This window comes from Massilia sp. 01N410, assembly GCF_056399665.1.
Genome location: NZ_JBFTRV010000016.1, coordinates 1 through 113,587, shown reverse-complemented (window position 1 = coordinate 113,587; position 113,587 = coordinate 1). Strand labels below are relative to the sequence as shown.

The 113,587-nt window shown below is 61.9% G+C and carries 102 protein-coding genes, 1 tRNA gene and 1 pseudogene (1 of these 104 cut by a window edge); 57 read left to right on the top strand and 47 right to left on the bottom strand.

What is annotated here, in order from left to right:
* The 4 genes from AC1DOP_RS20105 to AC1DOP_RS20090 all read left to right on the top strand — a co-directional run.
* On the top strand, nt 1-1,117 hold the 3' portion of the coding sequence (locus tag AC1DOP_RS20105) for a mechanosensitive ion channel family protein (protein ID WP_477252973.1). 212 nt of this gene lie to the left of the window's left edge; the window shows 1,117 of its 1,329 coding nt (coding positions 213-1,329); its start codon lies beyond the left edge, outside the window; it ends in the stop codon at nt 1,115-1,117.
* A gap of 118 nt (nt 1,118-1,235) precedes the next feature.
* Nucleotides 1,236-2,447 (top strand): DesA family fatty acid desaturase, encoded by a 1,212-nt coding sequence (locus tag AC1DOP_RS20100; protein ID WP_477252971.1) that lies wholly within the window; start codon nt 1,236-1,238, stop codon nt 2,445-2,447.
* Nucleotides 2,448-2,646: 199 nt separating this feature from the next.
* On the top strand, nt 2,647-2,877 hold the full coding sequence (locus AC1DOP_RS20095; RefSeq protein WP_442124648.1) for a hypothetical protein: 231 nt from the start codon (nt 2,647-2,649) through the stop codon (nt 2,875-2,877).
* A 49-nt stretch (nt 2,878-2,926) separates the two neighbouring features.
* The gene (locus AC1DOP_RS20090; protein WP_477252969.1) at nt 2,927-3,997 is read left to right on the top strand and encodes a GGDEF domain-containing protein; all 1,071 of its coding nucleotides are present in this window, start codon (nt 2,927-2,929) and stop codon (nt 3,995-3,997) included.
* 5 nt (nt 3,998-4,002) lie between these two features.
* Here AC1DOP_RS20090 and AC1DOP_RS20085 read toward each other — a convergent pair whose 3' ends face one another.
* The 6 genes from AC1DOP_RS20085 to AC1DOP_RS20060 form a co-directional block, all read right to left on the bottom strand.
* On the bottom strand, nt 4,003-4,284 hold the full coding sequence (locus tag AC1DOP_RS20085; protein WP_442123346.1) for a hypothetical protein: 282 nt from the start codon (nt 4,282-4,284) through the stop codon (nt 4,003-4,005).
* An 86-nt stretch (nt 4,285-4,370) separates the two neighbouring features.
* Nucleotides 4,371-5,489 (bottom strand): hypothetical protein, encoded by a 1,119-nt coding sequence (locus tag AC1DOP_RS20080; protein WP_477252967.1) that lies wholly within the window; start codon nt 5,487-5,489, stop codon nt 4,371-4,373.
* A gap of 167 nt (nt 5,490-5,656) precedes the next feature.
* Complete coding sequence (gene rpmG / locus AC1DOP_RS20075; protein ID WP_005665735.1) at nt 5,657-5,824, bottom strand: 50S ribosomal protein L33; 168 nt, start codon at nt 5,822-5,824, stop codon at nt 5,657-5,659.
* Nucleotides 5,825-5,837: 13 nt separating this feature from the next.
* The gene (gene rpmB / locus AC1DOP_RS20070) at nt 5,838-6,074 is read right to left on the bottom strand and encodes a 50S ribosomal protein L28 (RefSeq protein WP_025511730.1); all 237 of its coding nucleotides are present in this window, start codon (nt 6,072-6,074) and stop codon (nt 5,838-5,840) included.
* A gap of 168 nt (nt 6,075-6,242) precedes the next feature.
* Complete coding sequence (locus AC1DOP_RS20065) at nt 6,243-6,767, bottom strand: NADPH-dependent FMN reductase (RefSeq protein ID WP_477252964.1); 525 nt, start codon at nt 6,765-6,767, stop codon at nt 6,243-6,245.
* Nucleotides 6,764-7,276 (bottom strand): DUF2199 domain-containing protein, encoded by a 513-nt coding sequence (locus AC1DOP_RS20060; RefSeq protein WP_442123349.1) that lies wholly within the window; start codon nt 7,274-7,276, stop codon nt 6,764-6,766. The genes AC1DOP_RS20065 and AC1DOP_RS20060 overlap by 4 nt, the downstream gene beginning before the upstream one ends.
* On the opposite strand from AC1DOP_RS20060, the pseudogene AC1DOP_RS20055 reads away from it, so the two are divergent.
* Nucleotides 7,266-7,946: pseudogene (locus AC1DOP_RS20055) on the top strand (ArnT family glycosyltransferase); the annotation flags it as partial. The gene AC1DOP_RS20060 and the pseudogene AC1DOP_RS20055 overlap by 11 nt on opposite strands.
* 672 nt (nt 7,947-8,618) lie before the next feature.
* Here the strand turns inward: AC1DOP_RS20055 and radC are convergent.
* A complete protein-coding gene (gene radC, locus AC1DOP_RS20050) occupies nt 8,619-9,293 on the bottom strand; it encodes a RadC family protein (protein ID WP_477252962.1) in 675 nt (224 codons plus the stop codon).
* A gap of 99 nt (nt 9,294-9,392) precedes the next feature.
* On the opposite strand from radC, the gene AC1DOP_RS20045 reads away from it, so the two are divergent.
* Genes AC1DOP_RS20045 through AC1DOP_RS20035 form a run of 3 tightly spaced genes read left to right on the top strand, consistent with a single transcriptional unit; the run spans nt 9,393 to nt 11,332 of the window.
* Complete coding sequence (locus AC1DOP_RS20045) at nt 9,393-9,848, top strand: FKBP-type peptidyl-prolyl cis-trans isomerase (protein ID WP_442123351.1); 456 nt, start codon at nt 9,393-9,395, stop codon at nt 9,846-9,848.
* Nucleotides 9,849-9,851: 3 nt separating this feature from the next.
* Nucleotides 9,852-10,811, top strand: a complete 960-nt coding sequence (ispH, locus tag AC1DOP_RS20040) for a 4-hydroxy-3-methylbut-2-enyl diphosphate reductase (protein WP_442123352.1) — start codon at nt 9,852-9,854, stop codon at nt 10,809-10,811.
* 11 nt (nt 10,812-10,822) lie between these two features.
* Nucleotides 10,823-11,332: an adenine phosphoribosyltransferase gene (locus AC1DOP_RS20035; protein WP_442123353.1), complete on the top strand. Its 510-nt coding sequence runs from the start codon at nt 10,823-10,825 to the stop codon at nt 11,330-11,332.
* 77 nt (nt 11,333-11,409) lie between these two features.
* Here AC1DOP_RS20035 and AC1DOP_RS20030 read toward each other — a convergent pair whose 3' ends face one another.
* Nucleotides 11,410-12,825, bottom strand: a complete 1,416-nt coding sequence (locus AC1DOP_RS20030) for an OmpP1/FadL family transporter (RefSeq protein ID WP_477252959.1) — start codon at nt 12,823-12,825, stop codon at nt 11,410-11,412.
* A 209-nt stretch (nt 12,826-13,034) separates the two neighbouring features.
* Here AC1DOP_RS20030 and AC1DOP_RS20025 point away from each other — a divergent pair, with 209 nt between their 5' ends.
* Genes AC1DOP_RS20025 through AC1DOP_RS20010 form a run of 4 tightly spaced genes read left to right on the top strand, consistent with a single transcriptional unit; the run spans nt 13,035 to nt 16,706 of the window.
* The gene (locus AC1DOP_RS20025; RefSeq protein WP_442123355.1) at nt 13,035-13,964 is read left to right on the top strand and encodes a branched-chain amino acid ABC transporter permease; all 930 of its coding nucleotides are present in this window, start codon (nt 13,035-13,037) and stop codon (nt 13,962-13,964) included.
* Between the two features lie 17 nt (nt 13,965-13,981).
* Entirely contained in the window at nt 13,982-15,190 is a 1,209-nt protein-coding gene (locus tag AC1DOP_RS20020) for an ABC transporter permease subunit (RefSeq protein ID WP_442123356.1), read from the top strand.
* An 8-nt stretch (nt 15,191-15,198) separates the two neighbouring features.
* A complete protein-coding gene (locus AC1DOP_RS20015) occupies nt 15,199-15,969 on the top strand; it encodes an ABC transporter ATP-binding protein (protein ID WP_442123440.1) in 771 nt (256 codons plus the stop codon).
* 14 nt (nt 15,970-15,983) lie between these two features.
* Nucleotides 15,984-16,706: an ABC transporter ATP-binding protein gene (locus tag AC1DOP_RS20010; RefSeq protein WP_442123357.1), complete on the top strand. Its 723-nt coding sequence runs from the start codon at nt 15,984-15,986 to the stop codon at nt 16,704-16,706.
* Between the two features lie 117 nt (nt 16,707-16,823).
* Here AC1DOP_RS20010 and phaP read toward each other — a convergent pair whose 3' ends face one another.
* Nucleotides 16,824-17,393, bottom strand: a complete 570-nt coding sequence (phaP, locus tag AC1DOP_RS20005) for a TIGR01841 family phasin (protein ID WP_442123358.1) — start codon at nt 17,391-17,393, stop codon at nt 16,824-16,826.
* 291 nt (nt 17,394-17,684) lie between these two features.
* Here phaP and AC1DOP_RS20000 point away from each other — a divergent pair, with 291 nt between their 5' ends.
* From AC1DOP_RS20000 to pbpG, 3 genes are all read left to right on the top strand, one after another.
* On the top strand, nt 17,685-18,629 hold the full coding sequence (locus tag AC1DOP_RS20000; protein ID WP_442123359.1) for a DMT family transporter: 945 nt from the start codon (nt 17,685-17,687) through the stop codon (nt 18,627-18,629).
* Nucleotides 18,630-18,645: 16 nt separating this feature from the next.
* Nucleotides 18,646-19,341, top strand: a complete 696-nt coding sequence (locus AC1DOP_RS19995; RefSeq protein ID WP_442123360.1) for a nitroreductase — start codon at nt 18,646-18,648, stop codon at nt 19,339-19,341.
* A gap of 167 nt (nt 19,342-19,508) precedes the next feature.
* On the top strand, nt 19,509-20,621 hold the full coding sequence (pbpG, locus tag AC1DOP_RS19990) for a D-alanyl-D-alanine endopeptidase (protein WP_442123361.1): 1,113 nt from the start codon (nt 19,509-19,511) through the stop codon (nt 20,619-20,621).
* Between the two features lie 133 nt (nt 20,622-20,754).
* On the opposite strand, the gene AC1DOP_RS19985 is transcribed toward pbpG, so the two are convergent.
* Complete coding sequence (locus AC1DOP_RS19985) at nt 20,755-21,531, bottom strand: IclR family transcriptional regulator (protein ID WP_442123362.1); 777 nt, start codon at nt 21,529-21,531, stop codon at nt 20,755-20,757.
* Between the two features lie 118 nt (nt 21,532-21,649).
* Between AC1DOP_RS19985 and AC1DOP_RS19980 the strand changes: the two genes are divergently transcribed.
* The 7 genes from AC1DOP_RS19980 to AC1DOP_RS19950 all read left to right on the top strand — a co-directional run bounded on the left by AC1DOP_RS19980 (nt 21,650) and on the right by AC1DOP_RS19950 (nt 27,457).
* Nucleotides 21,650-22,036: a diacylglycerol kinase gene (locus AC1DOP_RS19980; RefSeq protein WP_477252954.1), complete on the top strand. Its 387-nt coding sequence runs from the start codon at nt 21,650-21,652 to the stop codon at nt 22,034-22,036.
* A gap of 36 nt (nt 22,037-22,072) precedes the next feature.
* Nucleotides 22,073-22,711 carry a peroxiredoxin gene (locus AC1DOP_RS19975; protein WP_477252952.1) on the top strand — a complete coding sequence of 213 codons (639 nt, stop codon included), beginning with the start codon at nt 22,073-22,075 and terminating at the stop codon, nt 22,709-22,711.
* Nucleotides 22,712-22,815: 104 nt separating this feature from the next.
* On the top strand, nt 22,816-23,589 hold the full coding sequence (locus AC1DOP_RS19970; protein WP_477252950.1) for a sulfite exporter TauE/SafE family protein: 774 nt from the start codon (nt 22,816-22,818) through the stop codon (nt 23,587-23,589).
* Between the two features lie 114 nt (nt 23,590-23,703).
* Nucleotides 23,704-24,549, top strand: a complete 846-nt coding sequence (cysT, locus tag AC1DOP_RS19965) for a sulfate ABC transporter permease subunit CysT (RefSeq protein WP_442123366.1) — start codon at nt 23,704-23,706, stop codon at nt 24,547-24,549.
* On the top strand, nt 24,550-25,458 hold the full coding sequence (gene cysW / locus AC1DOP_RS19960) for a sulfate ABC transporter permease subunit CysW (protein ID WP_442123367.1): 909 nt from the start codon (nt 24,550-24,552) through the stop codon (nt 25,456-25,458). It begins immediately after the preceding gene.
* Nucleotides 25,455-26,528: a sulfate/molybdate ABC transporter ATP-binding protein gene (locus tag AC1DOP_RS19955; RefSeq protein WP_442123368.1), complete on the top strand. Its 1,074-nt coding sequence runs from the start codon at nt 25,455-25,457 to the stop codon at nt 26,526-26,528. Before cysW ends, AC1DOP_RS19955 begins: the two co-directional genes overlap by 4 nt.
* A complete protein-coding gene (locus tag AC1DOP_RS19950) occupies nt 26,525-27,457 on the top strand; it encodes a CysB family HTH-type transcriptional regulator (RefSeq protein ID WP_442123369.1) in 933 nt (310 codons plus the stop codon). Before AC1DOP_RS19955 ends, AC1DOP_RS19950 begins: the two co-directional genes overlap by 4 nt.
* Before the next feature lie 92 nt (nt 27,458-27,549).
* On the opposite strand, the gene AC1DOP_RS19945 is transcribed toward AC1DOP_RS19950, so the two are convergent.
* The 5 genes from AC1DOP_RS19945 to AC1DOP_RS19925 form a co-directional block, all read right to left on the bottom strand.
* Nucleotides 27,550-28,596, bottom strand: coding sequence for an aldo/keto reductase (locus AC1DOP_RS19945; protein ID WP_442123370.1), 1,047 nt, complete (start codon nt 28,594-28,596; stop codon nt 27,550-27,552).
* 10 nt (nt 28,597-28,606) lie between these two features.
* Complete coding sequence (locus tag AC1DOP_RS19940; RefSeq protein ID WP_442123371.1) at nt 28,607-29,671, bottom strand: quinone-dependent dihydroorotate dehydrogenase; 1,065 nt, start codon at nt 29,669-29,671, stop codon at nt 28,607-28,609.
* Between the two features lie 65 nt (nt 29,672-29,736).
* Nucleotides 29,737-30,465: an arginyltransferase gene (locus AC1DOP_RS19935; RefSeq protein ID WP_477252946.1), complete on the bottom strand. Its 729-nt coding sequence runs from the start codon at nt 30,463-30,465 to the stop codon at nt 29,737-29,739.
* A gap of 59 nt (nt 30,466-30,524) precedes the next feature.
* Nucleotides 30,525-31,247, bottom strand: a complete 723-nt coding sequence (gene aat, locus AC1DOP_RS19930) for a leucyl/phenylalanyl-tRNA--protein transferase (RefSeq protein ID WP_442123373.1) — start codon at nt 31,245-31,247, stop codon at nt 30,525-30,527.
* A gap of 13 nt (nt 31,248-31,260) precedes the next feature.
* Nucleotides 31,261-31,842: an NUDIX hydrolase gene (locus AC1DOP_RS19925; protein WP_442123374.1), complete on the bottom strand. Its 582-nt coding sequence runs from the start codon at nt 31,840-31,842 to the stop codon at nt 31,261-31,263.
* A 172-nt stretch (nt 31,843-32,014) separates the two neighbouring features.
* Here AC1DOP_RS19925 and AC1DOP_RS19920 point away from each other — a divergent pair.
* Nucleotides 32,015-32,091 (top strand) — tRNA-Met (locus AC1DOP_RS19920).
* A gap of 157 nt (nt 32,092-32,248) precedes the next feature.
* Nucleotides 32,249-32,662 (top strand): T6SS immunity protein Tdi1 domain-containing protein, encoded by a 414-nt coding sequence (locus tag AC1DOP_RS19915; RefSeq protein ID WP_442123375.1) that lies wholly within the window; start codon nt 32,249-32,251, stop codon nt 32,660-32,662.
* Nucleotides 32,663-32,689: 27 nt separating this feature from the next.
* On the opposite strand, the gene AC1DOP_RS19910 is transcribed toward AC1DOP_RS19915, so the two are convergent.
* From AC1DOP_RS19910 to AC1DOP_RS19825, 18 genes are all read right to left on the bottom strand, one after another.
* Nucleotides 32,690-33,766, bottom strand: coding sequence for a hypothetical protein (locus AC1DOP_RS19910; RefSeq protein ID WP_477252943.1), 1,077 nt, complete (start codon nt 33,764-33,766; stop codon nt 32,690-32,692).
* Nucleotides 33,767-33,775: 9 nt separating this feature from the next.
* Nucleotides 33,776-34,786 (bottom strand): hypothetical protein, encoded by a 1,011-nt coding sequence (locus AC1DOP_RS19905; protein ID WP_477252941.1) that lies wholly within the window; start codon nt 34,784-34,786, stop codon nt 33,776-33,778.
* 61 nt (nt 34,787-34,847) lie between these two features.
* Complete coding sequence (locus AC1DOP_RS19900; protein ID WP_477252939.1) at nt 34,848-35,723, bottom strand: DNA-3-methyladenine glycosylase 2; 876 nt, start codon at nt 35,721-35,723, stop codon at nt 34,848-34,850.
* The gene (locus AC1DOP_RS19895) at nt 35,720-36,628 is read right to left on the bottom strand and encodes a DMT family transporter (protein ID WP_477252937.1); all 909 of its coding nucleotides are present in this window, start codon (nt 36,626-36,628) and stop codon (nt 35,720-35,722) included. Before AC1DOP_RS19895 ends, AC1DOP_RS19900 begins: the two co-directional genes overlap by 4 nt.
* Before the next feature lie 156 nt (nt 36,629-36,784).
* A complete protein-coding gene (locus AC1DOP_RS19890; protein ID WP_477252935.1) occupies nt 36,785-37,861 on the bottom strand; it encodes a M48 family metallopeptidase in 1,077 nt (358 codons plus the stop codon).
* An 18-nt stretch (nt 37,862-37,879) separates the two neighbouring features.
* Nucleotides 37,880-38,329 carry a dUTP diphosphatase gene (dut, locus tag AC1DOP_RS19885; RefSeq protein WP_477252933.1) on the bottom strand — a complete coding sequence of 150 codons (450 nt, stop codon included), beginning with the start codon at nt 38,327-38,329 and terminating at the stop codon, nt 37,880-37,882.
* A 39-nt stretch (nt 38,330-38,368) separates the two neighbouring features.
* A complete protein-coding gene (gene coaBC / locus AC1DOP_RS19880) occupies nt 38,369-39,586 on the bottom strand; it encodes a bifunctional phosphopantothenoylcysteine decarboxylase/phosphopantothenate--cysteine ligase CoaBC (protein WP_477253007.1) in 1,218 nt (405 codons plus the stop codon).
* A gap of 16 nt (nt 39,587-39,602) precedes the next feature.
* Nucleotides 39,603-40,127: a signal peptidase II gene (lspA, locus tag AC1DOP_RS19875; protein ID WP_442123382.1), complete on the bottom strand. Its 525-nt coding sequence runs from the start codon at nt 40,125-40,127 to the stop codon at nt 39,603-39,605.
* 76 nt (nt 40,128-40,203) lie between these two features.
* Nucleotides 40,204-43,095, bottom strand: coding sequence for an isoleucine--tRNA ligase (gene ileS / locus AC1DOP_RS19870; protein WP_477252931.1), 2,892 nt, complete (start codon nt 43,093-43,095; stop codon nt 40,204-40,206).
* A gap of 89 nt (nt 43,096-43,184) precedes the next feature.
* A complete protein-coding gene (locus AC1DOP_RS19865) occupies nt 43,185-44,156 on the bottom strand; it encodes a bifunctional riboflavin kinase/FAD synthetase (RefSeq protein ID WP_477252929.1) in 972 nt (323 codons plus the stop codon).
* Between the two features lie 159 nt (nt 44,157-44,315).
* A complete protein-coding gene (locus AC1DOP_RS19860; RefSeq protein ID WP_477252927.1) occupies nt 44,316-45,545 on the bottom strand; it encodes a tetratricopeptide repeat protein in 1,230 nt (409 codons plus the stop codon).
* A gap of 70 nt (nt 45,546-45,615) precedes the next feature.
* The gene (locus AC1DOP_RS19855) at nt 45,616-46,047 is read right to left on the bottom strand and encodes an ExbD/TolR family protein (protein ID WP_442123386.1); all 432 of its coding nucleotides are present in this window, start codon (nt 46,045-46,047) and stop codon (nt 45,616-45,618) included.
* Between the two features lie 65 nt (nt 46,048-46,112).
* Complete coding sequence (locus tag AC1DOP_RS19850) at nt 46,113-46,541, bottom strand: ExbD/TolR family protein (protein WP_442123387.1); 429 nt, start codon at nt 46,539-46,541, stop codon at nt 46,113-46,115.
* A 3-nt stretch (nt 46,542-46,544) separates the two neighbouring features.
* Nucleotides 46,545-47,483 carry a MotA/TolQ/ExbB proton channel family protein gene (locus AC1DOP_RS19845; RefSeq protein WP_477252925.1) on the bottom strand — a complete coding sequence of 313 codons (939 nt, stop codon included), beginning with the start codon at nt 47,481-47,483 and terminating at the stop codon, nt 46,545-46,547.
* Nucleotides 47,484-47,569: 86 nt separating this feature from the next.
* On the bottom strand, nt 47,570-48,232 hold the full coding sequence (locus AC1DOP_RS19840; protein WP_442123442.1) for an energy transducer TonB: 663 nt from the start codon (nt 48,230-48,232) through the stop codon (nt 47,570-47,572).
* 565 nt (nt 48,233-48,797) lie between these two features.
* Nucleotides 48,798-50,324 (bottom strand): SpoVR family protein, encoded by a 1,527-nt coding sequence (locus tag AC1DOP_RS19835; protein WP_442123389.1) that lies wholly within the window; start codon nt 50,322-50,324, stop codon nt 48,798-48,800.
* Nucleotides 50,325-50,337: 13 nt separating this feature from the next.
* Nucleotides 50,338-51,609: a YeaH/YhbH family protein gene (locus AC1DOP_RS19830; protein ID WP_442123390.1), complete on the bottom strand. Its 1,272-nt coding sequence runs from the start codon at nt 51,607-51,609 to the stop codon at nt 50,338-50,340.
* Nucleotides 51,610-51,778: 169 nt separating this feature from the next.
* Nucleotides 51,779-53,701, bottom strand: coding sequence for a PrkA family serine protein kinase (locus tag AC1DOP_RS19825; RefSeq protein WP_442123391.1), 1,923 nt, complete (start codon nt 53,699-53,701; stop codon nt 51,779-51,781).
* Nucleotides 53,702-54,246: 545 nt separating this feature from the next.
* Between AC1DOP_RS19825 and AC1DOP_RS19820 the strand changes: the two genes are divergently transcribed.
* The 4 genes from AC1DOP_RS19820 (at nt 54,247) to AC1DOP_RS19805 (ending at nt 59,666) form a co-directional block, all read left to right on the top strand.
* On the top strand, nt 54,247-55,257 hold the full coding sequence (locus tag AC1DOP_RS19820; protein WP_442123392.1) for an adenosine deaminase: 1,011 nt from the start codon (nt 54,247-54,249) through the stop codon (nt 55,255-55,257).
* Nucleotides 55,257-57,788: an ABC transporter permease gene (locus AC1DOP_RS19815; protein ID WP_477252921.1), complete on the top strand. Its 2,532-nt coding sequence runs from the start codon at nt 55,257-55,259 to the stop codon at nt 57,786-57,788. The genes AC1DOP_RS19820 and AC1DOP_RS19815 overlap by 1 nt, the downstream gene beginning before the upstream one ends.
* A 107-nt stretch (nt 57,789-57,895) precedes the next feature.
* On the top strand, nt 57,896-58,321 hold the full coding sequence (locus tag AC1DOP_RS19810; protein WP_477252919.1) for a group II truncated hemoglobin: 426 nt from the start codon (nt 57,896-57,898) through the stop codon (nt 58,319-58,321).
* Between the two features lies 1 nt (nt 58,322).
* A complete protein-coding gene (locus tag AC1DOP_RS19805) occupies nt 58,323-59,666 on the top strand; it encodes a DNA recombination protein RmuC (protein WP_477252917.1) in 1,344 nt (447 codons plus the stop codon).
* Here AC1DOP_RS19805 and AC1DOP_RS19800 read toward each other — a convergent pair whose 3' ends face one another.
* The 8 genes from AC1DOP_RS19800 to AC1DOP_RS19765 form a co-directional block, all read right to left on the bottom strand.
* Nucleotides 59,667-59,933, bottom strand: a complete 267-nt coding sequence (locus tag AC1DOP_RS19800; RefSeq protein WP_442123396.1) for a PAAR domain-containing protein — start codon at nt 59,931-59,933, stop codon at nt 59,667-59,669.
* Nucleotides 59,934-59,936: 3 nt separating this feature from the next.
* A complete protein-coding gene (locus AC1DOP_RS19795; RefSeq protein WP_442123397.1) occupies nt 59,937-61,331 on the bottom strand; it encodes a T6SS immunity protein Tli4 family protein in 1,395 nt (464 codons plus the stop codon).
* A gap of 6 nt (nt 61,332-61,337) precedes the next feature.
* The gene (locus AC1DOP_RS19790; protein ID WP_477252914.1) at nt 61,338-63,116 is read right to left on the bottom strand and encodes an esterase/lipase family protein; all 1,779 of its coding nucleotides are present in this window, start codon (nt 63,114-63,116) and stop codon (nt 61,338-61,340) included.
* A gap of 18 nt (nt 63,117-63,134) precedes the next feature.
* Nucleotides 63,135-65,873: a type VI secretion system Vgr family protein gene (locus AC1DOP_RS19785; protein WP_477252912.1), complete on the bottom strand. Its 2,739-nt coding sequence runs from the start codon at nt 65,871-65,873 to the stop codon at nt 63,135-63,137.
* A 133-nt stretch (nt 65,874-66,006) separates the two neighbouring features.
* Nucleotides 66,007-67,887, bottom strand: a complete 1,881-nt coding sequence (gene moeA, locus AC1DOP_RS19780; RefSeq protein ID WP_477252910.1) for a molybdopterin molybdotransferase MoeA — start codon at nt 67,885-67,887, stop codon at nt 66,007-66,009.
* 4 nt (nt 67,888-67,891) lie between these two features.
* The gene (moaA, locus tag AC1DOP_RS19775) at nt 67,892-69,001 is read right to left on the bottom strand and encodes a GTP 3',8-cyclase MoaA (RefSeq protein WP_477252908.1); all 1,110 of its coding nucleotides are present in this window, start codon (nt 68,999-69,001) and stop codon (nt 67,892-67,894) included.
* Nucleotides 68,994-70,310: a chromate efflux transporter gene (gene chrA / locus AC1DOP_RS19770; RefSeq protein WP_477252906.1), complete on the bottom strand. Its 1,317-nt coding sequence runs from the start codon at nt 70,308-70,310 to the stop codon at nt 68,994-68,996. Before chrA ends, moaA begins: the two co-directional genes overlap by 8 nt.
* A gap of 86 nt (nt 70,311-70,396) precedes the next feature.
* The gene (locus AC1DOP_RS19765; RefSeq protein WP_477252904.1) at nt 70,397-73,582 is read right to left on the bottom strand and encodes an Rne/Rng family ribonuclease; all 3,186 of its coding nucleotides are present in this window, start codon (nt 73,580-73,582) and stop codon (nt 70,397-70,399) included.
* 722 nt (nt 73,583-74,304) lie between these two features.
* Here AC1DOP_RS19765 and AC1DOP_RS19760 point away from each other — a divergent pair.
* The 11 genes from AC1DOP_RS19760 (at nt 74,305) to AC1DOP_RS19710 (ending at nt 83,832) form a co-directional block, all read left to right on the top strand.
* The gene (locus AC1DOP_RS19760; protein ID WP_442123406.1) at nt 74,305-75,273 is read left to right on the top strand and encodes an RluA family pseudouridine synthase; all 969 of its coding nucleotides are present in this window, start codon (nt 74,305-74,307) and stop codon (nt 75,271-75,273) included.
* The gene (locus AC1DOP_RS19755) at nt 75,273-75,932 is read left to right on the top strand and encodes an HAD-IIIA family hydrolase (protein WP_442123407.1); all 660 of its coding nucleotides are present in this window, start codon (nt 75,273-75,275) and stop codon (nt 75,930-75,932) included. The genes AC1DOP_RS19760 and AC1DOP_RS19755 overlap by 1 nt, the downstream gene beginning before the upstream one ends.
* Nucleotides 75,929-76,300, top strand: a complete 372-nt coding sequence (locus tag AC1DOP_RS19750; RefSeq protein ID WP_442123408.1) for a Rieske (2Fe-2S) protein — start codon at nt 75,929-75,931, stop codon at nt 76,298-76,300. Before AC1DOP_RS19755 ends, AC1DOP_RS19750 begins: the two co-directional genes overlap by 4 nt.
* Nucleotides 76,301-76,315: 15 nt before the next feature.
* Entirely contained in the window at nt 76,316-77,305 is a 990-nt protein-coding gene (locus AC1DOP_RS19745) for a S49 family peptidase (protein WP_442123409.1), read from the top strand.
* 26 nt (nt 77,306-77,331) lie between these two features.
* Nucleotides 77,332-78,222: a UTP--glucose-1-phosphate uridylyltransferase GalU gene (galU, locus tag AC1DOP_RS19740; protein WP_442123410.1), complete on the top strand. Its 891-nt coding sequence runs from the start codon at nt 77,332-77,334 to the stop codon at nt 78,220-78,222.
* A gap of 137 nt (nt 78,223-78,359) precedes the next feature.
* A complete protein-coding gene (locus tag AC1DOP_RS19735) occupies nt 78,360-78,680 on the top strand; it encodes a hypothetical protein (protein WP_442123411.1) in 321 nt (106 codons plus the stop codon).
* A gap of 192 nt (nt 78,681-78,872) precedes the next feature.
* On the top strand, nt 78,873-79,604 hold the full coding sequence (locus tag AC1DOP_RS19730) for a pseudouridine synthase (RefSeq protein WP_442123412.1): 732 nt from the start codon (nt 78,873-78,875) through the stop codon (nt 79,602-79,604).
* A 253-nt stretch (nt 79,605-79,857) separates the two neighbouring features.
* Nucleotides 79,858-80,349: a GNAT family N-acetyltransferase gene (locus tag AC1DOP_RS19725; RefSeq protein ID WP_442123413.1), complete on the top strand. Its 492-nt coding sequence runs from the start codon at nt 79,858-79,860 to the stop codon at nt 80,347-80,349.
* The gene (locus AC1DOP_RS19720; RefSeq protein ID WP_442123414.1) at nt 80,346-81,296 is read left to right on the top strand and encodes a GNAT family N-acetyltransferase; all 951 of its coding nucleotides are present in this window, start codon (nt 80,346-80,348) and stop codon (nt 81,294-81,296) included. Before AC1DOP_RS19725 ends, AC1DOP_RS19720 begins: the two co-directional genes overlap by 4 nt.
* 452 nt (nt 81,297-81,748) lie before the next feature.
* On the top strand, nt 81,749-82,807 hold the full coding sequence (locus tag AC1DOP_RS19715; RefSeq protein WP_442123415.1) for a phospholipase A: 1,059 nt from the start codon (nt 81,749-81,751) through the stop codon (nt 82,805-82,807).
* 38 nt (nt 82,808-82,845) lie between these two features.
* Nucleotides 82,846-83,832, top strand: coding sequence for a fumarylacetoacetate hydrolase family protein (locus tag AC1DOP_RS19710; protein ID WP_477252899.1), 987 nt, complete (start codon nt 82,846-82,848; stop codon nt 83,830-83,832).
* 73 nt (nt 83,833-83,905) lie between these two features.
* On the opposite strand, the gene AC1DOP_RS19705 is transcribed toward AC1DOP_RS19710, so the two are convergent.
* Nucleotides 83,906-85,093 (bottom strand): hypothetical protein, encoded by a 1,188-nt coding sequence (locus AC1DOP_RS19705; RefSeq protein WP_442123417.1) that lies wholly within the window; start codon nt 85,091-85,093, stop codon nt 83,906-83,908.
* 315 nt (nt 85,094-85,408) lie between these two features.
* On the opposite strand from AC1DOP_RS19705, the gene AC1DOP_RS19700 reads away from it, so the two are divergent.
* The 13 genes from AC1DOP_RS19700 to AC1DOP_RS19640 all read left to right on the top strand — a co-directional run bounded on the left by AC1DOP_RS19700 (nt 85,409) and on the right by AC1DOP_RS19640 (nt 100,765).
* The gene (locus tag AC1DOP_RS19700; RefSeq protein WP_442123418.1) at nt 85,409-87,796 is read left to right on the top strand and encodes a polysaccharide biosynthesis/export family protein; all 2,388 of its coding nucleotides are present in this window, start codon (nt 85,409-85,411) and stop codon (nt 87,794-87,796) included.
* Nucleotides 87,797-87,830: 34 nt separating this feature from the next.
* Nucleotides 87,831-89,060 (top strand): GumC family protein, encoded by a 1,230-nt coding sequence (locus AC1DOP_RS19695; RefSeq protein WP_442123419.1) that lies wholly within the window; start codon nt 87,831-87,833, stop codon nt 89,058-89,060.
* A gap of 77 nt (nt 89,061-89,137) precedes the next feature.
* Nucleotides 89,138-90,205 carry a dTDP-glucose 4,6-dehydratase gene (rfbB, locus tag AC1DOP_RS19690; protein WP_442123420.1) on the top strand — a complete coding sequence of 356 codons (1,068 nt, stop codon included), beginning with the start codon at nt 89,138-89,140 and terminating at the stop codon, nt 90,203-90,205.
* Complete coding sequence (gene rfbA / locus AC1DOP_RS19685) at nt 90,172-91,086, top strand: glucose-1-phosphate thymidylyltransferase RfbA (RefSeq protein WP_442123443.1); 915 nt, start codon at nt 90,172-90,174, stop codon at nt 91,084-91,086. The genes rfbB and rfbA overlap by 34 nt, the downstream gene beginning before the upstream one ends.
* A gap of 23 nt (nt 91,087-91,109) precedes the next feature.
* Nucleotides 91,110-91,508 carry a sugar 3,4-ketoisomerase gene (locus AC1DOP_RS19680; RefSeq protein ID WP_442123421.1) on the top strand — a complete coding sequence of 133 codons (399 nt, stop codon included), beginning with the start codon at nt 91,110-91,112 and terminating at the stop codon, nt 91,506-91,508.
* A 288-nt stretch (nt 91,509-91,796) separates the two neighbouring features.
* The gene (locus AC1DOP_RS19675) at nt 91,797-92,921 is read left to right on the top strand and encodes a DegT/DnrJ/EryC1/StrS family aminotransferase (protein ID WP_442123422.1); all 1,125 of its coding nucleotides are present in this window, start codon (nt 91,797-91,799) and stop codon (nt 92,919-92,921) included.
* Between the two features lie 20 nt (nt 92,922-92,941).
* Entirely contained in the window at nt 92,942-94,168 is a 1,227-nt protein-coding gene (locus AC1DOP_RS19670) for an O-antigen translocase (protein ID WP_442123423.1), read from the top strand.
* Nucleotides 94,169-94,191: 23 nt separating this feature from the next.
* Nucleotides 94,192-95,259: a hypothetical protein gene (locus tag AC1DOP_RS19665; RefSeq protein WP_442123424.1), complete on the top strand. Its 1,068-nt coding sequence runs from the start codon at nt 94,192-94,194 to the stop codon at nt 95,257-95,259.
* A 64-nt stretch (nt 95,260-95,323) separates the two neighbouring features.
* Entirely contained in the window at nt 95,324-96,487 is a 1,164-nt protein-coding gene (locus AC1DOP_RS19660) for a glycosyltransferase (protein WP_442123425.1), read from the top strand.
* Nucleotides 96,480-97,481: an EpsG family protein gene (locus tag AC1DOP_RS19655; protein WP_442123426.1), complete on the top strand. Its 1,002-nt coding sequence runs from the start codon at nt 96,480-96,482 to the stop codon at nt 97,479-97,481. Before AC1DOP_RS19660 ends, AC1DOP_RS19655 begins: the two co-directional genes overlap by 8 nt.
* A complete protein-coding gene (locus tag AC1DOP_RS19650; protein ID WP_442123427.1) occupies nt 97,478-98,614 on the top strand; it encodes a glycosyltransferase family 4 protein in 1,137 nt (378 codons plus the stop codon). The genes AC1DOP_RS19655 and AC1DOP_RS19650 overlap by 4 nt, the downstream gene beginning before the upstream one ends.
* Before the next feature lie 94 nt (nt 98,615-98,708).
* On the top strand, nt 98,709-99,815 hold the full coding sequence (locus AC1DOP_RS19645; protein WP_442123428.1) for a glycosyltransferase family 4 protein: 1,107 nt from the start codon (nt 98,709-98,711) through the stop codon (nt 99,813-99,815).
* On the top strand, nt 99,812-100,765 hold the full coding sequence (locus tag AC1DOP_RS19640; protein WP_442123429.1) for an NAD-dependent epimerase/dehydratase family protein: 954 nt from the start codon (nt 99,812-99,814) through the stop codon (nt 100,763-100,765). Before AC1DOP_RS19645 ends, AC1DOP_RS19640 begins: the two co-directional genes overlap by 4 nt.
* A 316-nt stretch (nt 100,766-101,081) precedes the next feature.
* Here the strand turns inward: AC1DOP_RS19640 and AC1DOP_RS19635 are convergent, their stop codons facing one another.
* On the bottom strand, nt 101,082-101,642 hold the full coding sequence (locus tag AC1DOP_RS19635) for a sugar transferase (RefSeq protein WP_442123430.1): 561 nt from the start codon (nt 101,640-101,642) through the stop codon (nt 101,082-101,084).
* A gap of 27 nt (nt 101,643-101,669) precedes the next feature.
* Entirely contained in the window at nt 101,670-103,610 is a 1,941-nt protein-coding gene (locus AC1DOP_RS19630) for a polysaccharide biosynthesis protein (RefSeq protein WP_442123431.1), read from the bottom strand.
* Between the two features lie 661 nt (nt 103,611-104,271).
* Between AC1DOP_RS19630 and AC1DOP_RS19625 the strand changes: the two genes are divergently transcribed.
* From AC1DOP_RS19625 to rfbC, 3 genes are all read left to right on the top strand, one after another.
* Nucleotides 104,272-107,121: a YjbH domain-containing protein gene (locus tag AC1DOP_RS19625; protein ID WP_442123432.1), complete on the top strand. Its 2,850-nt coding sequence runs from the start codon at nt 104,272-104,274 to the stop codon at nt 107,119-107,121.
* An 84-nt stretch (nt 107,122-107,205) separates the two neighbouring features.
* Nucleotides 107,206-108,102 carry a dTDP-4-dehydrorhamnose reductase gene (gene rfbD, locus AC1DOP_RS19620; RefSeq protein WP_442123433.1) on the top strand — a complete coding sequence of 299 codons (897 nt, stop codon included), beginning with the start codon at nt 107,206-107,208 and terminating at the stop codon, nt 108,100-108,102.
* 3 nt (nt 108,103-108,105) lie between these two features.
* On the top strand, nt 108,106-108,657 hold the full coding sequence (rfbC, locus tag AC1DOP_RS19615; protein WP_442123434.1) for a dTDP-4-dehydrorhamnose 3,5-epimerase: 552 nt from the start codon (nt 108,106-108,108) through the stop codon (nt 108,655-108,657).
* A gap of 66 nt (nt 108,658-108,723) precedes the next feature.
* Here the strand turns inward: rfbC and AC1DOP_RS19610 are convergent, their stop codons facing one another.
* Nucleotides 108,724-109,035 carry a hypothetical protein gene (locus tag AC1DOP_RS19610; RefSeq protein ID WP_442123435.1) on the bottom strand — a complete coding sequence of 104 codons (312 nt, stop codon included), beginning with the start codon at nt 109,033-109,035 and terminating at the stop codon, nt 108,724-108,726.
* Between the two features lie 194 nt (nt 109,036-109,229).
* Entirely contained in the window at nt 109,230-109,526 is a 297-nt protein-coding gene (locus AC1DOP_RS19605) for a hypothetical protein (RefSeq protein WP_442123436.1), read from the bottom strand.
* Between the two features lie 265 nt (nt 109,527-109,791).
* Here AC1DOP_RS19605 and flhB point away from each other — a divergent pair, with 265 nt between their 5' ends.
* Nucleotides 109,792-110,949, top strand: a complete 1,158-nt coding sequence (flhB, locus tag AC1DOP_RS19600; RefSeq protein ID WP_442123437.1) for a flagellar biosynthesis protein FlhB — start codon at nt 109,792-109,794, stop codon at nt 110,947-110,949.
* Nucleotides 110,950-110,985: 36 nt separating this feature from the next.
* Complete coding sequence (gene flhA, locus AC1DOP_RS19595; protein WP_442123438.1) at nt 110,986-113,121, top strand: flagellar biosynthesis protein FlhA; 2,136 nt, start codon at nt 110,986-110,988, stop codon at nt 113,119-113,121.
* Nucleotides 113,122-113,194: 73 nt separating this feature from the next.
* Here flhA and AC1DOP_RS19590 read toward each other — a convergent pair.
* On the bottom strand, nt 113,195-113,587 hold a 393-nt coding region (locus tag AC1DOP_RS19590; protein ID WP_442123439.1), incomplete at its 5' end, for a GDP-mannose 4,6-dehydratase.

The window sequence follows — 113,587 nt, the reverse complement described above, 5'->3', positions numbered from 1 at the left end:
GCTGGTGGTCGGCCTGCTCTACCTGTCGACCTGGCTGCTGGCGATGAACCGCTTCCACACGAATATCGTGAAGGTGGCGATTCCGGTGTTCTGGTCGCTGGTCGTGATCCGCGCCGCCTTCTTCCTGCTGCGGCGCGTGTTCGCGCGCCATGGGCAGCTGGGCGAGGCCTTCGTCACCTTCGAAAAGGTGTTCGCCCTGATCGTGTGGGCGGCGGTGGCGCTGTATATCACCGGCAAGTGGCCGGACATCATCCACTACCTCTATACCACCACGCTGCAGTACGGCCCCAAGCCCACCAACAAGGTGCTGCTGGGCGATGTGCTGGAAGCCGTGATCTCGATCGCGGTGCTGCTGATGCTGGCGCTGTGGGCCGGCGCGGCGCTGGAAGAACGCCTGATGGGCGTGCAGGCCCTGCACAGCTCGCTGCGCGTGGCGCTGGCGCGGGTCAGCCGCGCCGTGCTGATCGTCGGCGCCGTGCTGCTGAGCCTGAGCCAGGCCGGCCTCGACCTCACCGTGCTGTCGGTGTTCGGCGGCGCCCTCGGCGTCGGCCTGGGGCTGGGCCTGCAGCGCATCGCCAGCAATTATGTATCGGGCTTCATCATCCTGCTCGAGCGCAGCCTGTCGATCGGCGACATGATCTCGGTTGATAAATACACGGGCAAAGTTACCCAGATCAACACCCGCTACACGGTGCTGCAGGGCCTGGACGGCGTGGAAACCGTGCTGCCGAACGAGATGCTGATCTCGGGGCCGGTGCTGAACCAGACGCTCAGCATGCGCGCGGTGCGGGCCTCGACCAAGGTCATGGTGGCCTACGGCTCCGATCTCGACGAGGTGATGCCCCTGCTGGCGGCCCAGGCCGTCGGCATCCCGCGGGTGCTGGAAACGCCGGCGCCGGGCGTATCGCTGAGCCGTTTCGCGCCGGAAGGCTATGAGCTCGACCTGGGCTTCTGGATCGGCGATCCGGAGAACGGGCAGGGCGGTGTAGTGTCCGCCATCAACAAGAAGATTTACGACCTGGTGCAATCCGGGCGGATCAAACTTGGCATCCCGTCACTTGATACCCGCCTCCTTGATGCGCATATAGCATCGGTTGTGGCGCGGATCCACAATTAAGCCTGAAGTCCTTGCTTCTTAACGTGCCGCAGGTCACTAGATACGCGTAAAATGCGTATTTGCGTCATGCGGTTCGTATGACATCTCGACGAACCAAGCCATTCATTCTGGAGTGTTAATGAATTTTCTGAGCAACATCTTCGAAGCCGTCCTGTCCTTCCTGGACGGTGGCTTGTCCGACCTGTCGGGTTGGCAGATGGTTGTGTACACGCTGATCGTGACCCACATCACGATCGCCGGCGTCACCATCTACCTGCATCGTCACCAGGCTCACCGGGCGCTCGAGCTGCACCCGATCGTCAGCCATTTCTTCCGCTTCTGGCTGTGGCTGACCACCGGCCAGGTGACCAAGGAGTGGGCTGCCGTGCACCGCAAGCACCACGCCAAGTGCGAGACCGTCGAAGATCCGCACAGCCCGGTCACCCGCGGCATCAAGAAGGTGCTGCTGGAAGGCGCCGAACTGTATCGCGCAGAGACCAAGAACAAGGAAACCCTGGAAAAATACGGCCACGGTTGCCCGAACGACTGGATCGAGAACAATCTGTACACCAAGTACAGCTGGCTGGGCGTGTCGATCCTGCTGCCGTTTAACGTGATGATGTTCGGCGTGGCCGGCATCACGATCTGGGCCGTGCAGATGCTGTGGATCCCGATCACCGCGGCCGGCATCATCAACGGCCTGGGCCATTACACCGGCTACCGCAACTACGACTGCAACGATGCCGCCACCAACCTGCTGCCCTGGGGCATCCTGATCGGCGGCGAGGAACTGCACAACAACCACCACACCTTCGCGACGTCGGCCAAGCTGTCGAGCAAGTGGTACGAGTTCGACATCGGCTACGCCTACATCCGCATGATGGAAATGGTCGGTCTGGCCAAGGTCAAGAAGACCATTCCGAAGCCGAAGCTGGCCAAGAACAAGCTGGAAGCCGACCTCGACACGCTGCAATCCGTCATCACCAACCGCTACGACGTGATGGCCAAGTACGCCAAGTCGGTCAAGGCTGCCTTCAGCGAGGAAATCGAGCACCTGAAGCACAAGGCCGAACTGGAGAAGCGCTTCCTGAAGTCCTCGCGCAAGCTGATGCAGCGCGAGCCGGCCAAGCTGCAGGCTCCGCAACAGGCCCAGCTGAGCGAACTGTTCGAACACAGCAAGGTGCTGGAAACCATGCACCAGATGCGCGTGGAACTGGGCGCGATCTGGGAACGCTCGCACTCGACCCGCGACCAGCTGCTGCATCAGCTGCAGGACTGGTGCACGCGTGCGGAGGCTTCGGGCATCAAGGCGCTGCAGGAGTTTTCGCTGCGCTTGCGCAGTTACGCGTAAGCCTGCAACCGCTTTCCATCGAACGCCCCTGCCCAGGGGCGTTTTTCATTCCAGGCCGGCGTTATTTGAAACGCGGGCAAAAGTGCTGGTGGATCGCAGGCCAGGCGCGTATATTGGCCGGAAGCCAAAAGGCCTGGCGGGCAGGCTGTCCCTCCATGCAACTTTCGTTCCGCTTGATTGTCGGGAAAGACGCGTATTCATGAACGAGCGCCAACGACGTACCGACGAAGCCACCGCGAACGCTGTCGCACGCGGCTTGAACATCCTGGGTGTACGCAACGCCGCGCTAGCCCAGCGCTATATGCGCCACATGGGCGTGCCCGACGCGGTTATTGCCCGCGTGATTGCCGAACCGGAAGCGCGCCGCCGTGAGAGCGTCGGACAATCCGTGTCGGAAGCGATTACACCGTCGCCCGCGGGCGACCCATGAATCCCGTGCCCCCGGTACGCCGCGTATGAACGTGACAGTCAGGCCATTCATGAAACACGACACCGAATCCCAGCTCGAGCCAGGAAAATTGTATGCGCTGTTGACCATGGCGCGCGAGCTGTTGCAAACCGATGAAGCCGTGAGCGTACTTGAGTTGATAGGGCAGAACATCGCCGAGCTGTCCCATGCCAGCTCGGCCTTGCTGCTGGTATCCGCCGACGACGAGAACATCATTGCTTTCGACCGTTTCGGAAAGCCACGCACCGCATTACATGACCACCCCTGGTACGAGGCGGCTGCCGCAATGCTGGCGGAGCCCCGCGGCGCCGGCTCCGGCCGGGCTGCCGCGATCCGGCCGGCGGCGCGGCGGCTCGGCCAGCGGGTGCTGGCGCTGGGCGTGCCGGCGCCGGCGGCGGTGGCTGCGCTGGTGGTCGGCTGGAACGAGGACGCAGGACTCCCGGTCTGGCAGGCGCGCCGGCGGGTGCTGTCGCCCATCCTGGAGCTGGCCGTGGCGGCGCTGAGCAGGCTGCAATCGCACAGCTCGCTGGAGCACCTGGTTTACACGCAGTACGAACAGATGGCCGATACCGCCGAGGCTCACGTTGCGGAGCTGGCGCGTCGCGACGCGGCCGAAGGCGAGATGCGCAGGCTGTCGCTGACCGACGTGCTGACCGGCCTGCACAACCGTCGAGGCTTCTTCGTCCATGCGGAGCAGATGTTCAAGGTGGCCCAGCGCAAGCATGCGCGCAGCGCGGTCATCTTTGCCGATGTGGATGGACTCAAGCAGGTCAACGACGAGCTCGGCCATGAGGTGGGGGACAATCTGATCCGTGATGCGGCAGCCGTGTTCCAGGAATCGTTCCGCGACGCCGACGTCGTGGCACGCCTGGGTGGCGACGAGTTCGTCGCCTACACGCTCGACGACGGCCAGCCGGAAATCATCCTGTCGCGTCTGCATGCCAACCTGCATGCATTTAACCTGATGCAGGAGCGCCCCTATCGGGTCGCGTTTAGCGCCGGTATCGTCGGCTGCGACCCTGCCAGCGAACGGGATCTGCTGAATTACGTCGTGCTCGCCGACCAGCAGATGTACGCACAGAAGCGCCGCCGCCTGCACTAGGACCGTCAGCGTCCCTGATGTTCCTGGCCGGAGCGGACTGCATCGTCCAGGCCGGCCTCGTCCATCGCGGTAGCGTGTTCCGCGCCCATGCAGTCATGCAGCGTCTGGCTGTCCTCATCGGCGAGTTCCGGTGGATCGAGCATATCGTGCAGCATGGCCTGCAGTTCCTGTGTGTCCCACGGGACGCCGTGGCGCGTCCGGTCGTGGATGTAGTGCTTGATTTCGCTGTCCTGTTCCGGAGTCAGGGGCAAGCCACGAAATGTGGCTCCCGGGTCGGTCTTGTTCATGATGCCCTCGCGCTGCTGCCAGCCTCTCAATCTACGCGCATTCTCCAGTCCCGGGCGCACGGCAACCGGTCACGCCAGGGACGGCATCAGCGGCAGGACGATGCGCGCGGATAGCCGCAGGCAATCAATTCCCCCACCTCCGGATTCTCAAGATAGTCAAGGTGCGCCGCCACTGGGTCCTCGATCAGGCCCAGCCAGGTGCGGGCATTCGACACCAGCACGTCCGCCACCGCCACGTCGGGCGCCGCATAGCGGGCCGGCAGCAGGCGGTAGGACAGCAGGTCGTTCGGATCGGTGAAGGCGACCACGGCCAGGCGAGCGATCGATTCCGCGAGCGGGGCGGCGGCCTGGCGGCGGCGCAGTTCGAGGAAGCGCTGCAGCGAGTCGGGCGCCGTGGCCGAGCGGTTGTCGGGGCGGCGTTCGAGGTCCTGCTCGGCCAGGCCGAGGATGGGCAGCTGGTTGCCCGCCATGTACAGCAGGCCCAGGCGGCGCGCGGCCTGCTGGCCCAGCGCCTGGGTCCGCGGCTGGCGCGATTCGAGCATGCTGCTCAGGGCATCGAAGAGGATCTTGCTGCCCAGGCTTTCCGCGACCACGGCCAGGGTATGGTCGCCGTTCGGGTTGCTTTCGATGATGCGCGACACCGATTCGACCATGGCGTCGCGGATCGCGTTGCGGCTGGCGCCTTCGTAGATCACGGCATCGGACAGGCAGTCGTTCAGCAGCCTGTCCTTGACGTAGCCGTTCAGCCAGGCGCGCTTCGGCTTGCACTCGCCGCTGCCGGCCTGCGAACAATCGTTCGGGCTGCCGGTATTGTCGTAGTCGAGCTGGCGCTTGAGCGGTGCCGTCAGCGGCGACCAGATCAGGGCGTGGAAGCGCACCGGCGTGCCGCCGATCTGCTGGGTGCGCTCGACCAGCTGGATGCCGTTGGGCGCGGCCGCCGCCTGCTCGGGGACATTCGCCGACACGACGCCGGTGATGCGGTCGATGCCGTGATTCGCCCAGCTTGCGTCGTGGGTGCACATGCCGTGCACCAGGATGACGTCGAGCGGACGCTTGCTGCCGGTCTGGACCAGGTTGACGATGCCGGGGAAGGGCGCGCTGTCGCGGACGACGGCGGGTGGGCGATAAGGGGTGGTGCAGGCGGCCAGCAGGCCAGGGGTCAACAGGGTCAGCAGCCGAAGCCAATTCGAAGGTGAATGCCGCATCGTTCTCTCCCCGGAAACGCCGGCCGGAGCGGTCGGCAGACGGGCTCGACTATAGCGAGCCTGGGGGTGGAAAGCGGGGCAATTCGATGACGGGCTGATCCGAGTCAACAGCAAAAAAGCCGCGCACTGCGAAGTGGGCGGCTTTTTTGGACCAGAAGAAAACCAGATTACTTGATCTTGGTTTCTTTGTAGATCACGTGCTTACGTGCTTTCGGGTCGAATTTGGTGATTTCCATCTTCGCCGGCATCGTGCGCTTGTTCTTGGTCGTGGTGTAGAAGTGACCGGTACCTGCGGTCGATTCCAGTTTGATCTTGTCGCGGCCAGTTTTTGCCATGATGACTCCCTATTTAGATTTTCTCGCCGCGGGCGCGCATATCGGCCAGCACAGCGTCAATGCCGAGCTTGTCGATGACGCGCAGGCCGGCGTTGGAAATACGCAGGGAGACCCAGCGGTTTTCGGATTCTACGAAGATGCGGCGGTTCTGCAGGTTCGGCAGAAAACGACGCTTGGTTTTGTTGTTGGCGTGGGAGACGTTGTTGCCAACCATCGGGCCCTTGCCAGTAACTTGGCAAACACGTGCCATAGCGCACTCCTTGAGTAAACTTCCACAATCGGAAAAACGAGAGTATAGCTTGAAAACAGCCGCGTAATCAACAACTTGCGAAAATAAATTGTTTCTCAAATCATCGCGCAAATTTAACAATCGTAAAATTACGCAAGTATTGCGCCGTAAGCTGCTGTTTACACACTGTTATCGGGGCCTGGCGAGGTGTTGCGCGACGGCCCGCAGGACCGCTTCGATGGCCGGGGCGAAGCGCTCGGAGGCCGCGATCGCATCGGGCGCGACGCCGGCACCGATCACGGGAATGCGCACGCAGGCATCGTCGATCAGCTCGGCAGACATCATTCGCAGTGTCTCCTTGATGCTCTCGTCCGCATGGTGGGACTGCCAGGACGGATTCAGCACCGCCACCGGCTTGCCGGCAAAGCCCGGGTGGCCGACCAGCCAGTCCAGGGTGTTCTTGATGGTGCCGGTGACGCCGTGCGCATACTCGGGACTGGCGATGAGGATGGCGTCCGCCGCGTCGACGGCCGCGTGGAGGGCGTGCACGCCTGGCGGCAGTTCGGCCAGTTCGGGATTGAAGAGAGGGAACTGCTTGTGCTCTTCGAACAGCAAGACCTCGATGCCGTCCGGCGCAAGGCGCCGGCAGGCGCGCAGCAGGCCGCCGCTCATCGATGCCGTGCGCTGGCTGCCGCACAGGGCCAGGAGCTTCATGCCTCACCGTGCATGACGGCCTCGGCGATTTCCTGGGCGCGCTGCACGCTGATGCCCTGATGGAAATCGACCGCCAGCGGATGGTCGGACGCTTCCAGCACGATATAGGGACGCTGCTTGTTCGCGCGGGGACGGACCGAAGTCTTCATGCCGAGCGTGTCCGGATACCAGGGCAGGGCATTGCAGAACCAGCCGAAATAGCGGTCGCCGGTGTCCGGGGCGTCGTAGGTATCGACGTAGCGCTCGTAACTCGTTTCGCTGAGCGAAACCCATACGCCCCACAGGAAGGGATCGGCGACGCCATGGATCGGCACTTCGAGCACGACGCGGATGAAGAACTGGCGGCCGTCCTCGTCTTCATAGCGGCAGACATCGCTGCCCAGGTGGCCGGCTTCCTGCACGGCTTCCGGCTGGGCCAGCCAGGGATCCGGCGCGCGGAAGGAAAAGCTGGGCGAGCCTTCGTGGATCTCGTCGCAGGACGCGCATTTGAAGCTGAAGATGGCCGCCATTGGTTTGTCATTGCAGGAAATAATTCCCAAGTGTAGCAGCGTGGTAGCTGCAACCGGCATGCCGGCACGTTTGTCCAAGTTCAAACCCATGCGCTGCGGATGCCGCAGTGTGGACACACCAGACACGAGGATGCCATGCACGACGATTCCCTGGCCAATGTGGAGCGCCCGGCCGGCGCCCCCGCCGCGCCGCCCGGTCCGCCATCGGCGAGGGACTGGCGCCCGCTGCTGGCGCTGCTGGCCTGGTGCTGCGCCTGCCTCGCGATCCGTCTTGCCGAACATGGCACGCTCGAGCGCGACGAAGCGGAGATCGTCTATCTCACCCAGCAGCTGCGGCTCGGCTACGGCACCCAGCCGCCGCGGCGCCCTGGCCGTGACCGCCTCGCTGGCGCTGTTTCCCCAGCTCGGTTGGGAAGCGCTGCGCATCCAGACCCATTCGGTCCTGATGACCGCCCTCGCCTGCGCCACCCTGTGGCTCTATTTCGCCCTGCTGCGGCGGCCGACGCTGGCGCGCCATATCGGCTTTGGGGTGCTATGCGGGCTCGGGCTGCAGACCAAGTACAACTATGGCGTGTTCCTGGCCGGCCTGCTGGTGCGCGCGCACCGCGAGGCGCTATGGAAGCGCAGGGTCTGGGCGGCGGCGCTGCCGGCCGTCCTGCTGGTCTTGCCGCACGCCGCCTGGATGGCCGGGCATCCCGCGCTGGCCTTCGGCGGCACCTTGCGCAAGATGCAGGACGGCGCCGCGGACGCGCCCTGGCTGGGGCGGGTGGGGCAGGGAGGCGTGGGTGTGCTGGAAGCGCTCGCCTCCTTCGTGGCGTTGCCTGTGCTGGCCTGGGCGGTGGTGTGCTGGCGCCGGCGCGCGCTGTGGCGCGGCCGCCTGCGCTTCGACCGGAGCGCGCCGGCCAGCCGCTTCTTCGGCTGCCTGTTTGGCGTCTGCGGGGTGCTGCTGGTGGCGCTCGCGCTGACGGGGGAGGTCGGCACGATCAAGGAACGCTGGATGATCCCGCTGCTGTTTTCGCTGCCGCTGGGCCTGTGCGTGATGTTTCCGGCGCTGGACAGGGAGGCGATCCATGCGGACATCCTGCGTATTGCCACGGTGGCCGCGCTGGGCCTGCTGCTTCTGCTGCCGGCGCGTACCTGGCTGGGCCCGGCCTTCGGCAAGATCATGACGCGCCGCGCTGGTGACGCATGCCCAGGACGCGCCGTCTGCGCTGGCGGTCTTCCATGCCGCCTGGCCACAGGCGAGCCTGGCGCGGCGCGAGGTGGTGAGTTTGGCGCTGGAAGATGGCAGCGGCCGGCGCATGGACGTCATGCAGGCCTGTGTCGCAGGGGAAGCGCCGCGCTAGAGCTGGCCGTGCTCCGCAAACGAGTGCGCCAGCGGCCCGGCGATGATGAAATGGTCGAGCACGCGGATATCGACCAGGCCCAGCGCCTCGGACAGCGTGCGGGTCAGGCGCTGGTCGGCGTCGCTCGGCTCCGGCGAGCCGGACGGGTGGTTGTGGGCCAGCAGCACGCCGGCGGCATTGCAGGCCAGCGCTTCCTTGACCACTTCGCGCGGGTGGACGCTGGCGTGGCTCAGGGTTCCACGGAACATTTCTTTATCGGCAATTAGCCGATTCTTGATGTCTACAAACAACACCACGAAGGATTCGTAGGGGCGGCCGCCCAGCTTGATCCGCAGGTAGCGCTTGACCGCTTCCGGCGAGGACAGCAGGTCGCCGGCCTGCAGCTGCTCGGCGATCGCGCGCCGGGCCAGTTCCATCACGGCCTGCATCTGCGCATACTTGGCCATGCCGAGCCCGTGCACCTCGGAAAAATCGGCCAGGGTCGCGCCGAACAGGCCGTGCAGGGAGCCGAAGTGCTGCAGCATGTCGCGCCCCAGGTCGACCGCACTCTTGCCGCGCACGCCCACCCGCAGCATCAGGGCCAGCAGCTCGGAATTGGACAGCGCCTGCGCCCCTTCGCGCACCAGGCGCTCGCGTGGCCTTTCCTGTTCGGACCAGTCATTGATACCCATTTAATCTCCCGAAGTGGAATAAAGAGGTCCTTTCGGGCGCGACAGGTGGGTTCGGCTTACAATAGCGGTTTGCACGTAACGCACACGCACAATCCCGCAATGTCCACCACCAACGCTCCCATCGTCACCGAATCGGCTTACCTGACTCTGCATTATCGTCTCGCCACCGCCGACGGTACTGATATCGTCACAACCTTCGGCAGCACGCCGGCCACCCTGTTGCTGGGCCAGGGCCAGCTTGCGCCCTTCCTCGAACAGCGCCTGCTGGGCCTGGCGGAAGGCACGCACACGAGCTTCGAGCTGAGCGCCGCCGAGGGTTTCGGCGAGCGCAACCCGGAACTGATCCAGGCCGTGTCGAAGAAGACGCTGGACGACAACTCGGTGCCGGACGCCGATTACCAGGTCGGCGACCTGGTCGATTTCGCGGCGCCGGGCGGCGGCCGCTTCGCCGGCGTGCTGCTGCAGATGCGCGAAAACGACGCCCTGTTCGACTTCAACCACCCGCTGGCCGGCCAGCCGCTGAAGTTTGAAGTGCAACTCATTTCCGTACTCTAAGACATGGACAACGAAATCCTGTTAGCCCAGCCGCGCGGCTTCTGTGCCGGCGTCGACCGTGCGATCGAGATCGTCGAGCGTGCCCTGCAGCAGTTCGGCGCGCCCATCTACGTGCGCCATGAGATCGTGCACAACGCCTATGTCGTCAACGACCTGCGCAACAAGGGTGCGATCTTCATCGAGGACCTCGACGACGTCCCGGCGGGCAACACCCTCGTGTTCTCGGCCCACGGCGTGTCGAAGGCGGTGCGTGACGAAGCCGAATCGCGCGGCCTGAAAGTGTTCGATGCGACCTGTCCGCTGGTCACCAAGGTCCACGTCGAAGTCGCCAAGATGCGCAAGCAGGGCGCCGAGATCGTCATGATCGGCCACGCCGGCCACCCGGAAGTCGAGGGCACCATGGGCCAGGCGGAAGAGGGCATGCACCTGGTCGAGACGGTCGAGGACGTCGAGAAGCTGCAGGTCGCCAATCCGGACCTGCTCGCCTACGTGTCGCAGACCACGCTGTCGGTCGACGACACCGCCGAGATCATCGCCGCGCTGAAGAAGCGCTTCCCGAACATCATCGAGCCGAAGAAGGGCGACATCTGCTACGCCACCACCAACCGCCAGGAAGCCGTGAAGTTCCTGGCGCCCCAGGTCGAGGTCGTGGTCGTGGTCGGCAGCCCGAACAGCTCGAACTCGAACCGCCTGCGCGAGGTGGCCGAGAAGAAGGGTACCCCGGCCTATATGGTCGACAATGCTTCCGCCATCGATCCAGGCTGGATCGCCGGCAAGAAGCGCATCGGCGTGACCGCCGGCGCCTCGGCCCCGGAAGTGCTGGTGCAGGCCGTGATCGACCGCCTGAAGGAACTCGGCGCCGCCAGCGTGCGCGCCCTCGAAGGTGTGGAAGAGCACGTCACCTTCCCGCTGCCCAAGGGCCTGACCGGCGATCCGGCGGCTGACGCGTCGGCGGCGGCCTGAGCGGAAAGACGATGGCTTTCGATTCGATTCCGCTGGAGTTCTTCAAGGACTATCCTGAGCCGGGCGTCAATTTCATCGACGTCGGCTGCATCTTCGACAATCCGGTGCACTGGCAGGTTGCCATCGACACCCTGTACGAGCGCACCGCCGAGCTGCATTTCGACTTCATCGTCGCGATGGATGCGCGCGGCTTCATGATCGCCGGCGCGCTCGCCTACAAGCGGGCGATCGGTTTTGCGATGGCGCGCAAGCCCGGCAAGCTGCCGGGCGAGGCGATCAGCATCGAATACAGGCGCGAGTACGGCAGCGCCACCATCGAGATCCAGCCGGCCCGCATCAAGGGCGAGCGCGTGCTGATCGTCGACGACGTGCTGGCCACCGGCGGCACCATCGAGGCGGCGGCCAGCCTGCTGCGCCGGATGGACAAGGAAGTGGTGGGCGCGGCGGCCCTGTTCGACATCGCCTTCTTCCAGGACAAGCGCACCCTGACCATGCCGGTCATCACCCTGCGCGACGTCTAAATCCGCGCCCTGGCGGCGAAACCAAAAAAGCCGGCGTCCCCGCGAGGAGGTGCCGGCTTCGTTCATTCAGCGGCCGCTCAGAACTTGTAGCTGTAGGCCAGGCCGATCAGCTGCATATGGGTCTTCCAGGTGCCGCGCGTGGTCTCGCCGTTGCCGGTGCAGGTAGTGGCGACCGGGTTGCAGTTATTGGTATAGCTGCCCGGCGCATCCTTGAAGTCCAGCCAGGTGTAGGCCAGGTCGAGCGACGAGGCCGGGCTCAGCTTCCAGTTGGCGCCGAAGGACAGCTGCAGGCGGTCGGCGTCGGGCAGGGCGGCGTGGCGCAGTTCGCTGCTGCGCACCGGGGCGTCGTCATGCGCGATGCCGCCGCGCAAGGTCACGTTCTCGTTCAGCTTGTAGTTGGCGCCCAGGGCCACGCGCACCGTGTTCTTCCACTGCTGGCGGATCACCTCGTCGCCTTCGCCGGTGCCGACGAATTCGATGTCGATGTTCTGCATGCGCGAGTTGCGGGTCCAGGTCACGTCCGCCATGCCGGCCCACTTTTCGTCGAACTGGTGGAAGGCGTTCAGCGACAGGGTTTCCGGGGTGCGGATCTCGACGCGGGCGGCCGAGTTGGCGCGCCGCGCGGCCGCCTGCAGCACCCCGTTCACGACCTTGTCGCCGCTCACGGTCGAGAAGTCCCACACCGCGCCGCCCTTCAGCTCATGCTTGATCGAGGAGCGGTAGGCGATGCCGAAGCGGGTGTTCTGGTCCAGCGAGAACAGGTAGCCCAGGTTGAAGCCATAGCCCCAGTCCTTGCCTTCCACGCCGGCATGGGCGTCGCCGGCCGATGCCAGCGCGGCCGGGTTGCCGCCCATGGCCGCGATCTGGCGTGCCAGCGCGGCGCCGGTGCCGGCGGCCTGGGCGGCCGCGATGGTGCCCGGCACGTCGACGGCCTGGCCCAGGCGGGCCTTCATGTATTCGATGTCGATGCCGAAGCCGAAGGCGTGCCGCTCATCGAGCTTGAACGCGACCGAGGGGTTCAGGTTGACGGATTCCAGCTTGATGTTGGTGAGCGAATAGCGGCCCGCCCAGTTGCTGTCGTAGTCCAGCTTGGTGCCGTAGGGGACGAAGACGCCCAGGCCGGCGCTCCACTGGCCGTCGATCTTCTGGCTGTAGTACAGCGAGGGGCCGGCGACCACGCCCGGCACGTAATCGTCCTGCGACGCCTGGCCGCCGGTGGGCGTGCGGGTGAAGCGGGTCGAGCCGGCATCCAGGTAGCTCGAGTGCGGCACGACGGCAGTCACGCCGCCCATGATCTGCCTGCCTTCCAGGCGCGACAGGCCGGCCGGGTTGGCGAAGATGGTGGAGGCGTCGGCGGCTTCGGCGCCGTTGGCTTCCGCGGTGCCCTGGGAGGACACGCTCTGGGAGCCGAAGCGGTAGCCGGAGGCGGCGGCGGTGGCGGAGGCGCCGGCCAGGGCCACGGCGACCATCAGGGTCAGGTATTTTTGTTTCAAGTAAGTCTCGCTGATTGTTGTATTGACTATGCGCGGCCCCGGCATGGGTATGGCTGAGGTCGCGAGGCGCGGAGCATACTACAGACGGCAAATTTGTGACGGCGGCATGGCATTTTTTTCATGCGTGGGTCATGGATGTAATATGATGATGTCGCTCGGAAATGTGGTCTGCCGCCGCGCGGCGCAACAAGAGAAAGAGAAAACCCACAATGGAAACTTTTATCCAGCAGATCCTGAACGGACTGGTGCTGGGCAGCATGTATGCGCTGATCGCGCTCGGCTACACCATGGTGTACGGCGTGCTGAACCTGATTAACTTTGCCCACGGCGACGTGCTGATGATCGGTGCCATGGTCGGCCTGAGCATCCTGAAATTCCTCGACGCCAGCTTCCCCGGCATGGCCGGCGGACTGCAGCTGGCGATCGCCATCGTCGGCGCGATCCCGGTGGCGATGCTGGTCAACGTGCTGATCGAACGCATCGCCTACCGCCGCCTGCGCAACGCGCCGCGCCTGGCGCCCCTGATTACCGCGATCGGCGTCTCGATCCTGCTGCAGACGATCGCGATGATGATCTGGGGCCGCAGCCCGCTGCCTTTCCCGCAGCTGCTATCCTCGGAACCGATCATGGTCGGCGGCGCCGTCATCTCGCAGACCCAGGTGCTGCTGCTGGTGCTGGCCGCTTGCGCCATGATGGGCCTGGTGTTCCTGGTCGAGAAGACCAAGATGGGCCGCGCGATGCGCGCCGTCGCCGAGAACCCGCGCGTGGCCGGCCTGATGGGCGTGGATTCGAACCGCGTCGTCGTCACCACCTTCGCCATCGGCGCGGCCCTGGCCGCCGTCGCCGGGGTGATGTGGGGCGCCAACTATGCGTCGATCCAGTTCGCGATGGGCACGGTGCCGGGCATGAAGGCCTTCTCGGCCGCGGTGCTGGGTGGCATCGGCAATATCTATGGCGCGATGATCGGCGGGATCGTTCTCGGCATCATCGAGAGCCTGGGCGCCGGCTATATCGGCGACCTGACCGGCGGCTTCCTCGGCAGTAACTACCAGGACATCTTCGCCTTCATCGTGCTGATCCTGGTGCTGACCGTGCGCCCGTCCGGCATCATGGGCGAACGCGTGGCCGACCGCGCCTGAGGAAAGGAAACGACAACATGGCTCTCCTGACCTTCGACACCGCCGACAAACCGCGCCAGGCCTATGCCAGCATGGCCATCCTGCTGGCGGTGATGCTCGTCTTCCCCTTCGTCGCAAGCCAGTTCGGCAACTCCTGGGTGCGCATCCTCGACATGGCCCTGCTGTACATCATGCTGGCGCTGGGCCTGAACATCGTGGTCGGCTTCGCCGGCCTGCTCGACCTCGGCTACATCGCCTTCTTCGCGGTCGGCGCCTACCTCACCGGCCTGATGGCTTCGCCCCAGTTTGCCTCGCTGCTGGAATCGGTCGTCAACTATTCGCCGGCGCTGGGCGATTCGCTGACGGCGCTGTTCGGCGAGAGCATTCGCACCGACGGCATCCACCTGTCGGTGTGGGCGATCGTGCCGCTGGCGGCCCTCGTGGCGGGACTGTTCGGCGCGCTGCTCGGCGCCCCGACCCTGAAGCTGCGCGGCGACTACCTGGCCATCGTGACCCTCGGTTTCGGCGAGATCATCCGGATCTTCATGAACAACCTGAACGATCCGATCAATTTCACCAACGGTCCGCAGGGCATCAACCTGATCGATCCGATCCGCATCTTCGGCGTGTCGCTGGCGGGCGAGGCGGGCTCGCGCGCCACGGTCTATATCGGCGGGCTCAAGCTGCCGTCGGTGAACGCCTACTATTTCCTGTTCCTGCTGCTGTGCATCGTCACCATCTTCATGACCAGCCGCCTGCAGCATTCGCGCCTGGGCCGCGCCTGGGTGGCGATCCGCGAGGACGAGATCGCCGCCAAGGCGATGGGCATCAACACCCGCAACGTCAAGCTGCTGGCGTTCTCGATGGGCGCCTCCTTCGGCGGCGTGGCCGGCGCCATGTTCGCGGCCTTCCAGGGCTTCATCTCGCCGGAATCCTTCTCCTTCACCGAATCGATCGCCGTGCTGGCGATGGTGGTGCTGGGCGGTATCGGCCACATCCCCGGCGTGGTGATGGGCGGCGTGCTGCTGGCGGCGCTGCCGGAAGTGTTGCGCCACGTGGTCGAGCCGGCCCAGCGCACCCTGTTCGGCAAGGTGCTGATCGAGGCGGAAGTGCTGCGCCAGCTGCTGTACGGCCTGGCGATGGTGGTCATCATGCTGTACCGCCCGGCCGGTCTGTGGCCGTCGCCGCGCAAGGAAGACCGTCCGGCCGCGGCGCTCGCGAAAGCAGAAGCGGAGGAGGCGGCATGAGCGCGACCATGACGACTGCGCTGCTGAACATCTCCGGCGTCAACAAGCGCTTCGGCGGCCTGCAGGCCCTGACCGATGTCGGCATCCGCATCGAGCAGGGCCAGATCTATGGCCTGATCGGCCCGAACGGCGCCGGCAAGACCACCTTCTTCAACGTCATCACCGGCCTCTACCAGCCGGATACCGGCAGCTTCGAGCTGGGCGGCAAGCCCTACTCGCCGTCGGCGCCGCACGAGGTGGCGAAGGCCGGCATCGCCCGCACCTTCCAGAACATCCGCCTGTTCGGCGAGATGACGGCGCTGGAGAACGTGATGGTCGGACGCCACGTGCGCACCCGCCAGGGCGTGATCGGCGCGATCCTGCGCCACAAGGCGGCGCGTCTCGAAGAAGCGGCGATCCGCGCCAGGGCCCAGGAATTGCTGGACTTCGTCGGCATCGGCCAGTTCGCGAGCCGCACCGCGCGCTATCTGTCCTACGGCGACCAGCGCCGCCTCGAGATCGCGCGCGCGCTGGCCACCGAACCGCGCCTGCTGGCGCTGGACGAGCCGGCGGCCGGCATGAACGCGACCGAGAAGCTGGCGCTGCGCGAGCTGCTGGTGAAGATCCAGGCCGCCGGCGTCACCATCCTGCTGATCGAGCACGACGTCAAGCTCATGATGGGCCTGTGCGACCGCATCTCGGTGCTGGAATACGGCAAGCTGATCGCGGAAGGCCTGCCGGCCGAGATCCAGAAGAACAAGGCGGTGATCGAGGCTTACCTCGGCACCGGCTCAGTGTGAAAAGATAGTCATTGATGAGCGAGAACATTCTTAAAATTGCCGGCCTCAAGGTCGCCTACGGCGGCATCAAGGCCGTCAAGGGCATCGACCTCGAGGTCAATCGCGGCGAGCTGGTGACCCTGATCGGCGCCAACGGCGCGGGCAAGACCACCACCCTGAAAGCCATCACCGGCACCCTGCCGGCCTGCAAGGTCGAAGGCAGCGTGTCCTACCTCGGCCAGCCTCTCGGCAGCGCCAAGTCCTTCAAGCTGGTGCAGAACAAGCTGGCGATGGTGCCGGAAGGGCGGGGCGTGTTCACCCGCATGAGCATCCACGAAAACCTGCTGATGGGCGCCTACACCCGCGACGACAAGGCCGGGATCGAGGCCGACATCGACAAGTGGTACACGGTATTCCCGCGCCTGAAAGAGCGCGCGAACCAGCTGGCCGGCACCCTGTCCGGCGGCGAGCAGCAGATGCTGGCGATGGCGCGCGCCCTGATGTGCCATCCGACCCTGCTGCTGCTGGACGAGCCCTCGATGGGCCTGTCGCCGATCATGGTCGAGAAGATCTTCGAGGTGATCCGCAACGTGTCTTCCCAGGGCATTACCGTGCTGCTGGTGGAACAGAACGCACGGCTGGCGCTGCAGGCTGCCAGCCGTGCCTATGTGATGGAGTCGGGGGCGATTACCATGATGGGGAATGCGGCGGACATGTTGAATGATCCGCGGGTGCAGGCGGCTTACCTGGGCGAATGATCTGCTTCTACGTATAGGGAATGACGCAACATAAGCTCGCGGGATGACGGCAGAAAAACAACGGCCCGGACCGCTCACGCAGTCCGGGCCGTTCTTTTGCCAAACGGCAAAAATTAATCAGGCAGCGTTGGCAGCGCCGTTGGCGGCCTTGCCGGCAGCCTGGGTGAACTGCGACACGGCGGCGTTCAGGTTCGACTCGATCGCTTCAGCGGCCTGCTTGGTGGTCTTGGTGAACTGCTCGTAACCGGCGTTGGCGTTGCTGATGGCGGTTTTCAGGGCCGACACATAGGTCTCGGAACCGGCCGGGGCGTTCTTGGTCACTTCGTCGACCAGCGAGATCACCTTGCGGTTGACTTCGGCGAACTGGCTTTCGGCGGCGCGCGAGAACTCGGCGCCGGTGTCGGCGGCGATGGCGGCAACCTGGCGGCTGTACGACAGGGCTTTTTCAGCGTTCGGCTGGGCCTGGGCGGCGGTCACCGAGAAGAATTCCTGCGGATCCTTGGCGGCCAGCAGCTGACGTGCGGTTGCCGACGAATTTTCCAGCGCGGTCTTGGCGGTGTTGATGTTCAGGTCCACCAGCTTTTCCATGCCCTCGAAAGTCTTGGAGGTCAGGGCCGTCAGCAGGGCGAATTGGGAATCCAGATTAGCTTTGGTCGCGTTCGAAAACTGCTCGGGGAATGCAAACATGTAGTTCTCCAGTATTGGACAAATATTGAACTTGGGTGGACCCGGATGTTGCTCGGATGCATGCTGGCAGCGTTCTGAACCTCTTTTGTGCGCCGCAACATAATTCGATTTTACCGGGTTCCGATTATGCGTCAAGCACTTTTGATGCGGCGCACAACAGAAAGTGCTTGTTTTGAGTTATATCAATGCAGGCAATCGTTTGCGTGGCATTCCGTTTGCACGGATACAACAATCGAGCTGGCAACTGGGCGGCCGGCGGCGACCCGGGCAGCATGCTAGACTGGCAATCCGATGACCCCCGACACCTCTTCCGATACCGCCGCCACGCCGCCCGCCCAGGCTTCAACGGTCCGGTCCGCATCGCCGGCGCGCGCCGCCTGGCTGTCGCCGGTGCCGCTGTTCTTCGTCGTCCTCTGGAGTACCGGCTTCATCGCGGCCAAGTACGGCCTGCCGTATGCGCCGCCGCTGAGTTTCCTGATCCTGCGCTGCGTGGGCGCGATACTGGTCCTGCTGCCGCTGGTGCTGCTGAGCCGGGCGCCGTGGCCGCACGGACGCATCCTGCACGTCGCCGTCGCCGGGCTGCTGCTGCAGGCCGGCTACCTGGGCGGGGTCTGGAGCGCAATCAAGATCGGCATGCCGGCCGGGCTGTCGGCCCTGATCGTCGGCCTGCAACCCATCCTGACCGCCTTTGCCGCGCCCCTGGTCGGCGAACGGGTCAGCGCGCGCCAGTGGCTGGGCCTGCTGCTCGGCCTGGGCGGCGTGGCCCTGGTCGTCTACGCCAAGATCAGCCTGAACGGCCTGGCGCCCACGGCCATCGGCTTCTGCGTGCTGGCGCTGCTGTCGATCACCTGCGGCACCCTGTACCAGAAACGCTTCTGCCCGCACTTCGACCTGCGCACCGGCACCCTGATCCAGTTCACGGCCAGCGCCCTGCTGCTGCTGCCGCCCGCGGTGGCGCTGGAAGGTTTCGGCCCCTCGCTCGGCAACGTGCACTGGACCCCGCAGTTCCTCGGCGCGCTGCTGTGGTCCATCTTCGCGCTGTCGATCGGCGCCATCTTCCTCTTGTTCCGCCTTATCAGCCGCAACGACGCCACCAAGGTCACCAGCCTGCTCTACCTGACCCCGCCGACCACGGCCGTGATGGCCTGGCTGATGTTCGGCGAAGCGTTGAGCCCGCTCGGACTGGTGGGCATGGCGGTCGCGGTGATGGGCGTGGCCTTCGTCGTCAAAAAATAATCCAAGGAGATTTTCCATGATCACCAGCCCACAGCAACAGGCCGTCGACGCGGCCATCACCACGCGCCGTTCGATCCGCGCCTACCTGGACACCCCGGTCGCGCGCGAAGACGTCGAAGCCATCCTCGAGGTCGCGTCGCGCGCGCCGTCCGGCACGAATACCCAGCCCTGGAAAGTCTACGTGCTGACCGGCGAAGCCAAGGAGCGCCTGGGCAACGCGATCCTCGACGCCTACCGCGACCCCCAGCAGGCGAAGGAACACTCCGAGGAATACGCCTACTATCCGCGCGAATGGGTCTCGCCCTTCATCGACCGGCGCCGCAAGGTCGGCTGGGACCTGTACTCACTGCTGGGCCTGACGCGCGAGAACAAGGCCGGGATGGCGGCCCAGCATGGCCGCAACTACCGCTTCTTCGACGCACCGGTCGGCCTGCTGTTCACGATCGACCGCGTGATGGAGCAGGGCTCCTGGCTCGACTACGGTATGTTCCTGCAGAACATCATGGTGGCGGCGCGCGGACGCGGCCTCGACACCTGTCCGCAGGCGGCTTTTACCCAGTTCCACCGCATCATTGCCGGGCAACTGGGCTTGCCGGACAATGAAATGCTGGTCTGCGGCATGGCGCTCGGTTTCGCCGATCCGGCCAAGATCGAGAACAGCCTGGTAACGGAACGCGAGCCGGTATCCAGCTTCGTGCGCTTCATCGATTAGTTCGGTATACTGATGCGGCAAGCTGTTGAATTATCAAGAGATTTCTACAACGTGAGAAAAATTGCGTTGTAGCAAAATGAGAGCGCAGGTGTTACATTCCTTGCGCTTCACTCGTGTTTCGCTACACTGCATTGTGTGCTCTTCAGTTCGCGTTCAAGGATTTTCAGATGCTCAAGCTCGCGTTGGCTGCCGCCATTTCCATGATGTTCCTGCTTGAACCCTCGCAAGCCATGGCCGGCACCAAGCACAAGGGACGCGCGGTAAGCACCAAGCGGGTGAAACACCCGCCCAAGCGCACCGACCTCGCCAAGTCCATCGCCGCCGAGAACCGCGAGCAGATGGTGCGCCGGATCGAGATGGTGCACGGCAAGCGCAGGGTGGTCTACCAGCGCGTGCGCCGCGCCGCGCCGGCCATCGCCTTCCTCAGCGCCGGCGACCTGGCCGGCCTGGCCAAGACCCACGATCCGCTCGAGCTGCGCTCCTCGGTCGCCTATGTGATGGACCAGGCCAGCTCGGAAGTGCTGTTCGAAAAGAATTCCACCGTCGCCCTGCCGATCGCCTCTATCACCAAGCTGATGACCGGCCTGCTGGTAGTCCAGGCCCAGCAAAGCCTGGACGAGGTGCTGACCATCACCGATGCCGACGTCGACAAGCACAAGTTCACGACCTCGCGCCTGCCCGTCGGCACCCGCATGACGCGCGGCAACCTGCTGCACATTGCCCTGATGAGCTCGGAAAACCGCGCCGCCGCCGCACTCGGCCGCAACTATCCAGGCGGTATCAATGCCTTCGTCGATGCGATGAATGCCAAGGCGAAAGAACTCGGCATGAACGACACGCATTATGTGGATTCGAGCGGCCTGTCGAGCCAGAACGTGTCGAGCGCGCGCGACCTGGCCAAGCTGGTCATGACGGCCCACCACGAACCGCTGCTGCGCCAGTACACGACGGATCCGAACTACGTGGTCGAAGCCAGCGGCCGCCGCATGCAGTACCACAACACCAACTATCTGGTGGCCATGCCGGACTGGAACATCGGCCTGCAGAAGACCGGCTTCATCAACGAAGCGGGGCGCTGCCTGGTGATGCAGGCCATGATCCAGGGCCGCAACGTGGTCATGGTGTTCCTGGATTCGAAAGGGAAGCAGTCGCGGACCGCGGACGCGGGACGGATGCGCAAGTGGCTCGAGGCATTGAAGCCGGCGGCGATTCCGGCGTCGGCTGCGGCTGGGGTGCCGGTGACGGTGTCGGCGGTGGTGCCGGGGACGACTGCGCAGTAATTCTGACCGCTAACTTGTAAACGTCGTCCCCGCGAAGGCGGGGACCCAAGCTTGCTTAAGCAGTCGAAACGCACGCAGAACTTGGGGGGAATAGTGCTGGGGCACTATTCCCGCCTGCGCGGGAACGACGGGCCTATGAAACCCGATGCCCCAGCGTCGCCGAAATCTGCGCCGCCGTGTTCACCAGATCTTCCAGCCACTCATCCTGCAGCCGGTCCGCCGGCGCCGAGATCGACAGACCCGCGACCAGCTTGCCGCTGTCGTCGTGGATGCCGGCTGCCATGCAGCGCACGCCCAGTTCCAGTTCCTCGTTGTCGCGCGCATAGCCGCGCGAGCGCACCAGCGCCAGTTCGCGTTCCAGGCGGCCGAGGTCGGTGATCGAGTTCTTGTTGTGGCCGGCGAGGCCGGTGCGGGTCGCGTAGGCGCGGATCGCCTTCGGATCGTCGATCGACAGGAACAGCTTGCCGGTCGAGGTCAGGTGCAGCGGGCCGCGGCCGCCGATGGCGCGCACCACCTGCATGCCGGAGCGCTCGGAGAAGGCGCGGTCGATGTAGACGATCTCGTCGCCCTGGCGGACCGACAGGTTGACCGTCTGGCGGGTCTTGTTGTGCAGGGCGCGCATCAGGTCGACCGCCGCTTCGCGCACCGACAGCCGGCTCTTTACCACATTGCCCAGTTCCAGCAGGCGCATGCCGAGGCGGTAGGTGCCGGGCTCGACGCGGTCGACGAAGCGCGTCACGACCATGTCGTTGAGGATCCGGTGCGCGGTCGAGGGGTGCAGGCCGGATACTTTCGACAATTCCTTCAGGCTCACGGGGTCCGTATAGCTGGCCAGGACGTCGAGCAGGGCAACCATGCGTTCGATCACCTGGATGGAAGTTTTCGCCGGTTCGAGAGTTTCCATTTTCATGTTGTGCTTGCTGCGGTGCGGTATATTTCTCTACTTTATACCATAATGTGAAAATTGTGTTTAACGCGTTGTTTCGGAGTGGGGCATAATGCCAATCCTGCAAGCAATCACGACACCCATGGATCAACCAAGCAGCGAGTTCAAGAGCAAGGGCGGACTGGCGCGGATCGCCGGCGCTTTCCGTTATTCGATCGAAGGCTTCAAGACGGCCTGGCGGCATGAGCATGCTTTCCGCCAGGAACTGATGGTGGCGGTGCCGGCGGCGATCGTCGCGCTCTTGCTGCCGGTGTCCGCCTTCCAGAAGCTGGCCCTGATCGCGGTGCTCGGACTGGTATTGCTGGTGGAGCTGATCAACGCCGCCATCGAGGCGGTGGTCGACCGTGTGTCGCTGGAGCGCCATCCGCTGTCCAAGGCCGCCAAGGACCTGGGCAGCGCGGCGGTGGCACTGGCGATCACGATGGCTGCCGCGACCTGGGCCGTGGTCTTGTACAACCGCTTTTTTTGACCGCAGTTTCAGTCCCTTAACCTGAAGGAGATCAGCATGACTTTACGCCTGGGCGACACCGCTCCCGATTTCGAGCAGGACTCCACCATTGGCCGCATCCGCTTCCACGACTGGGCGGGCGATTCCTGGGTGGTACTGTTCTCGCACCCGGCCGACTTCACGCCGGTGTGCACGACCGAGCTGGGCCTGACCGCAAAACTGAAGCCGGAATTCGACAAGCGCAACGTCAAGGCCATCGCCCTGTCGGTCGACCCGGCCGAGCAGCACAAGGCCTGGATCAAGGATATCGAGGAAACCCAGCAGACCGTGGTCGGCTTCCCGATCATCGCCGATGCGGACAAATCGGTCTCCGAGCTGTACGACATGATCCACCCGAACCAGTCGGCCACCGCCACCGTGCGCTCGCTGTTCGTGATCGACCCGGCCAAGAAAGTGCGCCTGATCATCACCTACCCGATGAGCACCGGCCGCAACTTCGACGAAGTCCTGCGCGTGATCGACGCCCTGCAGCTGACCGACGGCTACACCGTCGCGACCCCGGGCAACTGGAAGGATGGCGACGACGTCATCATCCCGCTGACCATCCAGGATCCGGAACAGCTCAAGCAGAAATACCCGAAAGGCTATTCGGCGCCGCGTCCTTACCTGCGCCTCACCCCGCAGCCGAACAAGTAATGCTCCGCGTGCCCATGCGCAAGGCTTGCATAAGCAAAGAAGTAATCTGTTGTTTGCTTTACGGTTGAGGCACTTTACCCTTGGAGCCAATCTGGGGGTAAAGCATGTCCTTAACGTATATCCTGTCGGGGTTCGCCGTCGGTTTGCTGGTCGGAATGACCGGCGTCGGCGGCGGCTCGCTGATGACGCCGCTCCTGACGCTGCTGTTCGGCGTCACGCCGTCGGTGGCCGTCGGTACCGACCTCGCCTTCGCCTCGCTCACCAAGAGCGCCGGCACCATCACCCACCGCAAGCGCGGTAACGTCCAGTGGCATATCGTCGGCCGCCTGTGCATGGGCGCGCTGCCCGCCGCACTGCTGGCCACCCTGGCCCTGCAATACCTCGGTCCCCTGAACGCCGCCATCGGCCAGGTGATCCGCTATTCGATCGCCGTCTCCGTGCTGCTGACCGTGGTGGCGATCCTGTTCCGCACCCGCATGCTGGCCTGGGTCCACGCCAGACCCGGGCGCCAGCTGCAGGGCAGGAGCCTGGCGGCCGCCACCATCGCCGCCGGCGCCATCCTCGGCACCCTGGTCACCGTGTCCTCGATCGGCGCCGGTGCGATCGGCGCCACCCTGCTGGTGATGCTGTATCCGAAGCTGAGCCCGGCGGAAGTCGCGGGCACCGACATCGCTTATGCCGTGCCGCTGACCGCGATCGCCGCCTTCGGCCACTGGTGGCTGGGCTCGATCAACTGGATGCTGCTGGTGACCCTGCTGGTCGGTTCGGTGCCGGGCATCACCCTCGGTTCCTGGGCCGCGAAGGCGGTGCCGGAAGGCTTCCTGCGCGGTTTGCTGGCGATGACCCTGGCCGGGGTGGCGCTGAAGCTGATCTACTGAGGCGGCGGCCTCATACCGAAATCTTCTATACAAATAGAAAATGCTTCGTTTGTAATATGTAATTCGCGTGCAATTATGGCGCCCTATTAGAAGAAATTGTAATAAGGCCCTTCCATGAATACGCTAGTGACCAGCCGCAGCAGCGCCAACCGGGTGATTCCCGGCTTCGGGCTGTCGCTCGGCTTCACGATCTTCTACCTGGCGCTGATCGTGCTGATCCCGTTGTCGGCGATCTTCCTGAAAACCTTCACCATGAGCTGGGACGCGTTCTGGAACGCCGTCACCTCGGAACGCGTGATGGCTTCCTACCGCCTGAGCTTCGGCGCGGCCCTGATCGGCGCCGCCATCAACGTCGTATTCGGCGGCATCGTCGCCTGGGTGCTGGTGCGCTACCAGTTTCCCGGCAAGCGCTTCATCGACGCCCTGGTCGACCTGCCGTTCGCGCTGCCGACCGCGGTGGCCGGCATCACCCTGACCGCCCTCTATTCGAGCAACGGCTGGATCGGCAAATACCTGGAACCGCTCGGCATCAAGGTCGCCTTCACCCCGCTGGGCGTGGTGGTGGCGCTGACCTTCATCGGGCTGCCCTTCGTGGTGCGCACCGTGCAGCCGGTGCTGGAAGACGCCGAACGCGAGCTGGAAGAGGCCGCCGCCAGCCTGGGCGCCAGCCCCTGGCAGACCTTCACCCGCGTGATCCTGCCGGGCATCGTGCCGGCGCTGCTGACCGGCTTCGCGCTGGCCTTCGCGCGCGCCACCGGCGAATACGGCTCGGTCGTCTTCATCGCCGGCAACATGCCGATGGTTTCCGAGATCACGCCGCTGTTCATCATCACCAAGCTGGAGCAGTACGACTACACGGGCGCCACCGCGATCGCCGTGGTCATGCTGGTCGCTTCCTTCCTCCTCCTGCTGGCCATCAATCTGCTGCAGGCCTGGGCACGCAAACGGGCGGGCAAGTAAATGAGCGCAGTCCTCGACGACATCAAACCTGCCGACGCGGCCGCCGCCCGGGCGCCGCGCAAGGCCACCAATACCCTCGAGCCGGGCTGGGTGCGCTACGCATTGATCACGGTGGCGCTGCTGTTCCTGACCCTGTTCCTGTTCGTGCCCCTGGTGGCCGTGTTCGCCGAAGCGCTGAAGAACGGCTGGTCCACCTACAAGGAAGCGATCCTCGATCCGGACGCGCTGTCGGCCATCAAGCTGACCCTGATCGCGGCCCTCATCTCGGTGCCGCTGAACCTGGTGTTCGGCGTGGCAGCGGCCTGGGCCATCGCCAAGTTCGACTTCCGCGGCAAGAGCATCCTGCTGACCTTGATCGACCTGCCGTTCTCGGTCTCGCCCGTGATCGCCGGCCTGATCTACGTGCTGATGTTCGGTTCCCAGGGCTGGTTCGGCCCCTGGCTGATGGACCACGACATCAAGATCCTGTTCGCGGTGCCGGGCATCGTGCTGGCGACCGTCTTCATTACCTTCCCCTTCGTGGCGCGCGAGCTGATCCCGCTGATGCAGGCCCAGGGCAGCGAGGAAGAAGAGGCGGCGCTGGTGCTGGGCGCGTCCGGCTGGGCGACCTTTCGCCGCGTGACCCTCCCCAACATCAAGTGGGGCCTGCTGTACGGCGTGATCCTGTGTAATGCCCGCGCGATGGGCGAGTTCGGCGCCGTGTCCGTGGTGTCGGGCCACATCCGCGGCGAGACCAACACCATGCCGCTGCAGGTCGAGATCCTCTATAACGAATACAACTTCACGGCGGCGTTCGCGATCGCTTCGCTGCTGGCCCTGCTGGCCCTGGTCACGCTGGCGGTGAAATCCTTTATCGAATGGCGCTTGCATCAAAGCCGCAAAGCCAATATTTCGGAGCAATCGGCATGACGATCGAAGTCCAACACATTCGCAAGCAGTTCGGCCAGTTCACGGCCCTGGATGACGTTTCCCTGCAGTTCGCGGACGGCGAGCTGACCGCGCTGCTCGGGCCTTCCGGCTGCGGCAAGACCACGCTGCTGCGCATCATTGCCGGCCTGGAGTTTCCGGACGCCGGCCGCGTGCTGCTGGACGGCGCCGATGCCTCCGCCAGCCACGTGCGCGAGCGCCAGGTCGGCTTCGTGTTCCAGCACTATGCGCTGTTCAAGCACATGACGGTGTTCGAGAACGTCGCGTTCGGCTTAAGGGTGAAACCGCGCAAGGAACGCCCGAGCGAAGCCCAGATCCGCGAGAAAGTGAAAAAGCTGCTCGAACTGGTGCAGCTCGACTGGATCGCCGACCGCTATCCGCCGCAACTGTCCGGCGGCCAGCGCCAGCGCATCGCCCTGGCCCGTGCCCTTGCCGTGGAGCCGCGCGTGCTGCTGCTCGACGAACCCTTCGGCGCGCTGGACGCCAAGGTGCGCAAGGAACTGCGCCGCTGGCTGCGCCAGCTGCACGACGAACTGCACGTGACCTCGATCTTCGTCACCCACGACCAGGAAGAAGCGCTGGAAGTGGCCGACCAGGTGGTCCTGATGAACAAGGGCCGCGTCGAACAGCTCGGTACGCCGGACGCCGTCTACAACCAGCCGGCTTCGCCCTTCGTCTACGGCTTCCTGGGCAACGTCAACCTCTTCCACGGCCGCGTCAACGACGGCGTGCTGGCCAGCGGCGATGCGAAGTTCCATGCGCCCCAGTATGCCGGCGTGCAGAACGGCGAGGGCATCGCCTATGTGCGTCCGCACGACCTCGAGGTCGAGCGCTTCGTGCCGGGCGGCGAGGGCGTGCCGGTCAAGCTGCGCCGCGCGCATGCGATCGGCCCGCTCGCCCAGCTCGACCTGGAGCGCGCCGACAATGCTCAATTGATCGAAGCAGTGATACCAAATGAGCAGTTCCGCGCGCTCAATCTGCGCGACGGCGAGACCCTGCTGGTGAAGCCGCGCCGCATGCACGTTTTCGTTGATCAGGGTGAGGGAATATGAACTTTCAACAGCTGCGTTCAGTGCGCGAGGCGGCGCGTCGCAATTTCAACCTGACCGATGTGGCGAACGCCCTGTTCACCTCGCAGCCCGGGGTGTCGCGCCAGATCCGCGAGCTCGAGGACGAGCTGGGCGTGGTCATCTTCGAGCGCAACGGCAAGCGCCTGACCGGCATGACGGATCCCGGCAAGGGCATCCTCAAGATCATCGAGCGCCTGCTGGTCGAGGCCGAGAACCTGCAGCAGGCCAGCAGCGAGTACGCGGCCCAGGACAGCGGCACGCTCACCGTCGCCGTCACCCACACCCAGGCCCGCTATGCGCTGCCGCAGGTGGTGCAGGCCTTCCGCACCAGCTTCCCCGGCGTGCGCATCGCCTTGCAGCAGAGCGCGCCGGACCACATCGCCGAATGGGTGCTCTCGGGCCGCGCCGACATCGGCATCGCCACCGAGGGCCTGTCGACCTTCCCCGACCTGGTCTCCTTCCCGTGCTACCGCTGGAGCCACCTGGTGGTGGTGCCGGACGGCCATCCGCTGCTGCAGAAAAGCCCGATCAAGCTGGCCGACCTGGCCGAGTATCCCCTGATCACCTACGACGTCGGCTTCACCGGCCGCGGCCACATCGACGCCGCCTTCGCGGCCGCCGGCGTGAATCCGGACATCGTCCTCACCGCCATGGATTCGGACGTGATCAAGCAGTATGTGTCGCTGGGGATGGGGGTCGGTATCGTCGCTTCGATGGCCTTCGACCATGGACGTGACCGCGGGCTGCGGGCGATCGAGTCCTCACACCTGTTTGCGCCGAATGTGACCCGGCTGGCGGTGCGCAAGGGGGCTTACCTGCGGGCGTATGCGTATGACTTCATCGAGCGGTTTGCCCAGGGCTTTACGCGGGCGGATATCGAGCGGGCGCTGCATCCCGTCGTGGCGGAATAGTTACCGCCGTCATTCCCGCGCAGGCGGGAATCCAGGTTCGGTGGTCGGCTGCCAACCTGGGTCCCCGCCTGCGCGGGGACGACGGTCAGAAGTTACTGGCCGGGATTCGTATACCGCCCATGAATCTCATCGATCGCCTTCATCACTTCGACCGGCAAGACGGTGCTCTCCGCATCGATGTTCTCCTTCAGCTGCGCCAGCGTGGTCGCCCCGATGATGGTCGACCCCACGAACCAGCGCGAATGGCACCACGCCAGCGACATCTGCGCAGGGCTCAATCCGTTGGCACGCGCCAGTTCCGCATATTCCTTCACTGCCGCGAACACGGCCGGACGCAAGTAGCGCGGGCTCCAGGTCGGCGGGTAGATCGTGAGGCGGCCGCGTGCCTGCGGGTTGTCGACGTACTTGGCGCTCAGCTGGCCGAAGGCGAGGGGGCTGTAGGCCAGCAGGCTCACGTCTTCGCGGTAGCAGACTTCGTCCAGCAGCGTGGTTTCGAAGGCGCGCGCGGTCAGGTTGTACAGATTCTGGATGGTGGCGATGCGCGGCAGGCCCTTCATCTCGGCCTGCTTGATGTACTCGCACACGCCCCAGGGGCTCTCGTTCGACACCCCGATGTGGCGGATCTTGCCTTCCTTGATGAGTTCGCCCAGCACGGCCAGCGTGTCCTCGATCGGCACGCCGGCGCGTTCCTTCTTCGGCTCGAACTGGTTGGCGCCGAAGATCGGCACGTTGCGGCTCGGCCAGTGCAGCTGGTAGAGGTCGATGTAGTCGGTCTGCAGGCGCTTCAGGCTCTCGTCGACGGCGGCGCGGATGTTGTTCGCATCCAGGTTGTGCCGGCCGCCGCGGATCCAGGTCTGGTTCGCGTTCGGGCCGGCGGCCTTGGTGGCCAGCACGACCTGGCCGCGCTTGCCGGATTTCCTGAGCCAGCTGCCGATGAAGCGTTCGGTCGAGCCCTGGGTGCCGGCGCTGGGCGGTACCGGGTACATCTCGGCGGTGTCGATGAAGTTGATGCCGCGTTCGAGTGCGTAGTCGAGCTGGCTATGCGCGTCGGCTTCGGTGTTCTGTTCGCCGAAGGTCATGGTGCCGAGACAGACGCGGGAGACGGTGAGGTCGGTGCGGCCGAGTTTGTTCGTCTTCATTCGGATCCTTTCAGCTTGCGCGGCTGAGCACCGGGTTCTGCCCCCTGAGCGCGTCCGCACACTCCTTCACCAGCCCCGGCCCACGGTAGATCAGTCCGCTGTACAACTGCACCAGCTGGGCGCCGGCCGCGATTTTGGCCTTGGCGTCGCGGCCGCTCAGGATGCCGCCCACGCCAATGATCGGGACCGCATCGCCGACTTCCTTCTTGAGCGCGCGGATCACGATGTTCGACAGGTCGAACACGGGGGCGCCGGACAGGCCGCCCTGCTGATTGGCGTGGCGGAGGTTCTCGACGTCGCGGCGGCCGAGCGTGGTGTTGGTGGCGATCACGCCGTCGATGCCGTGGCGCAGCAGGGCCGCGCCGATGTCGCGGATCTGGTCGGCGTCGACGTCGGGCGCGATCTTCAGGGCCAGCGGCACGTAGCGGCCGTGCTCGTCGGCCAGGCGCGACTGCTCGCCCTTGAGCTGGCCCAGCAGGGCGTCGAGTTCGGAGGCGCCCTGCAACTGGCGCAGGTTCTTGGTGTTCGGCGACGAGATGTTCACCGTCACGTAGCTGGCGTAAGGGTAGACCTTGCGCAGGCAGTGCAGGTAGTCCTCGGCGGCGCGTTCGATCGGGGTGTCGGCGTTCTTGCCGATGTTCAGGCCGAGCACGCCCTGCTGCTCCAGGTAGAAGCGCGAAGCGCGCACGTTGGCGACGAAGGCGTCGACGCCGCCGTTGTTGAAGCCCATGCGGTTGATGATGGCGCGCGCGGCGGGCAGGCGGAAGATGCGCGGCTTCGGATTGCCGGCCTGCGGGCGCGGCGTCACGGTGCCGACTTCGATCGAGCCGAAGCCCAGGGCCGCCAGGCCGTCGATATAGGCGCCGTCCTTGTCGAGGCCGGCGGCCAGGCCGACCGGGTTCGGGAAGGTGATGCCCATCACGGTGCGCGGGTCGGGCCTGGGCTTCCTGACCAGGCCGGTCAGGCCGAGCGCGTGCGCGCGGCGCAAGGCGGGCAGGGTCAGGTTGTGGGCCGTTTCGGGATCGAGGGAAAACAGCAGCGGGCGGGCGAGGGCGTACAAGAGTTTGTCGGACATGGCTGGCCAAAAGTGAGTTGCCGACATTCTACCTTGTACGGGTGGGTGTGGCGCACCGCCCGGGGTCAAGGTTCCAGCACGCCCCACACGCCGTCGATGCGCGCCTCCAGCGGCCGGAAATTGATCTTGTACGCCATCTTGGGACTCTGTTCGATCCAGTAGCCCAGGTAGACGTAGGGCAGGCCCAGCTCGCGCGCCTGCTCGATCTGCCACATCACGTTGAAGGTGCCGAAGGAAGCGCCCTCGACGTCGGGATCGAAGAAGGTGTAGACCGATGACAGGCCGTCGGACAGCACGTCGATGATCGACACCATCCGCAGCGTGCCGTCCGGCTCGCGGAACTCCACCAGGCGCGTATTCACGCGGCTCTGCAGCAGGAACTGGGCGTACTGGTCGCGGCTGTCCTGGTCCATGCCGCCGCCGACGTGGCGGGTGGTCTGGTAGCGCAGGTAGAGCGCATAGTGCTCGTCCGAGAACGACAGGTTGGCCACCATCGCGGACAGGTCCGCGTGGCGCTTCCAGGCGCGGCGCTGGCTGCGGTTGGGCGCGAAGTCGTTGACGGCCACGCGCACGGGGATGCAGGCGCGGCAGCCGTCGCAGTAGGGCCGGTAAGTAAAGATCCCGCTGCGGCGGAAACCGTTGCGCACCAGTTCCGAATACACGTCCGCGTTGATCAGGTGCGAAGGCGTGGCGACCTGCGAGCGCGCCTGGCGCGCGTCGAGGTAGCTGCACGGATAGGGCGCCGTGGTATAGAACTGCAGCGTGGAAAAGGGCAAGTCATTTAAGTGCGTCATGCAATGCTCTCGAGACGACGTGTTTGACCCATTGTAGCCAAAGACGGCGCGGCGCACCGTTAGGTGGTCAACGGTGACGTAACTTCCCACCTCTCGATGGGGGGCTCGGCGATCGCCTGCCGCAGGTGGTCGAGGAAGACCTTGCGCGGAATCGGGAAGGCGCCGAGCGAGGCCAGGTGGCCGGTCTCCTGCTGGCAGTCGAGCATGCGTACGCCATGGCTGCGCAGGAAAGCGACCAGGTAGGCCAGCGCCACCTTGGAGGCGTCGGACACGCGCGCGAACATCGACTCGCCGTAGAACATGCGGCCGATGCAGACGCCATAAGCGCCGCCGACAAGTTCGCCGTCCAGCCACACTTCCGCCGAATGCGCATAGCCCATCCGGTGAAGGCCGGTGTAGCCGGCGATGATGTCTTCGGAGATCCAGGTGCCGGGCCCGTCCTTGCGCGGCGCGGCGCAGGAGCGCATCACGGATTCGAAGGCGCTGTCGAAGCGCACCACCCAGGGACCGTCCTCGCAGCGCGAACGTTCGACCTTGCGCAGGGTCTTTTTGAGGCTGTCGGAAATCTTGAAGTGGTCGGTGTACAGCACCATGCGCGGATCGGTGCTCCACCACAGGATGGGCTGGCCTTCCGAGAACCAGGGGAAGATGCCGTTGCGGTAGGCCTGCAGCAGGCGCTGGGGCGAGAGGTCGGCGCCGGCCGCGAGCAGGCCGGGCGCGTCGGTGGTCAACGCTTCGGATACGTCGGGGAACGGCGTATTTGCCTCGAGCCAGGGAATCATGGTGCGGGATGGGTCAATCGGGTTCGACGGGGGCTCGCATCGGCCTCGTGATGTCGCGGCTGTGAAAACCGTAGCTGCCGCCTTCGAGCACCTTGCGACGGTCGGCGAAGAACAGCTCCAGCGTGGTGCGGATGGTCGGGAAGGCCAGCTCGTCCCAGGGGATCTCGTGTTCGGTGTACAGCTGCACGTCCAGACTCTCGATGCCGGGCGCGAAATCCAGGTCGAGCAGGCGCGCCAGGTAGAACAGGTGGACCTGGTGCACGTGGGCGACGTTGAGCAGGGTGAACAGGTCGCCGAGTTCGACGTTGGCGCCGGCTTCCTCCTCGGTCTCGCGCACCGCGGCCTGGCCGGTGGTCTCTTCGTTTTCCATGAAGCCGGCCGGCAGCGTCCAGTAGCCGTAGCGCGGCTCGATCGCGCGCTTGCACAGCAGTACCTTGAGTTCGCCGTCCTGTTCCCAGACAGGAATCGAGCCGATCACCATCTTCGGGTTCTGGTAATGGATGGTGCCGCATTGGGTGCACACGTAGCGCGGACGGTTGTCGCCTTCGGGGATGGCCACCGTCACCGGATGGGCGCACTCGGAGCAGAATTTCATGAAAAAAGTAGGTAGTAACGTTGCCCTTACTTTACCACCGTATCGTGCCGGCTGTGCCGCAATCCGTACGCGCTGCGAGGCCCCATGCAAGCAGCTTATGCCGCACCCGGCCCGGCAAACCGGACCGGCATTGCGCAAATGGCCGGAGCTGCGTATAATACGAACCATCAGACGCGGGGTGGAGCAGTCTGGCAGCTCGTCGGGCTCATAACCCGAAGGTCACAGGTTCAAATCCTGTCCCCGCAACCAGATTCCAAGGCCGTTGATCCTGTTCAGGATCAGCGGCCTTTTCATTTTCCCTGCCGGCCCCGGCAGCGCCTGAAGCGCCTCAATCCCCATCTCCTTCGCCGCAACCCCTGCGGCCCAGTCCGGTCGAAGACATGTCGGCTGAATGCGGAGTCTTTCGATGATAACTGTGGACGAGATTAACGAAGCCTGGGGCTGGACCGGCCTGAACGCCGTGGAAGTGCTCGGGGAGAATGCCTTCGGCAACCTGATCATCCGCGACGACGAGGACCGCTACTGGCGCCTGTCGCCGCAGGACCTGTGCTGCGAACCGGTGGCCGAAGACCGCGCCGCCCTCGATGCCCTGTCGTATAACCAGGAATTCCTGAACGACTGGTATATGCCCGAACAGGTGTACCTGGCCGAATCCACGCTGGGTCCTCTCAGCGCCGGCCGCAAGTACTGCCTCAAGATACCGAGCGCGCTGGGCGGCCATTACGGGCGCGACAACCTGGCCACCGTGCCCTTGTCCGAACTGATCCGCTTCGCCGGCGAAGGCGCCCAGCAGTTCGAGGGCCTGCCGCGCTGGAAGTGAGCAGCCGCACGGAGGCTGCGAACACACTTAGAAGTCCTTCAGGAATCCCACCTGGAACAGGTCGCGGTCGTCGGTCTGGCGGAAGGTCTTGACCCGGTTGAAGTTCGCGAACACGCGCGCGTGGCGCGACACGGCGTGCTCGACCTGGAAGGTGATCAGCAGGTTGCCGTGGGTGATGTTGTCGGCGCGCCGGTTGCGGGCGACATAGGGGCCGAGTCCGGCGCTGATCGCGAAGCGCGGCGTGACCCGCTGCACGTAGAACAACTGGGCGGCCACGCCGCGGCGATCGACCCGGGCGCCGTCGTCGCCTTCGAACAAGAACTTGCCGGACACGGCCCAGTGCTCCATGCGCTCGCCCAGGTAGCGGCGCGCTTCCAGCACGGCGGCCAGGGCGGCGTCGGTGCCGGACATATTCGTGATCGAGCTGCCGCCCGAGACGCCGAACCAGGTCTGGCCGTCGGCGGGGTCGGTTTCGGGATCGGCTTCCGAGCGGCCGAACTGGCGGCCGATGCCGATCATCAGCGCATCGGAGCGGTGCACATTGCGCATCTGTACGTGGTTGTAGCCGATGCGCAGGTGGGTGCCTTGCGGCATGAAGTGCAGCGGCAGCCGCAGGCCCACGCTGGCCAGCGCGCCGACGTTGGCGTCGTCGATCTGGCGGCCGTCGATGACGGTCGTGTTCATGCTCAGGTAGGGGCCGATGCCCAGTTCGATGGCACTGCCCGCGCCCAGCTGGCGAACCATCAGCCATTGCACGGCGAAACCGTCGCGGTGGTTGTTGTCCGGATGGCCTTCGTTATAATGGACGAAGTCGATTCGTTCGCTGAGCGTGTCCGGCAGGGGCGAACCGAACAGGGTGCGCTGCTGGCGTCCCGCGCGAACCTCGAAGGTGCGTCCGCGCATCCAGACGTTACCCTCGGCATTGCCGCCTTGGATGCGGCCGTTGCCGAATATCGCCGACAGGTAGGCGCCGTGGTCGTCCGGGGCATCGGTGATGTCGGTCGGTGCGTTCTGGGTACGTTGAGCGCTCTGGGCCTGGGCGGGGCTGGCGCATGCGAGCAGCATGGCGAGCAGGGAAACGGATAAGGTCGGTTTAATGTTCATGACCTAAGTTTAATACCGCTTGCGTATCCCCACCAGAAACAGATCGCGGTCGTCCATCCGGACAAAGGTTTTTACGCGTCCGAAGTCGAAAAAGACCTGGGTATCGCGCGACAGGGCGCGCTCGGCCTGCAGGCTGATCAGGAGGTTGCCGCGCACCGGGGCGTCGGTCTGGTCGCGCTCGCGGCGGTTCCTGGCGAAATACGGACCGATTCCTGCGCTCATCGAAAAGCCCGGCGTGACTTCCTGCACGTAGCGGAGCTGGCTCGCCAGGCCGCGCCGGTCGACGCGGCTGCCGTCGCTGCCTTCCAACAGGATCCGCGCCGACCAGGCCCAGTGCACGGCGCCGTGGTCGAGGTCGCGGCCGGCATCGAGCACGGTGACGCGGCCGGTGGCGGTGCCGGGCATGCTGGTGACCGCTGCGCCGCCCGACACGCCGAACCAGAGCGGCGTGGACGCTTCGCGGATCGGCCCCTGCGCAACCGGCCCGAACTGGCGGGCGACGCCGAGCATCAGGGCGTCCGAGCGGTGCACGCCCGGCATCTGGGCGTGGTTGAAGCCCAGCCGCAGATACGTTCCCTCCGGCGCGGAGAACAGCCGCATGCGCAGCGCCGCGCTGAGCAGCAGGCCCCAGCGGGTATCGTCGAGCTGGCGGCCGTCGAGGAAGGTCGTGTTCATGCTCAGGTAGGGACCGGTGCCGAACTCGGTGGAGAACCGTTCGTCGAGCTGCCAGACGCCGGCCCATTGCAGGGCGAAGCCGTCGCGGTGATTGTTGTCGGGGTGGCCTTCGTTGTAGTAGACGACGTCGATGCGGCTGCCGGCAGCCTCGTTCAGCGGCCGGCCGATGCGCAGTTCGCCGGCGCGGCTGCGCATCCAGCGGTTGCCGACGGCCTGGCCGCCCTCGATGCGGCCGCCGCCGTGCTGCACCGAAAGATAAGTGCCGCTGTCGGCCGTCTCATCCCCGGCCTTGGCGCTGCCGGCCCAGGCCAGCAGCAGTACGCAGATGCATGCTCGTGCTTTCATTCCCGCCCCCTGTAGCTGACGACCTCATCAGTCTCACCAGGCGGGATGCCGCCGCCTTGTGTTAGCTCAGGCTCGCCCACAGGTGGGCCGCGGCCATGGTGCGATGCGGGCGGTAGTTGGCGAGAAAGGCCGCGGCTTCCGCCAGGTTCGGGCGTTCCGCCGTGCCGAGCAGGCGGGCGATGGCGGTCCGCACGGCAACGTCGCCTTCGAGCGAGCAATCGGCAAAGCCATAGCCGCGCAGCAGGCCGTAATTCACGGTCCAGGGACCGATGCCCTTTACCGCCAGCAGGCGCTCGCCGACCTCGTGCAGATCGGCATCGCGGTCCAGGGGAAGCAGTCCGTCGGCCAGCAGGCGCGCCAGCCGCAGCAGGGTCTCGGCCTTGGCGCGCGAGAACTTGCGGCTGGTGAGCTGGTCGAGGTCGAGGCGGGCCGCATCCTCCGCGTCAGGATAGCACCACAGGCCGTCCGGGTGCGCGCAGCCGGCCAGCGAGATGAAGGTGCGGCGCAGGGAGATCGCGAACGCCAGGTTGATCTGCTGGCCGATGACGGCCCAGCTCAGGGCTTCGAAGACGCTGGCCGACTGGATCACGCGCAGCCCGTGCTCACGCGCCACCAGCGGCGCGAACAGGGGATCGTCCGCTACCTGCGCCTCGAAGGGAGAGGGATCGATGCGCAGGCCCAGCACGTTGAGCAGCATGCCCTCCACCTGGGCCGGCAGCCGGGCGGCATCGATGTCGACCGTGCACAGGGCCCGGTCCGGATGCGTACCCAGGTCGATGCCGAGCACCGCCGGCACGCCGTCGGCCATCACGCCCTTGCGGATGGTGCGGGCGTCGATGCGCTCGGCCAGGCCTTCGGCGTCACGGCCGTGGAAGGTGAAGACGTCCTGCCGGCGGTAGTCCGGCGGCAGCGCGATGGCCAGTTCGAAGCGGCTCATTTACCTGCTGCCGGTGCAGTGGAGCGCCGCTCCGCGCCGCGGCTGAAGCGCGGCACGAAGCCCGTCACCAGGGCGGTGCCGAGCAGCACGATGGCGGAGCCGGCGATGGTGTACCAGCCGATGGTCTCGCCGAGGAAGAGGGCGCCCCACAGGATGCCGAAAACCGGGTTCAGGAAGGTCACCGTCAGGGCCGACGTGGTGCCGACTTCCTCGATCAGGCGGAAGTAGAGGATATAGGCGATGCCGCTGCACAGCACGCCCAGTGCCACGACCGCGCCGACGATGCCTGGTGTCGGCGTGCCCGTCATCGGGAAGAAGGGCAGGGCCGGCAGCACCATCAGGCTCGAGGTCCACATGGTGCCGTGGGCGTTGGCGAAGGGTTCGACGCTCTTCGCCGAGCGCGCATACTGGCTGGCGATGCCGTAGCTCAGCGCGGCCACGAGGGCGGCGGCCACGGCCAGGCCGGCGCCCGGCTTGCTGGAGACATGATCGAAGCCGACCAGCAGGGCCACGCCCGCCGTTCCCAGCAGCAGGCCGAGGGCGGTGCGCAGGCCGATCGCATGGCGGGTCCAGATCGCGCCGACGATCGCGCCCCACATCGGCGCGGTGGCGTTCAGCACCGACAGCACCGATGCCGACAGGGTGCGCGCGCCGAACGCGAACAGCAGGAAGGGCAGGGCGGAATTGAAGAAGCCGAGGATGAAGAAATGTTTCCAGTTGGCGCGCAGGTCGAGGCGCTTCTTCAGCACGAAGCCGACCGCGGCCAGGAACAGGGCGGCGAACAGCACGCGGAACTCGATCAGCACCGCCGGCCCCAGCACGGGGGCGCTGATGCGCATGAAGAGGAAGGAGCCGCCCCAGATGGCGGCAAGGGAGATGAGGCGCAGCAGGTTGGCGGTGTTCATTGCGTTATTCCGTGTGAAGCGTCAGGCATGATGGCCTGATGCGGCGCCGAAGGCTCTCCGTTTCTTGCTGCCGAATTGGAAAGTGCGGCGGGGAACTGGCAATGATACAAAAAATGCTGGGCAGCTGCTGACGGCCCGGGAATGACGGTTACAGGCTTACGGCACCATGGCCTTCTTCGCCGCCTTCTTGGCCTTGATTTCCGCCTGCGCCTTCTCGATCGCCGCCAGGCGTGCCGCGATGGCCGGGTGGTTGGCGCTGTAGCCGTTCAGCACCGTGGCCGGATGCGTTTCGTTCAGGCGCTTCCAGAAATTGTCGGCGTTGTCGATGCCGTAGCCGGCGCGGGCGGCCAGGTAGAGGCTGAGGCGGTCGGCGGCGGCATCCATCTCGGGCGGCATGGCCTTGACGCCGCCGCTGCCGATCAGCATCGAAGTGTCCGGCGTGACGCTCTTGAGGTTGTCGATGATGCTGCCGATGGTCGACACGTTGCGCTGGGCGGCGGCGTGGCCGAGCATGTTGTGGGCCATGGTCTTGGCCAGCACGTAGGCCAGTTCCTCGTCGTTGCGCGTGAAGTTGATCATGCCGCGCGTGACCAGCACGCGCGAGCCGTCGGCATAGGCGTTGACGTTGTCGGCGTTGCCCAGTTCGATCGCGAAGGCGCAGGCGCGCGTGACCGGAATCGAGAGCTGGCGCTCGCTGTCGTGGCGTTCCACCGTCATCGGCAGCGTGGCCTGGGAAGCGATGATCTTGCCGAAGATGCTGCCGGCCTGGCTCAGCGCGTGCTGGCCGGTGGGCAGCGGCTTGCCGCCGGCGGAGAGCAGCACGTCGCCGGTCTGCAGGCCGGCCTTGGCGGCGCCGCTGCCGGCCAGCACGCTGGTCACCTGCAGGCGTTCGTCCATGCCGAAGGCGACATGCGCGGCCTCGTTGTAGTCGCCCGGGTAGGACCAGCGGTTCTTGGCGGTAAAGCCGAGCAGAGCCCTGGCCTGGCCCTTGCACAGTTCGGCGTTCTGGATGAGGAGGGGAGCGGCCACCTTGTACAGGCGGTTTTGCAGGTCCGCCATCCTGGTCAGGGTGTCGGCGGCGGCGGCCATCTGCGGGTTCAGGACAGGCGCCTCGGGCGTGCGTTCGACGACGCGCGGTACCGTTCCTGGCTGCTGCGGTGCCTGGGTGGCGCAGCCGGTCAACAGCAGGGCGATGGATGTGGCGAATGCAGCCGCGAAGCGATTGGCGCTCATGTGCTCCTCATGTCTGGTTTATTGTTTGCCGGTGCTGCCGAATCCTCCGGCGCCCCGGTCGCTCGATGCGAACTCCTCCACGACGTTGAAACCAACCTGAACGACGGGAACCACGACCAGCTGCGCAAGCCTGTCCATCGGCTGCAGCGTGAACGTGGACTGGCCCCGGTTCCAGGTCGATACCATCAGCTGGCCCTGGTAATCGGAGTCGATCAAGCCTACCAGATTGCCGAGAACGATGCCGTTCTTATGGCCGAGGCCACTGCGCGGCAGGATCATAGCCGCATGGCCCGGGTCGGCGATGTGGATGGCGAGGCCGGTCGGCACCAGCACCGTCTGGCCCGGTTCGAGCACGAGCGGCGCATCGATGCAGGCGCGCAGGTCCAGGCCCGCGCTGCCGCCGGTGGCGTAGGCGGGCAGGAAGTCCTTCATGCGCGGGTCGAGAATCTTGAGGTCGATCTGTTTCATGGAGAGTGATGCGTGGAGCGTGAAGCGTTGATGGGTGGATCAGGTAAGCAGCGACCGCTGTTCGAGGCGCTTGGCGATTTCCGAGACCAGCTGGCGCGCCAGCTGCAGCTTGCCCGCCTGTGGCAGCACGGTGTGGCCGCTGTCGTCGAACAGGACGATGGCATTCTCATCCTGCCCGAAGGTATGGTGGCCGATATTGCCGACCAACAAAGGGATGCCTTTCTTCTCGCGCTTGGCGGCGCCGTATTCGACCAGGTTTTCCGACTCGGCGGCAAAGCCGACGCAGTAGGGCCAGCCGCTCAGCGAGGTGGTGGCGGCGACGGTCGCGAGGATGTCCGGATTCTGCGCGAACTGCAGCTCCGGCGTGCCGCTGCCGTCCTTCTTGATCTTCTGCGCGCTGGCATTCTCGACGCGCCAGTCTGCCACCGCGGCCACGCCGACGAAGATGTGCTGGCCGGCGATGCCCGCCATGACGGCGTCCAGCATCTGCCGGGCGCTCTGCACGTCGATGCGGCGCACGCCGTGCGGCGTGTCGAGCGCGGTCGGACCCGATACCAGGGTCACCTCGGCGCCGGCTTCGCGCGCGGCGCGCGCCACCGCATAGCCCATCTTGCCGGACGACAGATTGGTGATGCCGCGCACCGGGTCGATCGCCTCGTAGGTCGGACCGGCCGTGATCAGCACGCGCTTGCCCGCAAGGACCTTGGGCTGGAACGAGGCCACCAGCTCTTCCAGCAGCTCGTGCGGCTCCAGCATGCGGCCCATGCCGGTCTCGCCGCAGGCCTGGGAGCCGGCGGCCGGACCAAAGATCTGCACGCCGTCTTCGCGCAGCTGCGCGACGTTGCGCTGGGTCGCCGGCTTTTCCCACATCTCGACGTTCATGGCCGGCGCCACCAGCAGCGGCACCTGGTGCGGGCGCGCCAGGCACAGGGTCGACAGCAGGTCGTCGGTGGCGCCGTGGGCCAGCTTGAACAGGAAGTCGGCCGAGCAGGGCGCGACCAGGATCGCATCGGCGTCGCGTGTCAGGTCGATGTGGGCCATGTTGTTGGGGACGCGGCCGTCCCACTGGTCGGTGTAGACGGTGCGGCCGGACAGGGCCTGCATCGTCACCGGACCGATGAAGTGGGTGGCGGCATCGGTCATCACGACCTGCACGCTCGCGCCTTCCTTGGCCAGGGCGCGGCACAGTTCCGCGGCCTTGTAGCAGGCCACGCCGCCGGACAGGCCGAGGACGATCTTCTTGCCCTTCAGGTCCATGCTCATGGGAAGCTCCTTAGTGCTTGTTCACCCGGCGCAGTTCGTCGAAGATGAACAGGACCGCACCGATGGTGATCGCGCTGTCGGCGATGTTAAAGGCCGGGAAGTGGCCGACGCCGGACAGGTGGAAATCGAGGAAGTCGATCACGTGGCCGTAGGCCAGGCGGTCGATCAGGTTGCCCAGCGCGCCGCCCATGATCAGGGCCAGGGCCCAGCAGAACATGCGCTGGCCGGCGTGTTTGCGCAGCAGGTAGATGATGAATACCACGGCGGCGATGGCGATGCCGGCGAAGAAGTACTTCTGCCAGCCGCCCTGGTTGGACAGGAAGCTGAAGGCGGCGCCCGGGTTATACGCCAGCACCAGGTTGAAGAAGCTGGTGATCGGCTTCTCTTCGCCGTGCATGAAGGTGCGGGTGATGGTGATCTTGCTGATCTGGTCGAGCAGGATCACGATGAAGGCAATGCCAATCCAGGGCGCGAGGCTGGCGCCGGAGCTGGATTTGACGGCGGTGAAGCTTGGTTTGGTTTTTTTTGTGGCCATGGCTTGGACGATGAGGGAGGGGGTGCCCGCCCGCGCGGCCCTGTCGGACCGCATGCGGGCGGCGGCTTCTCAATGCTTAGGCAAAGCGGCGCTGCTCACCGCTGCCGAACAGATTGCTCGTGCAGCGGCCGCACAGGCCCGGATGCGCATGGTCGTGGCCGACGTCGCGGCGGTAGTGCCAGCAGCGCTCGCACTTTTCCGCTTCGGACGGGGTCACGGTCACCGCTTCCTGGGCCGCGTCATCGACCTTCTCGACGCCCGCCTGCGAGGTGATGAAGACGAACTTCAGGTCGTCTTCCAGGCTGGCCAGCGCGTCGTACTTCTCGCCGGTGGCCTTGAGCGCCAGTTCCGCCTGCAGCGAGGAGCCGATCGCGCCGGATGCGCGCACTTCCTCGAGCTGCTTGGTGACGTCGGCACGCACCGCGCGCAGCAGGGCGTACTTGGCCACCAGGGCGTCGCGGCCGGCGATCTCCGGGAAGTTCCAGAGGGTCTGGGTAAAGATCGTCTCGTCGCTTTCCGCATAGGCTTTCTCGCCGGCGAACACGGCCCAGGCTTCCTCGGTGGTGAAGGACAGGATCGGCGCCATGATGCGCAGCAGGGCGTGCGCGATATGCCACAGCGCGGTCTGCGCCGAACGGCGGGAGAGCGAGTCGACGCCGGTCGTGTACAGGCGGTCCTTCAGGATGTCGAGGTAGAAGCCACCCAGGTCTTCCGAGCAGAAGTTCTGCAGGCGGGCGACCACCGGGTGGAACTCGTAGCGTTCGAAATGGGCTGCGATGTCGGCTTGCAGCTTCTCGGTCTCGGCCAGCGCGTAGCGGTCGATCTCCAGCATCTCGGCCACTGGCACGGCGTTCCTGGCCGGATCGAAGTCCGAGGTGTTCGCCAGCAGGAAGCGCAGGGTGTTGCGGATGCGGCGGTAGGACTCGGTCACGCGCTTGAGGATCTCTTCGCCGATCGACAGCTCGCCGGTATAGTCGGTCGAGGCCACCCACAGGCGCAGGATGTCGGCGCCCAGCGTATCCGAGATCTTCTGCGGCGCCAGCGTGTTACCCAGCGACTTCGACATCTTCTTGCCGTTTTCGTCGACGGTGAAGCCGTGGGTCAGCAGCGCCTTGTACGGCGGACGGCCGTTCAGCATCGACGAGGTCAGCAGCGAGGAGTGGAACCAGCCGCGGTGCTGGTCCGAGCCTTCCAGGTAGAGGTCGGCCGGGAAGGCCAGCTGTTCCTTGTGCGAGCCGCGCAGCACGGTCTGGTGGGTGGTGCCGGAATCGAACCAGACGTCCAGGGTGTCGCGGTTCTTCTCAAAGATCTCGGCGTCATCGCCCAGCAGCTCGCGCGGGTCGAGCTGGTGCCAGGCGTCGATGCCGTTCGCTTCGATCAGCTTGGCCACCTGCTCCAGCAGTTCCGGGGTGCGCGGGTGCAGCGCGCCGGTCTCCTTGTGGATGAAGAAGGCCATCGGCACGCCCCACTGGCGCTGGCGCGACAGGGTCCAGTCCGGACGGTTGGCGATCATGCCGTGCAGGCGCGCCTGGCCCCAGTCCGGGAAGAATTTGGTGGCGTCGATGCCGGCCAGCGCGGTCTCGCGCAGGGTCGGGCCGCCGTCCGCAGGTAGGACGTCCATGCCGGCGAACCACTGGCTGGTGGCGCGGTAGACGATCGGGGTCTTGTGGCGCCAGCAGTGCATGTAGCTGTGGTCGAACATCTTCAGCTCGAACAGGGCGCGCGCTTCGGTCAGGGCGGAGCAGATCGGTTTGCTGGCTTCCCAGATCGTCATGCCGCCGAACAGCGGCAGGGTCGAGGCGAAGCGGCCGTCGCCCATCACCGGTTTCAGGATCTCGTCATCCTTCATGCCGTGCGCCTTGCAGGACTGGAAGTCTTCCAGGCCGTAGGCCGGGGCCGAGTGGACCACGCCGGTGCCGCTGTCGGTGGTGACGTAATCGGCCAGGTAGACCGGCGAAGTGCGGTCGTAGAAGGGATCGGCCTTGTGCAACGGGTGCTTGAAGCGGATGCCTTCCAGCTTGGCGCCTTCGGTGGTCGCGACGATCTCGCCTTCCAGCTTGTAGCGCTGCAGGACGGATTCCGCCAGGTCTTTCGCGATGATCAGCAGGACCGGCTTGCCGTCCTTCTCGGTCTTCACCAGCGCATACGTCACTTCCGGGTGCACGTTCAGCGCCTGGTTCGACGGGATGGTCCACGGGGTGGTGGTCCAGATCACGATGAAGCCGTCGCCTGCCGGCAGTTCGGCCAGGCCGAAAGCGGCGGCCAGCTTTTGCGGTTCCGCGAACGGGAAGCCGACGTCGATCGCCGGATCGCGCTTGTCCTGGTATTCCACCTCTGCCTCGGCCAGCGCCGAGCCGCAGTCGAAGCACCAGTTCACCGGCTTCAGGCCGCGGTAGACGTAACCCTTTTCCAGCAGCGTGCCGAGGGCGCGCAGTTCGTCGGCCTCGTTACCGTAGGCCATGGTCATGTAGGGATTGTCCCATTCGCCCAGCACGCCCAGGCGGATGAAGCCGGCGCGCTGGCGGTCGATCTGCTCGAGGGCGTAGGCGCGGGCTTTCTGAAGAACTTCGGCAGTCGGTAGATTTTTGCCGTACAGTTTTTCGATCTGGATCTCGATCGGCATGCCGTGGCAGTCCCAGCCCGGCACATAGGGCGCGTCGAAACCGGCCATGGTGCGCGATTTGACGACCATGTCCTTCAGGATCTTGTTGACGGCGTGGCCCAGGTGGATGTCACCGTTGGCGTAGGGCGGACCGTCGTGCAGCACGAACTTCGGACGGCCGGCAGCCGCCTTGCGGACGCGCTCGTAAATCTTTTTCTCTTGCCATTGCTTGACCCAGCCCGGTTCGCGCTTGGCGAGGTCGCCGCGCATCGGGAAGGCGGTATCGGTCATGTTGACCGGATATTTGCTGTCGGGCTTGTTGCCCCCTTGTTTGGCGCCTTTCGGGCCGTTCTTCGTATCGGACATAGGATTTTTCTAAAGTGGACTGCTGTTGTGCGTGAAGCGTGTAGAGCGGGCCACGCCGCGTCAGGCGGCATGGCCGGGGTCGTTCACGTTCAAATTCGGTCGGTGGCGGTGAGGGCAGCGCGGCGCTGGGCGAACCAGGCCCGTGCCTGCTGGGCGTCACGGTCGATTGCCGCGGTCAGGGTCGGCAGGTCGATGTATTTTTCTTCGTCGCGCAGTTTCTTCAGGAATTCGACGCGCACCAGCTTGCCGTAGCAGGGCTGGTTCCAGTCGAACACATGGACTTCGAGCAGCATGCGGCCCGCATCCTCGACGGTCGGGCGCACGCCCAGGCTGGCGACGGCCGGCAGCGGCTGATCCGCCAGGCCATGTACCTGCACCACGAAGATGCCGGCCAGGGCCGGGCGGTGGGCGACACGCAGGTTCAGTGTCGGGAAGCCCAGCGTACGGCCGAGCTTGGCGCCATGGATCACGTGGCCGGACATCGAATAGGGATGGCCGAGCAGGGCGCGGGTGGCGTCGAAATCGCCGGCCGCCAGCGCGGCGCGCACGGCCGAGGACGAGATCCGGGTGGCGTCGTGCAGCACGGCGGGCAGGCTGTGCACCTCGAAGCCGTATTCCTTGCCGGCTTCAAGCAGCTGGGCGACATTGCCGGCGCGGCGGGCGCCGTAGCAGAAGTCCTCGCCGACCATCAGCCACTTCACGTGCAGGCCTTCGACCAGCACCTTTTCCGTGAATTCCCTCGGTGACATCGAGGCGAAGTGCTCATTGAAATGCTCGACGATGACGCGGTCGACGCCGGCATCGGATAGCGATTCCAGCTTGTCGCGCAGGTTGGCGATGCGGGCCGGCGCCTTCGACAGGTCGTTTGCCCGGCGGGCGAAGTATTCGCGCGGATGCGGCTCGAAGGTCATCACGGCGGACTCCAGTCCAAGGCGCTGTGCGGCCGCGGTCACGTGCGCCAACAACGCCTGGTGCCCGCGGTGGACACCGTCGAAGTTGCCGATCGTGAGTGCGCAAGGGGCGCGCGCCCTGTCGTTGGGAAGTCCGCGAAATACCTTCATTGGATGATTCGTGCTCCGAGGCGAAATACCAGATTATACGGCAAAGGGCATGTTGCACAGCGCAATGCCCTGAATGCCGTATATGACCGTGGGAAAGAAAAAAGCGCCGCCTGCAGGGCAGGGCGGCGCTTTTCAGCGATGCGGGAAGAAAGTCGGGGCTCAGGCCGCCGGCTTGTTGATCGCCATGATGAAGTAACGGGCCAGGTCGGCCGTGCCATCCTTGCCGCCCACGGTTTTGAACGTGTTGATGGCCTGCTGCTTCTTGCCGGCGGCAGCATAGGCCTCGCCCAGGTGCAGCTTGGCATCTTCCGGATACTTCAGCTTGCCCGACTTGATGGCGGCTTCCATCATTTTCAGGCCCTTGTCGGCCTGGCCGGCCTGCACCAGGGCGTAGCCCAGGGCCAGCAGGCCGTCCTCGTCGCCCAGCTTGGTCAGGTCGGCTTCGGTGGTGGCCAGGTTCTTGTTCTGCTCTGCCAGGTTCTTCTCGGCCAGGTCCTTCAGGCGCTGGTGACGATCGGCATCCGGACCCGTGCCCAGGGCGCCGGCCTTGTAGCCCTTGTCGACGACCTTCACGGCTTCAGCCGGCGCTTTCGATTGCAGAACGAGCTGGGCCATTTCCATGAACTCGCTCGGCTTCTTCATCAGGTTGTTGGCCAGTTTCAGGCGGTAGACGTCCACCGACAGGCGGCTCGCGAAGCCCGGCTTGCTCTGCACGCGGTTCAGCAGGTCGGTCCAGTACTGGGCTTTCGGATAGTTGGCTGCCAGTTTTTCGATGGTGTTGACGTAGCCGGCCTTGTCGTTCTTCTTGAGCTGGATGTTGGCCAGCATGCCCAGCTGGTCTTCGCTCAGCGAACCACGCTTCTCGGCGGCGCGCAGCTCGTTTTCCAGCGCGGCGACGTTGCCCTGCTTGTAGTAGTTCTGCAGCAGGTAGGCGCGTAGTTTCGGATCGTCACGCTCTTTCAGCTGCTTCTCGATCGCGGCATTCGCCTTGTTCAGGTCGCCGGCACGCATGTAGATGCCAATCAGGCCTTCGGAAACCTGCGATTTTTGGGCGGCGGACAGCTTGCCGGAGGCGAGCAGGGTCTCGGAGGCCTTGGCGGCGGTGTCGTAGTCACCGGCCTGCACGGCGGCGCCGAGACGGGTCATTTCGATCAGATAGGTTTCGTTGGCGGATTTGCCGCTGACGCTGTCGAGCTGGCGCAGTGTCGCCAGAGCTTCCTTGTTCTTGCCCGACTTCATCTGTTGCTGGGCTTGCTGCAGCGGTTTGCCGATTTCCGGACGGACCGTTTCGGCGGCGTAAGCCGGAGCCAGGCCAACCACGGGAGCGGCAGCGGTGAATCCGAGTGCGGCCAGTGCGAGGCCGAGATGTGCGAGGCGGAACTTGGACATTGTTAGATTTCTTCCTTCAAAATAGACACGGCAGGGAATCCCTGCCGTGTTCATTATAGCCAAAGTGACTTTACTGGAACTGTTCGTTACCGACCATACCGATCTTGGTAACGCCCAGGCGCTGCGCCGTCGCCATGACGCCAGCAACCGCCTTGTACTCAACCAGCTTGTTCGGACGCAGATGCACTTCCGGCTGGTTAGGCATTGCAGCGATGCTGTTCATCTTGGCTTCCAGAGTTGCACGATCAGGAATCGCTTGGCCATCCCAGAGGATGGTGCCGTCGAAGTCCACGTCGATCGTGACCACTTGCGGTTTTTCCGTCTGCGGCGGCGGGGTGCCAACCGGCATGTTCAGATTGACCGAGTGGTTTTGCTTCGGAATCGTGATGATCATCATAACGATGAGAACGAGCAGGACGTCGATCAGCGGCGTCATGTTCATTTCCATCATTGCTTCCGGCTCTGCGTTCCTGGCGGAGCCGCCACCTACGTTCATACCCATGGTGTTTCCTTTCAAATGTCGGGGCACGGCGGTAGCGCCGGGCTAGCCCGGCGCTACCGAGGGGTTTAGCCCTTGTCAGGCGGTTCGATGATGAAACCGACCTTCTGTACCCCAGCACGCTGTGCCGTATAGATCACCCGGCCGATCGCTTCGTAGCGGGTGGTCTGGTCGCCGCGAATCTTGACTGCAGGCTGCGGCACCTTCACCGACTGTTCCGCGAAGAACTTGAACAGTTCATCCGTGTTAGCGATGTGTTTCTGATTCCAGTACATCTCGCCTTCGGAGGTCACAGTGATGTTGATGTCTTCCGGCTTGGTCTTGGTGACCTGGTTCGCTTCAATCGGCAGGTGGACATTCTTCAACTTCAGGACCACCGGGCTGGTGACAAGGAAGATGATCAGGAGAACCAACATGATGTCGACGAGCGGCGTCGTGTTGATCTCTGACATCACGGTATCTTCATCTCCGGAATCGGAGCCGACACTCATTGCCATAATTTATCCCACTTTCTTGGCGCTCGCTGCCGCGCGACCAGCTTCCGAGGTCGACATTGCGCCCGAGATCAGGACCGAGTGAACGTCGGCGCTGAACGAACGGATGTCTTCCATGGCTGCCTTGTTGCGGCGAACCAGCCAGTTGTAACCCAGAACTGCCGGAACTGCGACGAACAGACCGAATGCAGTCATGATCAGTGCTTCACCGACCGGACCTGCAACCTTGTCGATCGAGGCGTTACCCGACATACCGATAGCGGTCAGTGCGTTGTAGATGCCCCAGACGGTACCGAACAGACCGATGAACGGCGAGGTCGAACCGACGGTTGCCAGGAACGACAGGCCATCCTGCAGACGCGACTGGACTTTGTCCACGGCGCGCTGGATCTGCATGGTCACCCAGGTCGACAGGTCGATCTGCTCGAGCAGGGCGCCGTCGTGGTGCTGGGTTGCCTTGGTGCCGGTTTCAGCGATGAAGCGGAACGGCGAGCCATCCTTCAGTTGTGCCGAGCCGGCAGCGATCGACGGAGCTTTCCAGAACTTCTGGGTGGTTTCCTTCGACTGACGCATCACTTTGGCCTGGTCCAGCAGCTTGGTGATGATGATGTACCACGAACCGATCGACATCAGCGACAGGATGATGATGGTGCCCTTGTTGACGAAGTCGCCTTCTGCCCACATTTTTGCGGGACCGTACGGGTTCTCGACCTTTTCCTTGGTGCCTTCGGCGGCCGGAGCGGCAGCCGGAGCTGCTGCGTCGGCAGCCGGAGCTGCTGCGTCGGCAGCCGGAGCTGCTGCGTCGGCGGCCGGTGCGCTTGCCGCCGGAGCTGCGGCGCCTGCTGGTGCGTCAGCGAAGGCCGGTGCAGACACCAGGGCCGATGCTGCCGTTACCGAGAACAGGACTGCCGCCAGGAGAGCGGACAAACGGGTATTCTTAAACATGCTTCCTCCAAAAATTTAAAATGAACAGTTCGCTGAACAAATGACAACGAAATTTAAAACTTGAGACTTTCTTACGAGCGTCTCTCTTATTCAAGCGTCCAGACGTACTGCACCGGCTGCCATGCTTGCACGGGCACGCCATTCTCCGTTGCTGCCTTGAAGCGGCACTTACCCAGAGCTGCCTGAGCTGCCTTGTCCAGGTCACGGAAGCCGCTCGACTTCGTGATCTTGGAATCCATCACCCGACCGTCGGCACCGATCAGGAACGAAATAGTGGAGATACCAGTTTCCTCGTTACGCAGCGACGATTTCGGGTATTCCGGCTTCGCGCAGGTATTGAAGTCGGCCACTGCCTCGGTACGGCTCGGACCCTTGGACGGCGGAGCCGAAGGAGCCGGGTTTGCCGGAGGAGCGGGCGGAGCCAGGTCCCGGGACGGCGGCGGCGTGTTGGTCGCAGCCGAGATGGTGTTCTGCGGCGGCGGCGGTTGCTGCACCTGCACCTCGACCGGCGGGATGAACGGCGGCGGCGGCGCCTTCATTTCTGGCGGCGGCGGCGGCGGCGGAGTTTCCGGCGGTGGCGGCGGTTTCACGTCTTCGATCAGTTTCGTTTCCACAGCTTCCGTCACCTTGCTGACGATCTTGGTGCCAAGGCCATTAACGATTGCCCAAGCGACCAGAACGTGCAACAGAACGACGATGGCTATTCCTGTGAAATTCTTCCCGGGGTTTTTCTCATGCGAAAAATTCATGCCATATTTCTCCAATACCATCTCTTTTTTGTTGCTACTAAACCCACTAAACACGACAAAAACTCAGGGCCGCATCCGGGACATCGAGGAATTATACCTACGAATTCTTTTTTGCACATACATTTTTATACCTCCAAAGAGGGGCTAACTGCCTGTAAAAACAAGCAAACAAGCTCATCCGTAATGAGGAAGGATGGGGTGCATAATCGAGAATGTAGTTATCTTTATGACAATGTTAGCGTTATCCCCTTGCCGATGTGTAGAAGATCAGGCCAAATAGCCCCTTCCGCCAAATTTTCCATGCCGATTTTGCCAGTTGGCAAATAAGATATGATTCAATAATGGCGTTTCTGCAAACTATAGCCATATTCATTCATGGGGGGCGTACTGTTGAAACGGCCTCGCCCTTGTGGTAGGAGTGAAGGCCATAAGAGGCACTTATGTACGGACCCCTGTTTGATATGGCTCACTTGCCACGCATGTAGAATTTTGCGTTGACACAGAAAAAAGGCCTGTCCTAAGCAGACAGGCCTGGCGGCACCGTTGGCACCAGCATATATATATATTAGTAGCGCGCGCGCTTCTCGCGGCGGCACTCGAGGCTGCTGACCACGCGCCCCGATGGGTCTACCGTTTCCAATCTGACATCGAAGCCCCAGAGCCGGGCCACATGCTTGAGCACTTCATGGGCCTGCTGGTTCAGCGGACGGCGCTGGAACTGCGTATGGCGCAGGGTCAGCGCGCGGTCGTCGCGGGTATTGACCTGCCAGACCTGGATGTTCGGCTCGCGGTTGCCCAGGTTGTACTGCTCGGCCAGCTGCTGGCGCACGTAGCGGTAGCCGGCTTCGTCGTGGATCGCCGAAATCGTCAGCTTGTCGCTGCGGTCGTCGTCGAGCACGGCAAAGAAGTGGAAGTCGCGGATCAGCTTGGGCGACAGGTACTGGGCGATGAAACTTTCGTCCTTGAAGTTCCGCATCGCGAAATCGAGCGTCTTGATCCAGTCGCTGCCGGCGATGTCCGGGAACCAGGCGCGGTCCTCGTCGGTCGGGTCTTCGCAGATGCGCTTGATGTCGGTCATCATCGCAAAGCCGAGCGCGTAAGGATTGATGCCATTGTAATAGGGGCTGGTCGCCGGCGGCTGGTAGACCACGTTGGTATGGCTCTGCAGGAACTCGAGCATGAAGCCGTCGCCGACGATGCCCTCTTTATATAGTTCCTGCAGGATCGTGTAGTGCCAGAAGGTGGCCCAGCCCTCGTTCATCACCTGGGTCTGACGCTGCGGATAGAAATACTGTGAGATCTTGCGCGTGATGCGCACCAGCTCGCGCTGCCAGGGTTCCAGCAGCGGCGCGTACTTCTCGATGAAGTAGAGCAGGTTTTCCTCGGGCTCGACCGGGAAGCGCGGCGGCGGCGCATCCCGGTGGGATTCCTCGCGCCGCGGCAGGGTACGCCAGATCTCGTTGATCTGGGACTGGGCGTATTCCTCGCGCTCCTTCTGCCGGTTCTGTTCCTGGGCCACGGACAGCTTGGCCGGACGCTTGTAGCGGTCCACGCCATAGTTCTGGAGCGCGTGGCAGGAATCGAGCAGTTCCTCGACGGCGTCGATGCCGTGGCGCTGTTCGCACTCGGCGATGTAGTTCTTGGCGAAGACCATGTAGTCGACGATGGCGTCGGCGTCGGTCCAGGTGCGGAACAGGTAATTTCCCTTGAAGAAGGAATTGTGGCCATAGGCCGCGTGGGCGATCACCAGCGCCTGCATCGTCAGGCTGTTTTCCTCCATCAGGTAGGCGATGCAGGGGTTGGAATTGATCACGATCTCGTAGGCCAGGCCCATCTGGCCGCGGCGGTAGCTTTTTTCCGTGGTCAGGAAATGCTTGCCGAAAGACCAGTGGTTGTACGACACCGGCATGCCTACCGAGGTGTAGGCATCCATCATCTGCTCGGCGGTGATGATCTCGAGCTGGTTGGGGTAGGTGTCCAGGCCAAACTTCCTGGCCACCCGGCGGATTTCCTCGTGGGCTTGCTCGATCAGGTCGAAGGTCCACTCCGACTGGTCGGGCAGGGCACGCGGATTTTTGGGATCTCTTGGCATGAGCGGGCCTCGTCTACTTGGGCTGCTTCTTGAACAATTCGCGGAACACCGGGTAGATGTCGGCCGGGGTCACGATCTTCTGCATCGCGAAGTTCGCATGCGTGGCCGCCACCTCGCAATACTGCTCCCACAGGTTCTGCGGCGGGCCGTCCGTGATCTCGACGTAGGTGTAGTACTGGACCCGCGGCATGATCGCATTGGTCAGGATCTGCCTGCACAGGACCGAGTCGTTGTCCCAGTTGTCGCCGTCGGAAGCCTGGGCCACATAGGTATTCCAGTCGCCGCTGCTGTAGCGCTCGCTGATGACCTTGTTCAGCAGGTGCAGCGCCGAGGACACGACGGTGCCGCCCGATTCGCGCGAGTGGAAGAAGTCGTTCTCGTCGACCTCGGCGGCGGCCGTGTGGTGGCGGATGAAGACCACGTCGATCTTCTCGTACGCGCGCTTCAGGAACAGGTAGAGCAGGATGAAGAAGCGCTTGGCGGTGTCCTTGCGGCTTTCGTCCATCGAGCCGGAGACGTCCATGATGCAGAACATCACGGCCGAGGTCGACGGCTTCGGCACCTTGATCCGGTTGCTGTAGCGCAGGTCGATCGGGTCGATGAAGGGGATCGCCAGCAGCCGCGTGTGCAGCGCGTGGATCTTGTGCTTCAGTTCGAGTACGCGCGGGTCGTCGTCCTCGGCGCCCAGCGCCTGGATCTCTTCGAGCTCCTGTTCCAGGCTGGCGAGCTTCTTGCGGCTCGGTCCGCCCACGGCGATGCGGCGGCCGAGCGCGCCGCGCAGGGAGCGCAGCACGTGGATATTGGACGGCGTGCCGGAGATGTTGTAGCCGGCGCGCTGGTTCTTGAACTCGACGACCTGGGTCAGCTGCGTCTTGATCATGTTCGGCAGCTCGAGGTCCTCGAAGAAGTAATTCATGAATTCTTCGCGGCTCAGTTCGAAGATGAAATCGTCTTCGGTGGTCTGCTCGCTGTTGCCGGCACGGCCGCGTCCACTGCCGCCGCCGCCGCTGCGCGGACGGTTGATCTGGTCGCCTTTCTGGTATTCGGTATTGCCGGGGTTGACGACTTCCCAGACACCCCCATGGGCGTGCCCGAACTTGGGCTCGTTCACGTCCTTGACGGGAATCGAGACCTTCTCGCCATTTTCGATGTCGGTGATCGAGCGACCCTTGATCGCCCGGCCGACCGCATCCTTGATTTGCGCCTTGTAGCGGCGCAAGAAGCGTTCGCGGTTGACCGCAGACTTGTTCTTGCCCTGCAAGCGTCGGTCGATGAGGTAAGTCAAAACAGGCCTCCTGCTCAAATTCGCGGCGGGCCGGGTCACCACCGGTACCCCTATATTAACGCGCCGCGCATCAACGTGGTTGGCGTCCCGGATTTTGGTGGGACAAAGCCTACGGGCGGACCAGAAATCTGGTCCGCCCAACCACGCACCTGGTGTGGCAATGGCCTGGTTACGAGGATTTGCGAACCCTCAGGTACCACTCGCACAGCAGCCGAACCTGCTTCGGCGTATAACCCTTCTCGACCATACGGGCCACGAAGTCGGCGTGCTTGGTTGCATCCTCCGTGCTCGCCTTCGCATTGAAGGAGATGACGGGCAAGAGTTCCTCGGTGTTCGAGAACATCTTCTTCTCGATCACGGTGCGGAATTTCTCGTAGCTCGTCCAGGCCGGATTCTTGCCGCCGTTCGTCGCACGCGCACGCAGGGCGAAGTTGACGATTTCGTTTCGGAAATCCTTCGGATTCGAGATGCCAGCCGGCTTCTCGATCTTCTCCAGCTCGGCGTTCAGCGATTCGCGGTCGAAGCTCTCGCCGGTGTCCGGATCGCGGAATTCCTGGTCCTGGATCCAGAAGTCGGCAAAGGTCACGTAGCGGTCGAAGATGTTCTGGCCGTACTCGGAATAGCTTTCCAGATAGGCGGTCTGGATCTCCTTGCCGATGAAGTCGACGTAGCGCTGCGCCAGGTGTTCCTTGATATAGGACATGTAGCGCTGCTCGGTCTCGCCGGCGAACTGCTCGCGTTCGATCTGCTGCTCGAGAACGTAGAGCAGGTGGACCGGATTCGCCGCGACCTCGGTGTTATCGAAGTTGAAGACCTTCGACAGGATCTTGAAGGCGAAGCGCGTCGACAGCCCGTTCATGCCTTCGTCCACGCCGGCGTAGTCGACGTATTCGTGCATCGACTTGGCCTTCGGATCGGTGTCCTTCAGGTTCTCGCCGTCGTACACCAGCATCTTCGAATAGATGCTGGAGTTTTCCGGATCCTTCAGGCGCGACAGGATCGCGAACTGGGCCATCATGCGCAGCGTGCCCGGTGCGCAGGGCGCCTTGTCGAGCGAGGAGTTGCGCAGCAGCTTGTCGTAGATCTTGATCTCGTCGGACACGCGCAGGCAGTAGGGCACCTTCACGATGTAGATCCGGTCGAGGAAAGCCTCGTTGTTGCGGTTGTTGCGGAAGGTCTTCCACTCGGACTCGTTCGAGTGCGCCAGGATGATGCCCTCGAAGGGGATCGCGCCGAAGCCCTCGGTGCCCTTGTAGTTGCCTTCCTGGGTCGCGGTCAGCAGCGGGTGCAGGACCTTGATCGGGGCCTTGAACATCTCGACGAATTCCATCAGGCCCTGGTTGGCCAGGCACAGGCCGCCGGAGTAGCTGTAGGCGTCCGGATCGTCCTGGGAATAGTCTTCGAGCTTGCGGATGTCGACCTTGCCCACCAGCGAGGAGATGTCCTGGTTGTTCTCGTCGCCCGGCTCGGTCTTGGCGATCGCGATCTGCTTGAGGATGCTGGGGTAGCGCTTGACGACGCGGAACTTGTTGATGTCGCCGCCGAACTCGTGCAGGCGCTTGACTGCCCACGGGCTGGGGACGCCACGCAGGTAGCGGCGCGGGACGCCGTAGTCCTCTTCCAGGATGGCGCCGTCTTCCTCTTCGTTGAACAGGCCCAGCGGCGATTCGTTCACCGGCGAGCCCTTGATCGCGAAGAACGGAATCTGTTCCATCAGGTGCTTGAGCTTTTCGGCAATCGACGATTTGCCGCCGCCAACCGGGCCCAGCAGGTAAAGGATCTGCTTGCGTTCTTCCAGGCCCTGGGCCGCGTGACGGAAGTAGGAGACGACCTGCTCGATCACTTCCTCCATGCCGTAGAACTCGCGGAAGGCGGGATAAATCTTGATGACCTTGTTGGCGAAGATGCGCGACAGGCGCGGGTCGAGGCGGGTGTCGACCAGGGTGGGGTCGCCGATGGCGGCCAGCATGCGCTCGGGAGCGCTGGCGTAAGTCAGGGGGTCTTTCTTGCACAGTTGAAGATACTCCGACAGGGAGTATTCCTCTTCCCGGGTACGCTCATAGCGGGCTGCGTAGTTATCAAAAATGGTCATGTGAATGTCCTCTAATGTGCTAACACTGATCACTGTCGCGGCAGCCGATGAAAGACGACTGCCCAGGCCCCGGTTCTGGCATCAAGCTGTTGTGGGGTCGCCGTCTACGTTCGAGAGGTCAGGCATGTGACCTGACATGAAACGGAGGGCGATTTTCTTGTTCTCATCCGGTTATGAAAACCGGTTGGTTAGCGCCCGCAGAGAGCGTCTTCTTACGCTTATGAAATTTATTATGTGCCTATTAGTTCTCGAAGTCAAAACAGTGTCGTGCGTCGAAAAAAACCATTTTGACGAGCCTGCGGATCCAGTCTTGACGCCGTTTTGCAGGGTCCTGGCGAGGCCATGTTTGACAGGGTTTTTGGCCCCGTTGGACAGCGTCGTGTTTGTCAAAAGGTAAGTCAATAGTGCACCAACTTGCTAAGCAGTGGCGCACGCGCGTATGCCGTCGGCCATCTATAAAATTCCAGGGCGAAATGAGCCTGGAGAGCGCATGCGCTACACTTCTCCAAATGGCGACAAACGCCGGTCCACCGTGGAGATCCCTCATGCTGAACGAAGAGCTGCGCCTCACCCTGCAGGCAATGCCGAAGGCAGAATTGCACATCCATATCGAAGGCTCTTTGGAACCCGAGCTGATTTTTGAGCTAGCGCAAAGAAACGGCGTATCCCTCGCTTACCCCACCGTCGAAGCGTTGCGGCAGGCCTACGCCTTCAGCGATCTGCAATCCTTCCTCGATATCTATTACGCGGGCGCCAGTGTGCTGCTGACCGAGCAGGATTTCTACGACATGACCGCCGCCTATCTCCGGCGTGCGCAAGCCGACAATGTGCGCCACACCGAGATCTTCTTCGACCCGCAAACCCATACCGCGCGCGGCGTCGCCTTCGAGACCGTCATCAACGGCATCTGGCGCGCCTGCCAGGACAGCCCGGTCAGCGCGAGCCTGATCCTGTGCTTCCTGCGCCACTTGTCGGAGGAAGAGGCGATCGCCACGCTGGAGGAGGCGATTCCCTACCGCGACAAGCTCATCGGCGTCGGCCTCGATTCCTCCGAAGTCGGCAACCCGCCCGAAAAATTCGCGCGCGTGTTCGAACGCGCCCGCAATCTCGGCCTGCACCTGGTCGCGCACGCGGGCGAGGAGGGGCCGCCCGCCTATATCGAGAGCGCGCTGGACGTGCTGAACGTGGAGCGCATCGACCACGGCGTGCGCTGCCTCGACGATCCCGCCCTGGTGCAGCGCCTGGTGCGCGAGCAGATGGCGCTGACGGTGTGCCCGCTGTCGAACATCAAGCTGCGCGTATTCGACGTGATGGGCGAGCACAACCTGCGCCGCCTGCTCGACGCCGGCCTGGTCGCCACCGTCAACTCCGACGATCCGGCCTACTTCGGCGGCTACCTCAACGAGAACTACGTCGCCGCCTTCGAGGCGCTGCCGCTGGACCGCTCGCATGCGCGCCAGCTCGCGCGCAACAGCTTTGCCGCCGCCTTCCTCGAGCCGGAACAGAAGCGCGCCTGGCTGGCCGAAGTCGACCGTTTTTTCAGTGAGGCCAATTAATGCTGATGCAATCCCTGCGCATGACCGCGCGCGACTGGCGCGCCGGCGAACTGCGCTTCCTGCTGGTGGCGCTGGTGGTCGCGGTGTCGGCCCTCACCGCGGTCGGCTTTTTCGTGGACCGAATGCGCGCCGGCCTGAACCGCGACGCCCACCAGCTGCTCGGCGCCGACCTCCTGATCAACGCCGACCAGCCGCTGCGCCAGGACTGGCGCGATGAAGCCCGGCGGCGCGGCCTGCGGCTGGCCGACACCGTCACCTTCCCGAGCATGGCCCAGGCCGGAACCGGGGATGCATCCCAGGCCGTGCTGGCATCGGTGAAGGCGGTCTCGCCCACCTATCCGCTGCGCGGCCAGCTGAAGATCACCACCAGCCCGGTCGACGCCAGCGAGGCCCTCGGCGACGCCACCCGCGACACCCCGGCCCCGGGCACGGTCTGGGTCGACGTCAACCTGCTGCCACCGCTGAAAGTCAAGATCGGCAGCGTGATCCAGCTGGGCGACAAGAGCTTCACGATTGCCCGCCTGATCGCCACCGAACCCGATCGCGGCGCCTCGTTCTCGAACTTCGCGCCGCGCGTGATGCTGGCGCTGTCGGACCTGAAAGCCACCGGCCTGGCCGACAACTACGCGCGCATCACCTACCGCATGCAGGTCGCCGCGCGTTCGCCGAACGACCAGGCCGCGGTGGCCGGTTACGAGCGCTGGGTGCGCGAACGCATCGCGCTCGATAAGGTCAAGGGCGTGCGCATCGAGAACCTGGAAAACGGCCGCCCCGAGATGCGCTCGACCCTCGACCGCGCCGAGCGCTTCCTGGCCCTGGTCGGCCTGCTGTCGGCGATGCTGGCGGCGGTGGCCGTGGCGATGGCGGCGCGCCGCTTCATGCAGCGCCACCTGGATTCGGTGGCCATGCTGCGCTGCTTGGGGCTAACCCAGAACCAGGTCGGGCTGCTGTTCCTGATCGAGTTCGCACTGGTCGGCCTGGCGGGCAGCCTGCTCGGCGTGCTGGTCGGCGTCGCCGCCCACTACGTGCTGCTGGAACTGATCGGCAATCTGATCCCGACCGAGCTGCCGCCGGTATCGCTGCTGCCGGCGCTGCAGGGCGTGGCCACCGGCCTGCTGCTGCTGGTCGGCTTCGCGCTGCCGCCCGTGCTCCAGCTGCGCAACGTGCCGCACAACCGCGTGATCCGCCGCGAGCAAGCGCCGCCGCGGCCGATGGCGCTTGCCACCTATGGCCTCGGCACCGCGGTCTTCGTCGGCCTGCTGCTGTGGCAGGCAGGCGACCTCAAACTGGCGCTGCTGACCGCCGGCGGCTTCCTCGGCGGCCTGGCCGTGTTCGCGCTGGTCGGCTGGCTGGCGCTGCTGGGCTTGCGCAGCCTGCGCGGGGTCTCCCGCAACCAGGGCTGGCGCTTCGCCATCACCTCGCTGCAGCGGCGGCCCGGCGCCACGGTGGTGCAGATCGTTTCGCTGTCGCTGGGCCTGATGGCGCTGCTGGTGCTGACCGTGGTGCGCGGCGACCTGATGGACGCCTGGCGCCTGGCCACCCCGGCCGACGCGCCGAACCGCTTCATCATCAACATCCAGCCCGACCAGAAGGAGGGCGTGGAAAAGACCATCAGCGCGGCCGGCGTCGACAACCCGATGCTCTATCCGATGATCCGCGGCCGCCTGGTGGCGGTGAACGGCAAGGAGATCACCGCCGCCACCTACACCAGCGAGCGCGCCAAGGCGCTGTCGGACCGCGAATTCAACCTCTCCAGCGTGAACGATCTGCCGGAAGGGAACGACGTCGTGGCCGGTCAGTGGTATCGCGACGCTCCCGGCGTGGCCGAAGCCTCGGTCGAGCAGGGTATCGCGCAGACCCTGGGCCTGAAGCTCGGCGACACCATGCGCTTCGACATGGGCGGCCTGCAGGTCGATGCGAAGATCACCAGCCTGCGCAAGCTGGAATGGGGCTCGATGCGCGCCAACTTCTTCGTCGTCATCAACCCGGCCGCAATGCGCGACGCACCGACCACCTACATGACCGCCTTCCACCTGCCGGCGCGCGGCGTTGGCCTGGCGAACACGCTCACGCGAAAGTATCCGAACCTGACCGTGATCGACGTCAGCGGCATCATCCGCCAGCTGCAGGACGTGCTGGACCAGGTGGTGACCGCGGTCGAGTTCCTGTTCCTGTTCACCCTGGTCTCCGGCGTGCTGGTGTTGTACGCGGCCCTGATGGGATCGACGGCCGAGCGCACCCGCGAAGCCGGCCTGCTGCGCGCGCTGGGCGCCACCCGCGGCCAGCTGGCGAGCGCGCAGCGGATCGAGTTCGCGCTGGTGGGAGGCTTGTCCGGCCTGCTGGCGGCGACCGGCGCGGCGGGACTGGGTTGGGCGCTGGCCGAATACCAGTTCAAATTCCCCTGGCATTTCGAGCCCCAGGTGTGGGCGGCCGGGCTGCTGGTGGGGGCGGCGTGCGGGCTGATCGGCGGCTGGCTGGGACTGCGCAATGTGTTGCGGCAGCCGCCGCTGCAGACTTTGCGCGAGGCGTAATCGAGGCGGAGAACGTGGGCACATCGTGCCCACGCATCTGTTGCGCATCGCCGACCTGGGACAAAAGGCCCTCCCACGGGCCTTGTCCGCTGCGCTATCATGGGCAGATGCAAGAATCTCAGACCACCCCCCAAGACCAGGAAGCCGCGGACGAACGCAGCGCCTATGAACTGATCGGCGGCGAGTCCCGCCTGCGCGAACTGGTCGACCGTTTCTACGACATCATGCAGCTCGAGCCGGACTTCGCCGGCATCCACGCCATGCACCCGGTGCCCAACGACAGCTCGCGCGAGAAGCTGTTCATGTTCCTGTCCGGCTGGCTGGGCGGCCCCAACCTCTTCATCGAACGCTACGGCCACCCGATGCTGCGCGCCCGCCACCTGCCGTTCGCGATCGGCACCACCGAACGCGACCAATGGCTGCGTTGCATGGCGATGGCGCTGGAAGATCTCGGCTACGACTACGACCTGCGCCTGCGCCTGATGGGCGCCTTCTACCAGACCGCCGACTGGATGCGGAATCGCCCGCACTGATATGTCCACGATCGAGTTCATCGTCCTCGCGATCGGCCTGCTGGCCGTGCTCGCCCTGCAGTTCGCCCTGTTCGCGCGCAGCCGCGGTAGTGGTAAAGACGCGGACGGCCAGGCCCACGCCTTCGAACGCCTGGAGCGCGAGCTGCGCCACGAGCTGCAGACCAGCGCCCAGGCCACGCGCCAGGAACTGGCCGCCCACCTGGCCCAGAACCAGGCCGCCACCGCCCAGCAGCTGGAAGCGATGCGCCAGCAGATCCAGCTGCACGCCGCCGGCGGACGCGAAGAACAGGCGCGCGTGCTGAAGCGCTTCGCCGACAGCATGAACACGGCCATCGCCACGCTGACCGAATCGAACGCCCAGCGCATGCTGGAAGTTCGCGGCACGCTCGAGACCAAGATCCGCGACCTGCAGGCCGACAATGCGCGCCGCCTGGAAGAGATGCGCCAGACCGTCGACGAAAAGCTGCACGCGACGCTGGAGACCAGGCTGACCGAATCCTTCCGCCAGGTGTCCGACCGCCTCGAGCGCGTGCACCAGGGCCTGGGCGAGATGCAGCAGCTGGCCATCGGCGTGGGCGACCTGAAACGCGTGCTGACCAATGTGAAGACGCGCGGCACCTGGGGCGAGGTACAACTGGAGATGCTGCTCGAGCAGGTGCTGACGGTCGAGCAGTATGCCAAGAACGTCGAGACGGTCAGCGGCTCGAACGCGCGCGTCGAGTTCGCGATCAAGCTGCCGGGCACGGTCGAGGGCGGCCCGCCGCTGTGGCTGCCCATCGACGCCAAGTTCCCGAAAGAGCAGTACGAGCGCCTGGTGGAAGCGGCCGATACCGCCGATGCCGACGGCGTGGTGCGCGCCGGCGCCGAGCTGGAACGCGCGGTGCGCAACGAGGCGAAAACGATCTGCGAAAAATACGTCTCGCCGCCGCAGACCACCGACTTCGCGATCCTGTTCCTGCCCACCGAAGGCCTGTACGCCGAGGTGATGCGCCGCCCGGGCCTGGCCGACGAGCTGCAGCGCACCCTGCGCGTGACGATCGCCGGACCGTCGACCTTGACCGCGCTGCTCAACAGCCTGCAGATGGGCTTCCGCACGCTGGCGCTGGAAAAGCGCTCATCCGAAGTCTGGCAGGTGCTGGGCGCGGTGAAGACCGAGTTCGGCAAGTTCGGCGACGTGCTGGCCGCCACCAAGACCACGCTCGAACGCGCGGCCAAGAACATCGAGAATGCCGAGGTGCGCAGCCGGCAGATGGCGCGCAAGCTGAAGTCGGTCGAGGCGCTGCCGAGCGAGGCGGCGCAGTTGATGCTGGGGGCTGCGCCGGCGGATGGCGACGACCTCGCTTGATCATTCGCCGCCGTAATTGCCTGTCGTCGCAATCAATGTCGCGCCGCACGTCGTTTTATGACCCTCGTGTGCAACGGCGATCCCGTCGATGACGTGATGCGGGTCGCCCTCGGCGATCGTGCAGTTGTCGTGGCCCTTGATGGGGCAGCTGCATTTGTCGCCGACGCGGGCGACCGGGATGCCGCCGACCGTGAAGTGCGTCGCGCTTACGCTTTCGACCTTGCCACCGTGTGAAGTGGGGTCGCCTAGACGGATCACGTTGCGCATGGCTTAACCCTTTTTGTCGGTTGGCGTCTCTGCTGCCAGGTGGGCGGGGGCGGGCGGATCGCCATATCCGACCAGTTTCCATACGGTCGCCGTACGGTAAGAGGGATATACTCCTTTGATTTTTTGCCACAGCGACGGCTCGCCAAGCGATACCACATGCGGCATCCGTTCTCCGGCCTTGATGTGCTGGCGCCGGTCGTCCTGTCGTGCTGCCGGTTCGTCGGATTCCCACCACCCCGTTTGCGGACAAATGCGCCCGGTTGCGGCAAGTTCTCCCAGCGGCAGCCGTGGTCCTGCGTCAGTGGCTTTGACTGTCGTCGTCCCGGTTGGACGCAGGCGGATCGTGCTGGTGATCTTGTCCCAGACGGCGATGGCTTCTTCGTCGGTCAGGCTGGCTTTGGTGGCGCCGATGGCGTTATTGGCGACGCCGGTTTGCATGCGGATGTCCGCAAAAGGTTTCAAATAGTTTCCCGCGACGCCTCTAAACGCGATAGCGAAATCATGAACCGAGTGTACCGTGCTTTGTTCCGGCGAGCGTGACAAGCCTTCGAAGCCGTTTACCCAATCATGGATCTGGCGGGGCCCTCTGCGGAAATAGACAGTTTTCAACATTGGATGGTTGGGATCTTCTGCTTTCAGATCTTTCTCTAAACGCTCCAGTTGCCATTCCAGCGAGTCGCTTTCGGAATAATGCGGGTTGGAGGGGCGAATTTGAATTGAAAGGTGTACGTCCGGAAATTCTTTCAGGCGGAAGCCGATACTTAGGAGTTCGGCTGGCGGCTCCTTGGGTGGTCCGGGTTCATCCGGCAGGAAGGCATATTCGATGCAGTTGCCGGGCTCAGTCGGGATCTCGTTTTCGGCACGTAGGCGCAGGCGGCGAGCCATGCTCTTGATGCGGGCTGTAGCACTCTCCCGACGGTCTTTTAGCGGGCGGGCGTCGATGATAACGCCATCGTCATTCAGTTTAAAGTATCCGTTGATTTTAAGTGCCCCAATTGCTTCAAAACCGTCGTAACCCGTTACGATCTGGCCATCGGGGTCTTTCAAGTTCTCAACCGAAATCAGCAAAGGGATATCGTTGAGATAAATAGCTTTTTCGCTTTTCAACTCATTGATGAGCTTTTGCGCCAACCCATTTACTTCCTCAACGCCATTGGGGTAGACATTCACGCCCAACGGTATATCGACTCCGCCCCAAACCACGGTTGTCGATGCCGGTACATCTACCATAAATCTGCCAAAGCACACCGTCCTGGTTTTTTTGAAAATTGGTTGCAGACGGGGTGAGAGTGCGATCATGTTCGGCTTTTTCCATTGTTGGGGTTTAGGATCGCAGGCAGTGAGCAGCAATGCCACGCTTGAGAGAAGAATGAAAGGCAAGCATTTCGTAAGAGCCATATGCAATTACTCCTTCTCGTTTTTCCATTTGGCGTTCTGAGCGATGCGAACGATGCTGTACAAGGTAGCGGCAACAGCCCGCGGGTCTTTGTAGCTGGACTGATGTTCGTATCCGGTTTGGCGAAATATGCCTTTGAAACTATCGCTGTGCAGTTGATGGTCTGCAGATTTGGCGGGTACGGTCTGGTCTCCAGGAGACGAAGCCGGGAGGATCCTTGCGAATACCGGGGCGGGAACCAGATCCTCGGCCAGCAAGCTGGCGATGTTATTTGCGGCGCCAGGGTCCCAGTCAACCAATCTTAGCTGGCCCTGTTTGTTATCTTCAAGAATTGGCCAATTTTGCCACCCAGTTGCGGCGGTGCAATTAATGATTTCCCACACCACCTCACCGAAACTATGTCGTTTGCTGTCGGCGCCGTAATGAGCATAACTGTTCGGGTGATAGGTTTTCATAATCATTCGATGAAAGTTTCTGGCTATGTCGAGATATTCGCAAGTACGTTCGAATGTTCCGCCACCCTTTTCAAGAGAACGCCCGGAGGGATTGATCCAGTCTTCTCGAAACAGCGCATACCATTTGCCCTGAATTTTGTATATTTCATTGTAAGGATTGCCATTTTTTGGCCAGGCGTCCAGGTCATGCCCATTATGGCGAACGCGTAGCCAGCCATTTCCGTAAGCCTCGCTAGGCAGCAACTGAAGCCCACCAGGCGCGTTCGCCAGCACTGCCGTGACTTCGTCACCGTGGTTCCCTGCCACCTTGGCGGCAACGCTCGCTTCGATATTGGCTTTGCTAGTACTAATCAGGCCAGGATCTTCGAAACCTGCGCGCATGCGTCGATAAGCTGCAGGCGCGCCAATGGCCGGCATCACACCATGCACGATGCCCAACACCTTGTCTTGCAGGTTGCCGAAGTTCGAATGAATCAGCGCCCGACCGACAAGGCCACCCATCGAATGCGTTACAACGATGACTTGGTTGCATTCGTAGCCTGAGCGGTTGAAATCGTCGATGAGCTTATTGATTCGGACAGCAATAATCTTTGCGCTGTCGCCATTCGATTGCAGCCAGTTATAACCAAACGAATAAACGGCAAACCAGCAGCCAGTCGCAAGCTTTTTGAGTTCTTCCGCCGTTAATGCCTGTTGGGGGAGTTTTGGATCCGCACCCCAGATTTTTGGCTCGACTCCCACGACATCGTGCCACTCCGGACGAAGTTTGCCTTCGGAGAAAGTACTGTTGAGGCGTGATTCAAGATGTTGCAGCAATTGTCCATAGCTCTTAAAAAAGACTTCGCCCCAGCCTCGTGCACGTGCCTTTTGTGCAGCCGTGCCGCCGCCAGATAGGACTACCGGATCGCTTGCCAGTAAGGCAGAGTCAAAGTTCGGGGCGAGTTCGACATTGCCATGGCGCCCGTCACCCACTACGTTCGAAGGTCCAGAGGAGTCGTAAATGTCCACTGTCGTTTGTAACGGGTCCAGCCGCAATTGGCGATCGGCTGGGCTTTCGTTGGCGGCCCTGGTAATGTTGATTGGTTTCGAAGGGTCAAGCGTGTCCGGCCGCCAGGCAATATTGTCCTTCTGGCGCAACTCCTTCTGCCGCTCCATACTCATCCGCAAATTCGACCCCATAATCCCTGGCAAAAAGATGATCGGCAGTACCCGTTTCGGCAGCATCCGCGCACATTGAGGCTTCTTGTCCTGCTTCGGTGTCGCAAACCCTTCGGCTTTGCGGGCGGCACCAGCATGTGCTTGCGCGGGCAAGGGATGTTCGGCAGTCGTCATCGTATTCTCCCCATGAAATCAGTCGTCCAAAGCTTCGATGCTGTAGCGCCCGAATGGAATCGCACTGGTAAAGCGTTCGGTCAACCCAGCTGCATCAGTCCGTCCTTCGAACGTGCGCCCGTCCTCGGTAGTAATGCGATAGCGCTGGTTCTTCATCGGCTCGTCGGTCCCAATCCATCGGAGAACCGTCTGCTGGTCGTGCGCCGACTCGCTGACGATCGAAGGCACTGCGACCGGAGAACCTCCAGTCGGCCCGACGTGCGCGAATTTCGACGACTTGATGGTGTGCTCACCGCTGCTCTGCTGCGTGATGGCGCCACCGCCGATATCCACTTGCGCGCCCTGCGCCACCATGCGGATCTTCGGTGCCTGCAGCACGATCTCCTCGGTGGCAGTCAAGACGATGCGCTTGGAAGAGGTGAGCTCAATATCGTCGGCATGTGTCTGCAGTTCGAGCTTGCCGCTCGCGGCGATCAGCTTGATGCCGAGCCGGTGCGCGAACAGGCTGATACTTTCCGCGACCCGCGCCAGCAGTTTTCTGCCGACCGACAGCTGGGTGTTCCCGATGCTGAGCACATCGACATGCGTCTGTGCGCCGATGGCGATGTTGTCCTGGCTGCTTAGCGCGACGCCTGCGGGCGCGGAAAGCGCGACCACTGCCTGGCCGCCATCGCCCGTGCCATTGCTGTCGGTGTTGCTGCCGGCTTCCCACTGCTTCAGGTAAGCGATCAGCTGTTTGAGCTCTTTGTCGGAGGTAGCGTCCGCGTGATGGGTCACCGACAGTTCGGAGAGCTGCTGCTGTACACCCTGTAGCGCCTCGACCAGACCGATCAGTTCGGCGCGGTCCAGTTGTTTGCCGCTGGCCTTCTGGCGTGCCGCGGCGCTGATGAGCACGCCTTGCGCTCCGCGTACCGCAACCGCGTGGTCGCTGCGCAGCTCGGCACCTTCGCCGCGTGCCTCACCCTTGCCGTCGTTGCGCGGATGAGTGAGCCAGCCGAGGTTCAGTTCGCTGTGTCCGTGTTGCGAAGACAGTTGCGCGTTGATCTGGCCCGGGGTGTCGTCGAGACGCAGCTGGTTGTAGCGAAGGCCTTGTACTTCCTTGCTCTTGATACCAGCCAGGTGCTTGTTGCCGGGCAGCTTTCCTGTGTGGCTGAAGGAGGGCGGCGGCGCCATGGCCCCGTAGACTTGCGCCACGATGATCGGTTTGTCCGGGTCCCCGCCGAGGAAATCGACGATGACTTCATCGCCCACCCGTGGCAAGGTGATCGTTCCCCATTGATTGCTGGCCCAGGTACTGGCTACGCGTATCCAGGCGGAGTCGCGGCCGGTATCGCTGGCGCCCGCCCCTTGCGCGTGGCTATGGTCCTCCACCCTGGTGCCCGGAAAGCGCACCTTGACCCGGCCATTCTCGTCGCAGTGCACTTCTTCGCCGGGTGGGCCGACCACGATGGCGCTTTGCAGTTGCGGGCGCGGCAAATCGCTACGCGGGTCGAAGGCGGGGACGATGGGAATGCCGCGGCGCACGCACGAAAAGCGATTGGTATAACGCATGCCGCGCTCTTCGCTGGCTTGCCGTAGCGCGCTATCGGCCGATCCTTCGTTCCACCGGTTGTGGGCGAACAGCCGCTGTATCCGGTCCTCGACGGTCTTCGGCAAATTGTTCTCCGCGTCGATCTGCAGACGCGTGACGATGAATTCCCGCTCTCTTGCGGGATGTGCGTCGATTTCGGGATGGCCGCTCAATCCTATCCACTGTCCGATACATAGGGCACGCACGCTGCTTTCGCCGTAAAAGCATTTCGACTCGTACTCATGGCGTTTCATGCGCAATTCGCCGAGATTCCGGTAGTCGTCCCCATCGTTGCCTGCGTGCGGCACGTCGATCAGGTAATCGTCGAGACTGAATGCGAACCGGTTGCCCGCCGCTCCCTGATCGATATGGGACGGCGTGTGACTTGTCATCGGACGGCCCTGCATGTAATCCGTGCTGAGGCGACTGACATTGCCGGGTCTGAGCGCGCGTACCGGGCTCCACGCGAAAATGGTGTCGCTTTGCTCGGTGCCGTCGTCCCGGTGATAGCGGACGGTACCGGCGGCATTCTGCGGGAGCGTGAACGCGTCGTCGAACAGCACCAGGGAATGAGCCGGTATGTCCTGGCTGGCTTGTCCGGGCCGCATGAACCATGCGATGCCGCGCCGTTTCCAAAGCCGGCGCAGGAAGTCCGCGTCGGATTCGTTATGCTGCATCGTGAATTCGCGGGCGGGATAGCTGCCGGTCACAAAGGACCAGTCCACGTCGAAAGCCTTGGCCAGCACGGGATTGTTCCGTCGCCACTCGTCGAGGATGACTTCGGTAATGTCCAATTCGTTCAGGTTGCGGAAGACGCGTGTATTGCTGCGGCACTCCATCAGCGCCAGTGCGTCGCGCAGCACCAGTTCATAGGTCGCCAGGCCGCCGTCGCTCTGCCCCGCAGCCGCTTGCGCGACAATGCCGCACACGGAGCGCAGATCGCCGCGATCCGTCACGAACTGCAGCTCGACCGGCGACGCAATGAATTCCTTCAAGGGGAGATCGACACGCGTCGATACACACAGGAGGCGGTATTCCAGCCCACCGCATAAGGTCTCGCTTCCGGTGACCCGTTTGATCAGCAAGACGTCTTCGAGCACGCGCGGTCCTTTGGACAGCCGCGCCCGGATGGGACGATTCGCTTCGGATAAGCCGGCGAATCCTTCGACGATATCTTTGAAATTCATCCAGGGTTCCCAATCCATGTAAGCAGAACTGCTCAATGGTAGGAATCCGAATCGTCGCTACATTGATATCAATAAAGTCTTTGCTAAATATCAGTTACGCATGCCAACCCCAGAAGCGGACAGCAAGGCATGTTCAAATCAAGCCCTCGAACATCAACACATCCACCATCTCCCCAGCCTGCACGCTACCCTGTTCATCCTGCAGCACCACCATGCAGTTCGCCTCCGACATCGAGCGCAAAATGCCCGAGCCTTGCGAGCCGGTGATCTTCACCTCGGGCTGCCCATCGGCGCCGCGCGACAGCACGCCGCGCTGGTATTCGGTACGCCCCGGTTTCTTGCGAATGGACGCCACGGAGCGGGCACGCACCAACTCCAAAGGCGCCTCGGCCCCCATCATGCGCAGCAGCGCTTCGCGGGCGAAGAAGTAGAAGGAGACCATCACCGCCACCGGATTGCCCGGCAGCCCGAACAGGAAGGCGCTGTGGCCCTTGGAGGCGATGCGGCCGAAGGCCAGCGGACGGCCCGGGCGCATGCCGATCTTCCAGAAGGTGACGTCGCCGAGCTTCGCCATGATCTGCTTCGTGTAGTCGGCCGCGCCCACCGAGACGCCGCCCGAGGTGATGATGGCGTCGGCGTTTTCGCAGGCCTCGCGTAATGCGTCTTCCAGCGCCTGCGGGTCGTCGCGCACCACGCCCATGTCGATGATGTCGCAGCCCAGCCGCGTCAGCATGCCGTAGATGGTGTAGCGGTTGCTGTCGTAGACGCAGCCTTGGTCGAGCGGCTGGCCGATCGAGCGCAGCTCGTCGCCGGTCGAGAAGAAGGCGACGCGCAGGCGCCGCCGCACCGGCACCTCGGCCACGCCGAGCGATGCCAGCAGGCCCAGGTCGGCCGGGCGGATGACCTTCCCCTTGCGCAGGGCGGCGCTGCCGGCCTTCAGGTCTTCGCCGGCCAGGCGGCGGTTGTCCCCGGCGCGGATGGTGCCGGGGGCCATGACCATGACACCGCCGGATTCGGTCACGAGTTCCTGCGGCACCACGCTGTCGCAGCCGGCAGGCATCACGCCGCCGGTCATGATGCGCACGCATTCGCCGGGGCCGGGTACGGCGCTGGAGGTGCGACCGGCATACACGGTGTCGATCACGCGCAGAAGCACCAACGCTTCGGTAGACAAATCTTCGCCGCGCAGGGCATAGCCGTCCATCGCCGAGTTGTCGTGGGCCGGAACGTCGATCGGCGACGTGATGTCCGCCGCCAGCACCCGTCCCAGCGCGGCGCGCAGCGCCACCTGTTCGGTCGCGCGCAGCGGCGAAACGAAGTCGCGGATGATCCGCTGCGCGTCGCGCACCGGCAGGGCATCCGGGTCATATGCGGACAGGCAGCTGACGACGTCGGCCAAGCGCGGAGCCGATACGGGCGACCCGGCGGGATCGAGACTCTGCAGCTCGTCGCGGGTATTGATGTTGCGGAAGGCGGCGGCGTCCTCGAACAGCACCTCGGCCACCTTGATCTGCGGGTACCAGCCGTCCATGCGGCGTCCGCCGGCGGCAAGATAGGCCGACAGCACGTCCACTTTACTGGATTTAATTATGCAGAAAACTGGATGCGGTTGGCGCAGGCCGTTTTCTTCCGTCACCGCCAGCGCGAGGTCGGCGCCGGCATCCTCCAGGCCCTGCAGCAGGCGCGCCGCCAGGTCCGACGGGAGGAAGGGCGAGTCGCAGGGGGCGGTCAGCAGATAGGGCGTGGCGCAGCGGCGCAGGCCCGCTTCCAGTCCGGCCAGCGGACCGGCAAAGCCCGGCGTATCGTCCGGCCAGACCGGCACGCCGAAGGCGCCATAGGCTTCGAGGTTCTGGTTGGCGTTGATGGCCACGCTGGCCACCTGCGGCCGCAGGCGGTCCAGGACGTGCGCCACCATGGTCGAGCCGCCGAAGGGCTGCAGGCCCTTGTCCACGTTGCCCATGCGCGTGCCGCGTCCGCCGGCCAGGACCAGGCCGCTGATCGATTCAGTATTCATTTTCTTATCCGCCGATGTAAGACATTTCGATTTTCTTCGCGCCGCGCGACAGGCCTTCGGTATTGATCGTCCGCGTTTCCGAATAGCGGTCCGCGCGCCGGCTCCACAGCTGGGCGATGCTGGACGATATCTCGAGGTCGCTGCGGTCTTCGCGCAGCAGGGCGCGCAGGTCGTGGCCGCGGGTCGCGAACAGGCAGGTGTAGAGCTTGCCCTCGGTGGACAGGCGGATGCGCGAGCAGTCGCTGCAGAAGGCCTGGGTCACGCTCGAGATCATGCCGAGCTCGCCGCTGCCGTCCACGTAACGCCAGCGCGAAGCGGTCTCGCCCGCGTAGTTGGCGCCGATGGGTTCGAGCGGCATTTCGGCGGCGATGCGCCGCACCACTTCGCCGGACGGAATGACTTCGTCCATGTTCCAGCCGTTCGAGGCGCCCACGTCCATGTATTCGATGAAGCGCAAGATGGTCGGCGTGCCCTTGAAGTGGCGCGCCATCGGCAGGATCTGGGCGTCGTTCATGCCGCCCTTGACCACCATGTTGACCTTCACCGGACCGAGGCCGGCGGCGTGCGCGGCCTCGATGCCTTCGAGGACATCGGAGACCGCGAAGTCGACGTCGTTCATGCGCTTGAAGATGGCGTCGTCGATGGCGTCGAGCGAAACCGTGACGCGGTCCAGGCCGGCGTCCTTCAGTACGCGGGCCTTGCGCGCCAGCAGCGAGCCGTTGGTGGTGAGGGTGAGGTCGAGCGGGCGGCCGGACGGCGTCTGCAGTTCGCGCAGCTGGGCGACGAGGCGTTCCAGGTCCTTGCGCAGCAGCGGCTCGCCGCCGGTCAGGCGGATCTTCTCGACGCCGTGGGCGACGAACAGGCGCGCCACCCGGGTGATCTCCTCGAAGCTCAGCAGCGAGGAGTGGGGCAGGTAGGCGTAGTTCTTGTCGAACACCTCTTTCGGCATGCAGTAGACGCAGCGGAAGTTGCAGCGGTCGGTGACCGAGATGCGCAGGTCGTGCAGCGGCCGGCCGAGCGCGTCCGCGAGCAGTCCCGAAGGCTCGGCCAGCGCCGCCGGCGCAGGCATTGCCGGCGATCCGGCGTCGCCCAGCATGATGATTTTCTCAGACATTCCAATACGATAGCATGATGCCCGCAAGCGCACAGGCGAGGATCAGCGGGATCGTTCCCACCTTGTAGCGCAGCAGGGCGACGGTGGCGGTGGCGCCGATCGCGATCGCCGGCCAGTGCGGCCTGCCGCCGCCCAGGAACACCTGGCCGCCGAAGAACACCGCCAGGCTGGCGATCACGCCGACCACCGCCGCCGAGATCGCCGTCAGCGGCGCCGTCATGCGCAGGTCGCCGCGCGTGGACTCGACCAGCGGCCCGCCGGCCAGGATGAACACGAAGGAGGGCAGGAAGGTGAACAGGCTGGCCACCGCCGCCCCGGCCGCGCCGGCGGCGAACAGTGCGCCCGGCCCGAACAGCGCATGGGTCCAGCCGCCGACGAAGCCCACAAAAGCCACGATCATGATCAGCGGGCCGGGCGTGGTCTCGCCGAGGGCCAGGCCGTCGATCATCTGGCCGGCGCTCAGCCAGCCATAGTGCTCGACGGCGCCCTGCACGACGTAGGGCAGCACGGCATAGGCGCCCCCAAAACTCATCATCGCGGCCTTGGTGAAGAACCAGCCCATGCTCGCCAGCGCGCCCGATGGGCCGTACAGCGCCGCCAGCAGCAGCCAGGCCGCCAGGCCGATGCCGCAGCCGGCCAGGCTCACCCGCAGCAGCCCGGCCCAGCTGAAGCGGGCGTGCGGCGGCGTCGGCGTGTCGTCGTCGATCAGCGCGGGGCCATGGGACTTGCCGCCCGCCTTGTGGGCGCCGCCGGGCTGGAACAGGGCGGGGCGCAGGCGTCCGCCCACGACGCCCGCCAGCGCCGCGCCCAGCACCACCAGCGGGAAGGGCAGCGCCAGCACGGCGATGGCGACGAAGGCGCAAGCGGCGATGGCGGCCAGCAGCCAGTTGCGGATCGTACGGCTGCCGATGCGCCAGGCGGCGCCGAGCACGATGGCGACCACCGCCGGCTTGATGCCGTTCATGACGCCGGCGATGGCCGGCAGGTGGCCGTAGGCCATGTAGATCCACGACAGCGCGATCAGGATCAGCAGCGAAGGCAGCACGAACAGCACCCCGGCCACGATGCCGCCGAGGGTACGGTGCATCAGCCAGCCGATGTAGACGGCGAGCTGGGTCGCTTCCGGGCCGGGCAGCAGCATGCAGTAGTTGAGCGCGTGCAGGAAGCGCTGCTCGGAGATCCAGCGGCGGCGCTCGACCAGCTCGGCATGCATCATCGCGATCTGTCCGGCCGGTCCGCCGAAGCTGATGAAACCCAGCTTGAGCCAGTAGCGCAGGGCGGTGCGGAAGGGGATGGGCTGGGGATGCATGCAACAAGCGATGGTCAAAGTTGGTTTATCTTACAGACAAAAAAAAGGAAGCCGAAGCTTCCTTTTTTATTGGACAAGACCGCCTCTTACTGGCGCGTATCCACCTGGATCAGCGGCTCCTGGGCCGGCGGCGGCGCAAGCTTGCGAGTGCGGCCGAGACGGACCGGCTGCTGGGACTGGGCGGCCGCTTCCTGGGCAGCGCGCAGCTTTTCCGGATCGGTCGATGCCAGTTGCAGGCCGGCCTGGGCCAGCGTTTCGCCCAGATCGGCCGGGGCAGCGGCAACCGGAGCCGGAGCCGGAGCCGGTGCGGGGGCTGCGACCGGAGCCGGGGCCGAGGCGACCGGCGCCACCGGCGCCGGCATCACGACCGGCTGGGCAGCCGGAGCGGCGGCTTCGACCGGAGCCACGGCTTCAACCGGAGCCGGTGCCGGAGCAACCGGAGCAACCGGAGCAGCCGGAGCAACCGGCGCCATGGCGGCAGCGTGACGGGCAGCGGCTTCGGCGACCGATTTCGCGGTCGGGAAGGGCCACGCACCCTGGTTCGATGCCTTCACCTCTGCGGCAGCGGCCTCGGCTGCTGCCTGTGCGGCGGCGACGTGCAGGGCTTCTGCTGCCGCGGCTTCGGCACGTGCCCGGGCTGCGGCTTGTTCGGCTGCGGCGTGTTCGGCCGCGGCTTTCTCGGCAGCGGCTTTCACCGAAGCGGCGGTCGGGAAGGGCCACGGACCCGGGGCAGCAGCAGCCTTGGCCGGCTTGGCGCCTTTGGCTCTCGCAGCCTTGGTTTCGGCCTGGACCTTGGCGGCTTCTTCGTCGGCAACCGGTGCGAAGGCCGGTGCCGCGCCTTCTTCACCGCTCTCGTTGTCGATGATGTCGGCCCCGTCGCGATCGCGGCGGTTGCGGTTGCGGCCGCCACGACGGCGGCGGCGGCGCGGCTCGTCGCCACCATCGGTCTCGGCTTCCTCGCCGTCCGGGCCGATGGCCGTCACGGTCTTCACCACTTGCTCCTGGATGATTTCCTGATCGCCATTCGGAGCGGTCGTCGCGATCGTGACGGTGGTCGCGGCGCTAGCCTGGACCACGCTCAGTTCGTCGGCCTTGGCTTCGACCACCTGGGCGCGCTCGGCACGCTCACGCGGCTGGCGCGGCTGGCGCTCGGCACGTTCCGGACGCTCGGCGCGTTCGCCACGCTCGGCGCGCGGGGCCGGCTGGGCTGGCGCCTCGGCCTGATCGCGGGTTTCGCGCACTTCACGGGTCTCGCGGCCTTCGCGCGGCTCGCGCGGTTCACGCGGCTTGCGCGGCGGACGGGCCGGCTTGCCTTCGGCGTCGACCGGCTTGGCGGTCTCGTCGGCCGGCGCGCCTTTGGCGAGCTGTTCGCGGTCTTCGCGCTCACGGCCCTTGCCGGTACCGGTACCGTTACGGCCGCCACGGCCATTGCGCTGGCCGCGGTTGCCGCGCTCGGCGGCTGCCGCTGCCGGCTCGGCCGGCTTGACGGGTGCCGCTGCCGGAGCCGGCGGCGGGGTCATCGGCGCCGGGGTGCCGAAGAAGAAGTTACGCAGCTTGGCAAAGAAGCCCTGCTCGGCCGGAGGCGGCGGCGCCACCGGAGCGGCGGGCGCTGCGGCAGGAGCGGCCTCGGCCTTGACCGGCTCGCGGCGTTCCACCATCGGCGCCGGCTGGGCCGGGGTAATGGTCTTGACCACGGCTTCCTGGCGCGGCTTGGCTTCTTCCTTCTGGCGCTTGGCAAAAGCCATGTCGGTGTCGGCCGACTCGGCCAGCGTGTAGCTGGAGGCGGCGTCTTCCAGGCGCGGATCGTCGTGCTTGATGCGCTCGAGCTTGTAGTGCGGGGTCTCCAGATGCTTGTTCGGCACCAAAATGACCGTGATGCGGTGACGGGTTTCGATCTTCAGCACTTCGCCGCGCTTTTCGTTCAGCAGGAACGCAGCGACGTCGACCGGAACCTGGACGTGGATCGCGGCCGAGTTTTCCTTCATCGCCTCTTCCTGGATGATACGCAGGACTTGCAGAGCCGAGGATTCGGTATCGCGGATGTGGCCGGTGCCCGAGCAGCGCGGGCAGGTGACGTGCGAACCTTCCGACAGCGAAGGACGCAGGCGCTGGCGCGACAGTTCCATCAGGCCGAAGCGCGAGATCTTGCCCATCTGGACGCGTGCACGGTCATGGTGCAGGGCGTCCTTCAGGCGCTGTTCGACTTCGCGCTGGTTCTTGGCGACTTCCATGTCGATGAAGTCGATCACGATCAGGCCGCCCAGGTCGCGCAGGCGCAGCTGGCGGGCCACTTCGTCGGCCGCTTCGCAGTTGGTGTTAAAGGCGGTGGTTTCGATGTCCGAACCGCGGGTGGCGCGGGCCGAGTTGACGTCGATGGACACCAGGGCTTCGGTGTGGTCGATCACGATCGCGCCGCCCGACGGCAGCGGGACGGTACGCGAGTACGCGGTCTCGATCTGGTGTTCGATCTGGAAACGGGAGAACAGCGGGACGTCGTCGGTATAGCGTTTCACGCGGTGCGCCATGTCGGGCATCACGTGGCTCATGAATTGCTGGGCTTGGTCGAAGATCTCGTCGGTGTCGATCAGGACTTCACCGATGTCGGGCTGGAAGTAGTCGCGGATGGCGCGGATGACGAGGGAGGATTCCTGGTAGATCAGGAAGGCCCCGGGGGCCGATTTGCCGGCGCCTTCGATCGCGCGCCAGAGTTGCATCAGGTAATTCAGGTCCCACTGGAGTTCTTCGACGTTGCGGCCGATGCCGGCGGTCCGGGCAATCACCGACATGCCTTGCGGCAGGTCCAGCTTGTCCATGGTCTCGCGCAGTTCCTGGCGTTCTTCGCCTTCGACCCGGCGGGAGACGCCGCCGCCGCGCGGATTGTTCGGCATCAGGACCAGGTAGCGGCCGGCCAGCGAAATGAAGGAAGTCAGTGCCGCGCCCTTGTTGCCGCGTTCCTCTTTCTCGACCTGCACCATGATTTCCTGGCCTTCGCGCAGGGCTTCCTTGATGGTGCAATTCCGGACGTCGACACCTTCACGGAAATACGAGCGGGCGACTTCTTTAAAGGGGAGGAAACCGTGGCGGTCTTCGCCGTAGCTGACGAAGCAGGCTTCAAGGGAGGGTTCGATGCGGGTGATGACGCCTTTGTAGATATTCGATTTTCGCTGTTCGCGACCGGCGGTCTCGATATCGATGTCGATCAGTTTTTGGCCGTCGACAATCGCTACGCGCAGCTCCTCTTGCTGCGTAGCGTTAAACAACATACGTTTCATTTTTATTAACTCCGCGGCCCGTGGACCGTTTAATTACTGGAAACGTACGCGGGGAGGGGAGTGTTGGCGGTGGTATGCCCGGAGCGTGGCACGGCATTGCCGGCCACAGGGCGCAAATGGCATCGAACGTCATTGTCGCGCGCACGCCGCAACCTTGTTCGGCCGGCGCGGCCCGATCGGGGCGGCGCCAGGGCCTTGGGGCGGGTGCTAACAGCGACCACAGCCAGACCGCGGGGCGACCGTAGCGGGAATCCGGGCCAGGCGCTTATCAGCCTTGGCCTGCGGATTCCTGGAGAGGCTCCTTGCAGCGGGTCCGGCGAAAACGACAAGCGTTATCGACGCCATCACCCGGCGAGCCAGGCTGAACCTGGCTTGCCGGTACTTATCCTTACGATTCCAAACAATCCAATCCTGCAGTCCTGCGCGCTACCCGATTACAACTGCGGTGCAACCTTGGCGCGCGCAAGAATGTGCGTACACGTTTGTCATCTCACCAAACCTGCTGCGCTTCGCATTGGCGGCCAGCGATGCTCACCGTACTTTCGTACAGCTGCGCTTCTCGGTCACCACTACTTCCGCTCGCTATGATTTCGCGAGATTCCTTTTTTTCTTCATCGAATTCGCATTTTTGCGGGGTCGACGAAGGCGCCCCTGTGTAAAATATCGTTTTAATTCTTACACCAGCAGAGGTTTGACCGCCGCCTGTCGATTATATATTCAAAATGAAGGACTTAGAGAGAAATTCTGTCCAGCTTGTAACAATCGCTGAAGAAGAAGCCGGGCAACGTATCGACAACTACCTGCTGCGTGTTTGTAAAGGTGTCCCAAAAAGCCATATTTACCGCATCCTCCGCTCTGGCGAGGTGCGCGTGAACAAGGGGCGTATCGATCAGTTGTACCGCCTGGAAACGGGCGATGTGGTGCGTATTCCGCCGATCCGCATCGCCGAAAAGGCAGCCGGCAGCGCTCCCGTGCCCGGCGCCGAATTCGCGATCGTGCATGAGGACAGCCACCTGCTGGTGATCGACAAACCGGCCGGCGTCGCCGTGCATGGCGGCTCGGGCGTGTCCTATGGCGTCATCGAACAGCTGCGCGCGGCGCGTCCGCAAGCCAAGTTCCTGGAACTGGTGCATCGCCTCGACCGCGAAACCTCGGGTTTATTGTTGTTAGCGAAGAAACGTTCGGCGCTGACCAATTTGCACGAGCAAATGCGTGACGGCACGACGGACAAGCGCTACCTGACCCTGGTCAGCGGCAACTGGACCAACCCGCGCCAGCACGTCAAGCTGCCCCTGCACAAGTACACGACCTCGGACGGCGAGCGCCGCGTGGTGGTGCAGGCCGGCGGCCAGGAAGCGCATACCGTGTTCAACCTGCTGCGCCGCTGGGAAGGCTTCGCCCTGCTGGAAGCCGAGCTCAAGACCGGGCGTACGCACCAGATCCGCGTGCACCTGGCATCGAGCGGTTTCCCGATCGCAGGTGACGAGAAATACGGCGATTTTGCATTGAACAAGCAGCTTCAGAAGGCAAATAATACGCGCGGAGCCCTCAAGCGGATGTTCCTGCATGCGTACCGGATCACTTTCCAGCACCCCGAAACCGACAAGCCGATGACCCTGACGGCGCCACTGCCGGCGGAATGCGAGCGTTTCTTGGTAAGCTTGGGGCAACCGACAAGCAAACATTCATAATGGCACGCAAGCAATTCGACCTGATCGTCTTCGACTGGGATGGCACGCTGATGGACAGCACCGCCACCATCGTCAAATGCATCCAATCCGCCGCCAAGGACCTCGGCCTGAGCGTTCCCAGCGATGCCGCCGCCGCGCATGTCATCGGGCTCGGCCTGCTTGAAGCGATGCAGGCCGTGATGCCGGACATCGACCCGGCCCTGTATCCGCGCATGGTGGAGCGGTATCGTTATCATTTCCTGACAAAAGACCACGAACTGGTGCTATTCCGCGGCGTTCCCGCCATGCTGGAAGAACTCTCCCAGCTCGGCTATTTCCTGGCCGTCGCCACCGGCAAGAGCCGGGTCGGCCTGAACCGCGCCCTGAATGCCTGCGGACTGCTGTCGACCTTCGATGCAACCCGTTGCGCGGACGAGACATTTTCCAAGCCGCATCCTGCAATGTTGCAAGAATTGACAAGGGAGCTGGGGCAAGACATGCGTCGCACCGTTATGATCGGCGACACGACGCACGACTTGCTTATGGCCAACAATGCCGGCGCCTCAGGCATCGCGGTCGAGTACGGCGCGCATCCTGTGCAGCAACTGCAGGCATGTCACCCGGTCTTCACGGCAAAGAATGTGCCTGAACTCCACCAGTGGCTGGTCGAGAACGCATGAGCGAAGCAAACGAGGTCTATATCTGCGGGCCCGATGCCCTGGTCGACGGCGGCAATGGCGTTCGCTTTCCGGTGGTCGCGTTCGGCGATGAAGCCACCGGTTTCGTGGTGCGCCATGGCGGCAAGGTCTACGGCTACCTGAACCGCTGCGCCCACGTTCCCGTCGAACTGGACTGGTTCAAGGGCGAGTTTTTCGAGTCGAGCAAGCTATACCTCATGTGTTCGACCCACGGCGCGATCTATGCGCCCGAAACCGGGGTCTGCACCGGTGGACCATGCCGGGGCGGCAGGCTGCGCCCGATTGCCGTGCGCGAATCCGGCGATGGCGTCTATTGGCAGCCGGACCAGCATTTCCAGCCGCCGAAGTAAAACAAGCACACATTTATGAGCGAAAACAACAGGAACGAGAATCAGAACGCGAATGACCCAGGGGCAATGCGCTATTGGGAGCGCGAGACCCTCGAGCGGCTCGTGTTTGCCACGGTGCGTGAGCAGCGGGCTGCACGGCGCTGGGGGATCTTCTTCAAGCTATCCTTCTTGTTGCTGGCATTTTTCGCGATCTGGGCCTATTTCGACTTCAGCACCGGCTCCGGCACCGAATCTCTCGGCCGCCATACCGCCCTGATCGAAATCGACGGCAGCATCGACGACGAAGGCAGCGGCGCCGCCGATACCGTGATCCCGTCCCTGAACAAGGCCTTTGCCGACGCCGGCTCGGCTGCGGTGGTGCTGCGCATCAATAGTCCAGGCGGTAGTCCGGTGCAGGCAGGCATCATCGTCGACGAAATCCAGCGCCTCAAGAAGGGCTATCCGAACAAGCCGCTGTACGTGGTCGTGGACGAAATCTGCGCTTCGGGCGGCTATTACATCGCCTCGGCCGCCGACAAGATCTTCGTCAACAAGGCCAGCATCGTCGGTTCGGTCGGCGTGCTGATGGACGGCTTCGGCTTTACCGGCCTGATGGACAAACTGGGCATCGAGCGCCGCCTGCTGACGGCGGGCGAAAACAAAGGCTTCCTCGATCCCTTCAGCCCGCAATCCGACAAGCAGAAGCAGCACGCGCTGGCCATGCTGAACGAAATCCACGAGCAATTCATCGCCGTGGTCCGTGCCGGCCGCGGCAAGCGCCTGAAGGAAAATCCGGAAATCTTCTCCGGCCTCTACTGGACCGGCGCCAAGGCCGTCGAGATGGGCCTGGCCGATGGTTTCGGCACCGTCGACACCGTCGCCCGCGACGTGGTGAAGGCCGAAGACATCATCGACTACACCGCGCATGAAGGCTTGCCGGAGCGTGTGCTGAAGAAATTTGGCGCATCGGTGGGGGCGGGCGCCGTGCATTCGATTTACCGGGGACCGGTTCCGAGTCTTCGCTGATTTGGTTTTTAATAAGTATTGAAATAATGAAAATAAAGAAAGCAGTCTTCCCTGTAGCAGGGTTGGGGAGCCGATTTTTGCCAGCGACCAAGGCGCAACCAAAAGAAATGTTGCCGGTCGTTGACAAGCCCTTGATTCAATATGCTGTCGAGGAAGCCGTAGCAGCTGGAATCACAGAAATGATTTTCATTACAGGCCGCAATAAAAGGGCGATCGAAGATCATTTCGACAAGGCATATGAACTCGAGTCGGAACTTGCAGCAGCGCAGAAGCACGAGCTGCTTAATCTAGTGCAGTCGGTGATCCCCAAAAACGTAAGTTGCATTTATATCCGACAGGCCGCCCCGCTTGGTCTGGGTCACGCTGTACTTTGCGCACGCCCTATCGTCCAGAATGAGCCCTTCGCGGTGCTATTAGCGGACGATTTCATGGATGCGGCCCCAGGATACAAGCCAGTTTTGGCACAGATGACAGATCTGTACAACTACGAAAAATGCAGCATACTGGCAGTACAGAATGTCCCACGCGAAAATACACGGCAGTACGGCATCGTTAGTACATCCGCGTATCGCCCCGACATCGAGCAGGTGTCTGGTATAGTCGAAAAGCCTCATCCTGCTGATGCACCCTCCACCTTGGCCGTGGTTGGACGCTACGTTCTATCGCCGCACATCTTTGACCATCTGGAAGCCCTGGATGCAGGAGCGGGAGGCGAAATTCAGTTGACGGATGGCATTGCCAAATTGATGGCAGTTGACCGAGTGCTGGCCCATAGGTTTGCCGGACAGCGTTATGATTGTGGATCCAAACTTGGCTATTTGAAGGCAATGACTGCCATGGGTTTACGGCATCCGGAAACGGGCGCAGCCTATCGATTGTTCCTGGACGAGATCGGTGCTAGTAGTGGAATCATTTGATGCAATGCCGCCGCTGACTCGTAACAATGTGCCTTGAAAATTCCAAAGTGTCGGCTATAGTTGTTTTGTAGCTTACACCTACAGACCCGCTTCAAGGCGGTTTCGAGTGAACTCCATTCCTCAGGTTGGATCCCGCTATGGGAGAAAACGACGGCGCAAGCCGTCGTTTTCATTTATTCGGCATGAAAACCTCCATCCTCGAGCCAGGCCTGGAATTGGCGCTGGGCCTGGCCGTACCATGCGGCACGCATGGGTACGTTGTGAGCGGAGGCAAAGACATGGGGAGTATCGCCACCGCGTGTCCAGCGCGCCAGCGCGAGGCGGGTTGGAAACGTCGCCGCGTACTCGCTCGCCACATGGCATGCCTGATCCATGGAATCCTTTCCATGGAAGGGAGGGCGATTTTTTTCTTCTTCAATATGCACATTTACCTCATCTCTTGTTTGAAAAATCGGTGAGTGTTAATCCTACAAGTTGATGAACGGTAGTCCTACGCTCAACGATTGTAGGTCGATTCCTAACGAGGCTTCAGTGTAGCAATGGAAACTGATGTGGCATTGACGCGTGTCAAACGTAGTTTTGCTACCGATTCAAACAGTGGAACTACCTGATCTTTGCCATACACATCCGTTCTGTTAAAGTTCCGCCCCATGAGCAAACTTTCCCTCGACCGCGTGCTGCAATCCCAAGGCTTCGGCACGCGCAAATACTGCCGCGCCCTGATCGAGGACGGCGACGTCGCGATCGGTGGCGAGGTCCAGACCAGCTACAAGACCACGGTCGAGACCGACGGCCTGGTGCTGACCGTGTTCGACGAGGAGTGGATTTATCGCGAGCGCGTCTATCTCGCCCTCTACAAACCGGCCAACTTCGAATGCTCGCGCAAGCCCAGCCACCATCCCGGCGTGCTGACCCTGTTGCCCGAACAATTTACCTGGCGCGAAGTGCAGCCGGTCGGCCGCCTCGACCACGACACCACCGGCCTGCTGCTGATGTCGGACGACGGTCCCTTCATCCACGCCCAGTCCTCGCCCAAGCGTCATGTGCCGAAGGTCTACCAGGCAAGGACGCAGGAGCCGGTGACCCAGGCACTGGTCGACCAGTTGCTGGCCGGCGTCCAGCTGATTGATGAGCCCGCTCCGCTGGCGGCCCTGACCTGCGTCCAGCGCGGCGACCACCAGCTCGAGATCGTGCTGGAACAGGGGAAATATCACCAGGTCAAACGCATGCTCGCTGCAGCCGGCAACCACTGCGTGGCCCTGCACCGCTCGCAGATCGGCGGCCTGACGCTCGAATCGCTCGGCCTGAAGGAAGGGGAGTGGTGCTATCTGGAGCAAGATCAACTGGGCTTGCTGGCGCAGGTTCAACTGATACTGTCGTAATGATTTTGACACACAGTTTTCAGACCCTTTTATTTTATTTTCCCACGTAGAAATTATTACTTATAAGACTGTTCGCAGAGGAATGTAATCTGATTCGAATAGGCTAGGGTTGATAACAGATGTGATGAATTTTCGTTTGAACGCGCTGGTGTACTTTCCATAATGAAATTCAGAAAATTTCTGAATTTTGTTGGAAAAGAGATATATGCAATTTTATGTGATTTCTGCGAATTTAATGCGCTGGAGAAATTGAATGCCGAACGAAAGAATTGATTTTTTGAGGTTGAGTATTTCGCCTTACACCCAAGAATTTCTCAACTGTTCTTGGGAGTGGTTAAATGACCCAGAGACAAAGGCGCTTACAGCCACACCAGATTTTAGTCGTGATCAGCAATTGGCGTGGTATTCTAGTTTGGCTTCCAAGAAAGATTATTTGATTTGGGGCGTCAAGCTGGATGACAAACCCATAGGTGTTTTTGGAGTAAAAAATATTCGCGACCGCAATGGGGAGTACTGGGGATATATTGGGTCAAAAGAGCTTTGGGGGAGCGGTATTGGTACTTGGATGATGCAGCAAGTGCTTGAGCTTTCGACTAATGCGGGGCTATCTCGAATATATCTCAAGGTTTTAAAAAATAATGTTGCCGCAATTAGATTGTATGGGCGGATGCGATTCAATAAATATGATTCGGATCAGGATTTTGATTGGATGGAGCGCAACATTGATTGCCGGAATATTACATGAACGATCAAAAAAATCAGATTGAGCTGGTGCGATATAAGGTTGAATTAAAGCCCACGTGGGATGCTCTTGTCGATAAAGCCAAGAATGCCACATTTTTGCATTATCGCGACTATGTAGACTATCATGCGGATCGCTTCGTCGATCATTCGATCCTGATATTTAAAAACGGTAAAGTAATTGCTGCATTCCCTTGTAATGTCGTAGAGGATCAAGTTTATAGCCATGGTGGCCTGACATACGGGGGCTTGCTATACGGAAAAGACGTTCATGCGGCAACTGTGCTAGAGATCTTTGAGGCGATAGGCAATTATTTTCGCGAAAATGGTAAGCGTAAAATTTTATACAAAGTTGTGCCGCAGATATTTCACACTTACCCTGCCGATGAAGATTTATATGCACTGACGCGAGTCGGAGCATCCCTGGTCAGGCGAGACCTGTCTAGCGTGATTGAAATCGCACATCGGCCTAAACTCAGCGATTCACGAAAAAATACTGCAAGGAAGGCTGAGAAAGCCGGGGCAGTCGCTGTTGAACTAAATAGTTTTCACGAATTTCACGCACTTCTCGCGCATGTGCTGAGCAAGTTTGGTGCGGCTCCGGTGCATTCGGTGGGCGAGCTCGAATTATTGAAGGCACGTTTCCCGGAACAGATCCGATTGTTCGGGACATTAATTGGCGGCCGGTTGTATGCTGCATGTCTCGCCTATGACTGTGGTCATGTGGTTCATACGCAATATTTAGCAAGTTCTGATGAAGGTCGGCAGATAGGTGCGTTGGATTATTTATTGCTGAATTTAGTTGAAAAATACTTTTCCGATAAGAAATTTTTAAGTTTTGGAATTTCGACGGAACAGCAAGGACGTGTTCTGAACACAGGATTGATCGCCCAGAAAGAAGGGTTTGGTGGGCGGGGTATAGTGCACGATTTCTACGAGTGGGTTCTCTAGTTGATTTATTTCTCCAAATTTAGGAAGTAAACCCGTAGTGTGTTCAATATACTTTCGTGAGACCTGAGTTTCTCGTGTCATGCTTGCTGTTTGTTCCAGAAGCTGCACGGCACTCCACTATCCCTGTTGGGCGCTAACACTGGAATCGTTGGGCTGAGGAAAGCATTGGTGTTATCTGGAGCAGGTACTACTGCATTTCTTGGTGCTGAAATAGCGCGCGCCGGCGGACCGTTGTGCTGGGCATTGTCCAGCCCGGCTGTTCACGCAGGTGGAATAGCGCTACTGACCTGCGTTAAGAAGCCAGCGTCTTGGAAATAGCGCATTGTTTCTGGCATTATTAATCTTGATTCTCGGCATCGCCTCCGCCTTTCGGGAGCAGCGGCGGTGTCGTGCGACGCACAACAGCCTTTTCCGCGACACTTGTCATCTTATTATTGAAGCAACTCAGCAAGATGATATCGACATCTCCGAAAACGTACCGATTTCTCTCCGTTTCAGCACTCTTCGTAGTTAATTCCGCCCTGGCCCAGCAGGGCGTTCCCGACCTGGCCGGCTGTGCACAGATCACCGACGCCGCCCAGCGCCTGGCCTGCTATGACCGCCTCGCCGGCGTCAGCCCGGCGCCCGCACAAGCGGCCGCAGCCGTGTCCAGCCCGCCTGCGGCGCAATCCGAGCGCGAAGTCCAGTCGGCCCTCGACCTCTCGCCCGAAAAGACCCGCGGCTTCAGCCTGGCCGACCATTGGGAACTGGACCGGGAGCACAAGCGCGGCGTCTTCAATTTCCGCCCGCACAACGCGACCTACCTGATGATCACGCGCACGGCGCATCCGAACGATGCGCCTTACCGGCCCTTCCGCAACCTTGCCGACTTCAACACCGACCTGGCGCACAACGAACTGGTGTACCAGCTGAGCTTCAAGACCAAGGTGCTGGAAGACATCGGGAAGAAGCCGGTCGACCTGTGGTTCGGCTATACGCAGAACAGTTTCTGGCAGGCCGGCAACCGCCAGGCATCCAGTCCATTCCGCGAAACCAATTACCAGCCCGAGCTGATGGCGGTGATGCCACTGAACTTCGACGTGCTGGGCATGCACGCCAGCTACCTCAACCTTGGCGTGGTGCACCAGTCGAACGGCCAGGCCTCGACCTTGTCGCGCAGCTGGAACCGGGTCTATGCCCAGCTCGGCCTCGAACGCGCCGGCTTTACCGTGCTGGGACGGGTCTGGAAACGCGTCAACGAAGCGGCGAGCGACGACAACAACCCGAACATCGTCGACTACATGGGCCGCGGCGACCTGGCCGTCACCTACCGCAACAACGGACACGACTACTCGGCCCTGCTGCGCCGCAATTTCTCGACGAACCGCGGCGCCGTCCAGCTCAGCTGGGCTTTCCCGCTGGCCGGCCACTTCAAGGGCTATCTGCAGTATTTCTCCGGCTATGGCCAGAGCCTGATCGACTACAACTACTACCAGAACGTGGTCGGCGTGGGGCTGCTCGGCACCTTCTGAGCGGCCAGCAGCCGTCCAGGCTGCACTACAATGGCGAGATGAAACTCGCCACCCTCAACGACGGATCGCGCGACGGCCAGCTGGCCGTCGTCTCGCGTGACCTGAAAACCGCCCACATTGCCGACGGCATCGCGCCCACCCTGCAGGCCGCGCTGGACGACTGGGCCTTCATCGCGCCCCAGTTGGCGGAACTCTACGACCAGCTCAACGCCGGCCGCGCCCGCCGCCCCTTCGACTTCGACCCGGCGCGCTGCATGGCGCCGCTGCCGCGCGCCTACCAGTGGGCCGACGGCTCGGCCTACGTCAACCACGTCGAGCTGGTGCGCAAGGCGCGTGGTGCCGAGATGCCGGCCTCGTTCTGGGAAGACCCGCTGATGTACCAGGGCGGCAGCGACGATTTTCTGGGCCCGATGGACGACATCGTGCTGGCGCACGAAGAGTGGGGCATCGACTTCGAGGCCGAAGTGGCCGTGATCCTAGGGGACGTCAAGATCGGCGCCACGCCCGACGAGGCGCACCAGCAGATCCGCCTGCTGATGCTGGCCAACGACGTCTCGCTGCGCAACCTGATCCCGCCCGAGCTGGCGAAGGGCTTCGGCTTCTTGCAGTCGAAACCGGCAACGGCCTTCTCGCCGGTGGCGGTGACGCCGGATGAGCTGGGCGAAGCCTGGAAGGGAGGAAAGGTCCACCTGCCGCTGCGCTCGACCTGGAACGGCCGCCTGGTCGGCCAGCCGGATGCGGGCGTCGACATGGTCTTCAATTTTCCGCAGTTGATCGCCCACCTCTGCAAGACCCGCAACGCGCGCGCCGGCAGCATCATCGGCTCGGGCACGGTGTCGAACAAGGATGCCTCGAAGGGCTACTCTTGCATCGCCGAACAGCGCTGCCTGGAGACGATCGAATACGGCCAGCCGGTCACCCAGTTCATGCGCTTCGGCGACACGATCCGCATCGAGATGCTGGACGAGAAGGGCAAGTCGATCTTCGGGGTGATCGAGCAGAAGGTGGCGCGGCTGGAACCATAACCGAACCGTATGGCCGTCGTTCCCGCGTCCATCGTCATTCCCGCGAAAGCGGGAATCCATGCTGAGTAACCAATTACCTACCGCCCCAAAACTCCCCACTAACTTCATCGCCTCGTAAATCCACCTCCACCGGCCGCGAAACCCTGCGCACCACATCCGCAACCAGCAGCCGCCCATCCGCCTCATGCACCCGGTACCAGAGGAAGGCCACGCCGGACAGCCGCAGCTTCTGCCCCGTGAACAGGGCATCCTTCACGATGCTCATCCCCTCCAGCCGCAAGTCGAAATCGAGCACCGGCGCCCCCTCGGTGCGCGCCGCATAGCCCAGGTAGCGCGCCGCGTTGTACAGCGGACTGCGCTCGCCCGCCTCGCCGGCCTTGAGCGAGTCGATGAAGGCGTCGACGGTCTTCAGCAGCGCGCCGGCGTTTGAGGCCAATGCCGACAGCTCGCGTTTTTCCTCGCCCTTGGCGGCATCGGCCAGCCGGTTCAGCGCCGCGATCCGCTGCGCCAGCTCGCCACGCTGCGCCGCCAGCGCACGCACGCGGGAGAGCAGGGCGGCGTACTGCTTGCCGTCCAGCTCACCCAGGTAGCCTGCACCAAGTCCCGCGATCCGCTCCGGGCAGCTGCGCGCGAGGGCGGTCGCGAACAGGACGCGGGCGCCGTCACCATAGCCGATGCCCTGCGCCGACACGTCGGACCTGAACAGCGCGGCCAGACCGGCGCCGGCCTTCAGCGTCGCCGGCACCGCCGTCAGCACGGTGAAGGCGACGGCGGCGGCGCTGCCCTGCGGCGTATGCGTTTCGATGGCCTGCTGCAGCTCCTTGTTCTGCTTGCCCAGGTCGTCCTTGAGGCGCTCCATCGCGTCCTGCACGAGGCGCGCCGCCAGGACGCCCTGGGCGGCCGCCGGCTCGTAGATGGTGGTTTTGCGGCCGGCGGGCAGGGCGGCGCAAACTTCTGTGGCTAGCTCACGGGCCAGGTCGAAGGCCCTGACCAGGCCGGCGGCGCCGAATTTGCCGGTGTCGACGCTGCCCTGAAGGGGCTTGATGGAGGAGGGTGGCAGGCGGGCGAGCAGCTCAGCGCGTTCGGCCTGGGCGATGGCGGCGCGGGCTTCGGCTTCGCGCTGGGCGGCGAGGACGTCGGTGGTTTCGCTTGCACCGACGGCCGCGCTTGAAATTGTCGCAATTGCCAGAAATAGCCAAAATCCGGCAGTACGAAGAAATTCGAAAAATTGAAATATTTTTATATCAAAATGTCTACTCATATTATTTTGATTTCAACATATTTACTGTTCGATTAATCAGAGCGTGAATTTGTTGGGTGCCCATAATCTCACCAAAAATCACGCGGATGTCACTTCGCCAATCCCAATCTATCCACAGGTAAATACCGGGCGTTTTGCGCTTCTGCTAATTACCCATCGAAGGGGGATTTCGACTGTGGTGTATATGCCGAATTTCACATCTTTGGCGACAAATGCATAGAACTGGTGACAACAAAAGGTTTCCCAACCATATTGCTGTCGGGTAAAATGACGGGCTGTTTGAGACGCGTCCACGCTCCACTCCTTCCAAGACCAATGTTCAAGTTCACCAAGAGTTTTACGGCCGTCGCGCTGGCCATGACGGCTATTGCCGCTTCCGCCCAAGAGGCGACCAACAAGGCTGACATGTTCGGCCAGGACACGCCGTCTGCGGTCGGCGACTCGGTCAACACCGCCGCGCCTGCCCAGACCCGCAGGCTGACCATCTCGAATGCGCCCTCGGGTCAGGTCGGTGCCCAGGCCTTGAATCAGGCAAATGGGCAAGTCCAGGGTCAGGCCGGCCGTGGCCGCCCGGCAGCGAATGGCGCGCGGGAAGGAATGGATTCGCGCCAGCTGCAAAAGCGAATGGCGGATCAGAATGCGCCATTGAGCGAATTTCAGAAATTCATTGAAGATAATACCAACAAGGTATTGCCGATTTTCGGTTCCGAATTCTTCGCCAACGCTCAGCCGACGTTTGCGCCGATCCAGAATTCCCCTGTTCCGAGCGATTACCCGCTTGGACCGGGCGACGAGTTAAACATCCGCGGCTGGGGCACGATCGATATCGATTTTCGCGCCACCATCGACCGTAACGGCACCATCAATATCCCGACCATCGGCTCGGTCGTGCTGGCTGGCGTCAAGGCCGGCGATGCCGAAACCGTGATCCGCAATGCCGTCGCACGCCTGTACAAGGGCGTGACGGTCAGCGTCAACTTCGGCCAGCTGCGTGCGATTACCGTGTACGTGGTCGGCCAGGCCAGCCGCCCGGGTACCTATACCGTGTCGAGCCTGTCGACCCTGGTGACGGCCCTGTTCGCGAGCGGCGGTCCGAACGCCAACGGCAGCATGCGCCGCGTGCAGGTGAAACGCGGCGGCAAGGTCGCGGCGGAACTCGACCTGTATTCCTTCATCGCCAAGGGCGACAAGTCGGCCGACATCAAGCTGCTGGATGGCGACACCATCTATATCCCGCCGGCGGGTGGCTATGTGGCCTTGGTCGGCAAGGTCAACAGCCCGGCCATTTACGAACTCAAGAACAACAGCGACAGCATCGGATCCCTGCTCGACTTCGCAGGTGGTCTGCCGGTTGTGGCCGATCCGCGCCGCGCTTATCTGGAACGCATCGATCCGAACAAGAGCCATCCGCGTAGCGTCGAAGAATTCGCGCTGAATCCGGAAGGCCTGCAGCGTCCGCTGAAGAACGGCGACGTGCTCAACGTGGTGTCGATCACACCGGACTTCTCGAATGCCGTGGTGCTGCGCGGTAACGTCGACCAGCCGGTGCGCGCGCCGTTCAAGCAGGGCATGCGCGTCAGCGACTTGATCCCGAGCCGCGAATACCTGATCAGCCGCGAATCGGTTAAGCGCCAGAACAATGTCGTGGCGGCCGGCGACAACGAAAAGGATACGACCCAGGACGCGGCCAAGATCGCCTCGCGCATCGGCAACCTGATCGCGCCGATCAACTGGGACTATGCGGTCATCGAGCGCGTCAACCGCAGCGACCTGAGCGTCAAGCTGATCCCGTTCAACCTGGGCGCCGTGTTCTCCAACCCGGCCGGTCCGGACAATATCCAGCTGCAGCCGGGCGACACCGTTACCATCTTCTCGCAGGAAGACGTGGCGGTCCCGATGGACAAGCGCCAGGTCTTTGTGCGCGTCGAAGGCGAAGTCAAGGTGCCGGGCGTGTACCAGATGACGGCTGGCGACACCCTGCAGAGCCTGATCGCCAAGGCGGGCGGCCCGACCGGTAACGCCTACCTGTTCGGTACCGGCTTCTACCGCGACGAAGTACAGAAGGAACAGTCGGCCAACCTGCAGCGCGCTGCGGACCGTCTGGAATCCCAGCTGCGAAGCGAGCAGTCGCGCCAGCTGGCCAACCTGAGCGGTCTTTCGCCGACCGAAGCCGCCGCAATGACCGCCCAGTTCGAAACCGAGCGTCGTACCGCGGAAGAACGCATTGCACGCTTCCGCAAGCTGCAGCCGACCGGCCGTATTGCTTTCGGCCTGGATCCGAATGAGCGCTCGTTCGCGCGCTTGCCGCAGGTCACGCTGCAGAACGGCGACCGTCTGGTGGTGCCGTCGAAGCCGGCCTTCGTGCATGTGTTCGGCGCCGTAAATGTCGAGGCGTCGCCACTGTGGCGCCCGAATAGCCGCGTCAAGGATTACCTGAAGATGGCGGGTACGACCTCGGATGCGGATATCGACAACGCTTTCGTGCTGCGTGTCGATGGTACCGTGGTGTCCTCGGATTCGCAGGGCTGGTTCTTTGGCAAGATCGGTGGTCTAGAAGTGATGCCGGGGGATACGATCGTCGTGCCTGAGAAGCTGGACAGGCAGACTGCGTGGACCAAATTTACGCAGGGTGCGCGTGAGTGGACGCAGATTCTGGCGAACTTTGGACTTGGTGCTGCGGCGATTAAAACTCTGCGGAATTGATCCGCGAGATTACTTTGCATCAAGAACAACCTGAATGGAAGAGCGCTGGAACATGAGCGAAGTACAAGTCCCACCTGACGTAGCGTCGCACGATGAGAATGACAGCGAGCTTGGCTTGATCGATTTGATGATCGTTCTCGCTAAACATAAAAAGCTGATTTGCATCGTGCCGCTGATCGCAGCGGTCGTTTCTGCTGGAGTAAGCCTTGCTTTGCCTGAGACGTATAAAGCGGCAGTAAAACTGCTACCTCCGCAACAACAACAATCCGGTGCGAGTGCCTTGCTTGCACAATTCGGCGGTGTAGCGAGTATGGCTGCTGGCGTCGCCGGGTTGAAAAATCCTAACGATCTTTACGTCGGGATGTTGAAAAGCCGGACCATAGCCGATCGTCTGATCGCCCAATACGATCTCAAGAAAGTCTACCAGACGGAATTGGCTGAGAGTGCCAGGATGCGGTTGAGCGAAAACACCTTAATCGCGTCAGGGAAGGATGGGCTTATTACCATCGAGGTCGAGGATCGCGATCAGAACCGCGTTGCAAAGCTTGCAAACTCATATGTGGATGAGTTACTCGGCCTGACTCGTACGCTGGCCGTGACCGAAGCTGCTCAACGGCGTTTGTTCTTCGAGCGCGAGCTTGAGTCCGCAAAAAACAAGCTGGCGAAAGCGGAAATTGCCTTGAAGAGTTCACTCGAACAACATGGAGTGGTCAGTGTTGATGTCGAAAGCCGAGCCGCCGTTGAAACCATGGCGCGGTTGAGGGCGCAAATCTCTGCAAAGGAAATTGAACTGAATTCCATGCGTGCATTTGTCACAACAAGCCATCCTGAGTTCCAACGCGTTCAAGAAGAACTTAACAGCCTTAGAGGCCAATTGTCGAAGCTTGAAAATGGCCATGAAGAGAAGCAGGGTGTTACGGAAAGCGGTGGAGCAAACGTACAACAGGGCGGATTGGAGAGTATTCAGCGTTTCCGTGACCTCAAGTATTTCCAGATGCTGTATGAACTGCTGGCAAAGCAGTACGAAGCTGCCCGTCTTGACGAAGCCAAGGACCCCTCGATCGTTCAAGTTCTAGACCCGGCTGTTGAGCCCGAGCGTCGAGCCAAGCCAAAGCGTGCCTTCATCGTACTGGCATCAGTCATCGCGAGCTTTATAGCAGCTGTGATTGCTGCATTTGCCCTTGAGAGCAAAGCAAAAGCCTTGGCAAACCCAGCCAGTGCTCGAAAGTGGGCAGAGCTGGTTTCGCGGCTCCGGAAAGGGTAAGTCAGGACTTCCTGGCGCCGTCCGAAACCAGCCTCACTGTGAAAACACGGCTAATTAGATTAACCTTAATACGCATTATGACAATTCTTGTAACTGGCGGTGCCGGTTTCATCGGCAGTAATTTCGTACTGGATTGGCTGGAAGTGAACGACGAACAGGTCGTCAATCTAGATGTTCTGACATATGCCGGCAATCTTGAAAATCTACGGTCCGTCAGCGATGACAATCGTCATGTATTTGTTAAGGGGAGTATCAACGACTCTGAGCTGGTAACCCGGCTATTGGCAGAATATCAGCCTCGCGCGGTCATTAATTTCGCCGCAGAATCGCATGTCGATAGAAGTATCGTGGGCCCGGCTGCATTCGTGGAAACGAATATCGTAGGGACTTTTAATCTTCTCGAGGCTGTTCGACATCATTGGAACGCCCTGCCTGCAGACAGGCAGGCAGAGTTCCGGCTGTTGCACGTTTCAACCGATGAGGTTTACGGCTCTCTGACGCAAGATGCAGCCCCTTTTTCTGAAAAAAACCGCTATGAGCCCAACAGCCCATACTCAGCCAGCAAGGCTGCAAGCGACCATCTCGTCAGGGCCTACCATCACACATATGGGCTGCCGGTGCTGACCACCAATTGTTCGAATAATTACGGCCCTTATCATTTCCCAGAGAAATTAATCCCGTTGGTGATCCATAATGCATTGGCTGGGAAAAATCTCCCGATTTACGGAGATGGTCGGCAGATCCGTGACTGGCTATTTGTTCGCGATCACTGCTCGGCCATTCGGCGCGTTCTTGAAGCCGGAAAAGTAGGCGAGGTATACAACGTAGGCGGATGGAACGAAAAAGCCAACATCGAAGTCGTTAACGCTATTTGCGACATTCTCGACCAGTTGTCTCCTAAGGCTGAGGGCGATTCGTACAGGAGCCAGATTACTTTTGTAAAAGACAGGCCCGGTCATGACCGGAGATATGCAATCGATGCGCGCAAGCTCGAACGCGAGCTTGGTTGGAAACCAAACGAAACGTTTGAAAGCGGGCTGCGCAAGACAGTTGAGTGGTATCTCACCCACAAAGAATGGGTGGAAAACGTGACCAGTGGTGCGTATCGCACCTGGATCGGTCTGCATTACGACGGACGGGGTTGAACGTGTCTAAAAAACGGTATAAGGGCATTGTCCTGGCCGGCGGTTCCGGCACTCGGTTGTATCCAATTACTCGTGGTGTGTCGAAACAGCTCTTGCCAGTCTACGACAAACCGATGATCTATTATCCGTTATCGGTATTAATGTTGGCGGGTATCCAGGAAATTCTGATCATCACCACGCTTGAAGATCAAGCCGGCTTCGTGCGATTGCTCGGTGACGGTTCCGAATTTGGTATTAAGCTGACCTATGCGGTTCAAGAAAAGCCGGAAGGTCTGGCGCAAGCATTCTTGATCGGTGAAGAATTCATCGGCGATGACAACGTTTGCCTGGTTCTTGGAGATAACATTTTCTTCGGACAGGGCTTCAGCCCGATGTTGCAGCGCGCAGCTTCCCAGCAAACTGGTGCAACCGTGTTTGGTTATTCGGTCAAGGATCCACAGCGGTTCGGCGTCGTCGAATTCGATGCCAACATGACCGCTATTTCGCTGGAAGAAAAGCCAGCTGCACCGAAATCGAACGTTGCCGTAACTGGGCTTTACTTCTATGACAACGACGTAATTCGCATCGCCAAATCCATCGAGCCGTCACCGCGTGGAGAACTCGAGATTACCTGCGTTAACGAAACCTATCTCAAACAAGGGCAACTTCGCGTCGAAATGCTGGGACGTGGATTTGCGTGGCTCGACACGGGGACGCACGAGAGTTTGCTCGACGCGGCACATTTCGTGGAAACAATTGAGACGAGACAGGGCTATAAAGTGGCATGTCTGGAAGAGATTGCTTTGCATAACGGTTGGCTTAGTAAAGAAGCCGTGCGTCGGGCAGGCGAAAACTTGTGCAAGACAAGTTATGGCCAGTATCTCATCAGTATTGCTGCGTAATCCTAGATAGAAAAAAACTTCAGATGGAAATTAAATTAGTACAGCTGCAAAAACACGGCGATGAACGAGGGCGCCTCGTCGCTCTTGAAGATCAACGCAACGTCCCCTTTCCGATTCGTCGAGTTTACTACTTGTTCGAAACCAAAAGCGACATCCGTCGTGGTTTTCATGCGCACCGTGAATTGAAGCAACTGGCGATTGTAGTCCGTGGCTCGTGCCGTTTCCATCTGGACGATGGTAAAGAAAAGATAGATCTGCTGTTGGACAATCCCGCCCAAGGCTTGCTGCTGCCTCCAATGTTGTGGCACGAAATGTATGATTTTTCCGAAGATTGTGTATTGATGGTTCTAGCAGACGGTCATTATGATGAGTCGGATTACATTCGTGGTTACGACGAGTTTGTGGAACTTGCCAAGCAGTGAGCAAGAAATCCTGATCCTCGACGCAGCTCTCGCGGCCCAAAGCGTGATCAGCAACCTGGGATAGGCGAGGTATTCGCAGTATGTCGGTTATGCTGTTCCGCCAGTATTTATATGGACATGCTGTGGCTACCTTCGCAATCCGTCTGAACTCGACTGGATTCCTAAGATCATGTCCTGCTGGTAAGGAATGGATACTTCAGCCATGTGTATCTACTGAAAACGGCAAATGGCGGTCAAATCAAGGCTTGAACGACCACGATCAGGGATTAGGTGGACGTGGCCTCTTGCATGAATTTTATGAATGGATGTTATAAATTGATTCCTTTTCTCGATTTAAAAGCGATTAATCTTGCCCATGAGGCTGAACTCAAAGTGGCATTCGATCGTGTTCTGCAGTCCGGATGGTACATACTCGGTACAGAGGTGAAAGCATTTGAGCAGGAATTTGCCGAGTATTGCGGTACCGAGCACGCAATTGGCGTCAGCAATGGTCTCGACGCATTGCACCTGATCTTGCGCGGATATGGGATCGGACCCGGCGACGAAGTCATCGTGCCCTCCAATACCTATATCGCGACTTGGCTTGCCGCAACCTATGCCGGCGCAACTCCAGTGCCTGTAGAGCCTATTGACGGCGGATACAATATCGATCCAGAGCGCATCGAAGCTGCCGTTACGCCACGTACCAAGGCGATCATCGTCGTTCATCTTTATGGCGAAGCGGCGGACATGGATTCGATCATGCGGATCGCGGCAAAGTACGATCTCAAGGTTATTGAAGATGGCGCTCAGGCGCATGGCGCGCTATACAAGGGAAAGCGCGTTGGCAATCTCGGACATGCGGCCGGATTCAGCTTCTACCCCGGCAAAAATCTGGGCGCTTTGGGCGATGCTGGCGGGGTAACGACGAATGACGCCGATCTGGCTAACAAAGTCAGAGTGCTATTGAACTATGGATCACAGCGCAAGTACCATAACGAAGTGCAAGGATACAACTGTCGCCTGGATGAGTTGCAAGCGGCATTGCTGCGCGTGAAGCTACCGTTTCTGGATAAGGAAACTGAGCGTCGGCAAGCTATTGCTGCGCGTTATAACGAGGAGCTTGCCGATACCGGTCTGGTTCTTCCAAAGAGCGCGAATACCGGCGACCACGTATGGCATCTGTATGTCGTGCGTAGCATCAATCGCGATAACTTGCAGAAGAAACTGGCGGAAGCAGGGGTTAGTACGATGATTCATTACCCGATTCCGCCGCATCTTCAGCCGGCGTATGCCGAGCTCGGACTCAAGAAAGGCGACCTCCCGCTGGCCGAGCAGATTCACGAGGAAGTCCTCAGCCTGCCGATGGGACCGTCCATGACAGATGACCAGATCGAGCAGGTAATCGCACGAGTAAAAGTCTGCTGCAAGTGAAGCGTTTAATAAGTGTAACGATGTTCAGTGGGCTGCTCACCCTACTGCGCATCGGCAGCGGTTTTATTGTCGCGAAAGTAGTCGCGATCCAGACCGGTCCGAGCGGCATGGCGATGCTTGGCCAACTGCAGAGCATCATTACTGCTCTCAATGGAATTGTCGCGGCACCAGTCGGGAATGGGCTCGTGCGTTATACAGCCGAGCACGATGCAAGCGGATTCGACGCCTGCCGGCCGTGGTGGCGCGCATCCGTACGGTGGCTCCAGTTCATCCTTCTGTTGACGGTTCCAGTCGTATGCTTCGGTGCCAAGTCGTTGGCAACACTGCTGTTCGGCGAGCAAAAATACGCTTGGGTGATCGTTCTCGTTGGAATCGTATTGCCGCTATCCGCGCTGAATACGCTACTTGCTTCGGTAATTAACGGTCAACAGCAATACAGGCGCTTTATCGGTCTCAGTACCATATCCGTAGTTATTGCGACTGCAGTTATGCTGGCCCTAGCTTACACTCGGCAGCTAGATGGTGCCCTATTGGCCGCAGCATTGTTTTCCGGTATCTCTGGCGTTGTGATGTTGCTGGGGGCTGTGCGTCAACCTTGGTTCCGCTTGCGCCTCTGGTTCGGCAGTGTGGATAGATCGCATTTTCGCAGCGTAGGTAGCTACGTTGCGATGGCAGTCGTCTCGGCAATTTGCGCTCCCGTATCTTTGGTGGTGGTACGCAATATTTTGATCAGCAGGGTTGGCTGGACGGAGGCCGGACAGTGGCAAGCTGTGTACAAGATATCGGAGGTCTATCTCGGCGTCATCACTATGGCCTTGTCTACCTATTATCTGCCGCGGCTTTCCACCCTTTCAGGCTACCAAGCCATCCGGGCGGAAATATTGTCGGTCAGTCGGGTGGCCATTCCCGTTGTGTCGATTTTGGCCATTGGGATTTATTTATTGCGTGACGTCGCAATCAATCTGCTGTTTACCGCACAATTTCGGCCGGCGCGTGACCTGTTCGCGATTCAATTGATAGGCGACGTGGTCAAGATTTTTAGCTGGCTATTTGCGTTCCCTATGCTTTCGCGCGGTGCCGCTAAATGGTTCATCGGGACGGAAATATTATTTGGAATTAGTTTCCCGGTGCTGACATGGTTTTTCGTCGCTGAATATGGTGTGGCCGGCGCAAATCTCGCTTATGCGGCCAATTACTGTCTTTATTTCGCCTTCGTATACAAGGCATTGAAATATTTCGCTAAATAACGAATCAACAGCTGGCGGTTGGAATGAAAGTCCTGCTTCTCGGTGAATACAGTTCACTGCACAACAACTTAAAAGACGGCCTAGTCTCCCTAGGGCACGAGGTTACCCTTGTGGCCGGCGCCGATGGCTTTAAGAAAATTCCACGGGATGTGGACCTCGATAGTCCCTTGCCGTCCATTCTTGGTTCTGTGCATCGACGCGCAAAACTGTTCAGAGCGATTTCGAAGATAAAAAACTTCGATGTTGTGCAGTTGATTAATCCATTCATACTTTACCAGAAATTTTTCCCTGGTCTGCATTGCATCAAGAAGATCGCCGCTGAAAACCGAAAGCTTTTCATGTCGGCTTCCGGCGATGACGCTTATCTCTGGCGTTTTGGAAAGGCTGCGCTACGCTATAGTCCGTTTGACGATATTCTGAAATATGACTTGGAAGCCGAGTCTTTCTACATGCAGGAGGATGCAGCGTTTCGCTTCAACGAGGCTGCCTTGAAGATGGTACGCGGGATTATTCCGATCATGTACGAATACGAGGTCAGCTATGCCGGCGCCGAAAATCGTCTTCCAACTATACCGATCCCGTTGAATTTGGAAAAAATTCAGTATCGAGAAAACCGGTGCGAGGGAAAGATTGTCGTGTTTCATGGTCTTAACCGCTACGGTGCCAAGGGCACGCGGCACGTGGAGGAAGCGTTCGGGTTTTTGGCGAAAAAATACCCTAATGACCTGGAGCTCATAATTGATGGGAAAATGCCGCTGGATCGCTACCTTAAACTGATGGAGCGTACCAACGTCGTGATCGACCAGACCAATACGTATTCGCTAGGCGTCAACGGCGTGTATGCTTTGGCCATGGGGAAGGTCGTGCTTGGCGGAGCTGAGCCGGAGTCGCTTACCTCGATCGGCGTGCGTTCGTCGCCAGTAATAAATATCAGCCCGAACGCAGCGAGCATTGTGCTTGAAATCGAAAAATTGCTCGAGCGGCGGAGTGAAATTCCGCAAATAGGTTTTGAATCAAGGAAATTTGCAGAGGAAGTACACAGTCATGTCAAAGTGGCGTCTACTTACTGCGATATTTGGAACAAGAACTGACCGCATGTGGGTGTGGTGATGAGCCAAGCTCTTAGGACATCGGGTACGATGCAGCAGACCTTCAATGAAAAATAGAACAACTGAAACGCTAAAAAACAAGTTAGCAATCTACCTTCCTTCTCTGGGCGGGGGCGGGGCTGAGCGCGTGACCGGTACTCTGGCAAATGCTATTGCCGAACGTGGCGTTAACGTGGATCTGGTGCTGGCGCAAGCTACCGGTCCTTATCTGGCTCATGTGAGCCCGGCGGTTAATATTGTCGACCTTGGCGCTTCGCGAGTACTGACAAGTTGCTCAGGCCTGATAAATTACCTGCGCGAGGAGCGTCCAACAGCTACTTTGTCTGTGCTGAACCATGCGAATGTCATCGCGATCGCCGCTCGGGCAATGTCGGGCGTGAGGACCAGGTTGGTCGTCAGCGAGCACAATACCTTGAGTAGCGCTGTCAAAGGACGTGTATCGCTTCGCGGCTCAATCGAAGTTGGCGCCATGAAGTTCAGCTATCCGCGGGCAGATGCAATCGTCGGGGTGTCGAATGGTGTTTCCGACGACTTGGCGAAGGCACTTGGGCTTCCCCGTAGTCGGGTAAATACCGTATATAACCCGATCGATGCTGTTCAGATAAAACAGAAGAGTCTGGAGTCGGTCGATCATCCGTGGTTCGCTCCAGGACAACCGCCGGTCATTGTTGCCATCGGTCGGTTGACGCGCCAGAAGAATTTCGAACATTTGCTCAATTCGTTCGCCCTTCTGCGTTCATCTAGGGGCATTGAGGCTCGGTTAATGATTCTTGGCGAGGGTGAACTTAGAAGCGACTTGGAAGAGCAAGTAAAAACCCTCGGACTGAGCGCCTGCGTCGCACTGCCGGGCTTCGTCAGCAATCCATATGCTTACCTCCGTGCCGCCGGTCTCTTCGTGCTTTCGTCATCGTGGGAAGGGTTGCCGACAGTGCTGATCGAAGCAATGTCCTGTGAAGCCAAGGTCGTGAGCACCGACTGCCCCAGCGGCCCGGCGGAGATTCTGGAAAATGGAAAGTGGGGGCGGGTCGTGCCAATGGATGATACGCGGGCTCTAGCCGCAGCGATGGCAGCTGCCCTCGCTGATGAGAACCCGCCAAACGTGTATGAGCGCGCCAGCGATTTTTCTGTCGAGAGATCCGTAGATGGATATTTACAGCTGCTTCAAATTTCACATTCTGAGCAAGCGGTAAGAGAAACGTGTGGTGGCTGATGTGAGCAATTCGAGGCTTGTGGCCGAGGGGCGTGATGCCGTCAGCAGCCTGAATTTTCAGGTTGGCACCTTGGTGCTTGCGGTAATTTACGGCAGTATCGTATGTCTGCTGCCTAATGAAAATTTCTTCGATCACGAAAACTATCTGTCCTATGCTCAAAACGCATGGGACCAGCTTGTTGCGTTCTGGACAATTAACCCTCTTGTGGTTTTTGCTAATGAACCGCTATGGCTGCTGTTGAATTCGGTCCTTGGGCTGATTTTGACCCCAGAAGCGGTCGTGCGAACGATCATTTTTGTGTCGGCCACATCGGCTGCGCTGAAGATTTTGCGATTCGATCGCAGAATCGTTGTTTTTGGGTTTTTTCTGTTAATCATGCCCATGGTTATCAAGAACTATCTGATTCACATCAGGCAGGGCGCAGCGTTAGCCGTTTTCCTCGTAGGCTGGTTTTCTCCGCGGCGAAAAGTACGATGGACATTGATTGCATGTGCGCCTTTTATACATACGTCGTTTGTCTTTATTCTGTTATTGATTGGCATTACATCCGCAACTCAGCGCTTTCGACTTGGTCCCAGTTTACGCTTGCCGGCGTTTCTGGGGATCGGAATTGCGGTCGGCGTCGGTCTCGGATGGGTAGCCTCACTCGTTGGCGCGCGTCAGGCGGATGAGTACAGCTTCGGCGCTACGGGAATCAGCGGTGTCGGCTTCCTCTTCTGGGCGATTATCTTTCTATTGATGTCCTTCGAAGGAAAGAAATATCTGAAGAAATACATGTTCGAAACCAGTGTGGTTCTGTTCTATTTGGGAACGTATTTCTTTGTCGAAGTAACTGCCCGTATTTTCGAGAGCGGTGCAGTGCTGGTTTGCCTCGCTGCTTTTAACTTGACCGGTTGGCGGCGCCATGCCGCTCTGGTGGTGTTAGGAGCGTTGTTGGCAGTGCAATGGGTAGCACGTTTGAATCAACCGTTATTAGGATTTGGTCTGGCATGAGCGATAGTAGGCGTATTCTTCACGTCATTACGGGACTCGGGAATGGTGGGGCGGAAGCTGTTCTTTACCGTCTATGTTTGTCCGATAAACAGAATTCCCACATAGTAATTTCCTTGATGGACTTGGGTTACTATGGTTCTAAACTTCTCGCCGCAAATGTGGATGTCCATGCTTTGGATATGCCGCGTGGTCGCGTCACGATGCGCGGTCTGGCCAAGCTTTGGAATCTGATCCGTACTGCGCGACCTGACGTCGTTCAGACCTGGATGTACCACGCTGACCTTCTGGGTGGATTAGCGGCTCGTCTTGCTGGCGTAAAATCGGTCGTGTGGGGAATTCATCATACAGTTCTCGAACCAGGAAAATCGAAGAGCGAGACGATCATGATTGCCCGGCTCCTGGCTAGGTTGTCGCACTTTATCCCGAGACAAATTACGGCCTGCGCTGAAAAGAGTGTAGTGGTGCATGCGGCACTTGGTTACAAAGCCGAAAAGATGGTTGTCGTGCCGAACGGGTACGATCTCCAGAACTTCATGTACGACGAACAGCAACGTGCCGCTTTACGCACGAGTTGGAATGTCGATAAAAGCGTGCCATTGCTTGGCATGGTGAGCCGCTACGATCCGCAGAAAGACCACGCCAATCTGATCAAAGCGTTGGCCGAGTTGAAGAAATCAGGGCAACGGTTTTGCTGTTTGCTGGTGGGGTCAGGAATGGTGGCCGAGAATGCTGAACTGAGCGAAAGAATCGCCCACGCCGGCCTACAGTCGGAAATAATGTTGCTGGGGCCTCGCCATGATATTCCGGCAGTGATGAGTGCGCTGGATCTGCACGTACTGTCCAGTTCCGCAGAAGCCTTTCCGAACGTGTTGGCGGAGGCCATGGCTTGTGGCACCCCTTGCGTTACGACTGACGTCGGTGATGCTGCATTGATCGTCGGCGACACGGGCTGGGTCACACCGCCAAACAACGCGGCAGCCTTGGCAAAGTCGATGGGATTGGCGCTTGCAGCCCGTCAGACCGGAGACTGGGACGACCGAAAGCGGCGGGCGCGTCAGCGAGTGGAACAAAACTTCAGTCTCGATCGGATGGTCGCTGGCTATCAGGGCGTCTGGAACCGGGCAGTAGTCTGACACTGTTTTAGCAATTTCCCACGTGACTTGACGACTCCGAATACGGTCTATCGTAGAGCTTGGGGCACGAATAAATATTTCGATCGTAGATGGTATGAAAATACTTTTTGTAATAACTCGTTCTGATGTAATGGGCGGCGCAAGCGTACATATGCTTGATCTCGCTGAAGGGGTACATGCTTCGGGGCATGAAGTATTTATCTTGACAGGCGGCTCTGGTATTCTTTTGGAGAAGGCGCGTGCTCGCAATCTTCCGATCGCCTCCTTGACATGGCTCGTGCGCGAAATCCGAATTGTTTCGGACACACTTGCCATCTTCGAACTGATCAGATGGATCAAGCGCGTCAAACCGGACGTCATCCATCTGCATTCTTCCAAGGCCGGTATTGTTGGCAGACTCGCGGCAGCTTGGTGCCGTATTCCCGCTGTATTTACAGCGCATGGATGGGCGTTCACGGAAGGTGTCGCTCAATCCCGACGTGCGCTCTACATCTTTATCGAACGTACGCTGGCAAGATTTGCCGCAGCAATTATTGCTGTGTCGAACTACGATCGAAACCTTGCACTCTCCTTGAACGTCATCAAGGAAGAAAAAATCAGGACAATTCCAAACGGTATGCCATGCGTCCCGGATTACGTGCCTCCTCCTCAGCCCGCTGGCGAAACCCGCCTGATCATGGTGGCTCGTTTCGAGGCGCCCAAACGCCAAGCCTTGGTACTCGAGGCGCTCGCGCGGCTCCCCGTACACAACTGGCAAATGGAATTCGTCGGCGATGGGCCAGCACTCGAGGCGTGTGTTCGTCGGGCGGATGAGCTGGGATTGCGTAATGTTCAGTTTTCTGGCGCCTGCAATGACGTAGCCGCAAGACTGGCGAGATCCCACGTGTTCGTTCTGTTGTCGGACTGGGAGGGGTTACCTTTGACTATCATTGAAGCGATGAGGGCGGGTTTACCGGTCGTCGCCTCGAAAGTTGGTGGAATTCCCGAGTTGGTAGAGGATGGCGTAAATGGCCGCTTGGTGGACAATAATGCGGTGGAGGATATCGCCTCCGCAGTTCTCGAACTCTTGGGATCGCCGAGTAAGGCTCGCCTGCTGGGGGATAATGGGCGTCAAAGATTCCTGGCTGAGTATTCGTTCGACAAGATGCGAGCGGAGACATTGGCCGTTTATGACAACGTTTTGTTGAAAGCTGCCGCATGAAAGTTTTGGTTACCGGTGCAAATGGATTCGTCGGGCGGTCTTTGGTCAAAAGGTTGCTCGAGTCAGGGACTACGGAAATCATCTTTCATACGCGCTCGCCAAATGAGCCAGTTCCTGACGGCTGCAAGCATTTTGCGGCGGTCGTGGGACCGGAAACCGATTGGACAGCCGCATTGCAAGGGATTGAGGCGGTTTTTCATCTTGCGGCCAGAGCCCACAAGCTGGCTGATCGGCGCAGCGGCGCAGAGGCGATAGCTGTTTACAGGTCTGTAAACACGGATGGGACTCTCAGACTTGCGACGCAGGCTACCGAATGCGGCGTACGCCGGTTCATATTCTTGAGCTCAATTGGTGTAAATGGCTCGGAAACCTTCGACCTTCCGTTTACGGCGGATGACAAACCTGATCCTCAAACGCCTTACGCACTGTCGAAGTTGGAGGCAGAGCGAGGGCTCATGTCTTTGGCGGAGCAGAGTGATATGGAGGTAGTTATTGTCCGCGCGCCGCTCGTCTATGGCGCTTTCGCGCCCGGTAATCTGGGTTCGCTCTTGAACGCGGTGCGACAGCGTAGGCCTTTACCTCTGGGGGCCATCCGGGAAAACCGCCGAAGTCTTGTTTCTGTCGAAAACCTGGTCGACCTTTTGACGACTGGATGTCTGCGGCATGTGGCTGCCAAAAACCAGGTCTTCCTTGTTTGCGATGACCATGATCTTTCTACAACGGAACTGGTCTCGACGATGGCGCATGCTGTCGGTGTCAAGGCAAGATTGGTGCCGATACCACTGTGGATGTTGCGGATTGCGACCACCTTGGTTGGGAAGCCGCACGTCTACAAACAGCTTGTCGGTAACCTGCAGGTCGACATGGCGAAAACCCGGAGACTATTGAACTGGGCACCGCCAAAGACTGTATTACAGGGTTTCCAGTTAGTAGGCGATAACTTGCGCTGAAGCGATCATTGGATTCCCTCGACATTTGAGGGAAAGCGGCGAACCTGAACTGGAAGTTCGTTGCGCGAGAGAAAAATCAGGCCACGGCTGCGGCGGTCAATTGTCGTTGCCGCCGTTCGAAAGCTCGTGGATTGATTGTATATTGCTGATTGCCGAGTTACCGGCTTTTCCGCTACCGGCAAGGTACCTAGAGCGGATCTGGAGCGTCTACTGTGTTCAGCGGACGCTTTGCGTTCAAGGCTTCGTTCGATGTACTAGAATTGGCAGGTCGAGATTGCCCGGTCCTGACCTTTTTGAAACCTGCGCCGATTCTGCATCAGTGAGTAATACCTTCCCGACGCGCCACCTTGATAAAGGTAAGAATCATAACTTTAGCATCGAAGACAAATGATTGCCTGTGAAGATAGTCAGCATCAAGTCGCACTTTGTCCGGGATCGGAAGTTCGTCACGGCCATTGATCTGTGCCCAGCCAGTCAGCCCTGGACGGATCGTATGGACGCCATGTTCGGTGCGCAATTCGATCAGGTTCTGTTGATTGAACAACGCAGGGCGCGGTCCGACCACGCTCATGTCGCCTGTCAGGATGCACCAAAGCTGGGGCAGTTCGTCCAAGCTAGTACGGCGCAGGAAACCGCCGACCGGAGTCAGATATTGGTTCGGATCGGACAGCAGGTGGGTTGCCACCACCGGCGTGTCGGTGCGCATGGTGCGCAGCTTGGGCATCGAGAACATGCGGTTATCCCGACCGACGCGATCCGACCAGTACAGCACAGGTCCTTTCGAGGTCAGCTTTACCACGACCGCGAGCACGGACAGCAGGGGAAGGAAAATCAGCGATGCGATCAATGCCAATACAAAATCAACTACACGTTTCATGTGGTACTAACCCTTAATACTTAATGTTCAGGCACGCGCTTCTTCGAGCGGTTTATCGATGCCGGTGGAATCCAGGTCTTCCCTACGGCTTTTCCAGAAGTGGTCGTCGATCTCCGACGATGGGGTGAATTCCGGAACGATCTTGCGCAGCTGGGCGCGGATCGCGTCTTGATCGCTGCGGGCGCAGGCCTCGTCCAGGTGCTTCAGCATGATTTCCAGGAAGGGCCACGCAATCTCGGCTTCCTGGGCGCGCATGATCAGTGGATGGTCGGTGCCGCTCACGTTGTCGCCGATGAGCAGCTCTTCATAAAGCTTTTCGCCAGGGCGCAGCCCGACATAGCGGATCTCGATGCCACTCTCCGACATGGGAGACCTGACTTCGTTGCCGCTCAGTTGGATCATTTTCTTCGCCAGGTCGGCAATCTTGACCGGTTCGCCCATGTCGAGCACGAACACGTCGCCGCCTTGGCCCATCGAGCCGGCCTGAATGACGAGCTGGGCTGCTTCGGGAATCGTCATGAAGTAGCGCGTGATTTCCGGATGGGTCAGGGTCACCGGGCCGCCGGCGGCGATCTGTTTGCGGAACAGCGGTACGACCGAACCGGACGAACCGAGCACGTTACCAAAGCGGACCATGCAGAAGCGGGTACCGCTGTGCTGGCGTGCAAAAGCCTGCAGGATCAGTTCGGCCAGACGCTTAGTTGACCCCATCACATTGGTCGGGCGGACTGCCTTGTCGGTAGAAACCAGGACGAAGCATTTCACCTTAGCCGCCACTGCGGCACGGGCAAAGTTCAGCGTGCCGAACACGTTGTTGCGGATGCCCGCGACCGGATTCTGCTCCACCAGCGGCACGTGCTTGTACGCTGCTGCGTGATACACGGTGTCGATCTCGAAATGCTGGAAGATGTCGCGTGCCTTGTCGAAATCCAGCACCGATCCAATAAAGGGAACGAGTTCGGTCTCCTGGCCGCTTGCCGCCAACGCAGCGCGCAGTTCCTGGTCGATCGCGTATAGCGCATACTCGGAAATCTCGAGCAGGACCAGGCGGCGCGGTTTCAGCTTGATGATCTGGCGGCACAGTTCCGAACCGATCGAACCGCCGGCGCCGCTGACCGCCACCGCCTTGCCGGTAATGCAGACCGACAGCAGGGCCTCATCGGGCGCGACCGGGTCGCGGCTGAGCAGGTCCTCGATCTCGACCTGCCGCACGTCGTCGACCCGCGACATACCCTTGACCAGGTTCTTGACCGGCGGCGTGACCTTGATCTTGACCTTGAGCGGAGTGAGGCGGTCGATAATCTGCTTCTGTTCGCCGCGGCTCAGCGAGGGCATCGCCAGCAGGACGGTGTTGACGTCATGTCGCTCCACGAGATCGCCGAGCCGCTCCGATGCGTGGACCTTGATGCCGCTGATCGTCGCTCGGTGCAACTGGGGATTGTCGTCCACGAAGGCGACCGGCAGATACTCTTTGCCGGGCAGTAAAGCATTGGCAAGCTGCACGCCCGCATCGCCTGCGCCATAAATGATCACGTTGACGCGGTCGGCGGCACGACGGTCTCCCAAGAAGAACCCACGCGCCAAGAAGCGGCTTGCCAGCAAATATAGGATAAGGTTGGCGGTAAAGATAAGGAACGGAGTCGGCGAAAACGCATCACCGAGCGATACCAGCGCCATCAGGGCAAGCATGGCTACAGACACAGCCGCACCTCTCACGACCGTCACGACGATTTGGTGGTCGATATAGCGGATAATGGCGCGATAGAGCCCAATCCGTGCATACACCGGAATCGAGATGATTGGTGCAGCCAGGATCAGCCATATGTATTTACTGAATTCCGATGGCTGGATGCTGTTGAAGTGTAGCGCCAGCGCCACAATAAAAGTCAGCGGCACAAAAATCAGATCCGCTGCGGCTGCGACGGCCTGCTTTTGGCGACGAGGTAGGTCGAGGAATGTTTTCTTCATATTTTGTAATGAGATGACTTTTTGTTTCGCCTAAATGTCATCAATTATTCAGCGCAGCGATTTTTTGAATGAAAACCGAGCTTTTCGGCGAATGCCGGGAAAATTTCTTATTCCTGGGGCGGTTAAATTCTCACCGTTTGTAACGGATTTGCGAGCGCTGACTTACGGGGCTGCTGCAATGCATGATGTGCCCAGAATGATACTTTATTGCTGAGGAAAAAGGCAGGCAGGAGTAGGATTTTTCCTCCTCCAGTGGGGGAATTTGAGAGTTGCAAAATGGTTAATTGAGGTAATATTTTTGCAGTAAATTGGTCCTTCTTGCAGGGAAAAAGCTTGAAGTGGCAGACCTTGGGCAAGCTACAAACAAGCTAAAGCCTGCAGTTTCCGAAAGACTTGCGACTAAGAAGAGTCTTAACGAACTGTTGCGTAGTTGCATCATCCGTATTTGAACGAATTTTCGAGAGGAACGCTTTTAACATCTTTACACCCCTGATGAAGTAGTGTTCAGCGACTTATAAATTTCGGTGTTGTCTGTTATTCACCGGATACCAGGATGCGCAGTTGGCTGCTGATGGTTGAGCTGATAAAATCTCACATTTGCGATTGTCATTAGCACGAGATTTCGGATTAGAGGTCGATCGCGTCTTTGCCGGATTTTTAGATGATCGATACCGCATTCAGAAACTCATTCAAGCTGTCCCTTTGCAGTTCACTGGTGCTTGCCGCAACGAGCGCATTCGGATCGACTCCTGGAACCCAGGGGCAGTCTGGTTATATCAATATGCCGAGCGCCTGGGTCGAGCAGGATGGCACTTTTAGCACAGGTTACAGTTATGACAGCCCATACGGTAGTACATGGGTGTCCGCGACCTTCTTGCCGTTCCTCCAGTTGACAGGCCGTTATGTTTCCTTGAACGGGGTGCCTCCGTTCGAGAGCGTCAGTCCGGAATACGGACAGCGATATGGGCGCTATAAAGACAAGGTCTTCGACGCCAAGCTCAACGTCTGGAAGGAAACGGGCTGGTTGCCGGCTGTGTCGGTTGGCGCAACCGACTTGCTCGGGACTGAGCTGTTCAAGGGGCAGTACGTGGTGTTGACCAAGACTTTTGGCGCGGCGCGGAATATTGAGGCCAGTCTGGGTTACGGACGAAAGCGCCCAAGCGGTCTATTCGCAGGCGCCCGCTGGGCCCCGACCGCGCTGCCAGGCTGGGCCGTGGTCGCCGAATACGACGCCAACGACTACAAGAAGGATTTCCACGCCGCCGACACCGGTGCCGCCCTGCGCGAAAAAGGCCCGGCCGTCGGCCTCGAATACCGCTGGGGCTGGCTAGGCGCTCAAGTCGCGCGCCACCGCGACCACTTCAGCGCCAACGCCTACGTCAGCATCCCATTCTCGGAGCGGGAATTCATCCCGAAGCTGTACGAACCGGCCCCCTTCGACCCGAAGAAGGCCCCAGCGAAGGTGTCGGCCGCGGAATGGCAGCAGGACGGCAACCACGGGGCCGCGCTCGCCCAGGCCCTGGTCAGGCAGGACTTCAAGAACGTGCGCGTCGAACTCGACAGCAACGTCCTCAAGCTCACGCTGACCAACAACCGCATCTCGAATATGGGACGCGCCATCGGCCGGGCGGTGCGCACCGCGCTCGCGTTCGCACCGGAAGGTACGCGTGCGATCCATGTCACGTACACCAAGCTCGAACAGCCGATTGCTACCTACGAGTTCCAGGACATGCAGCGACTTACGGACTACCTGACCGGCCTGGCCGACCGCGAGTCCTTCTTGCAGACCGTGCTGGTGCGCTATTCGAGCCCGGCGGACCGTATCGACGACCAGCAGGGCCTGCTCGCCGCGGTGCGCGAGGAGAAGAGCGGTCTGGCGGTGCAGGTGGGCCAGGACGGCAACATCGTCCAGGTCGTGTCCGAAGACCGCGAGGCCAATCGCTTCAAGACGGTGCCGAAGATCGCCTTCTTCTTCAACGATCCGAGCGGCGCGCTGCGCTACGAGGTGGCGGCCGCGGCCAATTACGACAAGCGCCTGGGCCAGGGCACTTACCTGAACAGCGCGTTCAAGCTCGACCTGTTCGAGAACGTGTCGGGCGTGACCCAGAAGTCCAACAGCCTGCTGCCGCACGTGCGCACTGACGTCGCCGAGTACAAGCGCGGTGGCCGCCTCAAGCTGAATCGCCTGTTGCTCAACCAGTACCTCACGCTCGACGAGCGCCTGTATGCGCGCGCCTCGGCCGGCTTCTATGAAGAGATGTACCGAGGCGTTGGCGGCCAGGTGCTGTACCTGCCGAAGGACAGCCGCTGGGCAGCCGACGTGGCGGTCGACGCGCTCCAGCAGCGCGGCTACAAGGGGTGGTTCGACAAGCTCGACTACAAGACCGTCACGGCGCTAGGCTCCTTGCACTACAAGCTACCTTACGACATGACCGCAACTGCGCGGGCAGGGCGCTTCCTGGCGCGCGACGAAGGCGTGCGTTTCGAGCTCAAGCGCCGCTTCCCCTCGGGTGTCGAGATCGGCGCCTGGTACACCAAGACCAACGGCAAGGACATCACCAACCCGGGCACGCCGACCAATCCCTACAATGACAAAGGCGTATTCCTGTCGGTGCCGCTGAACATCATGCTGCCGATGGATTCGCAGTCGACGGCCGGCATCGGCCTGTCGCCCTGGACCCGCGACGTCGGCCAGATGGTCGCCAGCCCCGGCGACCTGTACGACCTGTTCGAGCAGCCGCGCCGCGACCTGACGACCTACGACGGCTTGGGCAACTTTGCCGAGCGCCGCGACGAGCAGAACCTGGCAGCCGTGAATCCGCCGGTGCGGCCGACGCCGAACATGTGGCCGCTGTTCCGCTATCGCATCGAGCAGTCGTTCTCGAATACGCCGACCCTGCCGCAATGGGCGAAGGGCACGGTGCTTGGCGGCGGTGCGATCCTGGGCGGCGCCCTGCTCGACAAGCCGGTCGACCGCTTCATGGAAAAGCACGCCGGCTCCAGCATCGCGCGCGCCTGGGACAACGTGGGCAAGGGCATGCCGGTGCTGCTGGCCGGCGCTGCCGCCGGTGCGGTTGCCTTTGGCGATGCGCGCGCCCAGAACATGGGCATCATCTCGCTCGAGTCGATTGCCGGCGCGGCGGCGGTGTCGATGGCCACCAAGCGCATCGTCGGCCGTGCGCGGCCCAACGAAGGACTGGGGCAGTGGAGCAAGGCCTCGGACCGCTCGAATGCCTCCTTCCCGTCGAATCACAGCACGGTCGCGTTCGCGGCGGTGACCCCGTTCGCACAGGAGTACGATGCGCCGTGGCTGTACGGTCTTGCCGCCGCCAGTTCGCTGGGCCGTGCCGCGGGGCGCGAGCACTGGGTGTCCGACGTGGTTGCCGGCGGTGTGCTCGGCTATGCGATGGGCAGCTGGCTGTGGCAGGCGCAGCGCAGCGATACGCGCTCGAGCTTTGCCGTCGCCCCGGGGCCGAAGTCGGTCAGCGTGGCCTGGAGCGGCAGCTACTGACGGTGCCCCCTGCGCGTAAGGTTCTGCACGTACAATGGAAAGAATATACGTGCTAGAACCAGCGCGCATCGCTACGGGACATCGATGAAGATTCTGTTGACGGGCAAGGACGGGCAGGTCGGCTTCGAACTGGCGCGCGCACTGGCGCCGCTGGGGGAGGTCGTCGCCGTCGGCCGCGCCGACTGCGATCTGGGCGATGCGGCCGCCGTGCGCAAACTGGTGCGGCGCGTGGCCCCCGACGTCATCGTCAACCCGGCTGCCTGGACCGCGGTCGACCGCGCCGAATCCGAGCGCGAGGCCGCATTTGCCGTCAATGCCAGCGCACCCGGCGTCCTGGGCGAAGAAGCCGCGCGTCTAAATGCCCTGGTCGTTCACTACTCGACCGACTACGTCTTCGATGGCTCAGGCCAGGCCCCCTACAAGGAAAGCGATACGCCCGCGCCGCAGAGCGTCTACGGCAGCAGCAAGCTGGCCGGTGAGCGCGCGCTGGCCGGGGCCACGGCGCGCCACCTGATCCTGCGTACCAGCTGGGTGCTGGGCAGCCACGGCGGCAATTTTGCAAAGACCATGCTGCGCCTGGCCGCCGAACGCGAATGGCTGCAAGTCGTCGACGACCAGTTCGGTGCACCTACCTCCGCCGCCTTGCTGGCAGACCTGACTGCCCATCTGGTCCGGCAGTATGCGCGTGAAGGCGGCCATGTCTTCCCTTACGGGACTTATCATGTGACGGCAGCAGGTCAAACCAGCTGGTACGACTATGCCCGTTTCGTGCTCGAGGCCGCGCGCGCGGCCGGCAAACCGCTCATGGCGGCACCCGAGAGCGTAATGCCAGTGAAGACGGCCGCCTTTCCGAGCGCGGCAAAGCGCCCGGCCAATTCGTGTCTCGACACGAGCCTGTTCGGCAGCACCTTCGGCCTGCGGCTGCCGCCGTGGCAAGAGGGTGTAGGCAGTGTATTGCGCCAGATTTTCCAGACAAGTTAACACATGCCCTACACCGTCACCGCCACCACGATCCCCGATGTACTGCTGCTTGAACCAAAGGTCTTCAGCGACGATCGCGGCTACTTTTATGAAAGCTACAACCTGCGCGATTTCTGGAACGCGACAGGACTTGATGTCGAATTCGTACAAGAAAATCACAGCATGTCCACGCAGGGTGTACTGCGCGGCCTGCACTACCAGATCCGGCATCCGCAGGGAAAGCTGATGCGCGCCGTGGGCGGCAGCGTGTTCGACGTCGCGGTCGATCTGCGCAAGTCCTCGCCTACCTTCGGACGCTGGGCCGGCGCAGTGCTGAGCGCGGAGAACCGCCGGCAGTTATGGATTCCGCCCGGCTTCGCCCATGGCTTCCTGGCCTTGAGCGAGGTGGCCGAGGTGCTCTACAAGACCACCGATTACTGGTACCCGGAGCATGAGCGCACGCTGTCGTGGAAGGATCCGTCCCTGGACATTGCCTGGCCCATCGACGGCGAACCCCGGCTGGCGCCGAAGGACGCGCAGGGGAAGTCTTTCGGCGAGATCGAGGTGTTCGGGTAAAAAAAATCGGCTGCGTGAGCAGCCGATATTTTTGCAACCGGAGCGCGCGAGGCGCCCACGCACCGATTAGTGGTGGGTGGTGGTCGAGTGGTTGGTGGTCGAGCCATTGTCCGAAGCGGCAACGGCCACGGCAGCCACAGCGGCGCCGACGGCGACCAGGGTGCCGGTCGACAGGCCAGCGATGGCGCCGGCGCCGAAGAAGCCACCCGACGACGCTGCACCAGCAGCGGTGCCGGCGGTGCCAGCGGTGCCGGCAGTACCAGCGGTCTGGCCAGCGGCAGCAGCGTTACCGGTGTTCGAGGCAGCAGCGGATTCTTGTGCCAGCACTGGTGCCGACAGCAGGCTCAGGATTGCGCCAGCAGCGATGATTTTCTTCATATTGGGTCCTTGATTAAATAAATAGTGCAGCAATACTTTGTTGCTATGGGATTATAACAACGAAATGTTGCCTTGACTCACTATCAACCTGCCTGTTCAGCAATCAAGGACGAAAACTGTGAGTATTTTTCCACGAACCGCGGCATAGGCGGTTAGTGAAATTGCCGGACGCCCAAAAGCGTCCGGCAAGCCGATCAGTGGTGAGTCGTGGTCGCGTGGCTGGTGGTGGTCTCGTTGTCCGAAGCAGCGACGGCAACGAAGGCAATCGCGCTGCCGATGGCAATAGCGGTGCCGGTCGACATGCCGGCGATGGTGCCGCTGCCGAAGAAGCTGCCCGACGACGACGCGGCGCCGGTGGTGCCGGTCGAAGCAGTGCCGGTCTGGGCAGCAGCGGTATTACCCGAGTTCGAAGCCGGAGCAGTATTGTCTTGTGCCAGCACTTGTGCCGACAGTGCGCTCAGGATGGCGCCGACGATCATCAATTTTTTCATGTTGTTCCTTTAAATCATTAAAAGTGTCAGGCCAGTCTTTCCAACGACCCATACGGAAAGTGTAAATATTCTTTCACTTGCCCGTAACACATCAGTGTACAGCAATTATATTTAAACAATCTCACATTTTCTAACGCTTTCCAGCCCCAGGAACGGAAAAGGCAGCTCTTTTCCCACCTGTTCGCTCTATAGCCCTAGGGCAACTTCTGGAATAATCCCATCCTGAACCAAAGCCGGCAGCGCAGCCGGCGCAACAGGAGCGGGAATGGCGGAGAGCAGCAACGCAGAAAAGACAGAACCAGCGTCAGCCAAACGCTTGCGTGACGCACGCAAGAACGGCGACATTCCCCGCTCGCGCGAAGTTTCCACCTTTACCGTCCTGATGACCGCCGGTGCCGTCCTGTGGATGCTGGGCGGCGGTGTCGTCAACAAGCTGTCGAGCACGCTGGCGCGCGGCCTCTCGCTCAACCGCGACCAGATCACCAACCCGAACCTCCTGATCGAACGCATCACCGCCGATATCGGCAGCGTGATCCTGGCCTGCCTGCCGCTTGCGATCGCCATCATGCTGGTCGGCGTGGTGTCGCCGCTGCTGATCGGCGGCTGGAACTTCACCTCCAAATCCTTCATGCCGAACTTCGGCAAGATGAATCCGCTGAACGGCCTCGGCAACATGGTCTCGAGCAACTCCCTGATCGAGCTGCTGAAAGCCGTCGCCAAGACCCTGCTGGTCGGCGCGGTGGCCTGGTATGTGCTGATGAGCGAGAAGGACGCCGTGATCGGCCTGGCGCTCGAGCCGCTGGGCACCGCCACCGGTCACCTCACGAGCCTGCTGGTCAAGGCCTTCATGATCATGGTCGGCTCGCTAGGGGCGATTGCGGTGCTGGACGGCCCGTACCAGAAATGGCACTACGCCAACAAGCTGAAGATGACGCGCCAGGAAGTGATCCAGGAGTCCAAGGAGTCGGAGGGTAATCCCCAGATCAAGGGCAAGATCCGCCAGCTGCAGCGCGAGATGGCGCGCAAGCGCATGATGAGCAACGTCCCGACCGCCGACGTGGTCGTGACCAACCCGACCCACTTCGCGGTGGCGCTGAAGTACGCCGACGGCCAGAAGGGCGCGCCGCGCGTGGTGGCCAAGGGTACCGACGAAGTCGCGGCCAGGATTCGCGAGATCGCGAAGGAAAACAAGGTCGCGCTGCTGGAAGCCCCGGCCCTGGCCCGTGCGCTGTACAAGCACGCCGACATCGACGACGAGATCCCGGAAGCCCTGTACTCGGCGGTGGCCGAAGTGCTGGCCTATGTGTACCAGCTGCGCGCCTACACCAAGGGCAGCAGCGACCACTATCCGGACCGCCCGGACAAGCTGCCGGTGCCGCCGGAGATGGACCCGTTCAATCCCGCGTCGCAGCAAAAGCAATAAGCAACAAACAAAGAAAGCAATCGAGGAAATCAAGCAATGAACGGCTTCAGACTACCGGCCTGGCTCCAGGGCATCGCGGGACGCGGCAACGCGCTGGCGGCGCCTATCCTCATCATCCTGCTGCTGTCGATGATGATCCTGCCGCTGCCGGCCTTCGCACTCGACCTGTTCTTCAGCTTTAACATCGCGATGTCCGTCATCGTGCTGCTGACCGCCCTGTACACGGTCAAGCCGCTCGACTTCATGGCCTTCCCGGCGGTGCTGCTGGTTACCACCCTGCTGCGCCTGGCGCTGAACGTGGCTTCGACCCGCGTGGTGCTGACCGAAGGCCATACCGGCGGCGCGGCGGCCGGCAAGGTGATCGAAGCCTTCGGCCACTTCCTCATCGGCGGCAACTACACCGTCGGCCTGGTGGTGTTCATCATCCTCACCATCATCAACTTCATGGTCGTCACCAAGGGTGCCGGCCGTATCGCCGAGGTGGGGGCGCGCTTCGCCCTGGATGCGATGCCGGGCAAGCAGATGGCGATCGACGCCGACCTGAACGCCGGCCTGATCGGCGAGGCGGAGGCCAAGCAGCGCCGCGCGGACGTGGCGATGGAAGCCGAATTCTATGGCTCGATGGACGGTGCCTCGAAGTACGTGCAGGGCGATGCGGTGGCCGGCATCCTGGTGACCCTGATCAACGTGATCGGCGGCCTGATCGTCGGCATGCTCCAGCACGACATGGGCTTCGCCGACGCGGTCAAGAACTACACCCTGCTGGCCATCGGCGACGGCCTAGTCGCGCAGATCCCTTCGCTGATCATCTCGATCGCCGCCGGTATGGTGGTGTCGCGCGTGGCCAGCGACCAGGACGTCGGCGAGCAGGTCATCGGCCAGCTGTTCGGCCGTCCCATCGTCATGTATATCACCGGCGGCATCATCGGCGGCATGGGTCTGATCCCGGGCATGCCCAACCTCGTGTTCCTGCTGCTGGGCAGCGTCCTGATCGGCGCCGGCTGGCTGGTGGAGCGGCGCCTCAAGAACGCGCCGGCGGGAAGCGGGCCGCGCAGCGCCGCCGCCGCCGGGCAGGCCGCCGGCGGGGCGGGAGGTGCCGGCGGTGCAGCGGCGGCGGCGCCGACCGAGCAGGAAGAGGCCACCTGGCAGGACGTCATGCCGGTCGATACCCTGGGCCTGGAAGTTGGCTACCGCCTCATTCCGCTGGTCGACAAGGGCCAGAACGGCGACCTGCTCAAGCGCATCAAGGGCATCCGCAAGAAGTTTGCCCAGGAAGTCGGTTTCCTGGCGCCGCCAGTGCACATCCGCGACAACCTGGAGCTGAAGCCCTCGGCCTACCGCATCACCCTGAAGGGTGTGGAAATGGGCAGCGGCGAAGCCATGAACGGCCAGTTCCTGGCGATCAACCCCGGCATGGCGAGCGGCACGCTGCCCGGTACGGTCACCACCGATCCGGCCTTCGGCCTGCCGGCAATCTGGATCGACGCCGGCCTCAGGGACGAGGCGCAGAACATGGGTTATACGGTGGTCGACGCCGGCACCGTGATCGCCACCCACCTGAATCACTTGATCACGACCCACGCCTCGGAGCTGCTGGGTCGCACCGAGGTGCAGGCACTTCTTGACCATTTGGCAAAAGATGCGCCGAAGCTGGTCGAGGACCTGGTGCCGAAGGTCGTGTCGCTGTCGACCTTGCAGAAAGTGCTGCAGAACCTGCTGCAGGAAGGCGTGCATATCCGCGACATGCGCACCATCATCGAGACCCTGTCCGAGCATGGGGGGGCGGTGCAGGATCCGAACGACCTGACGGCGCTGGTGCGCATCGCGCTGGGCCGCGCCATCGTCCAGCAGCTTTTCCCGGGCACTAATGAGCTGTCGGTGATGACCCTGGACAACCGTCTCGAGCGCCTGCTGGTGCAAGCCCTGAACGCCGGCGGCGACGGCACCGGCATCGAGCCGGGCCTGGCCGATACCATCGTCCAGCAGGCCGCCAACGCCACCCAGCAGCAGGAGGCGATGGGGCTGACGCCGGTGCTGCTGGTGCCGGGACCGCTGCGTACGCTGCTGTCGCGCTTCCTGCGCCGGGCGCTGCCGCAGTTGAAGGTCCTGTCGCATTCCGAGATTCCGGAAACCAAGACGATCCGGGTGACGAGCCTGGTGGGTGCGAACTGAATCAGACAATCGCTTGCATAGATTGCCTGATTCAGAGCGTAAGGAAGGGGGCGGTCCGCGAGTTACCTCATGCTCATTTTGGGGTCGTCTGGTAGCGCCAGGAGTCGGCGCACATTTGCGCGATGTCACGCTTCGCCGTCCAACCGAGTTCCTCGCGCGCGCGGATCGGGTCGGCGTAGCACTTCGCGATGTCGCCGGGGCGACGGTCTACGATCTGATACGGAATCGGCTTGCCGCAAGCCTTTTTGAAGGCATGCACCATTTCCAGCACGCTGTTGCCATTGCCGGTGCCGAGGTTGTAAGTATGCAGGCCGGCTCCCTGGGCCAGCTTGTCGAGGGTCTTGACGTGGCCGATCGCCAGGTCGACCACGTGGATGTAGTCGCGCATGCCGGTGCCGTCCGGGGTCGGGTAGTCGCCACCGTACACGGACAGTTTCTCGCGCTGGCCGTTGGCGACCTGGGCGAT

What these genes read in the sequence shown, in the direction of transcription:
- AC1DOP_RS19665 (WP_442123424.1), top strand. Translation starts at nt 94,192, where the DNA reads ATGAAAGTCCTGCTTCTCGGTGAATACAGTTCACTGCACAACAACTTA.
- cysT (WP_442123366.1), top strand. Translation starts at nt 23,704, where the DNA reads ATGAATACGCTAGTGACCAGCCGCAGCAGCGCCAACCGGGTGATTCCC.
- AC1DOP_RS19645 (WP_442123428.1), top strand. Translation starts at nt 98,709, where the DNA reads ATGAAAATACTTTTTGTAATAACTCGTTCTGATGTAATGGGCGGCGCA.
- AC1DOP_RS19710 (WP_477252899.1), top strand. Translation starts at nt 82,846, where the DNA reads ATGAAACTCGCCACCCTCAACGACGGATCGCGCGACGGCCAGCTGGCC.
- phaP (WP_442123358.1), bottom strand. Translation starts at nt 17,393, where the DNA reads ATGTTTGCATTCCCCGAGCAGTTTTCGAACGCGACCAAAGCTAATCTG.
- AC1DOP_RS19660 (WP_442123425.1), top strand. Translation starts at nt 95,324, where the DNA reads ATGAAAAATAGAACAACTGAAACGCTAAAAAACAAGTTAGCAATCTAC.
- AC1DOP_RS19785 (WP_477252912.1), bottom strand. Translation starts at nt 65,873, where the DNA reads ATGAATTTCAAAGATATCGTCGAAGGATTCGCCGGCTTATCCGAAGCG.
- AC1DOP_RS19950 (WP_442123369.1), top strand. Translation starts at nt 26,525, where the DNA reads ATGAACTTTCAACAGCTGCGTTCAGTGCGCGAGGCGGCGCGTCGCAAT.
- AC1DOP_RS20085 (WP_442123346.1), bottom strand. Translation starts at nt 4,284, where the DNA reads ATGAACAAGACCGACCCGGGAGCCACATTTCGTGGCTTGCCCCTGACT.
- AC1DOP_RS20020 (WP_442123356.1), top strand. Translation starts at nt 13,982, where the DNA reads ATGGCTCTCCTGACCTTCGACACCGCCGACAAACCGCGCCAGGCCTAT.
- AC1DOP_RS19915 (WP_442123375.1), top strand. Translation starts at nt 32,249, where the DNA reads ATGATAACTGTGGACGAGATTAACGAAGCCTGGGGCTGGACCGGCCTG.
- aat (WP_442123373.1), bottom strand. Translation starts at nt 31,247, where the DNA reads ATGATTCCCTGGCTCGAGGCAAATACGCCGTTCCCCGACGTATCCGAA.
- AC1DOP_RS19850 (WP_442123387.1), bottom strand. Translation starts at nt 46,541, where the DNA reads ATGGCAATGAGTGTCGGCTCCGATTCCGGAGATGAAGATACCGTGATG.
- AC1DOP_RS19715 (WP_442123415.1), top strand. Translation starts at nt 81,749, where the DNA reads ATGATATCGACATCTCCGAAAACGTACCGATTTCTCTCCGTTTCAGCA.
- AC1DOP_RS19760 (WP_442123406.1), top strand. Translation starts at nt 74,305, where the DNA reads ATGAAGGACTTAGAGAGAAATTCTGTCCAGCTTGTAACAATCGCTGAA.
- AC1DOP_RS19835 (WP_442123389.1), bottom strand. Translation starts at nt 50,324, where the DNA reads ATGCCAAGAGATCCCAAAAATCCGCGTGCCCTGCCCGACCAGTCGGAG.
- AC1DOP_RS19985 (WP_442123362.1), bottom strand. Translation starts at nt 21,531, where the DNA reads ATGAAAATGGAAACTCTCGAACCGGCGAAAACTTCCATCCAGGTGATC.
- AC1DOP_RS20000 (WP_442123359.1), top strand. Translation starts at nt 17,685, where the DNA reads ATGACCCCCGACACCTCTTCCGATACCGCCGCCACGCCGCCCGCCCAG.
- AC1DOP_RS19635 (WP_442123430.1), bottom strand. Translation starts at nt 101,642, where the DNA reads ATGAAACGTGTAGTTGATTTTGTATTGGCATTGATCGCATCGCTGATT.
- AC1DOP_RS19805 (WP_477252917.1), top strand. Translation starts at nt 58,323, where the DNA reads ATGTCCACGATCGAGTTCATCGTCCTCGCGATCGGCCTGCTGGCCGTG.
- AC1DOP_RS20095 (WP_442124648.1), top strand. Translation starts at nt 2,647, where the DNA reads ATGAACGAGCGCCAACGACGTACCGACGAAGCCACCGCGAACGCTGTC.
- rfbD (WP_442123433.1), top strand. Translation starts at nt 107,206, where the DNA reads ATGAAGATTCTGTTGACGGGCAAGGACGGGCAGGTCGGCTTCGAACTG.
- lspA (WP_442123382.1), bottom strand. Translation starts at nt 40,127, where the DNA reads ATGGCCACAAAAAAAACCAAACCAAGCTTCACCGCCGTCAAATCCAGC.
- AC1DOP_RS19940 (WP_442123371.1), bottom strand. Translation starts at nt 29,671, where the DNA reads ATGTCCGACAAACTCTTGTACGCCCTCGCCCGCCCGCTGCTGTTTTCC.
- moaA (WP_477252908.1), bottom strand. Translation starts at nt 69,001, where the DNA reads ATGTCTGAGAAAATCATCATGCTGGGCGACGCCGGATCGCCGGCAATG.
- AC1DOP_RS19675 (WP_442123422.1), top strand. Translation starts at nt 91,797, where the DNA reads ATGAATTTTATGAATGGATGTTATAAATTGATTCCTTTTCTCGATTTA.
- AC1DOP_RS19980 (WP_477252954.1), top strand. Translation starts at nt 21,650, where the DNA reads ATGGATCAACCAAGCAGCGAGTTCAAGAGCAAGGGCGGACTGGCGCGG.
- AC1DOP_RS19970 (WP_477252950.1), top strand. Translation starts at nt 22,816, where the DNA reads ATGTCCTTAACGTATATCCTGTCGGGGTTCGCCGTCGGTTTGCTGGTC.
- AC1DOP_RS19810 (WP_477252919.1), top strand. Translation starts at nt 57,896, where the DNA reads ATGCAAGAATCTCAGACCACCCCCCAAGACCAGGAAGCCGCGGACGAA.
- AC1DOP_RS20090 (WP_477252969.1), top strand. Translation starts at nt 2,927, where the DNA reads ATGAAACACGACACCGAATCCCAGCTCGAGCCAGGAAAATTGTATGCG.
- pbpG (WP_442123361.1), top strand. Translation starts at nt 19,509, where the DNA reads ATGCTCAAGCTCGCGTTGGCTGCCGCCATTTCCATGATGTTCCTGCTT.
- AC1DOP_RS19820 (WP_442123392.1), top strand. Translation starts at nt 54,247, where the DNA reads ATGCTGAACGAAGAGCTGCGCCTCACCCTGCAGGCAATGCCGAAGGCA.
- AC1DOP_RS19945 (WP_442123370.1), bottom strand. Translation starts at nt 28,596, where the DNA reads ATGAAGACGAACAAACTCGGCCGCACCGACCTCACCGTCTCCCGCGTC.
- AC1DOP_RS19895 (WP_477252937.1), bottom strand. Translation starts at nt 36,628, where the DNA reads ATGAACACCGCCAACCTGCTGCGCCTCATCTCCCTTGCCGCCATCTGG.
- AC1DOP_RS19855 (WP_442123386.1), bottom strand. Translation starts at nt 46,047, where the DNA reads ATGGGTATGAACGTAGGTGGCGGCTCCGCCAGGAACGCAGAGCCGGAA.
- ispH (WP_442123352.1), top strand. Translation starts at nt 9,852, where the DNA reads ATGGACAACGAAATCCTGTTAGCCCAGCCGCGCGGCTTCTGTGCCGGC.
- AC1DOP_RS19705 (WP_442123417.1), bottom strand. Translation starts at nt 85,093, where the DNA reads ATGAGTAGACATTTTGATATAAAAATATTTCAATTTTTCGAATTTCTT.
- flhB (WP_442123437.1), top strand. Translation starts at nt 109,792, where the DNA reads ATGGCGGAGAGCAGCAACGCAGAAAAGACAGAACCAGCGTCAGCCAAA.
- AC1DOP_RS20045 (WP_442123351.1), top strand. Translation starts at nt 9,393, where the DNA reads ATGTCCACCACCAACGCTCCCATCGTCACCGAATCGGCTTACCTGACT.
- AC1DOP_RS19630 (WP_442123431.1), bottom strand. Translation starts at nt 103,610, where the DNA reads ATGAAGAAAACATTCCTCGACCTACCTCGTCGCCAAAAGCAGGCCGTC.
- dut (WP_477252933.1), bottom strand. Translation starts at nt 38,329, where the DNA reads ATGAAACAGATCGACCTCAAGATTCTCGACCCGCGCATGAAGGACTTC.
- AC1DOP_RS19790 (WP_477252914.1), bottom strand. Translation starts at nt 63,116, where the DNA reads ATGACGACTGCCGAACATCCCTTGCCCGCGCAAGCACATGCTGGTGCC.
- AC1DOP_RS20100 (WP_477252971.1), top strand. Translation starts at nt 1,236, where the DNA reads ATGAATTTTCTGAGCAACATCTTCGAAGCCGTCCTGTCCTTCCTGGAC.
- AC1DOP_RS19860 (WP_477252927.1), bottom strand. Translation starts at nt 45,545, where the DNA reads ATGTCCAAGTTCCGCCTCGCACATCTCGGCCTCGCACTGGCCGCACTC.
- AC1DOP_RS19890 (WP_477252935.1), bottom strand. Translation starts at nt 37,861, where the DNA reads ATGAGCGCCAATCGCTTCGCGGCTGCATTCGCCACATCCATCGCCCTG.
- chrA (WP_477252906.1), bottom strand. Translation starts at nt 70,310, where the DNA reads ATGCATCCCCAGCCCATCCCCTTCCGCACCGCCCTGCGCTACTGGCTC.
- rpmB (WP_025511730.1), bottom strand. Translation starts at nt 6,074, where the DNA reads ATGGCACGTGTTTGCCAAGTTACTGGCAAGGGCCCGATGGTTGGCAAC.
- galU (WP_442123410.1), top strand. Translation starts at nt 77,332, where the DNA reads ATGAAAATAAAGAAAGCAGTCTTCCCTGTAGCAGGGTTGGGGAGCCGA.
- AC1DOP_RS19800 (WP_442123396.1), bottom strand. Translation starts at nt 59,933, where the DNA reads ATGCGCAACGTGATCCGTCTAGGCGACCCCACTTCACACGGTGGCAAG.
- flhA (WP_442123438.1), top strand. Translation starts at nt 110,986, where the DNA reads ATGAACGGCTTCAGACTACCGGCCTGGCTCCAGGGCATCGCGGGACGC.
- rpmG (WP_005665735.1), bottom strand. Translation starts at nt 5,824, where the DNA reads ATGGCAAAAACTGGCCGCGACAAGATCAAACTGGAATCGACCGCAGGT.
- AC1DOP_RS19995 (WP_442123360.1), top strand. Translation starts at nt 18,646, where the DNA reads ATGATCACCAGCCCACAGCAACAGGCCGTCGACGCGGCCATCACCACG.
- AC1DOP_RS19975 (WP_477252952.1), top strand. Translation starts at nt 22,073, where the DNA reads ATGACTTTACGCCTGGGCGACACCGCTCCCGATTTCGAGCAGGACTCC.
- AC1DOP_RS20060 (WP_442123349.1), bottom strand. Translation starts at nt 7,276, where the DNA reads ATGGCGGCCATCTTCAGCTTCAAATGCGCGTCCTGCGACGAGATCCAC.
- AC1DOP_RS19695 (WP_442123419.1), top strand. Translation starts at nt 87,831, where the DNA reads ATGGAAGAGCGCTGGAACATGAGCGAAGTACAAGTCCCACCTGACGTA.
- AC1DOP_RS19725 (WP_442123413.1), top strand. Translation starts at nt 79,858, where the DNA reads ATGCCGAACGAAAGAATTGATTTTTTGAGGTTGAGTATTTCGCCTTAC.
- AC1DOP_RS19745 (WP_442123409.1), top strand. Translation starts at nt 76,316, where the DNA reads ATGAGCGAAAACAACAGGAACGAGAATCAGAACGCGAATGACCCAGGG.
- AC1DOP_RS19650 (WP_442123427.1), top strand. Translation starts at nt 97,478, where the DNA reads ATGAGCGATAGTAGGCGTATTCTTCACGTCATTACGGGACTCGGGAAT.
- AC1DOP_RS19730 (WP_442123412.1), top strand. Translation starts at nt 78,873, where the DNA reads ATGAGCAAACTTTCCCTCGACCGCGTGCTGCAATCCCAAGGCTTCGGC.
- AC1DOP_RS20065 (WP_477252964.1), bottom strand. Translation starts at nt 6,767, where the DNA reads ATGAAGCTCCTGGCCCTGTGCGGCAGCCAGCGCACGGCATCGATGAGC.
- AC1DOP_RS19865 (WP_477252929.1), bottom strand. Translation starts at nt 44,156, where the DNA reads ATGAAGGTATTTCGCGGACTTCCCAACGACAGGGCGCGCGCCCCTTGC.
- AC1DOP_RS19640 (WP_442123429.1), top strand. Translation starts at nt 99,812, where the DNA reads ATGAAAGTTTTGGTTACCGGTGCAAATGGATTCGTCGGGCGGTCTTTG.
- cysW (WP_442123367.1), top strand. Translation starts at nt 24,550, where the DNA reads ATGAGCGCAGTCCTCGACGACATCAAACCTGCCGACGCGGCCGCCGCC.
- rfbC (WP_442123434.1), top strand. Translation starts at nt 108,106, where the DNA reads ATGCCCTACACCGTCACCGCCACCACGATCCCCGATGTACTGCTGCTT.
- radC (WP_477252962.1), bottom strand. Translation starts at nt 9,293, where the DNA reads ATGGGTATCAATGACTGGTCCGAACAGGAAAGGCCACGCGAGCGCCTG.
- AC1DOP_RS19735 (WP_442123411.1), top strand. Translation starts at nt 78,360, where the DNA reads ATGGGAGAAAACGACGGCGCAAGCCGTCGTTTTCATTTATTCGGCATG.
- AC1DOP_RS20035 (WP_442123353.1), top strand. Translation starts at nt 10,823, where the DNA reads ATGGCTTTCGATTCGATTCCGCTGGAGTTCTTCAAGGACTATCCTGAG.
- AC1DOP_RS19935 (WP_477252946.1), bottom strand. Translation starts at nt 30,465, where the DNA reads ATGACGCACTTAAATGACTTGCCCTTTTCCACGCTGCAGTTCTATACC.
- AC1DOP_RS19700 (WP_442123418.1), top strand. Translation starts at nt 85,409, where the DNA reads ATGTTCAAGTTCACCAAGAGTTTTACGGCCGTCGCGCTGGCCATGACG.
- AC1DOP_RS19815 (WP_477252921.1), top strand. Translation starts at nt 55,257, where the DNA reads ATGCTGATGCAATCCCTGCGCATGACCGCGCGCGACTGGCGCGCCGGC.
- rfbB (WP_442123420.1), top strand. Translation starts at nt 89,138, where the DNA reads ATGACAATTCTTGTAACTGGCGGTGCCGGTTTCATCGGCAGTAATTTC.
- ileS (WP_477252931.1), bottom strand. Translation starts at nt 43,095, where the DNA reads ATGTCCGATACGAAGAACGGCCCGAAAGGCGCCAAACAAGGGGGCAAC.
- AC1DOP_RS19900 (WP_477252939.1), bottom strand. Translation starts at nt 35,723, where the DNA reads ATGAGCCGCTTCGAACTGGCCATCGCGCTGCCGCCGGACTACCGCCGG.
- AC1DOP_RS19625 (WP_442123432.1), top strand. Translation starts at nt 104,272, where the DNA reads ATGATCGATACCGCATTCAGAAACTCATTCAAGCTGTCCCTTTGCAGT.
- AC1DOP_RS19680 (WP_442123421.1), top strand. Translation starts at nt 91,110, where the DNA reads ATGGAAATTAAATTAGTACAGCTGCAAAAACACGGCGATGAACGAGGG.
- AC1DOP_RS19905 (WP_477252941.1), bottom strand. Translation starts at nt 34,786, where the DNA reads ATGAAAGCACGAGCATGCATCTGCGTACTGCTGCTGGCCTGGGCCGGC.
- AC1DOP_RS19765 (WP_477252904.1), bottom strand. Translation starts at nt 73,582, where the DNA reads ATGAAACGTATGTTGTTTAACGCTACGCAGCAAGAGGAGCTGCGCGTA.
- moeA (WP_477252910.1), bottom strand. Translation starts at nt 67,887, where the DNA reads ATGAATACTGAATCGATCAGCGGCCTGGTCCTGGCCGGCGGACGCGGC.
- AC1DOP_RS19840 (WP_442123442.1), bottom strand. Translation starts at nt 48,232, where the DNA reads ATGAATTTTTCGCATGAGAAAAACCCCGGGAAGAATTTCACAGGAATA.
- coaBC (WP_477253007.1), bottom strand. Translation starts at nt 39,586, where the DNA reads ATGGACCTGAAGGGCAAGAAGATCGTCCTCGGCCTGTCCGGCGGCGTG.
- AC1DOP_RS20010 (WP_442123357.1), top strand. Translation starts at nt 15,984, where the DNA reads ATGAGCGAGAACATTCTTAAAATTGCCGGCCTCAAGGTCGCCTACGGC.
- AC1DOP_RS19925 (WP_442123374.1), bottom strand. Translation starts at nt 31,842, where the DNA reads ATGAAATTCTGCTCCGAGTGCGCCCATCCGGTGACGGTGGCCATCCCC.
- AC1DOP_RS19610 (WP_442123435.1), bottom strand. Translation starts at nt 109,035, where the DNA reads ATGAAGAAAATCATCGCTGCTGGCGCAATCCTGAGCCTGCTGTCGGCA.
- AC1DOP_RS19955 (WP_442123368.1), top strand. Translation starts at nt 25,455, where the DNA reads ATGACGATCGAAGTCCAACACATTCGCAAGCAGTTCGGCCAGTTCACG.
- AC1DOP_RS19670 (WP_442123423.1), top strand. Translation starts at nt 92,942, where the DNA reads ATGTTCAGTGGGCTGCTCACCCTACTGCGCATCGGCAGCGGTTTTATT.
- AC1DOP_RS20080 (WP_477252967.1), bottom strand. Translation starts at nt 5,489, where the DNA reads ATGCGGCATTCACCTTCGAATTGGCTTCGGCTGCTGACCCTGTTGACC.
- AC1DOP_RS19720 (WP_442123414.1), top strand. Translation starts at nt 80,346, where the DNA reads ATGAACGATCAAAAAAATCAGATTGAGCTGGTGCGATATAAGGTTGAA.
- AC1DOP_RS19825 (WP_442123391.1), bottom strand. Translation starts at nt 53,701, where the DNA reads ATGACCATTTTTGATAACTACGCAGCCCGCTATGAGCGTACCCGGGAA.
- AC1DOP_RS20015 (WP_442123440.1), top strand. Translation starts at nt 15,199, where the DNA reads ATGACGACTGCGCTGCTGAACATCTCCGGCGTCAACAAGCGCTTCGGC.
- AC1DOP_RS19750 (WP_442123408.1), top strand. Translation starts at nt 75,929, where the DNA reads ATGAGCGAAGCAAACGAGGTCTATATCTGCGGGCCCGATGCCCTGGTC.
- AC1DOP_RS19755 (WP_442123407.1), top strand. Translation starts at nt 75,273, where the DNA reads ATGGCACGCAAGCAATTCGACCTGATCGTCTTCGACTGGGATGGCACG.
- AC1DOP_RS19795 (WP_442123397.1), bottom strand. Translation starts at nt 61,331, where the DNA reads ATGGCTCTTACGAAATGCTTGCCTTTCATTCTTCTCTCAAGCGTGGCA.
- AC1DOP_RS19845 (WP_477252925.1), bottom strand. Translation starts at nt 47,483, where the DNA reads ATGTTTAAGAATACCCGTTTGTCCGCTCTCCTGGCGGCAGTCCTGTTC.
- AC1DOP_RS20025 (WP_442123355.1), top strand. Translation starts at nt 13,035, where the DNA reads ATGGAAACTTTTATCCAGCAGATCCTGAACGGACTGGTGCTGGGCAGC.
- AC1DOP_RS19605 (WP_442123436.1), bottom strand. Translation starts at nt 109,526, where the DNA reads ATGAAAAAATTGATGATCGTCGGCGCCATCCTGAGCGCACTGTCGGCA.
- AC1DOP_RS19910 (WP_477252943.1), bottom strand. Translation starts at nt 33,766, where the DNA reads ATGAACATTAAACCGACCTTATCCGTTTCCCTGCTCGCCATGCTGCTC.